The organism is Lactobacillus sp. ESL0680, assembly GCF_029392855.1.
Classification (GTDB): Bacteria; Bacillota; Bacilli; order Lactobacillales; family Lactobacillaceae; genus Lactobacillus.
Genome location: NZ_CP113945.1, coordinates 691,752 through 807,094 on the forward strand (window position 1 = coordinate 691,752; position 115,343 = coordinate 807,094).

93 protein-coding genes and 1 riboswitch (1 of these 94 only partly in view) are annotated in these 115,343 nt (G+C 40.9%); of the genes, 81 read left to right on the forward strand and 12 right to left on the reverse strand.

Features of this window, described 5'->3' with window-relative positions:
- Positions 1-907: 907 nt before the first annotated feature.
- On the forward strand, positions 908-21,607 hold the full coding sequence (locus tag OZX58_RS03525; RefSeq protein WP_277141526.1) for a DUF1542 domain-containing protein: 20,700 nt from the start codon (positions 908-910) through the stop codon (positions 21,605-21,607).
- Between the two features lie 68 nt (positions 21,608-21,675).
- On the opposite strand, the gene OZX58_RS03530 is transcribed toward OZX58_RS03525, so the two are convergent.
- The 3 genes from OZX58_RS03530 to rpsD all read right to left on the reverse strand — a co-directional run bounded on the left by OZX58_RS03530 (position 21,676) and on the right by rpsD (position 24,134).
- A complete protein-coding gene (locus OZX58_RS03530; RefSeq protein WP_277141528.1) occupies positions 21,676-22,983 on the reverse strand; it encodes a replication-associated recombination protein A in 1,308 nt (435 codons plus the stop codon).
- Positions 22,983-23,450 carry a YueI family protein gene (locus tag OZX58_RS03535; RefSeq protein ID WP_277141731.1) on the reverse strand — a complete coding sequence of 156 codons (468 nt, stop codon included), beginning with the start codon at positions 23,448-23,450 and terminating at the stop codon, positions 22,983-22,985. The genes OZX58_RS03530 and OZX58_RS03535 overlap by 1 nt, the downstream gene beginning before the upstream one ends.
- A gap of 72 nt (positions 23,451-23,522) precedes the next feature.
- Positions 23,523-24,134 carry a 30S ribosomal protein S4 gene (gene rpsD, locus OZX58_RS03540; protein WP_277129766.1) on the reverse strand — a complete coding sequence of 204 codons (612 nt, stop codon included), beginning with the start codon at positions 24,132-24,134 and terminating at the stop codon, positions 23,523-23,525.
- A 343-nt stretch (positions 24,135-24,477) separates the two neighbouring features.
- Here rpsD and ezrA point away from each other — a divergent pair, with 343 nt between their 5' ends.
- The 10 genes from ezrA (at position 24,478) to mreD (ending at position 36,756) form a co-directional block, all read left to right on the forward strand.
- The gene (gene ezrA, locus OZX58_RS03545; protein ID WP_277141530.1) at positions 24,478-26,193 is read left to right on the forward strand and encodes a septation ring formation regulator EzrA; all 1,716 of its coding nucleotides are present in this window, start codon (positions 24,478-24,480) and stop codon (positions 26,191-26,193) included.
- 139 nt (positions 26,194-26,332) lie between these two features.
- Entirely contained in the window at positions 26,333-27,490 is a 1,158-nt protein-coding gene (locus OZX58_RS03550) for a cysteine desulfurase family protein (protein WP_277141532.1), read from the forward strand.
- A gap of 3 nt (positions 27,491-27,493) precedes the next feature.
- The gene (gene thiI / locus OZX58_RS03555) at positions 27,494-28,711 is read left to right on the forward strand and encodes a tRNA uracil 4-sulfurtransferase ThiI (RefSeq protein WP_277141535.1); all 1,218 of its coding nucleotides are present in this window, start codon (positions 27,494-27,496) and stop codon (positions 28,709-28,711) included.
- Between the two features lie 269 nt (positions 28,712-28,980).
- Positions 28,981-31,620: a valine--tRNA ligase gene (locus OZX58_RS03560; protein WP_277141536.1), complete on the forward strand. Its 2,640-nt coding sequence runs from the start codon at positions 28,981-28,983 to the stop codon at positions 31,618-31,620.
- A 1-nt stretch (position 31,621) separates the two neighbouring features.
- Entirely contained in the window at positions 31,622-32,902 is a 1,281-nt protein-coding gene (locus OZX58_RS03565; RefSeq protein ID WP_277141538.1) for a folylpolyglutamate synthase/dihydrofolate synthase family protein, read from the forward strand.
- Positions 32,880-33,560 (forward strand): HAD family phosphatase, encoded by a 681-nt coding sequence (locus tag OZX58_RS03570; protein ID WP_277141540.1) that lies wholly within the window; start codon positions 32,880-32,882, stop codon positions 33,558-33,560. Before OZX58_RS03565 ends, OZX58_RS03570 begins: the two co-directional genes overlap by 23 nt.
- A 36-nt stretch (positions 33,561-33,596) precedes the next feature.
- The gene (locus tag OZX58_RS03575) at positions 33,597-34,220 is read left to right on the forward strand and encodes a JAB domain-containing protein (protein WP_277141542.1); all 624 of its coding nucleotides are present in this window, start codon (positions 33,597-33,599) and stop codon (positions 34,218-34,220) included.
- Between the two features lie 97 nt (positions 34,221-34,317).
- Positions 34,318-35,322: a rod shape-determining protein gene (locus tag OZX58_RS03580; protein ID WP_277141544.1), complete on the forward strand. Its 1,005-nt coding sequence runs from the start codon at positions 34,318-34,320 to the stop codon at positions 35,320-35,322.
- Between the two features lie 49 nt (positions 35,323-35,371).
- On the forward strand, positions 35,372-36,223 hold the full coding sequence (gene mreC, locus OZX58_RS03585) for a rod shape-determining protein MreC (protein WP_277141546.1): 852 nt from the start codon (positions 35,372-35,374) through the stop codon (positions 36,221-36,223).
- Complete coding sequence (mreD, locus tag OZX58_RS03590; RefSeq protein WP_277141549.1) at positions 36,223-36,756, forward strand: rod shape-determining protein MreD; 534 nt, start codon at positions 36,223-36,225, stop codon at positions 36,754-36,756. Before mreC ends, mreD begins: the two co-directional genes overlap by 1 nt.
- Positions 36,757-36,788: 32 nt before the next feature.
- On the opposite strand, the gene OZX58_RS03595 is transcribed toward mreD, so the two are convergent.
- Positions 36,789-36,926 carry a DUF4044 domain-containing protein gene (locus tag OZX58_RS03595; RefSeq protein WP_277129755.1) on the reverse strand — a complete coding sequence of 46 codons (138 nt, stop codon included), beginning with the start codon at positions 36,924-36,926 and terminating at the stop codon, positions 36,789-36,791.
- A 92-nt stretch (positions 36,927-37,018) separates the two neighbouring features.
- On the opposite strand from OZX58_RS03595, the gene OZX58_RS03600 reads away from it, so the two are divergent.
- The 28 genes from OZX58_RS03600 (at position 37,019) to OZX58_RS03735 (ending at position 64,247) form a co-directional block, all read left to right on the forward strand.
- Positions 37,019-37,345, forward strand: a complete 327-nt coding sequence (locus OZX58_RS03600) for a DUF3397 domain-containing protein (RefSeq protein WP_277129754.1) — start codon at positions 37,019-37,021, stop codon at positions 37,343-37,345.
- Between the two features lie 170 nt (positions 37,346-37,515).
- Positions 37,516-37,947 (forward strand): division/cell wall cluster transcriptional repressor MraZ, encoded by a 432-nt coding sequence (gene mraZ / locus OZX58_RS03605; RefSeq protein WP_277141551.1) that lies wholly within the window; start codon positions 37,516-37,518, stop codon positions 37,945-37,947.
- 3 nt (positions 37,948-37,950) lie between these two features.
- Entirely contained in the window at positions 37,951-38,898 is a 948-nt protein-coding gene (gene rsmH, locus OZX58_RS03610) for a 16S rRNA (cytosine(1402)-N(4))-methyltransferase RsmH (protein WP_277141553.1), read from the forward strand.
- 12 nt (positions 38,899-38,910) lie between these two features.
- Complete coding sequence (ftsL, locus tag OZX58_RS03615; RefSeq protein WP_277129751.1) at positions 38,911-39,273, forward strand: cell division protein FtsL; 363 nt, start codon at positions 38,911-38,913, stop codon at positions 39,271-39,273.
- The gene (locus OZX58_RS03620; RefSeq protein WP_277141555.1) at positions 39,273-41,438 is read left to right on the forward strand and encodes a penicillin-binding transpeptidase domain-containing protein; all 2,166 of its coding nucleotides are present in this window, start codon (positions 39,273-39,275) and stop codon (positions 41,436-41,438) included. Before ftsL ends, OZX58_RS03620 begins: the two co-directional genes overlap by 1 nt.
- 7 nt (positions 41,439-41,445) lie before the next feature.
- Entirely contained in the window at positions 41,446-42,408 is a 963-nt protein-coding gene (gene mraY / locus OZX58_RS03625) for a phospho-N-acetylmuramoyl-pentapeptide-transferase (RefSeq protein ID WP_277141557.1), read from the forward strand.
- A gap of 10 nt (positions 42,409-42,418) precedes the next feature.
- Positions 42,419-43,798 (forward strand): UDP-N-acetylmuramoyl-L-alanine--D-glutamate ligase, encoded by a 1,380-nt coding sequence (gene murD, locus OZX58_RS03630; protein ID WP_277141559.1) that lies wholly within the window; start codon positions 42,419-42,421, stop codon positions 43,796-43,798.
- Between the two features lies 1 nt (position 43,799).
- Positions 43,800-44,906, forward strand: coding sequence for an undecaprenyldiphospho-muramoylpentapeptide beta-N-acetylglucosaminyltransferase (gene murG / locus OZX58_RS03635; RefSeq protein WP_277141560.1), 1,107 nt, complete (start codon positions 43,800-43,802; stop codon positions 44,904-44,906).
- Between the two features lie 21 nt (positions 44,907-44,927).
- Entirely contained in the window at positions 44,928-45,782 is an 855-nt protein-coding gene (locus tag OZX58_RS03640) for a cell division protein FtsQ/DivIB (RefSeq protein WP_277141562.1), read from the forward strand.
- A gap of 54 nt (positions 45,783-45,836) precedes the next feature.
- Positions 45,837-47,198, forward strand: a complete 1,362-nt coding sequence (gene ftsA, locus OZX58_RS03645) for a cell division protein FtsA (protein ID WP_277141564.1) — start codon at positions 45,837-45,839, stop codon at positions 47,196-47,198.
- A 15-nt stretch (positions 47,199-47,213) separates the two neighbouring features.
- On the forward strand, positions 47,214-48,542 hold the full coding sequence (gene ftsZ, locus OZX58_RS03650) for a cell division protein FtsZ (protein WP_277141567.1): 1,329 nt from the start codon (positions 47,214-47,216) through the stop codon (positions 48,540-48,542).
- Positions 48,543-48,611: 69 nt separating this feature from the next.
- On the forward strand, positions 48,612-48,998 hold the full coding sequence (sepF, locus tag OZX58_RS03655) for a cell division protein SepF (RefSeq protein ID WP_277129967.1): 387 nt from the start codon (positions 48,612-48,614) through the stop codon (positions 48,996-48,998).
- Complete coding sequence (locus OZX58_RS03660) at positions 48,998-49,300, forward strand: YggT family protein (protein WP_277129742.1); 303 nt, start codon at positions 48,998-49,000, stop codon at positions 49,298-49,300. Before sepF ends, OZX58_RS03660 begins: the two co-directional genes overlap by 1 nt.
- Positions 49,300-50,100, forward strand: coding sequence for a YlmH/Sll1252 family protein (locus OZX58_RS03665; protein WP_277141569.1), 801 nt, complete (start codon positions 49,300-49,302; stop codon positions 50,098-50,100). The genes OZX58_RS03660 and OZX58_RS03665 overlap by 1 nt, the downstream gene beginning before the upstream one ends.
- A complete protein-coding gene (locus OZX58_RS03670; RefSeq protein WP_277129740.1) occupies positions 50,076-50,843 on the forward strand; it encodes a DivIVA domain-containing protein in 768 nt (255 codons plus the stop codon). The genes OZX58_RS03665 and OZX58_RS03670 overlap by 25 nt, the downstream gene beginning before the upstream one ends.
- Before the next feature lie 224 nt (positions 50,844-51,067).
- Positions 51,068-53,857 (forward strand): isoleucine--tRNA ligase, encoded by a 2,790-nt coding sequence (gene ileS / locus OZX58_RS03675; protein WP_277141571.1) that lies wholly within the window; start codon positions 51,068-51,070, stop codon positions 53,855-53,857.
- Entirely contained in the window at positions 53,857-54,078 is a 222-nt protein-coding gene (locus OZX58_RS03680) for a cold shock domain-containing protein (RefSeq protein ID WP_277129738.1), read from the forward strand. The genes ileS and OZX58_RS03680 overlap by 1 nt, the downstream gene beginning before the upstream one ends.
- Entirely contained in the window at positions 54,079-54,642 is a 564-nt protein-coding gene (locus tag OZX58_RS03685) for an NUDIX hydrolase (RefSeq protein WP_277129736.1), read from the forward strand. It begins immediately after the preceding gene.
- 1 nt (position 54,643) lies between these two features.
- Positions 54,644-54,979, forward strand: a complete 336-nt coding sequence (locus OZX58_RS03690; protein ID WP_277141573.1) for a hypothetical protein — start codon at positions 54,644-54,646, stop codon at positions 54,977-54,979.
- 26 nt (positions 54,980-55,005) lie between these two features.
- Positions 55,006-55,701, forward strand: a complete 696-nt coding sequence (locus OZX58_RS03695; protein WP_277141574.1) for a 5'-methylthioadenosine/adenosylhomocysteine nucleosidase — start codon at positions 55,006-55,008, stop codon at positions 55,699-55,701.
- A complete protein-coding gene (locus tag OZX58_RS03700; RefSeq protein WP_277141576.1) occupies positions 55,702-56,850 on the forward strand; it encodes a cysteine desulfurase family protein in 1,149 nt (382 codons plus the stop codon).
- A 48-nt stretch (positions 56,851-56,898) separates the two neighbouring features.
- Positions 56,899-57,240: a DUF1831 domain-containing protein gene (locus tag OZX58_RS03705; protein ID WP_277141578.1), complete on the forward strand. Its 342-nt coding sequence runs from the start codon at positions 56,899-56,901 to the stop codon at positions 57,238-57,240.
- Between the two features lie 39 nt (positions 57,241-57,279).
- Positions 57,280-58,371 carry a tRNA 2-thiouridine(34) synthase MnmA gene (gene mnmA / locus OZX58_RS03710; RefSeq protein WP_277141733.1) on the forward strand — a complete coding sequence of 364 codons (1,092 nt, stop codon included), beginning with the start codon at positions 57,280-57,282 and terminating at the stop codon, positions 58,369-58,371.
- 106 nt (positions 58,372-58,477) lie between these two features.
- Positions 58,478-59,137 (forward strand): histidine phosphatase family protein, encoded by a 660-nt coding sequence (locus tag OZX58_RS03715; RefSeq protein WP_277141580.1) that lies wholly within the window; start codon positions 58,478-58,480, stop codon positions 59,135-59,137.
- The gene (locus tag OZX58_RS03720) at positions 59,138-59,776 is read left to right on the forward strand and encodes a tetratricopeptide repeat protein (RefSeq protein ID WP_277141582.1); all 639 of its coding nucleotides are present in this window, start codon (positions 59,138-59,140) and stop codon (positions 59,774-59,776) included.
- Entirely contained in the window at positions 59,769-62,138 is a 2,370-nt protein-coding gene (locus tag OZX58_RS03725) for an ATP-dependent RecD-like DNA helicase (protein ID WP_277141584.1), read from the forward strand. The genes OZX58_RS03720 and OZX58_RS03725 overlap by 8 nt, the downstream gene beginning before the upstream one ends.
- 12 nt (positions 62,139-62,150) lie before the next feature.
- Positions 62,151-62,537 carry a DUF1828 domain-containing protein gene (locus OZX58_RS03730; RefSeq protein ID WP_277141586.1) on the forward strand — a complete coding sequence of 129 codons (387 nt, stop codon included), beginning with the start codon at positions 62,151-62,153 and terminating at the stop codon, positions 62,535-62,537.
- 135 nt (positions 62,538-62,672) lie between these two features.
- Positions 62,673-64,247 carry an APC family permease gene (locus OZX58_RS03735; protein ID WP_277141588.1) on the forward strand — a complete coding sequence of 525 codons (1,575 nt, stop codon included), beginning with the start codon at positions 62,673-62,675 and terminating at the stop codon, positions 64,245-64,247.
- A gap of 42 nt (positions 64,248-64,289) precedes the next feature.
- Here the strand turns inward: OZX58_RS03735 and OZX58_RS03740 are convergent, their stop codons facing one another.
- The 4 genes from OZX58_RS03740 to def form a co-directional block, all read right to left on the reverse strand.
- Positions 64,290-65,225, reverse strand: a complete 936-nt coding sequence (locus tag OZX58_RS03740; RefSeq protein ID WP_277129723.1) for a YegS/Rv2252/BmrU family lipid kinase — start codon at positions 65,223-65,225, stop codon at positions 64,290-64,292.
- A gap of 47 nt (positions 65,226-65,272) precedes the next feature.
- On the reverse strand, positions 65,273-66,952 hold the full coding sequence (locus OZX58_RS03745) for a ribonuclease J (protein WP_277129722.1): 1,680 nt from the start codon (positions 66,950-66,952) through the stop codon (positions 65,273-65,275).
- A 6-nt stretch (positions 66,953-66,958) separates the two neighbouring features.
- Positions 66,959-67,183 (reverse strand): DNA-dependent RNA polymerase subunit epsilon, encoded by a 225-nt coding sequence (locus tag OZX58_RS03750; protein WP_277129721.1) that lies wholly within the window; start codon positions 67,181-67,183, stop codon positions 66,959-66,961.
- Between the two features lie 176 nt (positions 67,184-67,359).
- Positions 67,360-67,914 carry a peptide deformylase gene (gene def / locus OZX58_RS03755; protein WP_277129720.1) on the reverse strand — a complete coding sequence of 185 codons (555 nt, stop codon included), beginning with the start codon at positions 67,912-67,914 and terminating at the stop codon, positions 67,360-67,362.
- A gap of 258 nt (positions 67,915-68,172) precedes the next feature.
- Here def and typA point away from each other — a divergent pair, with 258 nt between their 5' ends.
- From typA to holA, 9 genes are all read left to right on the forward strand, one after another.
- Positions 68,173-70,014, forward strand: coding sequence for a translational GTPase TypA (gene typA / locus OZX58_RS03760; protein WP_277129719.1), 1,842 nt, complete (start codon positions 68,173-68,175; stop codon positions 70,012-70,014).
- Between the two features lie 103 nt (positions 70,015-70,117).
- Positions 70,118-71,290 (forward strand): FtsW/RodA/SpoVE family cell cycle protein, encoded by a 1,173-nt coding sequence (locus tag OZX58_RS03765; protein ID WP_277141592.1) that lies wholly within the window; start codon positions 70,118-70,120, stop codon positions 71,288-71,290.
- Positions 71,287-71,628, forward strand: a complete 342-nt coding sequence (locus OZX58_RS03770; protein WP_277129717.1) for a YlbG family protein — start codon at positions 71,287-71,289, stop codon at positions 71,626-71,628. The genes OZX58_RS03765 and OZX58_RS03770 overlap by 4 nt, the downstream gene beginning before the upstream one ends.
- Positions 71,625-72,176 (forward strand): 16S rRNA (guanine(966)-N(2))-methyltransferase RsmD, encoded by a 552-nt coding sequence (gene rsmD, locus OZX58_RS03775; protein ID WP_277141593.1) that lies wholly within the window; start codon positions 71,625-71,627, stop codon positions 72,174-72,176. Before OZX58_RS03770 ends, rsmD begins: the two co-directional genes overlap by 4 nt.
- The gene (gene coaD, locus OZX58_RS03780) at positions 72,176-72,655 is read left to right on the forward strand and encodes a pantetheine-phosphate adenylyltransferase (protein ID WP_277141596.1); all 480 of its coding nucleotides are present in this window, start codon (positions 72,176-72,178) and stop codon (positions 72,653-72,655) included. Before rsmD ends, coaD begins: the two co-directional genes overlap by 1 nt.
- A gap of 5 nt (positions 72,656-72,660) precedes the next feature.
- Complete coding sequence (locus OZX58_RS03785) at positions 72,661-73,710, forward strand: SepM family pheromone-processing serine protease (protein ID WP_277141598.1); 1,050 nt, start codon at positions 72,661-72,663, stop codon at positions 73,708-73,710.
- A gap of 60 nt (positions 73,711-73,770) precedes the next feature.
- Positions 73,771-74,478, forward strand: a complete 708-nt coding sequence (locus tag OZX58_RS03790; RefSeq protein WP_277141600.1) for a helix-hairpin-helix domain-containing protein — start codon at positions 73,771-73,773, stop codon at positions 74,476-74,478.
- Positions 74,447-76,729, forward strand: a complete 2,283-nt coding sequence (locus OZX58_RS03795; RefSeq protein ID WP_277141735.1) for a DNA internalization-related competence protein ComEC/Rec2 — start codon at positions 74,447-74,449, stop codon at positions 76,727-76,729. Before OZX58_RS03790 ends, OZX58_RS03795 begins: the two co-directional genes overlap by 32 nt.
- Complete coding sequence (gene holA, locus OZX58_RS03800; RefSeq protein WP_277141602.1) at positions 76,726-77,712, forward strand: DNA polymerase III subunit delta; 987 nt, start codon at positions 76,726-76,728, stop codon at positions 77,710-77,712. The genes OZX58_RS03795 and holA overlap by 4 nt, the downstream gene beginning before the upstream one ends.
- A gap of 63 nt (positions 77,713-77,775) precedes the next feature.
- Here holA and rpsT read toward each other — a convergent pair whose 3' ends face one another.
- A complete protein-coding gene (gene rpsT / locus OZX58_RS03805; RefSeq protein WP_277129711.1) occupies positions 77,776-78,027 on the reverse strand; it encodes a 30S ribosomal protein S20 in 252 nt (83 codons plus the stop codon).
- Between the two features lie 201 nt (positions 78,028-78,228).
- Between rpsT and rpsO the strand changes: the two genes are divergently transcribed.
- The 7 genes from rpsO (at position 78,229) to yihA (ending at position 86,070) form a co-directional block, all read left to right on the forward strand.
- Positions 78,229-78,498: a 30S ribosomal protein S15 gene (rpsO, locus tag OZX58_RS03810; protein WP_277129710.1), complete on the forward strand. Its 270-nt coding sequence runs from the start codon at positions 78,229-78,231 to the stop codon at positions 78,496-78,498.
- Between the two features lie 155 nt (positions 78,499-78,653).
- Positions 78,654-80,423 carry a ribonuclease J gene (locus OZX58_RS03815; protein WP_277129708.1) on the forward strand — a complete coding sequence of 590 codons (1,770 nt, stop codon included), beginning with the start codon at positions 78,654-78,656 and terminating at the stop codon, positions 80,421-80,423.
- Positions 80,424-80,425: 2 nt separating this feature from the next.
- Entirely contained in the window at positions 80,426-81,259 is an 834-nt protein-coding gene (locus OZX58_RS03820) for a tetratricopeptide repeat protein (protein WP_277141604.1), read from the forward strand.
- 185 nt (positions 81,260-81,444) lie between these two features.
- Positions 81,445-82,635: an elongation factor Tu gene (gene tuf, locus OZX58_RS03825; protein ID WP_277129706.1), complete on the forward strand. Its 1,191-nt coding sequence runs from the start codon at positions 81,445-81,447 to the stop codon at positions 82,633-82,635.
- A 143-nt stretch (positions 82,636-82,778) separates the two neighbouring features.
- Complete coding sequence (tig, locus tag OZX58_RS03830; RefSeq protein ID WP_277129705.1) at positions 82,779-84,101, forward strand: trigger factor; 1,323 nt, start codon at positions 82,779-82,781, stop codon at positions 84,099-84,101.
- A 126-nt stretch (positions 84,102-84,227) separates the two neighbouring features.
- Positions 84,228-85,493, forward strand: coding sequence for an ATP-dependent Clp protease ATP-binding subunit ClpX (gene clpX / locus OZX58_RS03835; RefSeq protein WP_277141606.1), 1,266 nt, complete (start codon positions 84,228-84,230; stop codon positions 85,491-85,493).
- Positions 85,483-86,070 carry a ribosome biogenesis GTP-binding protein YihA/YsxC gene (gene yihA / locus OZX58_RS03840; RefSeq protein WP_277129703.1) on the forward strand — a complete coding sequence of 196 codons (588 nt, stop codon included), beginning with the start codon at positions 85,483-85,485 and terminating at the stop codon, positions 86,068-86,070. The genes clpX and yihA overlap by 11 nt, the downstream gene beginning before the upstream one ends.
- 28 nt (positions 86,071-86,098) lie before the next feature.
- Here the strand turns inward: yihA and OZX58_RS03845 are convergent, their stop codons facing one another.
- Positions 86,099-86,221, reverse strand: coding sequence for an SPJ_0845 family protein (locus OZX58_RS03845; protein ID WP_277129702.1), 123 nt, complete (start codon positions 86,219-86,221; stop codon positions 86,099-86,101).
- A 174-nt stretch (positions 86,222-86,395) separates the two neighbouring features.
- On the opposite strand from OZX58_RS03845, the gene uvrC reads away from it, so the two are divergent.
- The 8 genes from uvrC to OZX58_RS03885 all read left to right on the forward strand — a co-directional run bounded on the left by uvrC (position 86,396) and on the right by OZX58_RS03885 (position 95,428).
- Complete coding sequence (uvrC, locus tag OZX58_RS03850) at positions 86,396-88,198, forward strand: excinuclease ABC subunit UvrC (RefSeq protein ID WP_277129701.1); 1,803 nt, start codon at positions 86,396-86,398, stop codon at positions 88,196-88,198.
- A gap of 80 nt (positions 88,199-88,278) precedes the next feature.
- Positions 88,279-89,583: a GTPase ObgE gene (obgE, locus tag OZX58_RS03855; RefSeq protein WP_277141608.1), complete on the forward strand. Its 1,305-nt coding sequence runs from the start codon at positions 88,279-88,281 to the stop codon at positions 89,581-89,583.
- Between the two features lie 27 nt (positions 89,584-89,610).
- Positions 89,611-91,530, forward strand: a complete 1,920-nt coding sequence (locus OZX58_RS03860) for an acyltransferase family protein (protein WP_277141610.1) — start codon at positions 89,611-89,613, stop codon at positions 91,528-91,530.
- 12 nt (positions 91,531-91,542) lie between these two features.
- Positions 91,543-92,484: a ribonuclease Z gene (gene rnz, locus OZX58_RS03865; RefSeq protein WP_277129698.1), complete on the forward strand. Its 942-nt coding sequence runs from the start codon at positions 91,543-91,545 to the stop codon at positions 92,482-92,484.
- Positions 92,477-93,277, forward strand: a complete 801-nt coding sequence (locus OZX58_RS03870; protein WP_277141612.1) for an SDR family oxidoreductase — start codon at positions 92,477-92,479, stop codon at positions 93,275-93,277. The genes rnz and OZX58_RS03870 overlap by 8 nt, the downstream gene beginning before the upstream one ends.
- Before the next feature lie 8 nt (positions 93,278-93,285).
- Positions 93,286-93,507 (forward strand): lipopolysaccharide assembly protein LapA domain-containing protein, encoded by a 222-nt coding sequence (locus tag OZX58_RS03875; RefSeq protein ID WP_277141614.1) that lies wholly within the window; start codon positions 93,286-93,288, stop codon positions 93,505-93,507.
- Between the two features lie 111 nt (positions 93,508-93,618).
- Positions 93,619-93,810 (forward strand): 50S ribosomal protein L32, encoded by a 192-nt coding sequence (gene rpmF, locus OZX58_RS03880; RefSeq protein ID WP_277129694.1) that lies wholly within the window; start codon positions 93,619-93,621, stop codon positions 93,808-93,810.
- A 70-nt stretch (positions 93,811-93,880) separates the two neighbouring features.
- Complete coding sequence (locus tag OZX58_RS03885; protein WP_277141616.1) at positions 93,881-95,428, forward strand: bifunctional UDP-sugar hydrolase/5'-nucleotidase; 1,548 nt, start codon at positions 93,881-93,883, stop codon at positions 95,426-95,428.
- Between the two features lie 47 nt (positions 95,429-95,475).
- On the opposite strand, the gene OZX58_RS03890 is transcribed toward OZX58_RS03885, so the two are convergent.
- The gene (locus OZX58_RS03890; RefSeq protein WP_277129692.1) at positions 95,476-95,682 is read right to left on the reverse strand and encodes a YjzD family protein; all 207 of its coding nucleotides are present in this window, start codon (positions 95,680-95,682) and stop codon (positions 95,476-95,478) included.
- A 111-nt stretch (positions 95,683-95,793) separates the two neighbouring features.
- Between OZX58_RS03890 and OZX58_RS03895 the strand changes: the two genes are divergently transcribed.
- The 17 genes from OZX58_RS03895 to OZX58_RS03975 all read left to right on the forward strand — a co-directional run bounded on the left by OZX58_RS03895 (position 95,794) and on the right by OZX58_RS03975 (position 114,294).
- Positions 95,794-98,922 carry a DNA polymerase III subunit alpha gene (locus tag OZX58_RS03895; RefSeq protein ID WP_277141618.1) on the forward strand — a complete coding sequence of 1,043 codons (3,129 nt, stop codon included), beginning with the start codon at positions 95,794-95,796 and terminating at the stop codon, positions 98,920-98,922.
- A 167-nt stretch (positions 98,923-99,089) separates the two neighbouring features.
- Complete coding sequence (gene pfkA / locus OZX58_RS03900) at positions 99,090-100,049, forward strand: 6-phosphofructokinase (protein ID WP_277129690.1); 960 nt, start codon at positions 99,090-99,092, stop codon at positions 100,047-100,049.
- 30 nt (positions 100,050-100,079) lie between these two features.
- On the forward strand, positions 100,080-101,849 hold the full coding sequence (gene pyk / locus OZX58_RS03905) for a pyruvate kinase (RefSeq protein ID WP_277129689.1): 1,770 nt from the start codon (positions 100,080-100,082) through the stop codon (positions 101,847-101,849).
- A gap of 112 nt (positions 101,850-101,961) precedes the next feature.
- Positions 101,962-102,849 (forward strand): S1-like domain-containing RNA-binding protein, encoded by an 888-nt coding sequence (locus tag OZX58_RS03910; RefSeq protein ID WP_277141620.1) that lies wholly within the window; start codon positions 101,962-101,964, stop codon positions 102,847-102,849.
- On the forward strand, positions 102,833-103,741 hold the full coding sequence (gene xerD / locus OZX58_RS03915; protein WP_277141736.1) for a site-specific tyrosine recombinase XerD: 909 nt from the start codon (positions 102,833-102,835) through the stop codon (positions 103,739-103,741). The genes OZX58_RS03910 and xerD overlap by 17 nt, the downstream gene beginning before the upstream one ends.
- An 8-nt stretch (positions 103,742-103,749) precedes the next feature.
- A complete protein-coding gene (locus tag OZX58_RS03920; protein WP_277129687.1) occupies positions 103,750-104,112 on the forward strand; it encodes a reductase in 363 nt (120 codons plus the stop codon).
- Entirely contained in the window at positions 104,102-104,839 is a 738-nt protein-coding gene (locus OZX58_RS03925) for a segregation/condensation protein A (RefSeq protein WP_277141738.1), read from the forward strand. Before OZX58_RS03920 ends, OZX58_RS03925 begins: the two co-directional genes overlap by 11 nt.
- The gene (gene scpB / locus OZX58_RS03930; protein ID WP_277141622.1) at positions 104,829-105,437 is read left to right on the forward strand and encodes an SMC-Scp complex subunit ScpB; all 609 of its coding nucleotides are present in this window, start codon (positions 104,829-104,831) and stop codon (positions 105,435-105,437) included. The genes OZX58_RS03925 and scpB overlap by 11 nt, the downstream gene beginning before the upstream one ends.
- Entirely contained in the window at positions 105,437-106,156 is a 720-nt protein-coding gene (locus OZX58_RS03935) for a pseudouridine synthase (RefSeq protein WP_277129686.1), read from the forward strand. Before scpB ends, OZX58_RS03935 begins: the two co-directional genes overlap by 1 nt.
- A 27-nt stretch (positions 106,157-106,183) precedes the next feature.
- Positions 106,184-106,298: riboswitch (FMN riboswitch) on the forward strand.
- Positions 106,299-106,438: 140 nt separating this feature from the next.
- The gene (locus OZX58_RS03940) at positions 106,439-107,080 is read left to right on the forward strand and encodes an ECF transporter S component (RefSeq protein WP_277141740.1); all 642 of its coding nucleotides are present in this window, start codon (positions 106,439-106,441) and stop codon (positions 107,078-107,080) included.
- A gap of 96 nt (positions 107,081-107,176) precedes the next feature.
- Positions 107,177-107,686 (forward strand): LysM domain-containing protein, encoded by a 510-nt coding sequence (locus OZX58_RS03945; RefSeq protein WP_277141624.1) that lies wholly within the window; start codon positions 107,177-107,179, stop codon positions 107,684-107,686.
- Between the two features lie 43 nt (positions 107,687-107,729).
- A complete protein-coding gene (cmk, locus tag OZX58_RS03950) occupies positions 107,730-108,404 on the forward strand; it encodes a (d)CMP kinase (RefSeq protein ID WP_277141626.1) in 675 nt (224 codons plus the stop codon).
- A 72-nt stretch (positions 108,405-108,476) separates the two neighbouring features.
- Positions 108,477-109,688, forward strand: coding sequence for a 30S ribosomal protein S1 (rpsA, locus tag OZX58_RS03955; RefSeq protein ID WP_277129683.1), 1,212 nt, complete (start codon positions 108,477-108,479; stop codon positions 109,686-109,688).
- A 66-nt stretch (positions 109,689-109,754) separates the two neighbouring features.
- Positions 109,755-111,065, forward strand: a complete 1,311-nt coding sequence (gene der / locus OZX58_RS03960; RefSeq protein ID WP_277141629.1) for a ribosome biogenesis GTPase Der — start codon at positions 109,755-109,757, stop codon at positions 111,063-111,065.
- 187 nt (positions 111,066-111,252) lie between these two features.
- On the forward strand, positions 111,253-111,528 hold the full coding sequence (locus OZX58_RS03965; RefSeq protein WP_277129681.1) for an HU family DNA-binding protein: 276 nt from the start codon (positions 111,253-111,255) through the stop codon (positions 111,526-111,528).
- A 126-nt stretch (positions 111,529-111,654) separates the two neighbouring features.
- Positions 111,655-112,908 (forward strand): tetratricopeptide repeat protein, encoded by a 1,254-nt coding sequence (locus OZX58_RS03970; protein WP_277141631.1) that lies wholly within the window; start codon positions 111,655-111,657, stop codon positions 112,906-112,908.
- Positions 112,909-113,097: 189 nt separating this feature from the next.
- Complete coding sequence (locus OZX58_RS03975; protein WP_277141633.1) at positions 113,098-114,294, forward strand: CCA tRNA nucleotidyltransferase; 1,197 nt, start codon at positions 113,098-113,100, stop codon at positions 114,292-114,294.
- Here OZX58_RS03975 and OZX58_RS03980 read toward each other — a convergent pair.
- On the reverse strand, positions 114,291-114,956 hold the full coding sequence (locus tag OZX58_RS03980; protein ID WP_277141635.1) for a hemolysin III family protein: 666 nt from the start codon (positions 114,954-114,956) through the stop codon (positions 114,291-114,293). The genes OZX58_RS03975 and OZX58_RS03980 overlap by 4 nt on opposite strands.
- 117 nt (positions 114,957-115,073) lie before the next feature.
- Between OZX58_RS03980 and OZX58_RS03985 the strand changes: the two genes are divergently transcribed.
- Positions 115,074-115,343, forward strand: partial view of a DegV family protein gene (locus OZX58_RS03985; RefSeq protein ID WP_277141637.1) — the 5' portion only. Its footprint extends 591 nt past the window's final position; only the first 270 of its 861 coding nucleotides appear in the window; it begins with the start codon at positions 115,074-115,076; the stop codon falls past the right edge of the window.

Genomic DNA, 115,343 nt, shown 5'->3' on the forward strand with positions numbered 1-115,343 from the left:
ATAGATCAAAAATTGCTTGTCTTGACAGTGCCAGAGATAAAGGGACGTTATCAGTAAAATCAAAAGATAAATTCCCATAATAATTTTAATAGCCATAAAAACTCCACAAAAAAACGGTCAAACGACCGTTTACTTAAATTTCAAAATAAATCCGAGCTGACCAAACATAGCATAATGACGCTTGTTGAACCCGCAGTGTTCAAAAATTGAGTAGTAGCGCAGCGAATATGGATCCTATTCTATGATAGTTTTCCGATTCGGTAGTTATTTACTAACTCGCACGTCTTTAGTTTGATCGGTCAACTTTAATACATTTAAGCCTGTCGATCAACTCAGATCAGTTATTATACTACCCAAGATCAGAATAAATGTCAAGTTCAAACCTTTTTATGTATTTGCACATTAGTTAATTCGAATTTTATATAGTTATTTTTCTATAATTTAATTAAGTAAACACTTTTTAATATCTAAGCTATATATAGTATTATACCAAGCATAAAAGAATATTTTATAATTTATAACTGCTAAATAATAGTTAATAAATAATTAAATATCTTGGCTAATCTGGATAGTTAGCAATTTTATATTTGATATCATGCTCTAAAAATTTAAGTAGATGCATTTTTCTATAACCGTTTTATTAAGGCACAAGTTATATAAATAATGTAACTCGTATAAATTATTATTAATGCCTAAAATATTATTTTCGTTATGTTATTTTATTCGTGTATAGTTATTAGCTATACTATATTTTTAATTAATTGATGTTTTTTATTATAGCTTATTATTAAATATATGTTTATATTTGTTATTTATAAATGAATTACTTTTAATATAAAATATATTTACAATATTTCCTCGATAAATTACAATATTATTGTATATTTGTATTTAATAGGGAGATATTATGCTAGGTAAAAATAATTTTAATGAAAGACTGAGAAAGATGGAAATGCAAGCTAAGCAAGACCGTTTTTCAATTCGCAAGTTGAGTATTGGGGCAGCTTCAGTATTATTAGGCTTTACTTTTTTTGGTATGAATAGTCAAAGTGTACAGGCCGATTCTGTGCCTCCTGCAATACAAGTGAGGGACAATGCAAGTAAGAAAATTACTGATAATTCTGAAAATATGGCTTCAAAGAATAATAAAAAAGGACAGAAGCTTGATACTTATAAAAAGCTTAACAGGTTTTTACGAGATTCTGATAGTTCTTTAACGGTTGATAGTGCTGAAACTAGTAAGCAAACTACAACTGACAACATTAATAAGGATATAAACTCAGAAAATTCAGTTGCAACTTCTGATAAAAATAGTAATACGACAAATAAAGTTACTAATAGCAATAATGTAACTTTGCCGATTGATACTAATAAACCGGCAAAAGATGAAGTTCCAGCTAATACTGATATGACAGGAACAACTGATAAGCCAGTTCAAAAGCCAATTGATACTACTGATGCTGCAGAAACGTCTGTCATTAATAGTGACAACCTATTGTCTCAAGATCAGAAAAATAAGGCGCAAATAGCAAAATTGGGATCATTATCTTATAATAGTGGATCAAGAAAAACTATTGATGGGTTAGGATTCTCACAAACAACTGATGCTACTGTATATATTGGTAACTGGAAGGATTTTAGTGACGCATTAGGCAATAAGAATATTACTGATATTAGAATTATAGATAATATTTTAGCGGATAATAGTAATGCTGATGTATATATTAATATAAAAGATAACAGAACACGTAATTTAGTAATTGAGTCTGATCCGGATAAGAACCAAAAATTTGTTATAGACTTTTCACGTTTTCGTCCTTGTCCAGTTGCAGGTACTAATGTTAAATTAAATTTAACTTATAGTAATTTAACTCTCTATAGTGGTACCTTTTATGGTGTAGCTCAAACCTCAAATGTTGATACAGTTTTAACTTTTGATAATATAGATTTTCATGGTAGTCAAATGGTTTTTTCAGGTGGACATGATATTGAAATTCATTTTAAAGGGAATGATATTGCTGAAGATATTATGCCATACCACAGTATACTTAACGGTGCAGATCTTGGCTTTGATGATAATTATCAGCAACTATTTGAATTTAATGGTGGTGGCGCGGCTAAGCAGTACTTGTACTTCGATGAAGGTTGTACATTTGTAGGTAAATCAACTGGCGGCAATGTTATTGAAATGAATGGTACTAATGCTAAGGTACAAGTAGGAAAAGGCGCTCAAGTAACCTTAGATCCGGCATATAACGCGGGATCCAGTCTTAATTCTAACAATGCCCAAAATACATCTAAAATACGTGGGATTTATATTGGTAATTCTGGTATTGTTGAAGTTGAAGACGGCGGAGTTTTAAATATTAATGTTGGTAATCCTAATTTTAATGGAACTCTTGATAATCAACAAGCTGCTGCAATTACATTAGATGGCGGAAATTCACAAATTATCATTGATTCAGGTGGTACGATTAATGTCAATACTAATGGCGATGTCAGTAACTATGGTGGTACTGTAAGAACTGGAACACTGATTTATGATGCAGGTAATATTAAAGTTAATCCTAATGCAACTTTAAATATAACCGGTACTAACATGTGGGATTATTCAGGAACTCTGCTTTATATTGCCGGTAACGCTGATCTTGAGAATGGTATAGTTAAAATTCAACTAATTGGTGATGGTGCTAAAGGTTCAGGAACTGGTGAGAGTACTTTAATTGATATTGGAGATAAAAGTAAACTAACAGTCAACAACCCTCAAGAATTAATAATGGATGCTTCAAAAAATAAGAATGCCAATATTATTGGTAGTAGCAACATTAATATTATGAATGTTCGTCAAGAATTCGATTTCCCTAATTTACCAAAGATTGTTTTGCCTCCATTTCATATTCTAAATGTTGGGAAGAGCAGTAGTAATAATACATCAGGTATTATTATTAATAGAATGGAATTATTAAACGGTAAAAAGATATTAACTAAAGAAATGGCTGCTACTCTTCAAAATGATCTCAAAAATGATGTATCACTTGCCGGGCTAGGTAGTATTTTAAATAATATGCTAAATGGTCAGTCACTAACAAACCTAATAGGAAGTTCTTTTGATAAAATTTTCCCAATTGTTATTCAAAATGCTTTTTCTAATCAAGATAATCCTGGCTATAATTATATTCATATGCTTCCCGCTAATCCAACCGGGTTCTTAAATATTAAAAATGCTAAAGCAGTTGCTAATAAGGATGGATCTAGAACTATAACTGGTTCAATTATTGGTTATGATAATAAGTTAGATGGTCCTGATAGTGACACTGTTTTTAATAGATTAATTCCTGGAGGAACTGATGCATATGTTGTTGCTAGATTTAGAAGTACTGGTTCGACTTTAGACGGTAAGACCTGGAAGAATCCAAATCAAGTTGATAGTCCTAGTAAGCCAGAACAATTTAGTTCACCATATCAAGATACTGATTTAGTTGGTAATTCGTCTTCAGGTTGGGGACCAGTTTCGCTTAGTACTGATTCTTTGGGACAATTACCAACGGAATTTGCTGCTAAAGTCAATGATGACGGCACATTTAGTTTTACAATTCCAACAGATATTTGTAATAAGTTATTGGCTGGGGCTCAGCTAGAATTAACTCCAGAGGCAAATTTTGTTGAATATGATGAAGGTGTTCAACCATATAGTGTGGACTTATTGAAAAAATCTGCAGCAGATACAATAACTGATGCAAGAAATCAATTAGATCAAGCTTATCAAGATGCACTAAATATTTTGGCTAATTCTGGACTTGATTCTGATGGTTCGTATAAAAATAACATTGATCAAGCTTATAAGGCTGCTGTTGCTGGTAGTAAAGATGATACTAATCCTAATCCCGATAAAGGGCATTCTATTTATGGTGTAACAGACAATAATAGTGATGCCTTTATTAGTGAAGTAACTAATCGAACACAAAATGCAATTGATGAAATGTATCATAATGCATATAAAGGCATGCTTGATAAATTTATTAGTAATAAACAACTTAATTCTTCTGCTTTAGCTAATGAAATTAGTGCTGAAAAGAATAAGATCGCATTAGCTTCTGGTAAAGACGCAATTAGTGCAGCAGAAAATGCAGCAGAAAATAATTTAAATAATTTACTTAATAAGGCAGCCGCAGCGGCCGCAATCAGTGGCGCCGCCGACAAAGCGCGGCAAGACTTAGGTGTCGCCAAGGGCAGTAAGGCAGCCGCAAAAATTGACCAAGCAGAACAAGATGCATTAGCTGCGATTAATAAGGTAACTGATGGCAAGTATGAGACCGCCGAAAATACCGGTTTAGCTAATGTAGTTGAAGCGGAAAAGACGGTTGGCGATGATATCTTAGCAAGTGCCGAAAGTGCGGCCGAAACCGCGATTGACAAGACTAGTGGGTTAAGTGCTGGCGATAAAGATAAGGCGAAGCAAGCAGCCCAAGGTCAGTTAACGACAGCAAAAGGTGAAGTCGGGAAGGTAAGTAGTGCCGATGTAAGTAGTGCCAATGTCACTGACAAGCAGAATGCGATCAAGGAAGCCGTTAATGCGGGTAAAAATAGTATTAATAGTGCCACCGGAGCAGCCAGCGATTTAGGTGCAGCCAAGCAAAAGGCTAAGGAGAATGTCAGTGGCGCCGCCGCGAGTGCGAATAAAGCCGTTGATCAGCTAACTAATCATGCGGATGGCACACCATATACAGCAGCAGAAAAGCAAGCGCTAAAGGATGCCATTCAAGCTGAAGTAGACAAAGCTAACGGTACCATTGATCAGGCCGAAACGAATGACAAGGTAACTACAGCCGCCAATGATGCGATTGATGCCATCAACAAGATAACCGAAGCCGGAGCAAAGAACGATAATAGTGTTCTTGGGCCAATTTTTGACACTAATGCCGGTGTAAGCAGTGAGCGGAAGAATAAGGCAGCCGCAGCGGCCGCAATCAGTGGCGCCGCCGACAAAGCGCGGCAAGACTTAGGTGTCGCCAAGGGCAGTAAGGCAGCCGCAAAAATTGACCAAGCAGAACAAGATGCATTAGCTGCGATTAATAAGGTAACTGATGGCAAGTATGAGACCGCCGAAAATACCGGTTTAGCTAATGTAGTTGAAGCGGAAAAGACGGTTGGCGATGATATCTTAGCAAGTGCCGAAAGTGCGGCCGAAACCGCGATTGACAAGACTAGTGGGTTAAGTGCTGGCGATAAAGATAAGGCGAAGCAAGCAGCCCAAGGTCAGTTAACGACAGCAAAAGGTGAAGTCGGGAAGGTAAGTAGTGCCGATGTAAGTAGTGCCAATGTCACTGACAAGCAGAATGCGATCAAGGAAGCCGTTAATGCGGGTAAAAATAGTATTAATAGTGCCACCGGAGCAGCCAGCGATTTAGGTGCAGCCAAGCAAAAGGCTAAGGAGAATGTCAGTGGCGCCGCCGCGAGTGCGAATAAAGCCGTTGATCAGCTAACTAATCATGCGGATGGCACACCATATACAGCAGCAGAAAAGCAAGCGCTAAAGGATGCCATTCAAGCTGAAGTAGACAAAGCTAACGGTACCATTGATCAGGCCGAAACGAATGACAAGGTAACTACAGCCGCCAATGATGCGATTGATGCCATCAACAAGATAACCGAAGCCGGAGCAAAGAACGATAATAGTGTTCTTGGGCCAATTTTTGACACTAATGCCGGTGTAAGCAGTGAGCGGAAGAATAAGGCAGCCGCAGCGGCCGCAATCAGTGGCGCCGCCGACAAAGCGCGGCAAGACTTAGGTGTCGCCAAGGGCAGTAAGGCAGCCGCAAAAATTGACCAAGCAGAACAAGATGCATTAGCTGCGATTAATAAGGTAACTGATGGCAAGTATGAGACCGCCGAAAATACCGGTTTAGCTAATGTAGTTGAAGCGGAAAAGACGGTTGGCGATGATATCTTAGCAAGTGCCGAAAGTGCGGCCGAAACCGCGATTGACAAGACTAGTGGGTTAAGTGCTGGCGATAAAGATAAGGCGAAGCAAGCAGCCCAAGGTCAGTTAACGACAGCAAAAGGTGAAGTCGGGAAGGTAAGTAGTGCCGATGTAAGTAGTGCCAATGTCACTGACAAGCAGAATGCGATCAAGGAAGCCGTTAATGCGGGTAAAAATAGTATTAATAGTGCCACCGGAGCAGCCAGCGATTTAGGTGCAGCCAAGCAAAAGGCTAAGGAGAATGTCAGTGGCGCCGCCGCGAGTGCGAATAAAGCCGTTGATCAGCTAACTAATCATGCGGATGGCACACCATATACAGCAGCAGAAAAGCAAGCGCTAAAGGATGCCATTCAAGCTGAAGTAGACAAAGCTAACGGTACCATTGATCAGGCCGAAACGAATGACAAGGTAACTACAGCCGCCAATGATGCGATTGATGCCATCAACAAGATAACCGAAGCCGGAGCAAAGAACGATAATAGTGTTCTTGGGCCAATTTTTGACACTAATGCCGGTGTAAGCAGTGAGCGGAAGAATAAGGCAGCCGCAGCGGCCGCAATCAGTGGCGCCGCCGACAAAGCGCGGCAAGACTTAGGTGTCGCCAAGGGCAGTAAGGCAGCCGCAAAAATTGACCAAGCAGAACAAGATGCATTAGCTGCGATTAATAAGGTAACTGATGGCAAGTATGAGACCGCCGAAAATACCGGTTTAGCTAATGTAGTTGAAGCGGAAAAGACGGTTGGCGATGATATCTTAGCAAGTGCCGAAAGTGCGGCCGAAACCGCGATTGACAAGACTAGTGGGTTAAGTGCTGGCGATAAAGATAAGGCGAAGCAAGCAGCCCAAGGTCAGTTAACGACAGCAAAAGGTGAAGTCGGGAAGGTAAGTAGTGCCGATGTAAGTAGTGCCAATGTCACTGACAAGCAGAATGCGATCAAGGAAGCCGTTAATGCGGGTAAAAATAGTATTAATAGTGCCACCGGAGCAGCCAGCGATTTAGGTGCAGCCAAGCAAAAGGCTAAGGAGAATGTCAGTGGCGCCGCCGCGAGTGCGAATAAAGCCGTTGATCAGCTAACTAATCATGCGGATGGCACACCATATACAGCAGCAGAAAAGCAAGCGCTAAAGGATGCCATTCAAGCTGAAGTAGACAAAGCTAACGGTACCATTGATCAGGCCGAAACGAATGACAAGGTAACTACAGCCGCCAATGATGCGATTGATGCCATCAACAAGATAACCGAAGCCGGAGCAAAGAACGATAATAGTGTTCTTGGGCCAATTTTTGACACTAATGCCGGTGTAAGCAGTGAGCGGAAGAATAAGGCAGCCGCAGCGGCCGCAATCAGTGGCGCCGCCGACAAAGCGCGGCAAGACTTAGGTGTCGCCAAGGGCAGTAAGGCAGCCGCAAAAATTGACCAAGCAGAACAAGATGCATTAGCTGCGATTAATAAGGTAACTGATGGCAAGTATGAGACCGCCGAAAATACCGGTTTAGCTAATGTAGTTGAAGCGGAAAAGACGGTTGGCGATGATATCTTAGCAAGTGCCGAAAGTGCGGCCGAAACCGCGATTGACAAGACTAGTGGGTTAAGTGCTGGCGATAAAGATAAGGCGAAGCAAGCAGCCCAAGGTCAGTTAACGACAGCAAAAGGTGAAGTCGGGAAGGTAAGTAGTGCCGATGTAAGTAGTGCCAATGTCACTGACAAGCAGAATGCGATCAAGGAAGCCGTTAATGCGGGTAAAAATAGTATTAATAGTGCCACCGGAGCAGCCAGCGATTTAGGTGCAGCCAAGCAAAAGGCTAAGGAGAATGTCAGTGGCGCCGCCGCGAGTGCGAATAAAGCCGTTGATCAGCTAACTAATCATGCGGATGGCACACCATATACAGCAGCAGAAAAGCAAGCGCTAAAGGATGCCATTCAAGCTGAAGTAGACAAAGCTAACGGTACCATTGATCAGGCCGAAACGAATGACAAGGTAACTACAGCCGCCAATGATGCGATTGATGCCATCAACAAGATAACCGAAGCCGGAGCAAAGAACGATAATAGTGTTCTTGGGCCAATTTTTGACACTAATGCCGGTGTAAGCAGTGAGCGGAAGAATAAGGCAGCCGCAGCGGCCGCAATCAGTGGCGCCGCCGACAAAGCGCGGCAAGACTTAGGTGTCGCCAAGGGCAGTAAGGCAGCCGCAAAAATTGACCAAGCAGAACAAGATGCATTAGCTGCGATTAATAAGGTAACTGATGGCAAGTATGAGACCGCCGAAAATACCGGTTTAGCTAATGTAGTTGAAGCGGAAAAGACGGTTGGCGATGATATCTTAGCAAGTGCCGAAAGTGCGGCCGAAACCGCGATTGACAAGACTAGTGGGTTAAGTGCTGGCGATAAAGATAAGGCGAAGCAAGCAGCCCAAGGTCAGTTAACGACAGCAAAAGGTGAAGTCGGGAAGGTAAGTAGTGCCGATGTAAGTAGTGCCAATGTCACTGACAAGCAGAATGCGATCAAGGAAGCCGTTAATGCGGGTAAAAATAGTATTAATAGTGCCACCGGAGCAGCCAGCGATTTAGGTGCAGCCAAGCAAAAGGCTAAGGAGAATGTCAGTGGCGCCGCCGCGAGTGCGAATAAAGCCGTTGATCAGCTAACTAATCATGCGGATGGCACACCATATACAGCAGCAGAAAAGCAAGCGCTAAAGGATGCCATTCAAGCTGAAGTAGACAAAGCTAACGGTACCATTGATCAGGCCGAAACGAATGACAAGGTAACTACAGCCGCCAATGATGCGATTGATGCCATCAACAAGATAACCGAAGCCGGAGCAAAGAACGATAATAGTGTTCTTGGGCCAATTTTTGACACTAATGCCGGTGTAAGCAGTGAGCGGAAGAATAAGGCAGCCGCAGCGGCCGCAATCAGTGGCGCCGCCGACAAAGCGCGGCAAGACTTAGGTGTCGCCAAGGGCAGTAAGGCAGCCGCAAAAATTGACCAAGCAGAACAAGATGCATTAGCTGCGATTAATAAGGTAACTGATGGCAAGTATGAGACCGCCGAAAATACCGGTTTAGCTAATGTAGTTGAAGCGGAAAAGACGGTTGGCGATGATATCTTAGCAAGTGCCGAAAGTGCGGCCGAAACCGCGATTGACAAGACTAGTGGGTTAAGTGCTGGCGATAAAGATAAGGCGAAGCAAGCAGCCCAAGGTCAGTTAACGACAGCAAAAGGTGAAGTCGGGAAGGTAAGTAGTGCCGATGTAAGTAGTGCCAATGTCACTGACAAGCAGAATGCGATCAAGGAAGCCGTTAATGCGGGTAAAAATAGTATTAATAGTGCCACCGGAGCAGCCAGCGATTTAGGTGCAGCCAAGCAAAAGGCTAAGGAGAATGTCAGTGGCGCCGCCGCGAGTGCGAATAAAGCCGTTGATCAGCTAACTAATCATGCGGATGGCACACCATATACAGCAGCAGAAAAGCAAGCGCTAAAGGATGCCATTCAAGCTGAAGTAGACAAAGCTAACGGTACCATTGATCAGGCCGAAACGAATGACAAGGTAACTACAGCCGCCAATGATGCGATTGATGCCATCAACAAGATAACCGAAGCCGGAGCAAAGAACGATAATAGTGTTCTTGGGCCAATTTTTGACACTAATGCCGGTGTAAGCAGTGAGCGGAAGAATAAGGCAGCCGCAGCGGCCGCAATCAGTGGCGCCGCCGACAAAGCGCGGCAAGACTTAGGTGTCGCCAAGGGCAGTAAGGCAGCCGCAAAAATTGACCAAGCAGAACAAGATGCATTAGCTGCGATTAATAAGGTAACTGATGGCAAGTATGAGACCGCCGAAAATACCGGTTTAGCTAATGTAGTTGAAGCGGAAAAGACGGTTGGCGATGATATCTTAGCAAGTGCCGAAAGTGCGGCCGAAACCGCGATTGACAAGACTAGTGGGTTAAGTGCTGGCGATAAAGATAAGGCGAAGCAAGCAGCCCAAGGTCAGTTAACGACAGCAAAAGGTGAAGTCGGGAAGGTAAGTAGTGCCGATGTAAGTAGTGCCAATGTCACTGACAAGCAGAATGCGATCAAGGAAGCCGTTAATGCGGGTAAAAATAGTATTAATAGTGCCACCGGAGCAGCCAGCGATTTAGGTGCAGCCAAGCAAAAGGCTAAGGAGAATGTCAGTGGCGCCGCCGCGAGTGCGAATAAAGCCGTTGATCAGCTAACTAATCATGCGGATGGCACACCATATACAGCAGCAGAAAAGCAAGCGCTAAAGGATGCCATTCAAGCTGAAGTAGACAAAGCTAACGGTACCATTGATCAGGCCGAAACGAATGACAAGGTAACTACAGCCGCCAATGATGCGATTGATGCCATCAACAAGATAACCGAAGCCGGAGCAAAGAACGATAATAGTGTTCTTGGGCCAATTTTTGACACTAATGCCGGTGTAAGCAGTGAGCGGAAGAATAAGGCAGCCGCAGCGGCCGCAATCAGTGGCGCCGCCGACAAAGCGCGGCAAGACTTAGGTGTCGCCAAGGGCAGTAAGGCAGCCGCAAAAATTGACCAAGCAGAACAAGATGCATTAGCTGCGATTAATAAGGTAACTGATGGCAAGTATGAGACCGCCGAAAATACCGGTTTAGCTAATGTAGTTGAAGCGGAAAAGACGGTTGGCGATGATATCTTAGCAAGTGCCGAAAGTGCGGCCGAAACCGCGATTGACAAGACTAGTGGGTTAAGTGCTGGCGATAAAGATAAGGCGAAGCAAGCAGCCCAAGGTCAGTTAACGACAGCAAAAGGTGAAGTCGGGAAGGTAAGTAGTGCCGATGTAAGTAGTGCCAATGTCACTGACAAGCAGAATGCGATCAAGGAAGCCGTTAATGCGGGTAAAAATAGTATTAATAGTGCCACCGGAGCAGCCAGCGATTTAGGTGCAGCCAAGCAAAAGGCTAAGGAGAATGTCAGTGGCGCCGCCGCGAGTGCGAATAAAGCCGTTGATCAGCTAACTAATCATGCGGATGGCACACCATATACAGCAGCAGAAAAGCAAGCGCTAAAGGATGCCATTCAAGCTGAAGTAGACAAAGCTAACGGTACCATTGATCAGGCCGAAACGAATGACAAGGTAACTACAGCCGCCAATGATGCGATTGATGCCATCAACAAGATAACCGAAGCCGGAGCAAAGAACGATAATAGTGTTCTTGGGCCAATTTTTGACACTAATGCCGGTGTAAGCAGTGAGCGGAAGAATAAGGCAGCCGCAGCGGCCGCAATCAGTGGCGCCGCCGACAAAGCGCGGCAAGACTTAGGTGTCGCCAAGGGCAGTAAGGCAGCCGCAAAAATTGACCAAGCAGAACAAGATGCATTAGCTGCGATTAATAAGGTAACTGATGGCAAGTATGAGACCGCCGAAAATACCGGTTTAGCTAATGTAGTTGAAGCGGAAAAGACGGTTGGCGATGATATCTTAGCAAGTGCCGAAAGTGCGGCCGAAACCGCGATTGACAAGACTAGTGGGTTAAGTGCTGGCGATAAAGATAAGGCGAAGCAAGCAGCCCAAGGTCAGTTAACGACAGCAAAAGGTGAAGTCGGGAAGGTAAGTAGTGCCGATGTAAGTAGTGCCAATGTCACTGACAAGCAGAATGCGATCAAGGAAGCCGTTAATGCGGGTAAAAATAGTATTAATAGTGCCACCGGAGCAGCCAGCGATTTAGGTGCAGCCAAGCAAAAGGCTAAGGAGAATGTCAGTGGCGCCGCCGCGAGTGCGAATAAAGCCGTTGATCAGCTAACTAATCATGCGGATGGCACACCATATACAGCAGCAGAAAAGCAAGCGCTAAAGGATGCCATTCAAGCTGAAGTAGACAAAGCTAACGGTACCATTGATCAGGCCGAAACGAATGACAAGGTAACTACAGCCGCCAATGATGCGATTGATGCCATCAACAAGATAACCGAAGCCGGAGCAAAGAACGATAATAGTGTTCTTGGGCCAATTTTTGACACTAATGCCGGTGTAAGCAGTGAGCGGAAGAATAAGGCAGCCGCAGCGGCCGCAATCAGTGGCGCCGCCGACAAAGCGCGGCAAGACTTAGGTGTCGCCAAGGGCAGTAAGGCAGCCGCAAAAATTGACCAAGCAGAACAAGATGCATTAGCTGCGATTAATAAGGTAACTGATGGCAAGTATGAGACCGCCGAAAATACCGGTTTAGCTAATGTAGTTGAAGCGGAAAAGACGGTTGGCGATGATATCTTAGCAAGTGCCGAAAGTGCGGCCGAAACCGCGATTGACAAGACTAGTGGGTTAAGTGCTGGCGATAAAGATAAGGCGAAGCAAGCAGCCCAAGGTCAGTTAACGACAGCAAAAGGTGAAGTCGGGAAGGTAAGTAGTGCCGATGTAAGTAGTGCCAATGTCACTGACAAGCAGAATGCGATCAAGGAAGCCGTTAATGCGGGTAAAAATAGTATTAATAGTGCCACCGGAGCAGCCAGCGATTTAGGTGCAGCCAAGCAAAAGGCTAAGGAGAATGTCAGTGGCGCCGCCGCGAGTGCGAATAAAGCCGTTGATCAGCTAACTAATCATGCGGATGGCACACCATATACAGCAGCAGAAAAGCAAGCGCTAAAGGATGCCATTCAAGCTGAAGTAGACAAAGCTAACGGTACCATTGATCAGGCCGAAACGAATGACAAGGTAACTACAGCCGCCAATGATGCGATTGATGCCATCAACAAGATAACCGAAGCCGGAGCAAAGAACGATAATAGTGTTCTTGGGCCAATTTTTGACACTAATGCCGGTGTAAGCAGTGAGCGGAAGAATAAGGCAGCCGCAGCGGCCGCAATCAGTGGCGCCGCCGACAAAGCGCGGCAAGACTTAGGTGTCGCCAAGGGCAGTAAGGCAGCCGCAAAAATTGACCAAGCAGAACAAGATGCATTAGCTGCGATTAATAAGGTAACTGATGGCAAGTATGAGACCGCCGAAAATACCGGTTTAGCTAATGTAGTTGAAGCGGAAAAGACGGTTGGCGATGATATCTTAGCAAGTGCCGAAAGTGCGGCCGAAACCGCGATTGACAAGACTAGTGGGTTAAGTGCTGGCGATAAAGATAAGGCGAAGCAAGCAGCCCAAGGTCAGTTAACGACAGCAAAAGGTGAAGTCGGGAAGGTAAGTAGTGCCGATGTAAGTAGTGCCAATGTCACTGACAAGCAGAATGCGATCAAGGAAGCCGTTAATGCGGGTAAAAATAGTATTAATAGTGCCACCGGAGCAGCCAGCGATTTAGGTGCAGCCAAGCAAAAGGCTAAGGAGAATGTCAGTGGCGCCGCCGCGAGTGCGAATAAAGCCGTTGATCAGCTAACTAATCATGCGGATGGCACACCATATACAGCAGCAGAAAAGCAAGCGCTAAAGGATGCCATTCAAGCTGAAGTAGACAAAGCTAACGGTACCATTGATCAGGCCGAAACGAATGACAAGGTAACTACAGCCGCCAATGATGCGATTGATGCCATCAACAAGATAACCGAAGCCGGAGCAAAGAACGATAATAGTGTTCTTGGGCCAATTTTTGACACTAATGCCGGTGTAAGCAGTGAGCGGAAGAATAAGGCAGCCGCAGCGGCCGCAATCAGTGGCGCCGCCGACAAAGCGCGGCAAGACTTAGGTGTCGCCAAGGGCAGTAAGGCAGCCGCAAAAATTGACCAAGCAGAACAAGATGCATTAGCTGCGATTAATAAGGTAACTGATGGCAAGTATGAGACCGCCGAAAATACCGGTTTAGCTAATGTAGTTGAAGCGGAAAAGACGGTTGGCGATGATATCTTAGCAAGTGCCGAAAGTGCGGCCGAAACCGCGATTGACAAGACTAGTGGGTTAAGTGCTGGCGATAAAGATAAGGCGAAGCAAGCAGCCCAAGGTCAGTTAACGACAGCAAAAGGTGAAGTCGGGAAGGTAAGTAGTGCCGATGTAAGTAGTGCCAATGTCACTGACAAGCAGAATGCGATCAAGGAAGCCGTTAATGCGGGTAAAAATAGTATTAATAGTGCCACCGGAGCAGCCAGCGATTTAGGTGCAGCCAAGCAAAAGGCTAAGGAGAATGTCAGTGGCGCCGCCGCGAGTGCGAATAAAGCCGTTGATCAGCTAACTAATCATGCGGATGGCACACCATATACAGCAGCAGAAAAGCAAGCGCTAAAGGATGCCATTCAAGCTGAAGTAGACAAAGCTAACGGTACCATTGATCAGGCCGAAACGAATGACAAGGTAACTACAGCCGCCAATGATGCGATTGATGCCATCAACAAGATAACCGAAGCCGGAGCAAAGAACGATAATAGTGTTCTTGGGCCAATTTTTGACACTAATGCCGGTGTAAGCAGTGAGCGGAAGAATAAGGCAGCCGCAGCGGCCGCAATCAGTGGCGCCGCCGACAAAGCGCGGCAAGACTTAGGTGTCGCCAAGGGCAGTAAGGCAGCCGCAAAAATTGACCAAGCAGAACAAGATGCATTAGCTGCGATTAATAAGGTAACTGATGGCAAGTATGAGACCGCCGAAAATACCGGTTTAGCTAATGTAGTTGAAGCGGAAAAGACGGTTGGCGATGATATCTTAGCAAGTGCCGAAAGTGCGGCCGAAACCGCGATTGACAAGACTAGTGGGTTAAGTGCTGGCGATAAAGATAAGGCGAAGCAAGCAGCCCAAGGTCAGTTAACGACAGCAAAAGGTGAAGTCGGGAAGGTAAGTAGTGCCGATGTAAGTAGTGCCAATGTCACTGACAAGCAGAATGCGATCAAGGAAGCCGTTAATGCGGGTAAAAATAGTATTAATAGTGCCACCGGAGCAGCCAGCGATTTAGGTGCAGCCAAGCAAAAGGCTAAGGAGAATGTCAGTGGCGCCGCCGCGAGTGCGAATAAAGCCGTTGATCAGCTAACTAATCATGCGGATGGCACACCATATACAGCAGCAGAAAAGCAAGCGCTAAAGGATGCCATTCAAGCTGAAGTAGACAAAGCTAACGGTACCATTGATCAGGCCGAAACGAATGACAAGGTAACTACAGCCGCCAATGATGCGATTGATGCCATCAACAAGATAACCGAAGCCGGAGCAAAGAACGATAATAGTGTTCTTGGGCCAATTTTTGACACTAATGCCGGTGTAAGCAGTGAGCGGAAGAATAAGGCAGCCGCAGCGGCCGCAATCAGTGGCGCCGCCGACAAAGCGCGGCAAGACTTAGGTGTCGCCAAGGGCAGTAAGGCAGCCGCAAAAATTGACCAAGCAGAACAAGATGCATTAGCTGCGATTAATAAGGTAACTGATGGCAAGTATGAGACCGCCGAAAATACCGGTTTAGCTAATGTAGTTGAAGCGGAAAAGACGGTTGGCGATGATATCTTAGCAAGTGCCGAAAGTGCGGCCGAAACCGCGATTGACAAGACTAGTGGGTTAAGTGCTGGCGATAAAGATAAGGCGAAGCAAGCAGCCCAAGGTCAGTTAACGACAGCAAAAGGTGAAGTCGGGAAGGTAAGTAGTGCCGATGTAAGTAGTGCCAATGTCACTGACAAGCAGAATGCGATCAAGGAAGCCGTTAATGCGGGTAAAAATAGTATTAATAGTGCCACCGGAGCAGCCAGCGATTTAGGTGCAGCCAAGCAAAAGGCTAAGGAGAATGTCAGTGGCGCCGCCGCGAGTGCGAATAAAGCCGTTGATCAGCTAACTAATCATGCGGATGGCACACCATATACAGCAGCAGAAAAGCAAGCGCTAAAGGATGCCATTCAAGCTGAAGTAGACAAAGCTAACGGTACCATTGATCAGGCCGAAACGAATGACAAGGTAACTACAGCCGCCAATGATGCGATTGATGCCATCAACAAGATAACCGAAGCCGGAGCAAAGAACGATAATAGTGTTCTTGGGCCAATTTTTGACACTAATGCCGGTGTAAGCAGTGAGCGGAAGAATAAGGCAGCCGCAGCGGCCGCAATCAGTGGCGCCGCCGACAAAGCGCGGCAAGACTTAGGTGTCGCCAAGGGCAGTAAGGCAGCCGCAAAAATTGACCAAGCAGAACAAGATGCATTAGCTGCGATTAATAAGGTAACTGATGGCAAGTATGAGACCGCCGAAAATACCGGTTTAGCTAATGTAGTTGAAGCGGAAAAGACGGTTGGCGATGATATCTTAGCAAGTGCCGAAAGTGCGGCCGAAACCGCGATTGACAAGACTAGTGGGTTAAGTGCTGGCGATAAAGATAAGGCGAAGCAAGCAGCCCAAGGTCAGTTAACGACAGCAAAAGGTGAAGTCGGGAAGGTAAGTAGTGCCGATGTAAGTAGTGCCAATGTCACTGACAAGCAGAATGCGATCAAGGAAGCCGTTAATGCGGGTAAAAATAGTATTAATAGTGCCACCGGAGCAGCCAGCGATTTAGGTGCAGCCAAGCAAAAGGCTAAGGAGAATGTCAGTGGCGCCGCCGCGAGTGCGAATAAAGCCGTTGATCAGCTAACTAATCATGCGGATGGCACACCATATACAGCAGCAGAAAAGCAAGCGCTAAAGGATGCCATTCAAGCTGAAGTAGACAAAGCTAACGGTACCATTGATCAGGCCGAAACGAATGACAAGGTAACTACAGCCGCCAATGATGCGATTGATGCCATCAACAAGATAACCGAAGCCGGAGCAAAGAACGATAATAGTGTTCTTGGGCCAATTTTTGACACTAATGCCGGTGTAAGCAGTGAGCGGAAGAATAAGGCAGCCGCAGCGGCCGCAATCAGTGGCGCCGCCGACAAAGCGCGGCAAGACTTAGGTGTCGCCAAGGGCAGTAAGGCAGCCGCAAAAATTGACCAAGCAGAACAAGATGCATTAGCTGCGATTAATAAGGTAACTGATGGCAAGTATGAGACCGCCGAAAATACCGGTTTAGCTAATGTAGTTGAAGCGGAAAAGACGGTTGGCGATGATATCTTAGCAAGTGCCGAAAGTGCGGCCGAAACCGCGATTGACAAGACTAGTGGGTTAAGTGCTGGCGATAAAGATAAGGCGAAGCAAGCAGCCCAAGGTCAGTTAACGACAGCAAAAGGTGAAGTCGGGAAGGTAAGTAGTGCCGATGTAAGTAGTGCCAATGTCACTGACAAGCAGAATGCGATCAAGGAAGCCGTTAATGCGGGTAAAAATAGTATTAATAGTGCCACCGGAGCAGCCAGCGATTTAGGTGCAGCCAAGCAAAAGGCTAAGGAGAATGTCAGTGGCGCCGCCGCGAGTGCGAATAAAGCCGTTGATCAGCTAACTAATCATGCGGATGGCACACCATATACAGCAGCAGAAAAGCAAGCGCTAAAGGATGCCATTCAAGCTGAAGTAGACAAAGCTAACGGTACCATTGATCAGGCCGAAACGAATGACAAGGTAACTACAGCCGCCAATGATGCGATTGATGCCATCAACAAGATAACCGAAGCCGGAGCAAAGAACGATAATAGTGTTCTTGGGCCAATTTTTGACACTAATGCCGGTGTAAGCAGTGAGCGGAAGAATAAGGCAGCCGCAGCGGCCGCAATCAGTGGCGCCGCCGACAAAGCGCGGCAAGACTTAGGTGTCGCCAAGGGCAGTAAGGCAGCCGCAAAAATTGACCAAGCAGAACAAGATGCATTAGCTGCGATTAATAAGGTAACTGATGGCAAGTATGAGACCGCCGAAAATACCGGTTTAGCTAATGTAGTTGAAGCGGAAAAGACGGTTGGCGATGATATCTTAGCAAGTGCCGAAAGTGCGGCCGAAACCGCGATTGACAAGACTAGTGGGTTAAGTGCTGGCGATAAAGATAAGGCGAAGCAAGCAGCCCAAGGTCAGTTAACGACAGCAAAAGGTGAAGTCGGGAAGGTAAGTAGTGCCGATGTAAGTAGTGCCAATGTCACTGACAAGCAGAATGCGATCAAGGAAGCCGTTAATGCGGGTAAAAATAGTATTAATAGTGCCACCGGAGCAGCCAGCGATTTAGGTGCAGCCAAGCAAAAGGCTAAGGAGAATGTCAGTGGCGCCGCCGCGAGTGCGAATAAAGCCGTTGATCAGCTAACTAATCATGCGGATGGCACACCATATACAGCAGCAGAAAAGCAAGCGCTAAAGGATGCCATTCAAGCTGAAGTAGACAAAGCTAACGGTACCATTGATCAGGCCGAAACGAATGACAAGGTAACTACAGCCGCCAATGATGCGATTGATGCCATCAACAAGATAACCGAAGCCGGAGCAAAGAACGATAATAGTGTTCTTGGGCCAATTTTTGACACTAATGCCGGTGTAAGCAGTGAGCGGAAGAATAAGGCAGCCGCAGCGGCCGCAATCAGTGGCGCCGCCGACAAAGCGCGGCAAGACTTAGGTGTCGCCAAGGGCAGTAAGGCAGCCGCAAAAATTGACCAAGCAGAACAAGATGCATTAGCTGCGATTAATAAGGTAACTGATGGCAAGTATGAGACCGCCGAAAATACCGGTTTAGCTAATGTAGTTGAAGCGGAAAAGACGGTTGGCGATGATATCTTAGCAAGTGCCGAAAGTGCGGCCGAAACCGCGATTGACAAGACTAGTGGGTTAAGTGCTGGCGATAAAGATAAGGCGAAGCAAGCAGCCCAAGGTCAGTTAACGACAGCAAAAGGTGAAGTCGGGAAGGTAAGTAGTGCCGATGTAAGTAGTGCCAATGTCACTGACAAGCAGAATGCGATCAAGGAAGCCGTTAATGCGGGTAAAAATAGTATTAATAGTGCCACCGGAGCAGCCAGCGATTTAGGTGCAGCCAAGCAAAAGGCTAAGGAGAATGTCAGTGGCGCCGCCGCGAGTGCGAATAAAGCCGTTGATCAGCTAACTAATCATGCGGATGGCACACCATATACAGCAGCAGAAAAGCAAGCGCTAAAGGATGCCATTCAAGCTGAAGTAGACAAAGCTAACGGTACCATTGATCAGGCCGAAACGAATGACAAGGTAACTACAGCCGCCAATGATGCGATTGATGCCATCAACAAGATAACCGAAGCCGGAGCAAAGAACGATAATAGTGTTCTTGGGCCAATTTTTGACACTAATGCCGGTGTAAGCAGTGAGCGGAAGAATAAGGCAGCCGCAGCGGCCGCAATCAGTGGCGCCGCCGACAAAGCGCGGCAAGACTTAGGTGTCGCCAAGGGCAGTAAGGCAGCCGCAAAAATTGACCAAGCAGAACAAGATGCATTAGCTGCGATTAATAAGGTAACTGATGGCAAGTATGAGACCGCCGAAAATACCGGTTTAGCTAATGTAGTTGAAGCGGAAAAGACGGTTGGCGATGATATCTTAGCAAGTGCCGAAAGTGCGGCCGAAACCGCGATTGACAAGACTAGTGGGTTAAGTGCTGGCGATAAAGATAAGGCGAAGCAAGCAGCCCAAGGTCAGTTAACGACAGCAAAAGGTGAAGTCGGGAAGGTAAGTAGTGCCGATGTAAGTAGTGCCAATGTCACTGACAAGCAGAATGCGATCAAGGAAGCCGTTAATGCGGGTAAAAATAGTATTAATAGTGCCACCGGAGCAGCCAGCGATTTAGGTGCAGCCAAGCAAAAGGCTAAGGAGAAATTAACGGAAGCATATCAGACAGCTAAACAAAAGCTCGGTGCTAATTCTGACTTTTCAGCTCTGGATAGAAGTTATCAAGCAGCACTCAATAACCTGCAGGGTGAGTCTGATGATGAACTTAACAAGTCAGAACTAGCTGGCGAACGCCTGATTGGTAAGGGTGCAGTTCAAAGTGCATACGATACAGCAGCTAAGAAGATTGAGCAAATGTGGCCGGATGATAATTCACAAACTGCTAAGGATAAGAAGAACGCCTTATTAGTTGCTGCTCAAGGTCTGCTTGATGAAGCCAACGAAGTTGACAATGGGACAATTGACCAAGCTCATCATTCAACTGGGGTTAGTGATGCACGAAATGATGCCATTGATAAGATTAAGGGAATTCATTCCGACAAGGATACAATTAATAACATTATTGATAATGATAAGGTGGTCCAGATTGACAAGGCCCATGATACGGCCGTTGCCAGTGGTGCCGATCAACACAAGGTTCAACAGATTCGTGATGATACAGCCAAGCAAATTAAGCATGACCTGCAAACTGGCGATAAAGAAGCAGCTAAAGAACATGAATTAGCTGGTGAAAAAGAAATTGCCAAGTTAACGGTTCAAGGAGTTGCAGCTAATGCCAAGGGCAAGATTGATCATTTGACTAACAAGCCAAATGGTACACCTTACACTGATACTGAGAAGCAAGCTTTGAAGGACAAAGTTGACAAGGAAATTGATGACTATGTTACTCAGGGTGATCAAGCTATCACTGCTTCAGATACAACAGATAAGGTTAATAAGGCTAAAGATGATGCAATTAATAATATTAATAATGCAATTTCTGATAGTCATTTAGCCGACATCTTAAGTAAAGATCCTAATGTTGCTAAGACCGATGCTGAGAATGCCATTGATCATGCGGTTACAGAAGCCAATACGGCAATTGATAACAACAAGAATTGGAGCAAGGAACAAAAGGACAAGCTGAAAGATAAAGTTAAGCAAGATGCCCAAGCTGGCAAAGATAAGATTAAGCATGATTCTGATATTGATACTATCAATCAAGATAAGGATAGTACTATCGGTCAGATCAAGAATGATTACACTGCTCAGGCAACTATTAATACTATTATTAATGGTACTAATAATTCTTCGTCGTCGAGTGCTGAACCTGTACAACAGCCTGTACAGCATTCAGATGAAGGCGAAAAAGATCTAATCTTGATGCATAACGCTTATCTTTACGATGAGAATGGCAAACGTGCTAACATGGTTGACTTAAAGGCTGGTTCAGTCGTTGAGACTTATGGCAAAGAGAAGATTGGTGACAAGGATTACTTTGTTTTAATCGACCATGGTGCTAATGATAAGAAGTATTACGTGGTATGTACTAATATTAATGGCATTCACACAACTTTGAAGCATAATGCCTATGTTTATGACGAGTATGGTCAAAGAATTAAGTCTCGTCATGCTATCAAGGCTGGTACTAATATTGCTACTTTCGGTGATGCTGTTACAATTCGCGGTATCAAGTACTACATTATCGGTGAGAATAAATTTGTTCGGGCTACTAATGTTTCAGAGACTGCTGATACTGAAACTGTAACTAAGACTGCTAAAGTTGAAGCAACGGTTGGTCCAATCAGTGACAAGCCTGATGCACCAGTTCAAAAGAAGATTATGCATAATGCTTATGCTTACAACGACAAGGGTGTTCGTGCAAATGGTTTGATTTTCAGTGCTGGCACAGTTATTCCAACTACTGGAGCTAAGTCAATCGACGGTGTGCTTTATTACGAACTTGATGATGGTATGTATATCAAGGCTGCTAATATTGATGCCAAGAAGTTGCGCTTACAGCACAATGCTTACATTTACAGCCAATACGGCAATCGTGAAGGCAAGCGGGTGCTTAAGAAGCATAAGTTGGTTAAGACTTATGGTGACCCAATTTCAATTCATGGCAAGAAGTATTACATTACAGCCAAAGGAAAATTTGTTAAGAAAGCTAACTTCAATAAGAAATAAGCTTTAAAGTAAAAATGTCCCAAATTGTTAAAATGACAATTTGGGGCATTTTTTTGTTATGAAATTAATTATTTTTGTTTATTAAGACCGTCTTTTTGCATTTGCTGCAAAATCTGGTATTGCTTCTTGAATGCTTTTTCAATTTTGGAATTACCCTTGGGCGTAAAATATTGTTTGCCAACTAATTGATCGGGCAAATATTGCTGGGCAATCCAGTCATTGGGGTAATCGTGAGGATAAGTATAACCTGCACCATGGCCCAACTTTTTGGCGCCAGAATAATGGGTATCCTTAAGGTCGGCTGGAATTGTACCAATATCATTTTGACGAACGTCGCTAAGGGCGGCATCAATTGCTGCCATGGCACTGTTACTCTTAGGCGAAAGTGCTAGTTCAATAACTGCGTTAGCCAAAGGAATGCGGGCCTCGGGGAAGCCGAGACTTTGGGCAGCCTGAATGGCAATAATTGCGTGTTGTGCTGCTGCAGGATTAGCTAAACCAATATCTTCATAGGCAATGACACTTAAGCGCCGGCAAATAGAAACTAAATCGTCGGATTCGATTAAGCGCGCCAAGTAGTGCAGTGCGGCATCAGTGTCAGAACCGCGAATTGACTTTTGAAAAGCCGAGACCAGATCGTAATGGCCGTCACCAGAGGCGTCAAAATTTTGGCTCCGCATCTGAATCGAATCAGCCATTTCTTCTTGAGTAATGGTAAAGCCAGTATCTTCTTTCCCGGCAGCAATCAGTTCCTGCTTGGTTGACCGCACTGCTAGCTCCAGGCCGTTTAAAGTTGCACGCAAATCGCCGTTTCCTTTTTGAATTAGCAATTTTTCCGCATCATCGGTTAGTTTTACCTGATATTCACCAAGACCATTTTGCTCATCAGTTAGGGCACGATTGATTGCCTGTGCAACATCGTTTTCAGCTAACGGTTTAAGTTCGAAAATCTGACAGCGAGACCTGATGGCGGGAGAAATTGAAATGTATGGATTTTCAGTTGTGGCACCAATTAGAATAATTTGACCAGATTCAAGTAGCGGGAGAAGATAATCCTGCTTAGTTTTGTCCAAGCGATGAATTTCATCTAGTAATAAAATTACTGTCCCGCTCATTTTACCTTCAGCGGCTACTTGTTCCAGCTGTTTCTTACTGTCAGTAGCAGCGTTTAGCTTGCGAAAGGCATATTTGGTTGAACCGGCAATTGCACTGGCAATACTGGTCTTGCCAATTCCCGGCGGTCCATACAAAATCATGGAAGAAAGCAGCTTGGCTTCAACCATTCGACGAATTATCTTACCGGGACCAATTAAATGCTGCTGTCCGACAACCTCATCAAGATTTTGCGGGCGCATACGATAAGCTAAGGGCTTCATTAATGTCCTCCGTGAAAGAGTCGGTGCCAGAAGCCTGACTTTTTCTCTTTAGACTGTCCTAATTCCATCTTGGGCATTTCTGGCGGATAAACTTGACCAATTTCAACGCGCATCTTGTTGATTGCGGTCTTGGCTACGACAAGGACAGCAGTATCTTGGGCACCAGTTCGTGCAGTTTCATTGTTGACGAGGGTGAAAGGAACATTGTATTGTCCACATTTAGCTTCAATTTGGTCCAAAAATTCACCGCTTAAGTTGCCGTTAATTAAGATTGAGTAATCACGATAATCGGCAAAATGTTCTAAAAAAGTAGTAGTTAATTCAGGCTTTTCAACTTCGGTATTGTCCATTCTGACTAATACACGCTCACGCAAAGAACCCAAAAAGCGCCGCCGCTCATCTGGCTTAGTTTGCGGGGTAATTCCTTGGGCAGCATTTTCAACTCGAGTATTCAAATCTTCTGTCATAACTGATAATTCTTCTTTCTTAGGTAGCAAAAACCCCTCTCCAAAGTGGAAAGGGGCATGCGAATGTAGAAATTAAAGTAACTTGTTGTAGTATTCAACAACGAGGGCTTCGTTAATTTCTGGTTCCATTTCATCACGTTCTGGAAGACGTACAAGAGTACCTTCCATCTTGTTGTCATCAAATGAAACAAATGATGGACGAGTTACGACTGCTTCAAGAGCATCCTTAACTTGTTGTAAGTTCTTTGACTTTTCCTTCAAGCCAATGGTTTGACCAACTTGAACTTCGTATGAAGGAATGTCAACACGTTTACCATCAACAGTGATGTGACCGTGGTTAACTAATTGTCTAGCTTGTTGTCTAGTAGTAGCTAAGCCTAAACGGAAAACAACGCTGTCCAAACGACGCTCTAACAAGATCATGAAGTTAGTACCGTGTTCGCCTTCACGAATCTTACCAGCTTGAGTGAACAAAGTTCTAAATTGACGTTCGTTTAAACCGTACATCCAACGTAACTTTTGCTTTTCGTGCAATTGTTCGCCGTATTCTGATAAACGACCGCGTGAGTTAGGACCGTGTTGACCAGGAGCATAGTTACGACGACTAATTTCCTTGCCAGTACCTGAAAGTGAGATACCTAATCTTCTTGAGCGTTTCCAACTTGGACCTGTATATCTTGACATAAAATCCTCCAATAAAATCTGATAACAGTTTCTGGAGTAAAATATTACACATAAGTTCAACATTCGTGCATCTTAATTTTCATTTTCGCCTGTTGCAGCGTCGGTTACTCGTTCACTAAAACGTATTAAGATGTTGACGTTCTTGTCACTTATAGCTGCAAATATTTTACACGAAACTTATTATATCGGTGTTAACTTGCTAAAGCAAGGAAAAAGCCGATTTTAACTGCTTTTATGCTTAAAAAATGATATTTTTTCAATTAAATTGTACACATCTTTAAAACTACAGCCCACAGTAAGTGAGAAGTTTGTTATAATAAAGGGTAGTTTTGGAGGAGAAAATATGTCACCAACCCAATCTATAATCGTAGTAATTGCAGTTTTGCTTATTCTAATTGTTGTTGCCCTCATGCTCTACATTAACCGCCGTCAATTGCGGGAAATTTTGGAGTTGGACGACTTAATTACTAAAATTGAAAAAATGCATTTGCAACAAGATATTGACCGGTTAAATAAAATGGATCTTGCGGGCGAAAGCCTGACTACCTTAACAACTTGGCGCAAGAGTTATCAGGAAGCAACGAGTAAGAAAATTCCGCAGGTACAAAAGTTGCTGGAACAGGCGGCTGATGAAAATGTTCACTACCGTTTATTGAAGTCGCACCAAAATATTAAACAGGCGCAGGCAATCATGAAGCAAACCTTTGATGATGCCAAGAATACCAAGGATGTTTTCACGGAATTGCTTGAATCCAACCGGGAAAATCAGGTGCAGTATGAGGCCCTGATTAAGATTTATCACCAATTACGCAAGAATGTGCTTGCTGATTCGTTTGATTATGGTACCGCGTTAGATCAGATTGAAAATAACTTGTCAAGTTTGGAAAATGACTTTACTGAAGCCAAGAACTTATCATCTCAGGGCGATCAGGTCGAAGCTAAGCGGATTTTATCAAAGATCAAGGCAACCTTGACAACGCTCCAAGAAGAATTGCCGGAGCTTAAGGAAAGTCGGCATGAGTTAGATTCAGTTTTTCAAGATCAATTGCGGGAGTTGTCGGATTCCTATAAAAAGATGATGGCCAACAAGTACTACATTACTGAAATTGATATTTTGGATAAAATCAAAGAAATTCGGGATCAGGTTACTGAGGCTGGGCAATTTTTAACGGAACTAAAATTATTAGAATTGTCTAAGTATATTAAGGAAATCAAGCAGGAAATTGCCAGTCTCTATGATGTTTTAGCCAAGGAATATAAGGCACGGCCATTTGTCGAGGAAAACCAGGATAAAATTCAACGCTTATTATCGCGTGAACAGGTAGAATCCAAGAATTTGGTTGCCAAATTGCGCCACATTGATGAGAGCTACGAGTTGACACACGGCGAACTAGCAAAGAGCCGCCAACTTGAGCAAGAAGTAAACGACATGAACCGGCAATATACAGTTGATACGCAAAACGTTGCTGATGGCAAGGGTGTTTATTCTGAAATCAAGGACTCCTGGCTGGCAATGCTGGAACGCTTACGAGAAATTGGCGAACAGCAAAAGCAAATGTCAGAAGATGTCGACGGTCTGTATGATTCGGAAAATGTGGCTAACGACTCAATCAACCGCTTCAAGCAGGAAGTTTCTTTGGTCTATCGACGCTTAGAACGCAAAAAACTGCCGGGTAATCCTGATACGTTTGTACAAATGTATACTCTGGTAATTAATGAGATTGGTCATGTTGCCAAGGAATTAAGTGAAGTGCGAATTAATATGGAAAAGATTTCCAACGAATTAATTCAGATTTCTGATGATGTTGAGCGTTTAAAACGTGAAGCTGACGATATTATTAATTCTGCTGATCTGGTTGAGTTGACATTGCAATACTCTAATAAGTATTCGGATAATGATGCAATTAAACGGGCCCAAAAGAAGACAATGCAGCTTTATAGTCAAGACTATAATTATAAGGAAGCTTTAGATACCATTGCGACAGCGATTGAGAAGGCAGAACCTGGGTCATACCAACGATTAGAGAATTTATATTATTCCGATAAAAAGGTTGAATAAATCTTTAAAACAGTTTTAGGAATTTCCTAGAGCTGTTTTTACTTTAAAATTAATATTAATTGAAGCAAAGCTATATTTAAGTTACAATTTATAAGTTGAAGAAGTGCCTCAGTAGGCTTTTTTGAGGGGAGTAAGGTTTGTGATTTATTTTGACAATAGTGCGACAACTAAGATTGATCCGGCAGTGTTAGCTACCTACGATCAAGTTGCGCAAAATATTTGGGGGAATCCGTCTAGTTTACATAAGATGGGCGATCGAGCTTATCAGTTACTGACAAGCTCGCGCAAACAAATTGCAAGCCTGTTGGGTGCTAAGCAGGATGAAATTTTCTTTACTTCTGGTGGAACCGAATCTAACAATACGGCAATCAAGGGGACAGCAATTCAGAAGCGCGAATTCGGTAAACACATTATTACTTCAAGTGTTGAACATGCTTCGGTTGCCAATGCTTTTAATGCGTTAGAAAACTTAGGTTATCGCGTGACACGGCTTCCGGTTGATAAGGAAGGCCGCGTGAATGTTAACGATTTGCGGAACGCTCTTGATACGGATACAACGTTGGTTTCGATTATGGGTGTTAATAATGAAATTGGGACCATTCAACCGATTGAGGCCATCAGTGATTTATTAACGAATTACCCGACAATCCAATTCCACGTTGATAATGTTCAGGCTCTGGGCAAGAACATTTGGCCGCGGGTATTTACACCGCGGGTTGACCTGTCCAGCTTGTCGGCGCACAAGTTCCATGCGCCACGTGGTATTGGTATTTTATATAAAAAAGAAGGCAAGATGCTGTCACCGCTCCACGATGGCGGCGGACAAGAAAAGGGCCTGCGTTCTGGTACTGAAAACTTGCCGGCAATTGCGGCAATGGCTAAAGCAGTGCGGCTGTTACTAACTGATGAAGCAGATAAGGCTAACCATGAAGCAGCAATTAAACGTAAGATTGTTGATTACTTGCAGGATAAGCCAGGAATAAAGATTTTCTCGCCGGTTAGTGATGATTTCACGCCGCACATTTTGTGTTTTGCCTTAGAAGGTATTCGCGGAGAAACTCTAGTTCATACTTTAGAAGAACATGACATTTACACGTCAACAACTTCTGCTTGTGCTTCAACTAAGACTGATGAGGCAAGCACATTAGTTTCAATGCATGTTGATGATAAGATTGCGACTAGTGCTATTCGGTTAAGCTTTGATGAAAGCAACACCATAGAAGAAGCCGATGAGTTTATCGCTGTTTTTGATAAGATTTATCAACATTTTGCTAAAATTAATCACTTGGGAGAATAATTAATGGAATATACGGAAATTATGGTCCGCTACGGCGAACTATCGACAAAAGGAAAGAACAGGAAGGACTTCATTGGTAAGCTTGCCGGTAACGTAACCAAGGTGCTGCGTAAGTTCCCGCAAGTTGAAATCCATCCGCGTCATGACCGGATGCACATTGTTTTGAATGGGGCACCATTTACTGAAATCGACCAACGGTTAAAAAAGGTCTTTGGGATTCAAACTTACTCACCAACAATTAAGGTAGAAAAAACGCTGCAGGCAATTGAAGAAACATCTTTAGCTTTAATGAAGGAAACTTTCAAAAAGGGCATGACCTTTAAAGTTAACACTAAGCGTAGTGACCACCATTTTGCCTATGATACCAATGAGTTAAACTCATTGGTTGGCGATTATTTGTTTGAAAATATGCCCGACCTAAAGGTAGAAATGAAGCACCCTGACCTAGTATTGCGCATTGAAGTTCGCCAAGATGCAATTTATATTTCTAACCAATTACTGCACGGTGCCGGCGGGATGCCTGTTGGTACTGGTGGTCGTGCTGTCATGATGCTTTCAGGCGGAATTGATTCGCCGGTTGCATCATACCTAGCTTTAAAGCGCGGCGTTGATATTGAAATGGTCCACTTCTTTAGTCCACCTTACACGACAGAAAAAGCCTTGAACAAGGCAAAGGAATTAACTGGTATCTTGGCAAATTATGCTGGCCGGATTAATTTTATCGCCGTACCGTTTGCGGAAATTCAAGAGACGATTAAAGAAAAAGTGCCAGAAGGTTACTTAATGACGGTTCAACGTCGGTTTATGTTGCGGCTTGCCGATGAAATTCGGGCTAAAAGAAACGAATTGGCAATCTTTAATGGCGAGTCAGTTGGTCAAGTTGCTTCCCAGACTTTGGAATCAATGATGGCAATTAACGATGTGACGACCACTCCTGTTGTGCGGCCAGTAGCGACAATGGACAAGACCGAAATTATTCGCTTGGCTGAGGACATTGGTACCTTTGATTTGTCTATCAAACCATTCGAAGATTGCTGTACTATTTTTGCCCCGCCGCGGCCAAAGACCAAGCCAAAGGTTGACAAGGCTCGTGAATATGAAGCTCGTCTTGATGTTGATGGCTTAATTGAACGGGCTCTTGCCGGGATCGAAGTTACGGCAATTTACCCTGATGACAAGTTTTTGGCTGATAAAGCTGAAGAAGATGCTGCATTACTGTAAAAAAGTGCTATAATAACTAGCAAAGCAATAACCAAGAGGTATTAACTTTACAAACAGAGAAAGGCTAAAATGGTGCAAGGCCGAAAGTTAATTGGTAGCTTGGTTTTAACTGATTGACTGAACTAACAGTAAGTTAATCCGGCAAATTTCGCCGTTATCACGATGTAAGAGAAGCAGTAATTGCTTAACTTAGGTGGTACCGCGGTTAGTAAATCGTCCTAGACATAGCGTCTAGGACGATTTTTTATTATCAGAAAGAAGGAAATTATATGACAGATTTGGCGCCAAAATATGACCATCAGGCAGTTGAAGATGGTCGTTACCAAACTTGGCTAGATGAGGACTTATTTAAGCCGTCAGGTGATAAAAAGGCTCATCCATATTCAATTGTTATTCCCCCACCAAACGTAACTGGTAAGTTACACTTGGGCCATGCTTGGGATACCGCAATTCAGGATACCTTGATTCGTTTTAAGCGGATGCAGGGTTATGATACCTTGTATTTGCCAGGAATGGACCATGCGGGAATTGCCACGCAAGCTAAAGTTGAAGCCAAATTGCGCAAGCAAGGCAAAGATCGTCACGAAATGGGACGTGAAGCTTTTGTCAAGCAAGTTTGGGACTGGAAAGATGAATACGCCAATATTATCAAGGGTCAATGGGCCAAAATGGGTCTATCACTTGATTATTCCCGTGAACGTTTTACCTTAGATGAAGGCTTGTCTAAGGCTGTTCGGCGGGTATTCGTTCAATTATATAATGAAGGCTTAATTTATCGCGCCCAATACATTATTAATTGGGATCCAGCTTTGCAGACAGCCTTGAGTGATATTGAGGTTATTCACCAAGATGACAAGGGTGCCTTTTACCACATCAAATATCCGTTTGCGGATGGCTCAGGCTTCGTTGAAATTGCAACGACCCGGCCAGAAACAATGTTTGGTGATACGGCCGTTGCGGTTGCTCCTGGGGATGAACGCTACAAGGACTTTGTTGGTAAAGAATTGATTGTGCCACTTGTTGGTCGTCATATCCCAATTATTGAAGACGAACATGCTGATCCAGACTTTGGTACTGGTCTGGTAAAGATTACGCCGGCTCACGACCCGAATGACTTTGCCACAGGAAACCGTCATAACTTAAAGCGGATTAACGTAATGAACGATGACGGTACGATGAACGAGGAATGTGGCAAGTATGCTGGTATGGATCGGTTTGACTGCCGTAAGCAAGTAGTTGCTGATTTGAAGGAACAAGGCTACTTGATTAAGGTTAAGCCAATTGTCCACGCCGTTGGTCACTCAGAGCGTTCAGGTGTTCAAGTTGAGCCGCGTTTGTCAACGCAATGGTTTGTTAAGATGAAGCCATTAGCTGACAAGGTTTTAGCTAACCAAAAGACTGACGATAAGGTTAACTTTGTTCCTGAACGTTTCGAACAAACACTTGAACACTGGATGGAAAATGTTCATGACTGGGTAATTTCACGGCAACTATGGTGGGGACACCGGATTCCAGCTTGGTACAACAAGAAGACTGGCGAAATGTATGTCGGTGAAGAAGCACCTAAGGATATTGAAAACTGGGATCAAGATCCAGATGTTTTGGATACTTGGTTCTCAAGCGCTTTGTGGCCATTTTCAACGATGGGTTGGCCTGATGAAGACTCAGAAGACTTTAAACGTTACTTCCCAACTAATGCTTTAGTTACCGGTTATGATATTATTTTCTTCTGGGTATCACGGATGATTTTCCAGAGTTTGCACTTTACTGATGAGCGTCCATTTAAGGATGTTGTTCTTCACGGCTTAATTCGTGACGAGCAAGGACGCAAGATGAGTAAGTCATTGGGCAACGGGGTTGACCCGATGGATGTTGTGAACGAATATGGTGCCGATGCATTGCGTTGGTTCCTATTGAACGGGACTGCTCCTGGTCAAGATACTCGTTACAACCCGAAGAAGTTAGCTGCAGCCTGGAACTTCATTAACAAGATTTGGAATGCATCACGATTTGTAATCATGAACCTGCCAGAAGATGCTCAACCAGCTCATATGCCTGACACCAGCAAGTTTGACTTAGCTGATAGCTGGATCTTTGACCGATTGAATCACACCGTGGGTGAAGTTATTCGTTTGTTTGACGAGTATAAGTTTGGTGAAGCTGGCCGTGAACTGTACAACTTTATTTGGAATGACTTCTGTGATTGGTACATTGAAATTTCTAAGGTTGCTTTAAATGGTGATGATGCTGAATTGAAGGCAAGAAAGCAGGATAATTTAATCTGGATTCTTGACCAAATTCTGCGGTTAATTCACCCAATCATGCCGTTTGTAACTGAAAAATTATGGTTGTCAATGCCACACGCTGGCAAGTCAATCATGGTTGCCAAATATCCTGAAACTCACAGTGAATTTGTTAACCCTCAAGCTACCCGTGATATGTCGTTCTTGATCGAAGTTATCAAGGCAGTCCGGAATATTCGTATGGAAGTTAATGCGCCAATGTCATCACCAATTGATATCATGATTCAACTTGATGATGCCGCAAATGAACGGATTTTGACAGACAACGCAGACTACGTTAAGAACTTCTTGCATCCGAAGAAGTTAGAAATCGCCACAGAAATGGCTGCACCAAAATTAGCTAAAACAGCAGTTATCTCTGGCGCCCAGATTTTTGTTCCGTTGTCTGAATTAGTTAACGTTGATGACGAAATCGAACGGATGGCAAAGGAAGAGCAAGACCTTGAAGCAGAAGTTGCTCGTTCAACTAAGAAATTAGCTAACCAAGGCTTTGTTGCTCATGCTCCAGCCGCCGTTATTGATAAGGAAAAGGCCAAGAAGGCTGATTATGAAAGTCAATTAGCTAGTGTCCGTCAACGGATTCAGGATTTGAAAGAGAGTAAATAATGTGATTTTTACCAAAGCGCAAGATGTGATATCTTATTTATATTCGTTACCTAAGTTTCATGCCAAGGGAGACTTAACCTTTATTAGAAGGGTCTTGGCAGAATTAGATAACCCGCAAGATAAAGTTAAGATGCTGCACGTCACGGGCACTAATGGTAAGGGTTCTACTTCGTATTATTTAAGTAATTTATTACAAAAGGCCGGTCAAAGGACTGGCCTTTTTGTCTCACCATATATTTTTGCTTTTGGTGAACGGATTCAATTAAATGGTCAAAATCTTAGTGATGACGATTTGGTAGCGACTAGCAATTTGATTGAGGAAGTTTTGCAAAAAATTAGGCAGACAGACCCAGAATTTGGGTTAGTTACCTTTGAATACGAAGCAGTGATGGCTTTTACCTATTTTGCCCAAAAAAAATGTAACTATGCCGTAATTGAAGTGGGAATTGGCGGTACTCACGATTCAACCAATGTTATCAAGCCGGAAGTTAGTATTATTACTACTGTTGGCCTTGACCACGAACAAGTTATTGGTCCGACAATTCAAGATATTGCCCGTGAAAAAAGTGGAATAATTAAAAATCAGCGGCCAGTTGTTGTTGGGAATGTACCACCAACAGTTTTGCCAATCATTAAGAACAAGGCTAAGGAAGAACAAGCACCGCTATTTGAGTTAGGACAAGACTTTACGGTAAGTAATTCTGTGCAGATAAATTACCAGGACTTAGAGCGAAAATTAACCTTTGCCATTAGACCAGAAGTTGAGGGCTACGACATTGCTGTTGCCGTTCGCGCCTTCAGCACGCTTAATTTGGCGTTGAGTAATTCAAAAATTGAAGAAGCGATTAATCAAACAATAATTCCGGGTCGCTATCAAATTTTACAGGAGCAACCCCTAATTATTTTGGATGGGGCGCATAATATGCAGGCAATGCAAAACCTGCTTGATTTTGTTCACCAGCAGCAGGCAAGGCGGCAAGGCAAGGTCCGGGTATTGATTACAATGATGAAAGACAAGGATTTGACGCAGGTCTTTTCTCTGTTTAAAGAATCAGATCAAGTAGAACTGACGACAATTGCATATCCGCGGGCTGCTAAAAAGGCGGACTTTCCACCTACAGTGCAGGCAAAATATCCTTACCACTCAGATTGGCAATCTTGCTTTACCCAATTAAAGCAGGATAGTCAGCCGAATGATATACTGCTAGTAACAGGATCCTTTTATCTTGTCGGCGAAGTTTTGCAATTGGAGGCCACAAATGCGCGTTCAAGGAATTGGTGAAGAAATCAAGGGAATCTTATTTGACATGGACGGTCTGCTGGTTAATTCCGAAAATTTATACTGGCAGGCTAATATTCAGGCGTCGAAAGAAGATCATTTGGGGACACCCGATGATACTTATTTAAAATTGGTCGGCTCGACTACAAAGGAAATGCGGGCATTTTATCAGCGTTATTTCAAAACCGAAGAAGAACGTGTGCGTTTCATTGAACGAACTAATGAATTAGTAGAGCAATGGATTGCGGCTGGTAAGCTCAAGCTGCAGCCGGGAGTTCAGCGGGCACTTGATACATTTTATGACCTTAACTTGCCACTTGCAGTTGTTTCTAGTAATTATGAAAAAGATATTGAACAGGAAATGTGGGCGACGGGAATTCGTAATTATTTCCAGTTTCACTTAAATTATGATGACGTCCAAAAGCATCACTTAAAGGCTAAGCCAGCACCAGATATCTACTTGTGGGCTGCGCAAAAAATAAATATTCTTAAGCAAAATTTGCTGGCCTTTGAGGATTCATCAACTGGGGTTGCCGCAGCTAGTAATGCCGGACTGAAATGTGTTATGATTCCAGACCTACTCCCGCCAACTAAAGAGGATCAAACAAACGCAACGTTAATTTGTCATGATTTTAATGAATTTCTAGAAAAAGTTAAGTAGTTTTGGCGTACGTAAATAGTGAAGGGAGTGATTTGAATGGAAATCATCAAGTCCAATCACTATTTAGTAAAGACCGATATTGAATTACTAGGAAGTTTATTTAATCAGTTGCGGGCAAGCGGCTTAAACGACTTAACAGAGTTAGAAGCCCGATTAGCCCAGTTGCACCTAAACAGCTTTAATGATTTGATTAAATATTTCTCAGGTCCTGACTGTAATCCGCAATTAGCGGTAGTTGGCGAGGAATTAATTGACCGTTTGCGCAGTACAGTTCCAGATCGTGAAGCTGTTTTAACCTCAAGCAATGAGGTGGGAACATATTTAGCTGATAAGCTTGCAGGTCATAAGCAGGAAGAATTATGGGCGATTTATATTGATAATAGTAACCATATTATCGCTGAGAAGTGTTTATTTAAGGGAACAATTGATAAGTCAGTGGCTCATCCGCGAGAGATTTTTCGCTGGGGTCTGATCTATGCTTGTGCAGGGATGTTTGTTGTTCATAATCATCCTAGTGGCAATTTGGTGCCATCGCAGAGCGATCTTAAGTTAACGCGAATGCTTGATGAGTCTGCAGCCATGTTGCAGATCGATTTTTTAGATCATTTTATTGTCGGAAAAAACCAATTTTTGAGTATGCGTGAGCATGAATTGTTTTAAATTCGTCTAAAACTTGCAGCGGAATTCTTTTTTAAACAGTGCTTTGTGCTATAATTATTCAAGATTTAAAGACTGCAATAATTAAGGAGAGATTTTCGTGTTTGGATTTGGAGCAAAAAATATTGGTATCGATTTGGGTACGGCCAATACACTTGTTTATATGGAAGGTAAGGGGATTGTCCTTAGAGAGCCTTCCGTTGTGGCAAAGAATACCCGGACTGATAAAGTAATCGCAGTTGGTTCTGAAGCCAGAGAAATGATTGGTAGAACACCTGCTACAATCGTTGCAATTCGCCCGATGAAAGACGGTGTAATTGCCGATTACGATACAACTGCATCAATGCTGAAGTACTTTATTGATAAGACTGTTGGTAATTCCAAGCCATCAGCAATGATTTGTGTGCCATCAGGAGTTACAGAAGTAGAAAAGCGGGCAGTAATTGATGCTGCACGTGTTGCTGGTGCTCGTGAAGCGTACGTCATTGAAGAACCATTTGCTGCAGCAATCGGTGCTGGTCTTCCAGTAATGGACCCGACTGGTTCAATGGTTGTTGATATTGGTGGTGGTACTACTGATGTTGCTACGATTTCACTTGGTGGGATTGTTTCATCAACTTCGATTCGTCAAGCTGGCGACAAGTTCAATTCAGCAATTGTTAATTATGTTCATTCCAACTTTAATTTATTAATTGGTGAAAGAACTGCTGAAGATATTAAGATTCAAATTGGTTCAGCTTCAGTTGAAAAGGCCAAGGAAATTGAATCAGTTAATATTCGTGGCCGTGATTTGGTAACTGGCTTACCTAAGTCAGTTGATGTTAAGGCAGTTGACGTTGCTAAGGCAATTCAAGACGTCGTTCAAGATATTATTATTGCGATTAAAGAAACTTTGGAACAAACTTCTCCTGAAATTGCAGCTGATGTAATCGATCACGGTATTGTGTTGACCGGTGGTGGTGCTTTACTTAAGAACCTTCCAGATGTTATTTCTGAGGCTACTAAAGTGCCAGTATTTATTGCCCAAGATCCACTTGATTGTGTAGCAATTGGTACCGGTGAATCACTTAAAAATATTGAATTAATGCGTAGAAGTCGCAAATAATACTGAAGCCGGCTGTTTTTGCCGGCTTTTCTTTTAGGATCAATCCCATATGAAAAAATTTCTACAGAATAAAAAATTATTAACGGTATGTGTTGTTATTATTGCTATTTTTTCTGTGTTGGGTATCAGTGTTCATTTACGTAATAAACGCAATACGCCGCTAATCATTCAAAGCTTAGGTAATGATGTTGTAGCAGTCGGGACTAGAGTGGTTGATTTTCCGATCAGTCTGGTTTCTGGAGGGTTAAGCAACGTCAATGAACTGCTGAATACACAGAATGAAAATAATTATTTAAAGAGTAAGGTAACTGATTTAGATCAGACTAAAGCACGCAATGAAACCTTAGAAGCTGAAAATAAGCAATTGAAATCAGCCTTGAAGATTAAGGGAACATTGACTGACTATGACTTAATCAATGCCTCAGTTATTTCACGGTCGCCTGATAATTGGTCAGATTTATTGGTAATCAATAAGGGAACAACATCTGGATTGCGTAAGAATATGGCCGTGATGAGCGGCGGGGGCGTAATCGGCAGGATTGTCGAAGTCAGTGCAGCTTCTTCTAAGGTTGAATTAATTACAACTAGCGATAAGGCTGCTAATCGGTTTGCAGTTGAGGCGACAGCAACTAATGGCAAAAAGGTTCATGGCATTATTACCGTAGTTGGCAATAATTCTTTGGCCTTTACGCAGGCACTTGATAGTAATAAGTTAAAGCAAGGAACCAAAATTTATACTAGCGGAATGGGCGGCAATTCTCCTAAGGGACTTTTAGTTGGGACAATTGCCCGAACAACTCATGATTCCTTTGGCTTATCCGATTTGATTAAAATTACGCCAGCAGGTGAGTTAAATGATCCTTCTGTCGTAACGGTCATCAGGAGAAAGGTGGAAGACTAATGCGGTCTTGGCGCAAGTTTATTTTGGCTTTTGCCTTATATGTAGCTTTGGTACTTGACGGCAGTTTGGCATTATTTTTGCATCAATTCATGGCTTACGGTGATGCAGCCTGTTTAATCATGCCAATTGGTATAATGCTGATTGCCCTATTTGATGACTTAAATGGTAAAGAAATTTGGTTGGCTTTGGGAGCAGGTATTGTTGCCGATATTTATTTCTTTGGTATCATTGGTGCGTATGCGGTTATTTTACCAGTAGTAACTTGGCTCTTGCAGAAATCAGCAAGATTTTTACCGGAAGTCTTTTGGGCAAGATCACTCGCTGTTTTACTTGGAGTTATTCTTATTTGTGTCTATAATTGGCTGATATTGAATGTTGTTGGCATAATTGCTGTTTCACCTAAGGCGATGCTTTTTAGTTTATTGCCGACATTAGCTTGGTCGTTTCTTTTTGTGATTTTATCGTATTCAATTTGGGGACGGTTAGCACGCAATTATCCGTTTATGGTTAATTTAGATAATTATCAACACTAAAAAAGCGTGAGAAAATTCTCACGCTTTTGTTTTTAACCGAATGTACCGTTGTTAACCAATACGATTGCTACTTGAGCAACGATTGCTGCTAAAGTGATGAATGCCATCAGCCATGCCATTATAATAGTTAACTTTTGAAATCCTGATTTTTTCTTCTTTCTCCGTGCCATTGGTTGACCTCCTTGTTTGAACAATATTTTATTCTTATTAGGAGTTTTTTTCAATTACGTAGTAAGATAAAATAAGTAATGGAGGAATTATCATGCTTTTTGTCTTTTTATTGCCGCTTGCTGGTTTGGCTTTAGCGTTTGTCCTGAACAGATTTTTCCCTAAGGCACAATTTCGCGGTTATGATGTCTTGCCACTCTTTTTGATTTTGGCATGTTATTTTATTACAAAGGTAGAAAAAAGACCTAGTTTTCTGCCATACGGCTTTTTTGTCTTCTTTATTTTGGTAATTATTGTTGCCGTTAGTGAGGCAATTAAAAATAAAAACATTTCACTTGGAAAAACACTATACCAAATTTGGAATTATTTAACCGTTTGCAGTATTTTTTGGTATCTCGGTTTGCTGGTAATGATGATTTAATCCCCACTAATTTTTAAAAATTAATATCTGATAAAAAGGCTAGAATTCAATGGATTTTAGCCTTTTTTTGCTTAAAATTAATTTAATAATTAAATAACGGACTTTTTTGGGGAAATTGTGGTAGAAAGTGGTGAAGTGTGGTAAATTATTCATTGGAAGGGGGCTAGACCATGTTCATGGGTGAATATCATCACAATCTTGACAGCAAAGGGCGGCTAATTATACCGGCTCGCTTGCGGGAACAGATTGGTGAGAAAATGGTATTCACTCGCGGAATGGAAGGCTGTATTTTCGGCTATACCACCGAGGCATGGCAGAAAATGGAAGCCAAGTTAGCGCAACTTCCGTTGACTAAGAGAAATGCGCGTAGTTTTACGCGTTTGTTTTACTCTGGTGCGATGGAATGCGAATTCGATAAGCAGGGGCGTGTCAATCTGACCACAACATTGAAGAAGCACGCAAACCTGACTAAAGAATGTGTCATCGTTGGCGTTTCTGACCGAATTGAAATTTGGTCTCAGGAGCGCTGGGAAAACTTCAGTGATGAAGCGAACGAAAATTATGATGATATTGCAGAAGATTTGGACGATATTGAACTATAAATTATGGAATTCAAACACACCAGTGTACTCTTACACGAAACAATAGATAATTTAAAACCAAAAAACGATGGTCTTTATGTAGATGCAACTTTTGGCGGTGGCGGACACGCGAGCTACCTGTTAAGTAAGCTTGAACGTGGAACATTGATTGGTTTTGATCAAGATGAATACGCAATAAAATCGGCTAAGTTAAACTTTACTGATTTATTGCAGGCTAACAGTAATCCTAGGTTAGAGTTAGTTCACGACAATTTCAGTCATTTGCAAAAGAACCTGGTTGAGCTGGGTTATACAGATGGCATTGACGGAATTTACTATGATTTAGGTGTCTCTTCACCTCAATTTGATCAAGCAGGACGCGGCTTTTCATACCGCTTTGATGCTCGATTAGATATGCGGATGGATCAAAGCCAGACCCTTGATGCTTACCAATTAGTGAACAATTCAAGTCAAAAGGACTTGGCAGCTATCTTGTACAAATATGGCGATGAAAAATTTTCACGTCAAATTGCCCGTAAAATCGTTGAAAGAAGACAAATTAAGCCAGTTGAAACAACATTTGAATTGGTGGATTTGATTAAGGAAGCAATCCCGGCATATGCAAGACGAACGGGAGGACATCCAGCTAAAAAGACTTTTCAGGCACTACGTGTGGCTGTTAATCATGAGCTTGATGTTCTTAGAGAATCACTAGAGGAAGCCATTAAACTTTTGAAGCCTAATGGCAGAATTAGTGTAATTACCTTTCAGTCTGACGAAGACAAGATCGTTAAAAATATCTTTAAAAAATATTCTGAGGTTGAGGTACCGCGCGGAATGCCAATGATACCAGACAGTATGAAGCCAACGCTTCGTTTGGTTAATCGCAAGCCGATCGTTGCCTCAGATAAAGAGTTAGATGACAATAACCGCTCACACAGTGCAAAATTGCGAGTTGCGGAAAAATTGTAAAGAGGAAAAAAGATGGCTGATAATTTAGCGAGAAAAATAGAGTTTAATCCTAATAAGCAAACGGAAACAGAAACTCAGCAGCGAATGGTGCTTGACCACCGCCGCGTTACTTGGTCTGCTTTTGAAAAATCTCTGCTTGTATTGGGAACCTTAATAACTTTAGGTCTGATGACCCTGTTAGTTTCTTCTAGTATTTCTGCTACTTCAGCTCAACATGAACTCACCAACGTGCAACAGTCAGTTGCTAAGAAACAAAGTCAAGTAAGTGATTTACATCAAGAAATAGGTGAGTTAACTTCAAGTGCGCGGATGAATAAGATCGCGCGCAGTAAGGGATTAACTCTGATTGAAAAGAATATTAGGACTATTCACTAATGAAAAAACGCATTAGTAATTTAAGATTACAAAAATCCAAAGCCCACAGCTACCGCTTCACAGTAGGGAGATTTCTCCAAGTAGCTGTAGCTTTGGTTTTTCTTGTATTTACAGGTAGATTTTTATATATTGGTATCTCGCAGAAGGTTAGTGGTGAGAATTTAAGCCAGCGTACAGAGCAATTATATAAGCGCAATGAGGTATTAAAGGCCAATCGCGGCACAATTTATGATCGTAATGGCCTGGCGGTTGCTCAAGACTCACATTTATATACTGTGTATGCGATTTTGGATAAGACTTCGATTAATTATCACAATAAGCCTGAATATGTAGTTAATAAAGAAAAAACGGCAGAAAAATTAGCTAAGGTTTTGCCACTTTCGGCGGACACAATTTTGCATTATCTAAATCCTGCTCATACAGCTTTTCAAGTGCAATTTGGCGCTGCAGGCAGCGGTTTAACTAAAGAAGATAAAAGTAAAATTGAGCAGATGAAGCTGCCAGGGATTAAATTCTTTGAGACGCCGGCGCGGCTGTATCCTAATGGTAACTTTGCTTCGCACGTTGTTGGGATTGCAACGCCAAAATATAATAAGAAAACGAACTCAGAAAATCTGACGGGTACAATGGGCTTGGAAGCTTGGTATGATGACTTGTTGACTGGTAAAGATGGGTACCGGATTTCGTCAGTTGATGCTTCTAATTACCAAACGCCGAATAGTACACAGGATTATCAGGCACCCAAAAATGGTGATAATCTTTACTTAACGATTGATTCGCAGCTGCAGGATTACTTGGAAGATCGTTTAACTTATGTGCAGAAGACTTATAATCCTGTTTCAATGACAGCAGTTGTTGAAGATATGAAAACGGGTAAGGTGCTTGCTGCGTCACAGCGGCCAACGTTTAATCCGCAGACTAAGAAGGGAATGTCCAAGTCATATCGCGATATTTTGGTTCAAGATACATATGAGCCTGGGTCAGTTTTCAAGGTCTTGACCTTGTCGGCCGCAGTTAATAGTGGTAATTATCATCCGTATCAGTACTATAATTCTGGATCAGTTACTGTTAGTGGGTCGACAATTCACGACTGGCAAACTTCTGGTTGGGGCAGCATTCCGTTTTCACAAGCCTTTCCGCGCTCAAGTAATACGGGATTTGTTCATATTGAACAGCAGATGGGTGCCAAAACTTGGCGTAAATATTTGCGCAAGTTCCATATTGGGCAAAAGACGGGCGTCACTCTACCAGGTGAACAAGTGGGACTATTAGCCTTCAAGTCGCCGATCGATCAAGCAGTAACTAGCTTTGGCCAAGGGGTCAATGTTAATGTGATGCAAATGATGCAGGCATTTAGCAGTTTGGCAAATGATGGTCAAATGGTAAAGCCGCAATTTGTTGAAAAAGTAACGAACCCTGATGGTAAGACAATTACTGGTTACCAAATTAAAAATGTGGGTCAGCCCGTGTATTCTGCAGCGACAGCCAAAACAGTCTTAGCCAATATGCGGCGAGTACTTAACAAACGAATTGGTACGGGTTATGCATACAAGATGGATAATGCAAGTATTGCTGTCAAAACGGGGACAGCCCAGATTGCTAATCCTAAAGGCGGTGGCTACTTAAAGGGCGACAGCAACTATACTTTTTCAGTCGTTGGTGTCACCCCAGCCAAGCACCCACGTTACTGCATTTATATCACATTGAAGCAGCCACGGCAGATGAGTAAACCAGCAGAAACTATTTTGTCATCAATTTTCAAGCCAATGATGCGGCAAATTATCTTAATGGCAAAAAACGATCAAGATAATTCAACCGTAGTTAAAGTTCCCGATTTGAAAGGTCTTACTTATTCGGCTGCTGAGCAGGAAGTACAACGAGTAGGCTTGAGAATTGTTAAAATTGGTACAGGTGATAAAATTACTGCTCAGTCATATGCTAAGGGGCAAAAAGAACAGTCTGGCAAGCGAATGTTTGTTTTGACTTCAGGCAAGATTGTCTGTCCGGATATGAAAGGCTGGACACTAGATGATTTACGGCAATTTGCGGAATTAACTGGTGTTAAGCTGAAGATCTCAGGTAGTGGTACTGTCGATAAGCAGAGCATTGCCCCCAAGACCAAGCTCAAGTCCAAAACCAAAATTGTAATTAATTTAAAGGAGTAAACACAATATGCTCATTACTAGCATCATTGCATTAGTCAGTTCATTAGTTTTAACGGCAATCTTTTTGCCGTGGATGATTATTTTTATGCGGTCACACCACGAGGGTCAAGAAATTCGTGATGAGGGTCCAAAATGGCACCAGAAAAAATCGGGTACCCCAACAATGGGTGGCGTTATTTTTGTCTTAGCAGCAGCCATTTCTTCAATCTGGGTTGCGGCTTGGCAGCATAGCATTAATAAAACCATTTGGATTTTAGTCATCAGCCTTTTAGGCTATGGCATTATCGGCTTTTTGGATGACGGCATTAAGCTCTTTTATAAGCGTAATCTAGGTTTGCGGGCATGGCAAAAATTGTTGTTACAAATTTTGATTGCCGTAGTTATTGTTTGGATTGCCGCAACAGATAACTTTAAATTTAATTTGTTTATTCCGTTCTTTGGCGTCATTACCAATGTGATTTTGTTTACGCTGTTTGTCATTTTTTGGTTGGTTGGCTTCTCTAATGCGGTTAACCTTTCGGATGGTCTTGATGGTCTAGCAACAGGACTATCAATAGTTGCTTACGGCACGTATGCTTATCTTGCCTTTAAGCAGAAGAACTTTGCTATTTTGATTTTCTGTATGAGTGTAATTGGCGGCTTGATTTCGTTCTTTATTTTCAATCATAAGCCCGCTAAAATTTTCATGGGTGATGCCGGTTCACTTGCCTTGGGCGGCGGACTTGCTGCCGTCAGCGTCTTTTTAAATAGACCATGGTCGCTGCTTTTAGTTGGTATTGTGTTTGTTTGTGAAACTGCCAGCGTTATTTTGCAGGTAATTTCGTTTCAAACAACGGGAAAACGAATTTTTAAGATGACACCTGTCCACCATCATTTTGAAATGTTAGGTTGGTCAGAATGGAAAGTCGATACTGTTTTCTGGCTGGTAGGACTAATCGGCAGTATTTTGTATTTAGTAATCTGGGGTTAAGATAGTAAAAATGAAACAGATTGACACGTATAAGAATAAAAACATTTTGGTTTTAGGCCTTGGGAAGAGCGGTTTTGCAGTAAGTACGTTATTGCTTAAACTTGGTGCAAAGCTGACTTTGAATGACAAGACAGACTTAGACCAAGATGAACATGCACAGGAATTGGAGAAGATGGGGGTTCGGGTAATTGGCGGCCATCATCCAACTGAATTGTTTGACCAAGAACACTTTGATTATTTGGTTAAAAATCCGGGTATTCCATACGAAAATCCGATGGTTCAAAAAGCAGCCGAATTAGAAGTACCAATTATTACAGAGCCCGAAATTGCATTAAGTGTCAGTGAAGCACCGTATGTCTGTGTTACTGGATCAAATGGTAAAACAACAACAGTAATGCTGACGCAGCAAATTTTGGATCATCATTTAACTAAAAATGGTCATCATGCCTATGCCGTAGGTAATATTGGCGTACCGATTTCTGAGGTAGTCACTAAGGCAACTAAAGATGATATTCTCGTCGTTGAAATGTCTAGCTTTCAATTATTGGGTGTAACCGACATTGATCCACGCGTAGCAGCGGTCGTTGATATTTATCATAATGTCCACCTGGATTATCATAAAACCTTTGCCAATTATGTTAGTGCCAAACTGAACGTTACAAGAACCCAGTCTGCTGCTAATTACTTTGTTGCTAATTTGGATCAACCAGAGATTTTGGCACAAGAAAAAGCAATTACTAAAGCCCATATTCAAACTTTTTCGGAGACTGACCGGACTGCTGATTATTTTATTGCTAACGGCTATTTACAGAGCCAGACAGATAAGATTATTAAAACAAGTGAAATGAAGTTGCCAGGGATCCACAATCAGCAAAATGCTCTGGTTGCAATTGCGATTAGCAAGTTAATGGGTGCAGATGATGAAGACATTCAGGATGTCTTAACAACTTTCACTGGTGCTAAACACCGTCTGCAATATGTGATGACTTTGGATGACCGTAAAATTTACAACGATTCTAAGTCAACTAATATTGAAGCTGCAACGGTCGCAATTCCATCATTTACGGAACCAGAGGTTTTGATTGCCGGTGGCCTTGACCGTGGCTTTACCTTTGATTCGTTAGTGCCGCTATTTAAAAAGCATGTCAAAGCAATCGTGCTTTATGGCGAAACGCGGTATTTATTAGCTGATGCCGCTCGCAAGGCTGGTATTAAGCAGATTGTAATTGAAAACACCTTGCAAGAAGCGGTTCCTAAGGCATATGAACTGACTGCTGCTGGCGATGTTTTACTGTTTTCACCTGCATGTGCTTCTTGGGATCAATTTAGAACCTTTGAAGAGCGCGGCGATTACTTTATTAAGTTTGTTAAGGATTTAAAGACAAAATAAAATGAGAGTTATTTTTACTGGTGGCGGTACAGGCGGCCACATTTACCCAATTATGGCAATTATTGAGCGGCTAAAGGAACGGCAGCTTGCGACAAGTGATGAAATTTTATTTGTCGGTACTGAGCGCGGACTAGAATCGAAAATTGTTCCGGCAGCTGGAGTTAATTTTAAAACAATTGAAATTCAAGGTTTCAATCGCAAACATTTGTTAAAAAACTTCAGTACTATTAATATGTTCCTTAAGGCAACTAAACGTGCTAAAAAAATACTGCAGGAATTTAAGCCGGACGTTGTTTTAGGCACAGGCGGCTATGTCAGCGGTGCAATCGTTTATGAAGCTGCCAAAATGGGGATTCCAACGATGATTCACGAATCTAATTCGGTTGTTGGAGTGGCCAATAAGTTCTTGGGCCACTACGTTGACAAGATTTGTTACAGCTTTGATGATGCTGCCACGCAATTTTCAGAAAAGAAAAAGCTAGTTAAAACTGGTAATCCGCGTTCACAGCAGGTTTTGGGCTTAAATGAGCAACATGTTAACTTAGAAAGTGAATGGAATTTTAATCCTAAAATTCCGACTGTTCTTGTCTTTGGTGGTTCACGTGGTGCCTTGGCAATTAATCGGGTAATGCTGCAGTCATTATTGAAATTAAAAGACAAACCATATCAAATTGTATGGGCAACAGGAACTTTGTATTTTGATAAAGTTCAAGAAAAATTGCAGGGAATTGATTACGGCAATAATATTAAGGTTTTGCCATATATTAAAGATATGCCTGCAGTCTTGCCAGAAATGACTTGTGTGATTTCACGTTCTGGCGCTACAAGTATTGCGGAATTTACGGCATTGGGTGTTCCTGCAATTTTAATTCCTAGCCCTAATGTTACGCATAATCACCAGATGAAAAATGCAACTGACTTGGAAAAGGCAGGTGCAGCATTGGTGATTGCGGAAGATGATTTAAATACTAATAGTTTTGTATCTTCAATCGATCATATTTTGCTTGATACAAAATATGCAAATGAAATGAGTGAGTCATCAAAGAAGCTGGGTGTTTCTGATGCTTCCGATCAGGTAATTAAGGTTATGCAGTCGATTGTCAAGTAATGAATAAGGGAGGTGAGGCAGATGTCGAAAAAACGGATAACTAAGATTGATCCTAAAGAAAAGTTAGATCATTATTTGGATTATCAAGCTGACCAGAATAAACATCAGCAACATAAAAATAAGGTCTCTGCCTCGCTTAATCACTTGCATAGTGAACGGAAATCAGCGCTGATTAGACGGTTAGGCTTAATTGTTGGGATTGCTCTATTCGCAATCATTGGACTGGGCTATTATATTTCACCGCTTGCTAACATTAGAAGTGTACAAGTGACAGGCGGTGATGATTTGCCAGCTAAAGAAGTAGTTGTAACATCAGGAATTAAGTCGAGTGACAAGGTTTGTGACTACTTTTTAAAGCAAGCAGCAGTTAATCACAAACTAACTAATAAGTACACAGAAGTTAAAAACGTTTGGTTTACTGTTAAAAATTTCAATCAATTGGTTTTGCATATCAATGAATTTAAAACAATTAGTTATATTAAAACAGATAATAGGTACCGTAAAATTCTTTCGCATGGTAAACTAGGTACAAGGCTTTTGCCGTGGAATATGGTAGATCATGATAAGCCAATTTTTGTAGGTTATAGTCATAAAGTTTCTTTAAAACAAGATCTTTTATTATTTAATAGTTTACCTAGTGATTTTCAGGAACAAATAAAATTATTAAGTGGTAATACTAGACGTAAATCACAAGTCATTTTTGTAATGAAGGATGGCAATGTGATTACAGGAAATGTTTCTACTCTCAAAGATAAAATAAAGTACTATAATGAAATCAAATCTAAAGTAAAGAAAAATAGTTTAATTGATTTAGAAGTAGGAGTTTTTAGTAGACCGCTCACAACGAGTGAGAAGAAGGCTTATGGCATATCGTAAACTTGATTAGAGTTTTGCTAAAACTTACTAATGCGTATCGATGGGGGGTTAATTTTGGACAATTCAAATTTATTAGTAGGCCTTGATATAGGTACTACGAGTGTGAAAGCAGTGGTTGCTGATTCCGGTAAGGTAATCGGCGCAGTGGCAATTCCTAATAAGGGCATGCGACATGGTAATATCATTGATATTGATGAGACGGCGAGTGCAATTAGTCGTGCATTAAAAGAAATTGCCGATAAGACAAATGCACGGATTTATAGCGTAGTTACGGGGATACCTGTTGGACTCTTGCAACTAGAAACAGCCAGTGATTTGATTAATGTTAGTGATAACGGTCAAGAAGTTGGCAATAGTGATGTTAAACGCGTTTTGCGGGCTGCAGTTAAGTCCGCAGTTAAAAATGAGCGTGAGCCAATTGCTTTTTTGCCAAGTCGATTTTTGATTGATGGTAAAACTGAGGTTGATGATCCGCGCAAGATGATTGCCCACTCCCTTGCAGTTCAAGGAATTTTACTGACTGCACCAGCTAGTCCTTTGCATAATATTAAAAAGGCAATTGAACGCGCTGGCTACCAGAATAATTTCTTTGTGCCAACCCCTCTGGCTATTGCAAGTGTTGCCCTTGATGAAAGTGAACGTACTTTTGGTTCAATTATTCTTGATTTGGGCGGCGGTGTGACTACTGCCACTGTTATTCATGATGGTCAGATCAAGTATGCAAATATTGACTTTGAAGGCGGCAGCGATATCAGCAATGATATTTCAGTTGTCTTGAGCACTTCCAAAAAGGACGCAGAACAAATCAAGTTAGACTATGGCTATGCCGATCCGGAATTGGCATCAACAAAAGACAAGTTTGCCGTTAACAGTGTTGGCACTGATGGTCAGCAAATGGTTGATGAAGTATACTTGAGCAATATTATTAATGCACGGCTGATGCAGACCATTGAACGCATTGGTAAGGGCTTAAATAAGCATGATGCCTTAAAATTACCGGGCGGTATTATCATCACTGGCGGCAATAGCCTGCTTCAGGGAATTGATAACATTGTTGCCAAGGCTTTAGGAGTAAAGACACGGATTTATCAACCAGATCAGATTGGAATGCGTAATCCAGTATATTCTGCAGCTTATGGTATTGTTAACTATTCGTATAGAATGTCTGATATTGACTTTTTGGTTATTAGTGCAATTTATGGCAAGAGTTTGCTTGGGCAAACAGATGATGAACCGGCTCAAGAGAATTTAAAAAAATCAAAAAGACCGGCAGCTGCTAGTGAAACCAAAGTAAAAGAAGAATATAATAGACATGAGATGCTGAAGCGAGACAAAAAATCGCAAAGTAAACAAAAAAATAATAATCAAAATAAAGATAAAGGCATTAAGAATTTTTTGAAAAAGTTCTTTGATTAAAGGTGGTTAATTTAGATGGATTTTACGTTCGATTCAGACGACAATAAAAATGCTGTGATCAAAGTAATTGGTGTCGGCGGTGCTGGTGGTAACGCTGTTAACCGAATGATTGATGATGGTGTTCAAGGCGTTTCTTTTGTTGCAGCCAATACCGATGTGCAGGCACTTAACAGTAATAAAGCAGAAACTAAAATTCAGCTAGGGCCTAAGCTGACCAGAGGACTAGGTGCGGGTTCGCATCCGGAAGTTGGTCAAAAGGCTGCTGAAGAAAGTGAACAAACAATTGAGGATGCACTTAAAGGCGCTGATATGATTTTTATCACCGCCGGAATGGGTGGCGGTACCGGTACTGGTGCTGCGCCAATTGTTGCTAAAATTGCCCGTGAAACTGGTGCTTTGACTGTTGGTGTAGTAACACGACCATTTACTTTTGAAGGACCAAAGCGTTCTAAAAATGCGACTGAAGGTATTGCCCAATTAAAGCAATATGTTGATACATTAGTTATTATTGCTAACAACCGTTTGCTTGAGATGGTCGATAAAAAGACACCAATGATGGATGCCTTTAAGGAAGCTGACAATGTCTTAAAGCAAGGTGTTCAAGGAATTTCTGACTTGATTACCTCAACAGATTACGTTAACTTGGACTTTGCCGATGTTAAGACAGTCATGGCTAACCAAGGTGCTGCATTAATGGGAATTGGTCGTGCTAGCGGTGAAAACAGAACGGTTGAAGCTACTAAGTTAGCAATTTCTTCACCGTTACTTGAAGTTTCAATTGATGGTGCTAAGCAAGTATTGCTCAATATTACTGGTGGTCCAGATTTGACCTTGTTTGAAGCTCAAGATGCTTCTGAAATTGTATCTAAGGCAGCTGGCGATGATGTTAACATCATCTTTGGTACATCAATTAATCCTAATTTAGGTGACGAAGTTGTTGTGACTGTGATTGCAACTGGAATTAGTTCTCAAGCTGAAGAAGAAGCTTCAAAACAGCTTCCAGGTCGCAGTCACCAAGTTAAGGCACAAGAAACAACCAGCGAGATTAAGCATGAAAAGTCAGAACCCCAAGAACAACAAGTAGTAAGTCATGAACAAACTGTGGATCAAGCACCAGTTCAATCTGCACCAAAGCATATGCCAATGGTTGATCCAACTAGTGTTTGGGGTTTGAACAATGACAGTCAAGAAACAAGACGGTCAACACCAAACATCAATCAACAAGATAATTTCAACTCATTTGATGAAGATGAGCAGAGCAGCATTTCGCAAATCGAAACAAGTGCCCAAGATGATGACGATACTGATGATATTCCATTTTTTAGGCACCGTGGTGAGAACTAATAGGAGGCAAAAGAATTGGCTTTTAGTAAAATAGGTAAATTTTTTGGCATTTCTGATGAAGATGATGACATGCTTGATGCAGAAGAATACCTTGATGACCAAGAAGTTGACAACGACAACGTTCCAGCCAATACAATCGATCATGATAAGATAGTTTCAATTAAGTCAGGGATGAATTCTGCTAAAAGTAAAATTGTCTTATATGAACCGCGAGTTTATTCTGATGCTAAAGATGTTGCCCAAAATTTGCTGAATAACAAAGCAGTTATCATTAATTTTAGTAGAATGGAAGATACGTCTGCTAGAAGGATTGTTGATTTTATTACGGGGACAGTTTATGCATTGAATGGTGAAATTCAACGCATCGGCGACAAGATTTTCTTGGCAACGCCGCCTAAGTTTGTAACTAACGGTAAAATTAGTGATTTAGTTGATAAGAAAGATAATTTAAGCTAATGCTCACAATAGTTTCTTATGTTTTAGGTGCAATCAACTGGCTAATCTGGCTATATAGTATCATTATGGTAATTGATGCAATTATGAGTTGGGTGCCGTTTTTGCGGGATTCAGCTGTTGGGAGATTTCTTAACCGAATAATTGATCCTTACTTAAATATTTTTCGCAAGGGTCCAATTCAAAAGTTATCGTATGCAACTGGGTTAGACTTGTCTTTTCTGCTGGGATTATTAGTCCTTTACTTTGTGCAGGATTATGCACTAAATTGGATAGCTAATATACTCTTTCGGGTGTTAGGCTGATGCTGAAGAGACAGGCAAGTAGCTTTTACCCACACTTTGATTCAGAAGAAAAATCGACTGTTGACAAGATGGTCGGTTTTTTTAATCAGGTTATTTTTAAGCATGAGGCAATTCTGACAGACTTTTTAGATCCAGCCCAAAGGGATATTTTAAAGACTGTTGTTGGCAGCGACTTATTTATTCAGGAGTTTGGCGGCTACAATGATGCGGAAAAAAAGCGAGTTTATTTAAGCGAAGAATGGGTTAATTTAATGCCGGTGGACTACCAAGTGACGGCATGTGAGATTTATTATCCTAGCAAGTTTGTCCAATTAACTCATAGTTCAATTTTGGGAACATTAGCCAATTCAGGAATTGAGACGAATACCTTCGGCGATATCATTACTGATGGTGTTGGTAAATGGCAGTTTTTCATTAAAACAGAACTACTTAATTTTTTTACTGAGCAGATTGACCGCATTGGCCGCACGCAGGTCAAGGTTCGTGCAATTTTGCCAACGGCAATTCTAATTCCAGAAGATGATAGTCAGATTGTTCCACTGTTTGTTGCTTCTCTTAGAATTGATGCGGTTCTAGCTGGCATCAGTAAGACTAGTCGTGGGCAATTAAAAACGGCAATTAATACCAATTTAGTAAAATTAAATTGGCATGGAGTGCAAGATTCTAATATAATAGTAAAAGTAGGTGATGTCCTTAGCCTAAGACATTTTGGCAGAAGTCAAATTATGGACATTACAACAACTAAAAAAGGTAAATATAGGGTGGTGCTAAAACTGTGGCAGACAAAAAAACACAAGTAAAAAGATTAACGCCAATGGACATCCACAATCAAGAATTTAAAAAGCGTGGACTTAACGGTTACGATCGTCAGCAAGTTGACAGCTTTTTAGATCAGGTTGTCGATGATTACGGTGACGCTTTAGACCAAACGGTTGATTTAAAAAACAATATTGTTGGCTTAAAAGATCAAGTCGCAAAATTACAGACGCAGGTTGACCAGTATCAGCAAACTGAAAAAGCAGCTGAGCAAACACTTGCTAATGCGCAAGAACAGGCACAAGAAATTATTAATAATGCAACACAGCAGATTGCGACAAATACTAATTATGAAAGACAGCAACAGGAAACTCTTCAGGCTGACTATGAACGTCTGAAGAAAGAAATTGCTGGTTATCGTAATCATCTTCAAGACCTGTTGCAAATTGCAATCGATAATTTAAGTGATGAGAAGTGGCAAAAGGCCCTCGACAAATATTTTTCAACTGAACGTTTTTATCCGCCAGATGGCTCTGAGCCAATCACTTTGGTTGATGACGATGAAGATATTGAAGATGACGAAGAGCTAGATGAGCTTGACAATGATGATGAAGATGACGTAAACTTTGAGGAAGATATTGAAGAGGATCAGTCTCTGGACCAACCACACCCAATGGCTGGTGATAGTCCAAGTAACGAAACTGTTAATCGTCAATCGTCTAACTCATTAGATAATGATTCTGGACCAGTAATTATTTTTCCAGATGATTACAAAGATCATAATTAATAATAAACTGACAGTAAAACTTGCGGGCAATTCAGCGAATTAGCGCTGGTGGGAGGCTAATGTAAGAGCCTAATAGTTGATCGGCTGCCTTATTTAGTTTATTTGCGTCAATTGCACGATACGCAATACATAAGTGGAGCTTAACAGCTCAATTTAGGTGGTACCACGATGATAAACCTCGTCCTAATTTAGGGCGAGGTTTTTTTGCAGAAAGGAAATTGAAAATGAGAGTAAAAGATACACTCAATTTGGGTAAAACCAAATTCAAAATGCGGGGTAATCTGCCTGTTCGTGAAGCCGAATGGCAAAAAGATTGGGAAGAAAATAAATTATATGAACAAAGATTGAAGTTAAACGAGGGTAAACCACGTTTTGACTTACATGATGGCCCGCCATTTGCCAATGGTAATATTCACATGGGTCATGCAATGAACAAAATTTCCAAAGATATTATTGTTCGCTACAAAAATATGGATGGCTATTATGCACCATACGTTCCAGGTTGGGATACTCACGGTTTGCCAATTGAACAACAATTAGCTAAGCAAGGGATCGACCGCAAGACGATGGATCGAGCAGAATACCGTAAGCTCTGTGAAGAATTTGCTAGAAAAGAAATTAAAAAGCAAATGGCTGACTTCAAGCGGCTTGGCGTGATGGGTGATTGGGATCACCCATATATCACTTTGCAGCCTGAATATGAAGCTGAAGAAATTCGCCTCTTTGGTAAAATGTACGAAAATGGCTACATTTACAAGGGCAAGAAGCCAGTTTACTGGTCACCATCAAGTGAATCAACCTTAGCTGAAGCTGAAGTAGAATATCACGATATTAAATCACCATCAATTTATGTTGCCTTCCCAGTTAAAGATGGTAAGGGAATTTTAGATGACAAAGATACTTACTTTTTAATTTGGACGACAACACCATGGACGATTCCAACTAACCAAGGAATCACGGTTAATCCAAGATTTGATTATTCTGTTGTTCAGGTTGGTGATAAACGCTATGTTGTAGGCACTGATCGTCTTGAAGCAGTTGCTAAAGACCTTGACTGGACTGATTATGAAGTTGTTCAACACATGCAGGGAACCGATATGGATCGCATGGTTGCTAAGCACCCATTGTATGACCAAGATTCACTAGTGATGAATGCACTTCACGTTACTTCTAGTGACGGTACCGGCTTAGTCCACACTGCTTCCGGCTTTGGTGAAGATGACTATAATGTTAGTCAAAAATATGGCCTGCCAGTTTTCAGCCCAATGGATAACAAAGGCTGCTTTACTTCTGAAGTTCCTGATCCAGATTTAGTTGGTATGTTCTATGATGATGCCAATAAGGTTGTTAGTGACAAACTGAAGGAATCTGGTAACTTACTGAAATTAAGCTTCTTTACTCACTCATACCCTCATGATTGGCGGACCAAGAAGCCGGTTATTTACCGTGCAACAACGCAATGGTTTGCTTCAATTAAAAAGTGTCGTGACCAAATTCTTGAGCAAATCGACAAGGTAAACTTTACGCCATCTTGGGGTAAATTACGTCTACACAACATGATTAAGGACCGTGGCGACTGGGTAATTTCACGTCAACGGGCATGGGGTGTGCCACTACCAATTTTCTATGCCGAAGATGATACGCCAATTGTTACTCCAGAAACGATTGAACATATTGCCCAAATCTTCGCTAAAGAAGGCTCAAATGCTTGGTACACACATTCAGCTGAAGAATTGCTTCCAGAAGGATTTACTTCAGAGCATTCACCAAATGGTAAGTTCAGAAAAGAAACTGATATTTTGGATGTTTGGTTCGATTCTGGGTCATCACATCAAGCAGTTATGGCTCACCGTGAAGACTTGCGCTTCCCAGCTGACTTGTACCTTGAAGGTAGTGACCAATACCGTGGCTGGTTTAATTCTAGTTTAATTACTTCTGTTGCAACAACTGGTCAGGCACCTTATAAAGAAATTCTGTCACAAGGTTTTGTTCTTGATGATAAGGGTCACAAGATGTCGAAGTCTCTTGGCAACGTAATTTCACCAAACGATGTAATCAAGCAAATGGGTGCGGAAATTATTCGTCTGTGGGTAGCTTCAGTTGACACTACTTCTGATGTTGCCGTTTCACAAGATATTTTGCGTCAAACCTCAGAAGGTTACCGTAAAATCAGAAATACCTTCCGTTACATGCTTGCCAATACAACTGACTTTGATCCAAGCAGCAATCGGGTAGCTTATGAAGACATGAATTCAATTGACCAATACATGGAAGTTAAATTGAATGACTTGATTAAGGAATGCCTTGACAGTTACGATCATTATGACTTTAATAGTGTTTATAAGAAGGTCTTTGCCTTTATTTCTAATGACTTGTCAGCCTTTTATCTGGACTTTGCCAAAGATGTTTTGTACATTGAGAGTGAAGATGGTCTTGCAAGACGTTCAATGCAAACAGTTATTTATGATGCTGCTGTTAAGTTAGCTAAAATCTTAACGCCAATTTTGCCGCACACAATGGAAGAAATCTGGTCATTCCTAAAAGAACCAGAAGATTACATTCAACTTGCAAATATGCCAGAAGTTGAAGAATTTGCTAACCATGACGCATTATTAGATAACTGGACGCATTTTATGCACTTGCGTGATGACGTTTTGAAGGCATTGGAAGAAGCACGGGATAAGAAGTTAATCGGTAAATCATTTGAAGCTGCCGTTACTATTTATCCAACTGCAGAAACTAAGGCTGTTCTTGATGAATTGGATGCTGACTTTAGACAAATTTTGATTGTTTCTAAGTTAGTCATTGCTGACGGTGAAGCCCCAGCAGATGCTGAACAACTGCCAAATGCTGCAATTGTTGTTGAACATGCAGCAGGCGAAGCTTGCCCACGTTGCCGGATGATTAGGACAGATATCGGTAGTGATACTGATTTACCTTTGCTTTGTGGTCGCTGTGCTGCCATTGTTAAGGAAGATCATCCTGAAGCAGTTCAAGAAGGATTAGAAGAATAATGCGTTTAGGAACAGTAAAACAATTTGACCAGGACAGTAGTTTTGGTTTTATTGAGGATAACGATAACCACAAATCGTACTTTGTATTTTATACAGCGATTAAAGAAGAGGGCTACCGCCGTCTTCAAGTGGGCCAAAAGGTTAAGTACCAACTTGCACAAGGTAAAAATGGTTTGCAGTGTGTCAACGTGTATTTAGCTGATACGCAGGAAAGTGAGTAAATGGATTTAACAGAGACTGAAATTTCTTCAAAAGAAATTTTTAAGGGCCGAATTGTTGATCTTGATGTTAGAACAATTAGGCTGCCTAACGGTGCTAGTGCAACTAGAGAAGTGGTTAACCACCAACCGGCTGCAGCTGTAATTGCGGTTAACAGCAAGCAGGAAATGCTGCTGGTTGAACAGTGGCGTGAGCCTATTAAAGAATTGACCTTGGAGATTCCAGCTGGGTTAATTGATGAAACTGATGCTAGTCCACTGGATGCGATGAAGCGTGAGCTGAATGAAGAGGGCGGCTACCGCGCAGACTATTGGGAAAAAGTCGCTGAATTTTATTCTTCACCCGGTTTTACTAATGAAAAATTGCATTTGTTCTATTGTGATACATTAACCGAGTTAACTGATAAGCGGCCACTTGATACCGATGAGTTTTTGACCACTCACTGGTACAATCTAGCTGATTTAAAGCAACTGTCTGCTCAGGGTAAAATTGTTGATGCTAAAACCTTATATGCAATGAGTGTATGGGAAAATATGCTGCTGACAGGTGCAAAAGCGAAGGAATAATATGACTGAGAAACGATCCGATTACCGCAAACAAGTTAAACGTAAAAAGAATAATAACCTTTTACATACAATTAAGTCGGCTTTTGATGGTGAAGACGAAGAAGTTGATGTCAATCCTGACTTTAAGCGCGATCCTGAAGAAAAAGAGCGTAAGATTGCTTCGGGATCAAAGGTGCGCCAGCATGCAACTCGTGAGGCTGAGTCACAAAAGACGACGAAGCAAGGAAAAGAACCTAGTGCTGACAAGGCACTACTCTTGAAGAAAAAGCTGAATCGAGCAATTTTGATTGTAATTGTTTTAATTGTTTTGGTATTATTGGCGTTGTTTCATTTATAAAGATAAAATTTTATTTGAGGATAAAGATGAAGATAGCAATTATTGTCCCAATGGCAATTGAGGCAGAATATTATCGTAAAAATTTTCACTCAGGTAACAAAGAAATGTTCGGATCAACCGTATTCGAGCATTTTTGCGTTAAAGACAATGATATTTATTTGGGCTTGAGTGGAATTGGCAAGGTACAAGCAGCAATGAACTTGGCAAGCCTGCTAAGCAATGTTGATATTGATTTAATCTTGATGACGGGAACTGCTGGCTCACTAGCTGCTGCAGTCCATAAGGAAGACTTGTTATTAGCGGATTCGTTTACTTATCATGATGCGCATAATACCTTGGCTGGTGATTACGTTGAAGGACAAATCCCGGGAGAACCAGCAGAGTTTAAATTAACCTCGCCAGCTAGAGAAGAGTTCAAGCAATTCTTAACTGAGCAAAAGGTACCGTTTAAAGAGGGTTTGATTGTTACTGGGGATGCCTTTATTGGTTCTGATGTCCAAAAAGATGCGATTAAGCAGAATTTTCCTGATGCCTTAGCTGTAGAGATGGAAGGAGCTGCCTTTGCGCAGGTTGCTTACCATTTTAATAAGCCGCTAATAGCTTTACGGGCGATTTCCGATAACGGTAATGATGATGCAAATGAAGATTTTGACGAATTTGCTCAAAAAGTTGGTGCTAAAGCTGCTAAACTGATTTGTGCTTATTTAGAGAAGATGAATTAAATGCAAGAAATTTATTTAGATAATGCGGCAACTACACCAATGTCACCGCAAGTTATTGATGTTATGACCCGCGAAATGAAAAGCGATTTTGGTAATGCATCTAGTACTTATGAATTGGGGCGTCAGGCCCGTCGTGCAGTTGACCGTGCTCGCAGTCAAATAGCTGCGGCGATTAATGCGGAAGACAGTGAGATAGTCTTTACCTCGGGTGGTTCGGAAAGTAATAACACGGCTATCTTTGGTGTGGCACACAGCCGGCAAAAGATTGGCAAGCAGATTATCACAACGAAGATTGAGCATCCATCGGTTTTAAACCCGATGCGCCAATTAGAGCGTGAGGGGTATGATGTTACTTACTTAGATGTTGATGAGACCGGTCATATTTCGCTTACTGACCTGAAAAATGCGCTGACACCCGAAACAATTCTGGTATCAATTATGGCCGTGAATAATGAGGTTGGCAGTATTAACCCACTTGCAGAAATCGGCGCAATTGTGGCAGACAGCAACGCTTATTTTCATGTTGATGCCGTTCAGGGCTTGGGCAATATTGACCTTGACGTCAAAGAAATGCAAATTGACCTGTTATCAACTTCGGCACACAAGATTAACGGACCAAAGTTTTTGGGCTTTTTATACGAAAACAAGCAAATTACCTTGCCGCCACTCGTCTTAGGCGGTGAGCAGGAAACTAAACGGCGGGCTGGTACAGAAAATGTGCCGGCAATTGCGGGCTTTGGTGAGGCCGTTAGTGAAATTGCGGCAGTTGATAAAGCCGGTTTACAGGCAAAGTATGCTCATTGGCAAGAGATGATTTTGCAAGAACTTAATCAAGCTGGTGTTGCATATGAGATTAATGGCGGGTGCGGCGAACATGTGTCGCATCATGTACTTAATTTGCGAATTAACGGTGTCAGCACGACAATTTTGCAGGCAAATCTTGATTTAGCTGGATTTGCGGTTTCGGGCGGTTCTGCCTGCACAGCGGGTTCACTTGAACCTTCACATGTTTTGGTAGCCTGCTTTGGCAAAGATTCGCCTCGTGTTAACGAATCAATTCGGATTTCTTTTGGGCGGTATAATACTGATGAGGAAGTAGCTGCTTTTGCACAAGAATTAAGCAAAATTGCTCGTAAAGTACAAAAATAATTGCTTTCTTTGGCACATTAACTTATTATAAGTAAGTGAGGTAAAATTATGGCAAATACAGTTGTAATTAATGGCGATCAGCGTAAGTTTACACTTAGTCCTGATTTAAAGCTTTATGCGTTGATTGATGCCGGTTTTGTTAAAACCGCTAAGGGCAATTATAATTATGAGCACCCGCTTTATAATGATTCCCCTTATGATGCACCAACTAAACTTAAAATGACGATTAACAAGGACATGACGCGGTTAACGATGGTGGTAACTGACCGTAATGGCTTGCAGAAGGTAAATATTTTTAAGAACAAGCAATTGGCGCAAACAGTAGAACTGTTGGATTATATTTTAAAGGATCTCGAAGAGCGCAAAATTATTGTTCCAGTAAAGGATTGATGAAGGTTGACAGAAAAGAAGACAAGAGTCGTTGTCGGCATGAGTGGTGGTGTAGATTCATCTGTGTCCGCACTGCTATTAAAGGAGCAGGGCTATGATGTCATTGGCGTCTTTATGAAAAATTGGGACGACACTGATGATGCTGGTGTTTGTACAGCAACCGAAGATTACGATGATGTTAAAAAAGTAGCGGATCAAATTGGCATTCCATATTACTCAATTAACTTTGAAAAGGAATATTGGCAACGGGTATTTGAATATTTTTTAAGTGAATATAAAAAAGGCCGCACACCTAATCCAGATATTATGTGTAACAGCCAAATCAAATTCAAATCATTTTTAGAATTTGCTTTGAACTTAGATGCCGATTATATTGCCATGGGTCATTATGCTAAAACAGTTACTGACGCAAACGGTGTTGCTCATATGATGCGACCAAAAGATGGCAATAAAGATCAAACTTATTTCTTAAGTCAACTGAGTCAAAAGCAGATTAGTAAGGTTATCTTTCCACTAGCAAACTTGACCAAGCCGCAGGTGCGTGAAATTGCAATTAAGGCAGGCTTGGCAACGGCTAAAAAGAAGGATTCAACGGGAATTTGTTTTATTGGTGAACGTAATTTCCGTAAGTTCTTGAGTGAATTTTTGCCGGCTAAGTCTGGTAAGATGATTACGCCAGATGGTAAAGTTGTTGGCGAGCATGCAGGACTGATGTATTATACAATTGGTCAGCGCTCAGGCTTGGGTCTTGGTTCAACCAAGGAGTCAACTGATCCATGGTTTGTTGTTGGTAAAGACCTAGAGAAGAATGAATTGATTGTTGAACAAGGTTACGATAGTGAACTATTGTATGCAACTAAATTAGAAGCTAGCGATATGTCATTCTTTACTGGTCAGCCAGATCATGACTTCAAGATCCATTGTAGTGCGAAGTTCCGCTATCGCCAGTGTGATGTTGGCGTGACGGTTGAATATCATGCCGAGCAAAATACTGCGACAGTTTACTTTGATGAGCCAGCTCGGGCAGTTACTCCGGGACAGGCACTTGTACTTTATAATGGTGAGGAATGTCTTGGTGGGGGCAATATTGACGCTGCATACCAGGAAGACAAGCAATTACAATTAGTTTAATTTGATTTAAAAGAGGAAGGCATAATTTGCTTTTCTCTTTTTCTTTTACTTTCATTAAATGATAAACTAGACAAGTAACAGCAATAGAAAAGAGATAAAATTACTGATGCAGATTTATTTTGTACGGCATGGGAAGACTGAGTGGAACCTTGAGAAACGTTTTCAAGGCGGACAAGGAGATTCCCCACTATTGCCGCAGAGTCTAATTGATATTAAAAAACTGGGGCAACATCTAAAAAACACCAAGTTTCGGGCAATTTATTCTAGTCCTTTAAAGCGGGCCTTTGCGACTGCACAGGGAATTGATGATGCAATGAATGCGCAGTTGCCAGTGATTATTGATGAACGTCTGCGTGAATTTAATTTAGGTGAGATGGAGGGCATGCAGTTTGAGGCTGCCCTAAAAAAGTACCCAGCACAAGTTGATGATTTGTGGCACCATCCTGATTGGTATGATGGGCATGCAATTAATGGTGAGGATTACCCAGAAGTTATTGCTCGCGGGCAAAATTTTGCAAGTAGTGTTGCTCAGAAATTTACTAACCCAGATGATAAGGTGTTAGCAGTTAGTCATGGGGCTGCTCTTTCAGCAATTATGGGCGGTTTGTTAGGCTTTTCTCTTAAAAATTTACGGCAAAACGGCAGTTTAAATAACACTAGCTTAACGATTTTAGAGACAAGTGACCAGGGGCAGACGTGGCACTCATTAATTTGGAATGAAACTGACTTTTTAGACCGCAAACTTTCAGAAACGGACGCATTATAAATGGCAAAACAGGATAAACATCAAGCAGATATTGATCGTAAAATTCATCAATTAATAACTAAAATTGATCGCGAGCCGCAGAATCCAGATAATTATTTGCAGCTAGCAACTTATTTATTAAATGAGGGCAGCTTTGCCCAAGCAACACAGTTGTTGGAGCAGGCTAAGCAGTTAGTTAAAAAACCGCAGGATCTAGATTATGATTTGGCAGTATGCTACTACATGCAGGGAGATTTTGATAAGGCATTAACGTTACTTGACCAAATTCCTAATGATGATTTGGTTTTATACCAAAAGGCATTAGTTTATCTTAAAATCGGTCAAAAGCAAAAGGCCTTAGCTTATGCATTAACAATCAAGCAGATTGATAATCGTGTGCGGGAGTTATTAGGAGATATTTGGCTTAGCCTCGGGGAATTAAGGGAAGCTCGCACGATTTACGAACAAATTCCAATTCCTGATAGAAGTGCCAAAGTTAACTTTTTGCTGGGAATCACGGTTTTAGAAGATGACCGCAAAGAGGCCCAACAATTTATGCAAATAGCGAAAAAACAGGACCCTAAATATTATCAGCAAGCACTCGACCAGTACGCATCAATTCTTAAATTAGTTAAGGATAAGGATAACGGTAATGATTGAATTTGTAGGCAAGATTAACGGTATTGTTTTTGAAAATAATCAGGACCTATACAAAATTCTTGATGTGACAATTAATGGTAAGTTAGATGATTATGACCGTGATGAGATTAAAGTCACTGGCAACTTTGGCGAAGTACAGATTGGCGGGACCTACCAATTTTCAGGTAAATTAGTGGTTCACAACAAATTCGGATTACAATTTCGTTGTGATAGCTACCAGCAGGCCTTACCACATGAAGAGGGAAGTTTAAGCCGCTACTTGAGCTCAAGCAAGTTCCCCGGAATTGGTAAAAAGGCTGCTAATACAATTATTGCTGAACTGGGCGTTAATGCCTTGGCAGTACTCAAAGAAAATCCGGCTAAGATTGCGACGCTGCCTTTGACCCAAAAGCAAAAAGACAGTTTGCTTGCTGGCGTGAATTCTATGGATTCTTATTCAGAGATTATTTTGAAGCTGACGCAATTTGGCTTGAATAAAAAAGTCGCCAGTCGTCTATATCAAATTTATCATGGTGAAACGTTGACCAAGCTGCAGGAGGATCCGTATGCTTCAATTGATGAAGTCACAGGTTATGCCTTTAGGAGTGCTGACCGCATGGGGCAAGAACTGGGGATTCCAGTTGATGATCCACGCAGAATTAACGGTGCAATTTTTCAGGTTTTGCTTGATGAGTTAAGTAAAGCTGGGAACACCTACATTAACTTAGCCCAATTATTGACGGATACCAGCAAGCTTTTGCAAATCAATCAGTTTGATCCAATTGCTAATTGTGTGAATCAGCTCCAGCATGATGGTAAGGTAGTTGTTTCTGGTGAAAATGCGGCCTTGCAAAATATTGCCCAAACGGAAAATGATATTGCCTTAACCATGAAAAACCTGATTGAACGGCGCAATGAGCAGGATAAAGATGAGCAATACAGTGATCGCGCGGTTAAAAAAGCAATTAAAAAGGCCGAAAAAGAATTAAAAATTAAGTATGATGATACGCAAAAGGCAGCCATCAAAAACGCCTTAACTAACCCGATTTCAATTTTGACAGGTGGACCTGGCACTGGTAAAACGACAATTATTAACGGAATTTTATTGGCTTTGCGTGATCTGGCAGAGATACCCTCTTCTGCTCTATACAGCAGTGATCCGCCATTTTTATTAGCTGCTCCAACTGGTCGTGCTGCTAAGAGAATGGAGGAGATCACGGGCATTACTGCTAAGACAATTCATCGTATGTTAGGAATGGGAATTGGTGAAAATGATACCGCTGACCTCAATGAACTTAATGGTGAGATTTTAATCATTGATGAAATGTCGATGGTTGACATGTTCTTGTTTAAGCAGCTCATTTCTAGTATTAACCAAACTAAGCACGTTGTCTTTGTTGGTGATAAAGATCAGCTGCCGTCAGTTGGACCGGGAAATGTCTTTAGTGATTTAATTAAGTCGCAGGCATTACCAACAACTGTTTTAACCCAAATTCACCGCCAGGGGGATGACTCAAGTATTATTACCTTGGCACATGATATTAATGAGGGCACCGATCAAGATGCCATGTTTCAAAAGACCAAAAATTATTCGTTCATTTCTTGTCCACCCCACGAGATTGGCCATGTTGTCAGTCAAATTGTTGAGCGGGCTCTGAAGAAGTTTAATCCGGACGACATTCAGGTTCTTGGCGCAATGTATCATGGTGAGGGCGGCGTCACCAACCTGAACAATTTAATCCAGGAAATCATGAACCCAGCGAAACCTGATAGCAAGTATCTTGAAGTTCATGATGAAATCTTTCGGATTGGCGACAGAATTTTGCAGCTGCAAAATAATCCGGAAAAAGATATTTATAATGGTCAGATTGGTAAAATTATTTCGCTTGATACCAAAAATTCCCAAAAATGTATGACAGCAGACTTTGATGGCCGCGAAGTTAACTTTAGTAAGAAGGATTTGTTTGACCTGACGCGGGCTTATGCCATTACAATTCATAAGTCGCAGGGGTCAGAATTTCCGTTGGTCATTTTAAACTTAACGATGCAGAATTATGTGATGCTTAAGCGAAATTTGTTATATACGGCAGTGACGCGGGCAGAGAAAAATTTGGTTTTGGTTGGTGATCCGCGCGCCTATGTAATGGCACTCAATACTTCGGGTAATGACCGCAAAACGGGTTTGACTGCTAAATTGCAAAAGTTACTTGGACAAGAATCAGGTAAGGATGAAGTCGTTGATGAATTAGCGCCAGCAGCGGAAACCACTGATGAACAGAATAAGCAGCCGCAAGATTATATTTTGACGCCAGAATTGATTTATTCTGGTGAAATTGATCCGATGATTGGGATGCAGGGCATTAAATTAACGTCACGAACATAAAAGAGGTAAATAATGGTAAAAGAATTAGCGAACCAGTTACAACTTAACCAAGCAATTGGCGATTGGGTGGCAGCACACACTGGGGTGACAGCTGTTAGCAGTGACACTTTGGAGGTGGCAACAACGGCAATCGACTCTTATGGTGATACAGTATATTGCTTTGTCCAGCAAGTTGGTGAGCAATATATAGTCACTGATGATGGTCGAATGCTGTTTAAACTTGATCCTGGGATTAGTGATGCAGATTTATATGAAGCAACTGCTGAAATTGCTTTAGGTGCAGGTTATGATTTTAATGAAGAAAATTGTGAAATTTCTGTCCAGGTAGAACAAGAAAATTTGGCTCAGGCGATAGTTAAGTTAGCCCAGCTGCAAGTTGCAATTTCATATTTAGGCTAAAAAGTGGTGACCATTCAGGTTACCATTTTTGATTGGTTGCGGTTACCTTAATTCTTCTACTTGACATTTATATTAGAAGGGGCAAAATTAATTTTATGAAATGGGGTAATAAAAATTAAAAAACAGAAAATTGGGTTGGTATCACTGACTCTTTTATCATTAGGCTCGATTATTGGCTCGGGTTGGCTATTTGGTGCCGGGGAAGGCGCACATTTAGCGGGACCCGCGGCCATTTTTTCTTGGTTAATTGGTGCGGTTATCATGGGCTTTATTGCGATTGTGTATACTGAAATGGGCACCATGTTTCAGCAGAGTGGGGGCATGAGCCGCTTTGCCCAATATACGCACGGATCACTGCTTGGCTTTATTGCGGCTTGGGCTAACTGGGTTTCGCTTGAAACGATTTTGCCGATTGAGGCTGTGGCGGCGGTCCAGTATCTGAGTTCTTGGCCATGGCCGTGGGCGAGAAGCTTTCACCAATTAATGCATCACGGACAAATCACAGGCATTGGCTTGTTAGTCGTTTTTGCTTTTATGGGGATTTTTACCTGGATAAATTATTATTCCGTTAACTTGATGGCGCGCTTTTCCAACACTATTACGTGGTTTAAAATTATTATTCCAACGTTAACCTTTATTTTGTTGTTGGTGTCGGGCTTTAATGGTCATAATTTGACATTAACGACAACTAATTGGTTTCCTAACGGGACAGCACCAATTCTGACGGCAACTACTAGTGCGGGAATTATTTTTTCTTACGATGCCTTTCAGACGGTTATTAACCTTGGCAGCGAAATTGAAAATCCGCAAAAGAATATGCGGCGGGCAATTATTATTTCGTTAGCAATCAGTGCCTTGCTATATACGTTATTGCAATTCACTTTTGTAGCCAGCATGCCGCATCATTTAATTCAGGTAAAAGGCTGGTCAGGAATTAATTTCAGTTCACCATTTGCCCAGTTAGCAGTGTTATTGGGGCTTAATTGGTTGTCAATTTTGCTCTATATTGACGCCTTTGTTTCCCCATTTGGGACAGGAATTGCCTTCATGGCAACTACGAGTAGATCACTTGCCGCAATGGCTGAGAATAAGCACTTGCCAAAATTTTTGACGAAGCTGGATTCTAAATATCACACGCCGCATAAGGCAATGCTGGCAAGTTTAATTGTTAGTATCATTCTGGTAACCTTATTTCCTAATTGGGGGCAATTGGCAAGTGTGATTGCTACCTCAACGTTAATTGCATATTTAACCGGTCCGGTTTCAACAGCGGCATTACGTAAGTTGGCGCCTAAGTTTTACCGTCCGATTAAGTTACGTAACTTAAATATCTTAGCGCCGGTAACCTTTGTGTTAACTAGTTTAGCAGTATATTGGGGACAGTTCCCAACTACTTGGGAAGTAATGTTAGTCATTTTGGCTGGCATGCCAATTTATGCTTACTATGAGTGGAAGAACAATGACCACCAGTTTAAACAGGCGCTGCAGGGCAGTTGGTGGCTCATTAGTTATTTGATAGTTATGGCAGGATTATCCATCTTGGGCGCCAAGGAATTTGGCGGCTTAAATTGGCTGCATTATCCTTGGGACTTGGTAATCGTTGCTTTAATTAGTATTGGCTTTTACTATTGGGGCGTCCGCAGTGCTTATGCTGGGCCCGATTTGGAAGAAGCAGCTAAAATTAACCAAAAGGCCCAAATAGAAGAATAAATAAAAAACATTATCGTAATTACTAGTTACGATAATGTTTTTTTACTTTAATAAATTAAAATGGCTGACCTTTAGTTTTAAATTAAAAGTGCGCTGATTAATTTCTTCACCATCCACTTGAGCAAACTCCTTTTGTTTGGTTTTAACAATGATTTCCTTGGCTTCAATATAATGAAATTGGGGATCGTTGATGTGCGAACCATCCTTGAGCAGGTGATAGAGCAGCTTAAGCAGTTTAGGGATACTGAACTTTTCAACGACAATCGTATCAATACGGTGGCTTGTCAGACTGGCACTTGGCAATAGCGGGAAGCCGCCGCCGAAGTATGGTTGGTTAGTTGTTGTCACTAAAAAGGCATCATCAAATTGCATTTTTTGGTTAGCACTACGAACTTCAATGCTAAAAGTATCTTGACTACGTAATGCACGCAAAATGTTGGCGCCGTAAATCAATTTGCCTTCATGTAACTTATTTAGCATTTCTTTTAATTTAGAATGATTACTAAAATGATTAACAGAAGCATCAAAACCGATGCCGAAGCTGTTGGCAAAATAACTTGGCTGATCCTTATATCCAGCTAATTGAAATTTACCGCAGTCAATCTGCAGGGGCACAGGGCTTTTTTGTAAGCTATGCAATAATTTTTCTGGATCAGTTGTTAGTTCAGCCGCGCGGGCAAAATCATTGCCGGTACCAGCAGGCAAATAGGCAAACGGCGTCTCAGGATTAGCGGAACGCTTGATACCATTTAGTACTTCGTTGAGCGACCCGTCGCCGCCGATAATTAGTAAGACATCTTCAGCTTCATGCTTTTGATTACTGTAATCTTGGGCTAATTTAATTAATTCACCAGCATAAGTGCTTTTTTGAAAGCTAAAATTAATGTTGGCATCAACTAATAGTTGTACGAGGCTAGTAAAACTTTTCTTGCCTTGGCCATTACCAGCTGTTTCATTAACTAGCAGGTGTAATTTCATTTTATTACTCATCTTTATATACTAAAAAAGCCCCTTAGGGCTTTTTATTATTTCTTTTCAATAATCATTGGCAGGATCATTGGCCGTCTTTTGGTTCTTGAATATAAAAAGTCAGAAAGATTTTCAACAATTGCCTTACGGATAACACTGTCCTTAGGATGATCGGTCTTATCCATTTCTGATTTAAGCACATGGTAAATGTGCTTCTGAGCCTGACTAATCAGGTCCGTTGATTCACGCATATAGACAAAACCACGACTTAAAACATCGGGTCCAGCGAGAACGCGCTTGTGCTTGTAATCAACAGTTGCTACAGCTACCACGAGACCTTCTTCAGACAGAACTTGGCGGTCATGAACCACGACATTGCCGACATCAGCAGTACCTGACGTATCAACATAGACATCGCCTGCTGGAACATGACCAGCAATTCTGGAACCTTCTGGACTAAAGCAGAGCACCTCACCGTTTTCCAAAACAAAAGTATGGTCTGCAGGAACCCCAGCAGCTTGCGCCAATTCTGTATGAATAACTTGCATACGGTATTCGCCGTGAACCGGAATCATATATTGTGGATGGGTCAAGCGCACCATCATTTTTAGTTCTTCTTGACCGCCGTGTCCGGAAGTATGCACGTTGTTAACCCGGCCGTGAACAATATTAGCTCCGCCTTCCATCAACTTGTTAATTAAGTGGTTAACACTCAAAGTATTACCAGGAATTGGGTTAGAGGAGAAGATAATTGTATCTCCCGGCTGCAGACTAATTTGTCTGTGGGTACCGTTGGCAATCCGCGAGAGGGCAGCTAATGGTTCTCCTTGCGAACCGGTACATAAAATCATCGCCTTATCAGCAGGAGTGTGGTTAATTTCATTGGCATCAACAATCAGGCCTTCAGGAACGTTTAAGTAGCCGAGGTCAATCCCATTTTGCACGCCATTTTCCATACTACGACCGAAGATAGCGACTTTACGTCCCGTGTCAATTGCAGCTTGAATGGCTGTCGATACCCGATAAAGATTGGAAGCAAATGTGGCAAAGATAATTCGCCCATGAATTCCAGTAATAATATCGTGCAGTGACTTAGCCACAAACCGTTCAGATTTAGTAAATTGGGTAACTTCCGCGTTAGTTGAATCGGAAAGAAGGGCTAAAACTCCTTCTTTGCCTAATTTAGCCATCTTTTGGAAGTCTGGTGCTGGTTGGTTCATTACGGGTGTTAAGTCGAACTTAAAGTCCCCAGTAAAGACAACTGCACCTAGTGGTGTATGAACAGCAATTCCTAATGTATCAGGAATTGAGTGGGTAGTTCTAAAGAACTCAACAGATAGCTTCTTGAATTTGAGAACAGTATCTTCATGTTCTTCGTGAAGTTCAGTGGTTCTTAGAATACCGTGCTCTTCAAGCTTGCCCTTGATTAAGGCCAAGGCAAATGGGGTGGCGTAAACCGGAATTTCTGGAATTTTTTCTAGTAAAAAGGGAATACCGCCAATGTGGTCTTCGTGCCCGTGACTAACAACTAATGCCTTGATTTTTTTACGGTTCTTAACTAAGTAAGAATAGTCCGAAATAACATAGTTGATTCCTAATAAATCATCTTCTGGAAACTTAATCCCACAATCCATGATGACAATTTCATCCTGGTATTGGACACAGTACATATTTTTGCCGATTTCATGCAACCCCCCGATTGCAAAAACGGCAACTTCATTATTTTTAATGCGCACGGAAAACTACTTCTTGTTCTCAAACGACGTTAATTTAAAATCAGCGTGTTCTTTTTCGTAATCTAATGAATTACCTGCAAGTTCTTGGATGAGTTCAATGTTGTAGGGGGTATTTTCCTCAACCAATGTTCTGGCACTAACCAAGTTGTCAGCTTCCATGTAAAGAGTTTCGGTTGTTTCTCTTCTTGGATTAACAACCTTGTCTTTTTGATACAAAACTTTGTAGATCATCTTTGTATTCTCCTATTCAGTTATAAAAACGTTCTTAAGATGAATATTTATGAAAATATTCAATAGCTAATAAAAATTCTACCATAATTGCAATAGCAAGTATAGAAACAAGTTCCAATTAATTAAGCAAAAAAGCCGTCAAACAGGCATTGGCGGCTCCTTGTCTTTTAACTTAACTAATAAATAACAACTGTATCTTCATCTAATTTAAATGGATCTTGCTTGTCGATACGGTCATAAAAGAGGTGACCGCGTAAGTGCTCAATTTCGTGGGAAGCAACAATTGCGGGGTAATCCTTTAAGCGGATTGTCTTTTCTTCACCGTCAACAGTGTAGTAATGAATCTTTAACTTGTCAGGACGAGGGACATAACCATCGATTACCTTGTCAACACTGAGGCAGCCTTCGCCTTCACTAAGGCAAGCTTGGCGAACAGATTCAGACAAAATTTCAGGATTGACGAAAGTCTCCTTAAAAATAATTTCGCCTTTTTCATTTGGCACAAGCAAGGAAGCCATTTGGACACTTTCACCAACTTGGGGTGCAGCAAGACCAACGCCGGCACGTAATTGGTGCTTTTTGGCAATCTTAGGATCTTGCGAATTAATCAGGTATTCCATCATCTCGTCTGCTAACTTGCGATAATGGTCACTAAGCGGAAAACTCAACGGTTGCGCTACTTTACGCAATACAGGATTACCATCGCGGGTAATATCTTTCATTAAAATCAATTAAATTCACTCTTTCATCTAAAAGTTCTACATCTATTTTTACCATAAATCTGGTTTAATTGTCTGACTTTTATTCTATACTATTTTTCAATTTTGAAAAAGAGGGATAAACGTTGACCTGCATATACTTAGGTGGTAAAATCAATGAGCGTAACTACACAGATATTAAAAACACTTCGATCAGCATGTTTTTTAGCGTGCCGCCGAAACTGTGACCAAGTCACAGTTTTTTTATTGAGGAGTGGAGGAGGAATACTTTTGTCAGAAAAAAGAAGAGACGATATTAGAAATATAGCTATCATAGCCCACGTTGACCATGGTAAGACTACTTTGGTTAACCAATTATTGAAGCAATCCGACACTCTGCCTGAGCATATGGCTTTGGAAGACCGGGCAATGGATTCAAACGATATTGAACGTGAACGTGGTATTACTATCTTATCTAAGAATACTGCAGTTAAATATGGTGATACAACCATCAACATTTTGGATACGCCAGGACACGCCGACTTTGGTGGTGAAGTTGAGCGAATCATGCACATGGTTGATGGGGCATTACTTTTGGTTGATGCCTACGAAGGTACAATGCCGCAGACTCGTTTCGTATTGAAAAAAGCTTTGGAAGCTGGTGTTAAGCCAATCGTTGTTATTAACAAGATTGACCGTCCTGGTGCTCGTCCGAAGCAAGTTATGGATGAAGTATTGGAACTCTTTATCGAATTAGGTGCCAATGATGAACAGCTTGACTTCCCAGTTGTTTATGCTTCAGCTTTGAACGGTACTTCTTCATACGAAGCTGACCCAGCAACCCAAAAAGAAACAATGGATCCAATTTTTGATACCATTATCAAAGCAATTCCAGCTCCACTTGACAACATTGATGAACCATTACAATTCCAAATCACAATGCTTGATTGGGATGACTATGTTGGTCGAATTGGTGTTGGTCGGATTTACCGCGGTCAAGTTAAAGTTGGCGATAACATCACCGTTATGAAGCGTGATGGCTCAACCCAAAACTTCCGCGTTACTAAGCTATTTGGTTTCTTCGGTTTGAAGCGTAATGAAATTAAGGAAGCTAAAGCTGGTGACATTATTGCCATCAGCGGAATTAACGATATCTTCGTTGGTGAAACAATTGCTTCAGCTGAGAATCCAGAAGCATTGCCACTACTTAAGATTGATCCACCAACTTTGCAAATGGACTTTGTTGCCAGTGACTCACCATTTGCCGGCCGCGAAGGTGACAAGGTTACCCCTAAGAAACTAGAAGACCGTTTGATTAAGCAAACACGGACTGATGTTTCTTTGAAGGTTGAACCAACTGACCAAATTAACGCCTGGACTGTTTCTGGTCGTGGTGAATTGCACTTGTCAATTTTGGTTGAAGAAATGCGTCGTGAAGGCTTTGAATTACAACTTTCACGGCCAAAGGTTATCTACCGTGAAGTTGACGGTACAATGTGTGAACCATTCGAAGCTGTTCAAGTTGATACTCCAGACGAATACGTTGGTTCAGTTATTGACTCATTGTCACAAAGAAAAGGCGAAATGCAAAATATGACCTCAACTGGTAATGGTCAAACTCGTCTTGACTTCTTAGTACCATCTCGTGGTTTAATTGGTTACAACAACGAATTTATGTCACAAACCGGTGGTTACGGTATCATGAACCACAGTTTTGATTCATACAAGCCAGTTGTTAAGAATTGGGAACCAGGTCGGGTAAACGGTGCCTTGGTTTCAATCAGTCAAGGTAAGTCAACTACTTACTCATTGCAGACTGTTGAACAACGTGGTCAATTATTTATCGGTGCTGGTGTTGAAGTTTACGAAGGAATGATTGTTGGTCAATCTTCTCGTGACCGCGACATCGCAGTTAACGTTATTAAGGGTAAGAACTTAACTAACACTCGTGCTGCTGGTAAGGACCATGCTGCTGCTATTCATGCACCTAAGAAGCTGACTTTGGAAGAAGCAATTGAATTCTTAAATGAAGATGAATATTGTGAAGTAACTCCTGAATCAATCCGTCTTCGTAAGAAGATCTTGAACACTTCAGAACGTCAAAAGGCTGACAAGAAGCGTAAACGTAACTAATTAAAGTTTAATAAATTCAAAAAAAGAGCATTCACTTGATGAAGTGGTGCTCTTTTTGCTTTATAATAAAAACAGGTTTTTTACCCTAAAGGAGAGGCTATCCGTGCGTGAAAAAATACACCATTTAGATTACAAAATTTTAGTGCCATATTTGTTGCTGATTGTCATTGGGATCATTATGGTTTATTCGGCAAGTTCTGATATTTTGCTGGTAAATGGTTTTAAGCCATCAGTTTATGGTGTCAGACAGGCAGAATATGCGATTGCTGGATTGGCTTTTGCCTTCTTATTTTTTAAATTAAAACTTGAAAATGTCAAGAGTGCTAAGTTTGTTGAGTGGTTTTTAGGCATTAGCACGATAATGCTGCTTTACTTAATTGGATTAAAAGTTATTAAGGGATCAGCAGCTGCTGTCAATGGTGCTGTTGGTTGGATTGATCTGAAGGTTATCAAAATTCAACCGCTGGAAATTGCCAAATTAGCTCTAGTAGTTTACCTTGCGTTTATTTTAGACCGGCATGATGGTGCCTTTCGGCGCGGCCATATTATCGAAAATTTATCGCGGCCGGCAATTTTAGCTGGAATTATGATGTTTTTGGTATTACTTGAGCCGGATTTTGGGGGGACGGCAATTTTAGCAATGATCGTAATTGTGCTGTTTTCCATGTCGGGGATGCCCGCTAAGACGGCACTGATCTGGCTAATTGGCATTGGTGTCAGTGTCTTTTTGCTGGTAACATTAGTTGTCCATTGGAATCCTAAATTTTTGCAAGATAGCTATCAGTATCAACGGTTTATGTCCTTTCTGCACCCGTTTCAGCTGCAGCAAAAGGGTGGCGCCCAACTAGTTAACTCCTATTATGCAATTCATAATGGTGGCTTGTTTGGCGTTGGCCTTGGCAACAGTATGCAAAAACGTGGTTATTTACCGGAACCATATACAGACTTCATTTTGTCGATTGCTGCTGAAGAACTTGGCGTAATTGGTGCAATCGTAATTGTAGGTCTGCTCTTTTACTTAATGTGGAGCATTATGGAAGTAGGCATTCATGCCGATTCGCAATTTAATGCCTTAGTTTGCTTTGGTGTAGCTACAATTATTTTTACGGAAACTTTATTTAATGTTGGTGCGGTATTAGGGCTGCTGCCGATTACTGGGGTGACCTTGCCGTTTATTTCTTATGGTGGGTCGTCAATGATTGTCCTTTCGGCATCAATCGGTTTAGTGCTCAATGTGGCAGCTAACGAACGAATGGAAAAGGAGAGTGAAGAATGAGTGTTAATCAGGACTTACAAGACACCCCGATAACTAAGAGACAGGGCCTAATTGTCTACCTTGATTCAGCCAGTAACCAGTATAAGCTGCGGCATTACGGCGATATTGTCTATTTTTCTAAAAAAATGTGTTACTGCGTTTTATATACCGATCAAAAAGAAATCGATCAGGTAATGCAAAAGCTAACTGCACTTGATTTTGTTAAAAAAGTTGAAAAATCGAGTGAAGAAAATTTGGATTTGTCCAGCAGTCATATTGAACAACAAATTACAGAGATGGCTCAGGCCGCAGAAGATAAACTATTAAAAGAACAGGAAAAACTAGAACATTTATCATGAGAATTATTTCTGGCAAGTATGCCAAGCGCAACTTATTTACGTTAAAAAGTCAAAAGACAAGACCAACTAGTGATAAGGTTAAGGAATCACTATTTAATAGTTTGGGGCAATTTTTTTCAGGTGGACAGGTGCTTGACCTATATGGCGGCAGCGGTGCCTTGGGCATTGAAGCCGTATCGCGCGGCTGCGATCATGCAACAATCATTGATATTAATTATGCAGCGGTAGAAATTATCCGTAAAAATGTCGCTCTCACTCAAGAAGAAGAGCGGTTTTCAATTTATAAGATGCCCAGCAATAATGCACTTAAAAAGTTGGCTCAGGATAAGCAGCAGTTTGATTTGGTATTTTTAGATCCGCCTTATGCTAAACAGCAAATTGTCAAAGATATGCAAAAAATGCTGGCATTAGACTTATTAACGCCAAATGCGATAATTGTCGCTGAAACTGATGATGAAACTAGTTTGGGCGATATTGCCGACTTTACGCTGCTTAAAGAGCATCATTTAGGCAAAACAATCGTTCGCTTCTATCGGAGGGCAGAGTAATGACAGTCGCTTTATTTCCGGGGAGTTTTGACCCGATTACGAACGGCCATGTTGACGTTGCCAGACAGGCTGCAGGGATGTTTGACAAGCTGTATGTGGTCATAATGACTAACACTTCTAAAGAATATTTATTTACCGTTGACGAACGGGTTGCCTTTGCTCAAGATGCGTTAAAAGATTGTCCAAATGTTGAAGTCTTGAAAAGACCAGAAGACTTAACAGTTAATGTTGCGCGTGAGTTACATGCCCAAGCGATTGTTCGCGGTGTTCGCAACAGTTCCGACTTTTTGTACGAGCAAGAAATTGCGGCAATGAATAAAAAAATGGTACCAGAAGTGGCGACAGTTTTGTTATTTACCAAGCCAGAAGATAGTTTTGTTGCCTCGAGCATTATTAAGGAAGTTGCTCATTTTCATGGTGATATTAGTGCTTTTCTGCCTCAAAAGGCAGCTGAGGCCTTGAAACAAAAGTTGGGATAATTTTTATGGCACAAGAGCAGCAAGACAAGCGACAGGGTAAAAAACAGGCACGAAATTGGCTATTATTCATTATTGCCTTGGTTTTAGTAATTGTTGGTTTAAGTTGGCCAACGAATTATTACTTAGAAATGCCGGGACAGGCGATTTCTACCGGTCAATTTGTGAAAAGCAAGAAACCTAAGCCTAATAATCTATATTTGGTGACGGTAAGTGAAACCAGTCGGCCAGCAACAGTTTGGCAATATTTATGGAGCTACACGCAAAAATATACAACGCGAATACCAAGTTCAGAATTATTGGGCGGCGAAACTAACAGTCAGTATGAGGAACTGCAAAACTGGTACATGGAAACCAGCCAGCAAAATGCAATTTACTATGCTGCTAAACAGGCAGGCCTAAAGCCTCGGCTGGACTATAAAGGCGTTTATGTAATGCAAGTGCAGAAGCATTCGAGCTTTAAGAATAAATTGCAAGTCGGCGATACGGTTCTAGGAGCCAATGGTCATCGGTTTAAGTCAACTGAAGAAATGATGCGGTATTTACAGAAGCAGCCGCTTCATGCGCGAGTTAAGATTATGGTATTGCGTGAGGGTAAGCAGCAGTTTTTTACCGGTAAGATTGTGAAAGTTGCGGGAACCGGTAAGCCGGGAATTGGTATTCAGCTGGTTGAGCATGTTCAGGTCACTACGAAACCGCGATTAACTATTAATGCGGGCGAGATTGGCGGGCCATCTGCAGGGTTAATGTTTACTCTAACCAGTTATGAGACGTTTACTGGGCGCCAATTGGCACGGGGTCATAAGATTGCCGGCACGGGGACGATTGCTCCGGATGGCAAAGTTGGCATTATTGGCGGTGTTGACAAAAAAGTTGTTGCCGCGGATAAAGCTGGCGCTGAGGTTTTCTTTGCTCCAACGGATACAACAGGTGTCAAAAAATCGGCAAGTAATTATGCAATTGCCAAGAAGACTGCCCAAGCAATTCATTCAAAGATGAAAATTGTTCCGGTAAGAACATTTAATGATGCTCTCAATTACTTAAAACAGAATTATTAATTAAAAAAGTCCAGAAAAATTTCTGGGCTTTTTTCGTATTTAATAATTGAGGTGAAAAGCGTGAACTGGGAACAAATCAAAGATTTTATTTTAGAACATAAGCAGTATTTTTTAGTTGGCTTAGTTGTTATTGGAATTGTTCTTTGGACTCATCAGGGCAGCAGGCAAAATGACACTGCCACTGAATTTACTGAGGAGCAACATTCAGCGCAAAAAGAGACACCAGCTAAAGAAACGGCTAATGAAGTTAGTAGTAAACAAGATCCAGAGCCAGCAAAAGCTAAAAGCGTCACCTGTGATATTTCGGGAGCGGTTAAGCATCAAGGTGTCTATACCTTGAAGTCTAGTGCAAGACTGCAGGAATTAATTGAAGCGGCTGGCGGCACTACAAATAATGCAGAGTTAAAGCAAGTTAATCGTGCCTTAATTTTACAAGATCAGGATAAGGTCCATATTCCTTATCGGGGCGAAAAAATTAAGGCTAATGAAATTGTAACTTCGGTAAGTGGTAGTTCGGCTGCAACTCCAGTAGATAGCACGAGCAGCACAACTTCTGCAGATGATGCTACTGACCATTCAAAAGTTAATTTGAATACAGCCGATGCTCAAGGATTACAAAAGCTTAATGGGATTGGGGAAAAGAAGGCGGAACAGATTATTGCTTACCGACAAAAAAACGGTAGTTTTAAGAAAATTGAAGATTTGAAGCAAGTTTCAGGAATTGGTGATAAAACTTTTGCGGCGCTTAAAGACCAGTTGGCAGTCTGAACTGCTAGCTCCCGGCTTTTTCTTACTGCTGGCATTACTAGGCGTTGATTTAAGTTTTGGCATTTATCAGAGCCATGGCTATTTACAGCAGTTAGTTTGTATTTTATTGGCAGGTTATTTGACCTGTCTGCTTTTGAAAAAGTTTGGTCGCTTGAAGTGGCTTATTGTTGTCGTTTTGATAATTGGAGCGATTAATGTTGCCTTACATAACCATCAAACTCATTTTACATTGGTGAAAAATGCGGTAATTAAAGTTTATCCCGATCAAATTAAGGTTGATGATGATTGGCTGTCCGGTATTGGCCACGTGAAAACCGGGCAAATTTTAGTTGCGGGAACGGTAACCAAGCAGCAGCTTAGGCAGCTTAATCAAGGACAGCTGGTTTATCTATCTAGCTTAGTAGGTGATGTTAAGCCAATTGAACCAGCGACTAATTATGGTCAATTTGACTTGCGCCAATATTATGCTGGTAAAAATATTGAGCAGCAGGTTAAACTTAAAAGTTGCCAAATGCAGGCTCGAGCTGGCAGTTGGAGCGATTATTTTCATTACTTAAGGTTTAAATTGCAGTCTTATTTTCAAAAAATGCCCCGAATTTTAGGATTTTTTAGCAGCGAATTAATATTGGGAGAAAATCCCAACCAGGATAATCAGCAAATTTTAGATAATTACCGTGATCTGGGAGTAATCCATATTTTAAGCATTTCGGGTCTGCATGTTGGGATTTATGCGCTGGTAATTAGTACACTTTGTTATTATCTAAAATTTACCGAAGAAGAGACCTTTGGCTGCTGTCTGATTATCTTAGTGGCTGGGGTGTTTTTGAGTAATGGTCAAGCAGGTTTTGTACGTGCTAGTCTAACTTATCTTTTAGGAAAAATATTTAGTTTCAAAGGTTGGCAAATAAAGCATTTTGATTTGTTAGGCTTAACTTGTCTGGTGCATTTATTGCTCAATCCACGCTTAATGATGGGCACTAGCGCCATTTTGACTTATACGCTGACTTTCGGGTTAGAGATGACTGATAAAATGCCGAACTTGAAGCAGTCAGCAATGCTTAATTTATTATTAACTCCATTATTGCTGGTTTATTTTTTTCAGTTCAACCTATTAACAGTTCTTTTTAACTTGTTAGTTGTACCATATTTTAACTGGGTAGTAATGCCGCTGACATTTATTAACCTAGTGGTATTTAGCTGGAATCCACATCTGTCTATAATATTTGAGTATCTTTTGAATTACGGTGAACAGATCATTGGTAAATTATCGGCAACTAAAATTGGCTTATTAACTTTTGGCAAGATTAATTGGTGGCAGTGTCTCTTTTTGTTAATTTTAACAGCAGCTTTATTAATTAATATTAATGAAAAAGGACAAATAGTTAAATTGAGTCGTAATTTAGCAGTCGGACTTGGCGTAACTTATCTATTGTTGCTGCTTGCAATTCATTTTCCACTTACTGGACAAGTAACTTTTATTGATGTTGGGCAGGGGGATAGTATTTTAATTACAACACCACTTTGGCGGCGCGTATATATGATTGATGTGGGTGGCAAATTAAATTTTGGCGGCAAAAAATCAACACCGCAAGTTAATAAAATAACCATTCCACTTCTTAAAGCTGAGGGCATTAGTCAAATTGATAGGCTCTTTGTTTCACACCAGGATGCCGACCATGTTGGTGATTTAGGACCACTCTTAGAACAAGTAAAAGTCAAAAAGTTGTATATGGCGCAAGGGCTGATTAATAATCCGTCTTTTCAAAAAAGAATTAATGGCCGAATTACTCGCGGGCAGATTGTTCAATTATTGGCGGGGATGACTGTCAAGGGACCAGTGACTTTTCATGTTGTGTACCCATTTAAACCGGGATTAGGAACCAATGATGATTCGCTATCCTTAACCTTTACATTGGCACATAAAAGTTGGCTTTTTACTGGCGACTTGGGTCAGGCTGGCGAGCAAGAAATTATGTCTAGGTATGGCCTTCATGCTGATTATTTTAAATTAGGGCATCATGGCAGTAGGACAGCATCTAACCCGGAATTTTTACAGAAATTACACCCAGCAATGGTCTTTATTTCTGCTGGTCGAAATAATCGTTTTGGCCATCCGCATTCAGAGACCTTGGCAACACTGCAAGCGCAACATATACCGTGGGCTTCAACCCAAGACTGTGGTATGATTACATGGACTTATGGCATAACTAAGCCTAAACTAACACGTTTTATCACGGTGAATAACAAATGACATTACTTTCTTTATTTAAAAATTCCAACAGCAATAATCTGCAAACCTTAATCCTGGGTGAAGATAGCTTCTTAAATGATTATCTGGCCCGTTCTTATACGCATGAAGAACGTTTTAATAACTTTGAACGGGTTAATGTTGATTGTGAAGGTGAAGGCCTTGATGAATTAATTGCAGACTTAACTGAATCAAGTTTATTTAGCCAGCAAAAAATCATTACAGTCAAAAACCCGTTTTTCTTAACGGCAAAAGCACCTAAAAAAGTGCAGAAGCAGATGGATCAATTGCAGGAAATCTTTGCAAATTTACAACAGTTAGATGACATTGTTGTGCTGGTAGCTTCTTATGACAAGGTTGACCGGCGTAAAAAGTTAACTAAAACAGTCATGCAGCAGTTCAACGTTGTTGAAACCAAGGTCAAAACATACGAGGTCGCTGCGGTAACTAAAAATTTGATTGCCGCAGAAGGTTACCAGATTTCACGTACCGGCTTGCAATTATTACTGCAGCGCAGCGATCAGGTTTTGGATACGATTTTAGGTAATTACAATAAGCTGAAAATGGTTGCGGTTGATGGGAAAATTACTGAACAGGCAATTGCGCAGAATGTTGACTTATCGCTTGCACAAAATGTTTTTGCTATTTTGGAGTCTGCATTAAAGCATAACTACCAAGAAGCGATTAGCCGGCTTGATAACCAATTGCGTGAAGGAAGTAATCCAATTCAATTATTAGCCGTTTTTGAAAATCAGTTAGAATTAATTTTAGCTGCAAAAATTTTACAAAAGCGGGGAAGAAGTGAGGCTCAGATTGTGAAGGCACTTAGCGTTCATCCTTACCGTGTAAAATTAGCTCTAGGTAATCGTTTGGCACCTGAAGATCTAATGCGTTTATTGGAAGAGGCAATTAAGCTAGACTTTAATTATAAAAATGGCCAGTATCATGAAGATAACTTTCTGAAATTATTTATTTTGAATGTATAAAAAAAGACAAGAACCAAAATGGTTCTTGTCTTTTTAATTGTTAGTCAATAAAAATTAGGCTAACTATTTAGCCAATTTAGCCAAACGACTCTTGTCACGGCTAGCCTTGTTCTTATGAATAAGACCCTTTGAAGCAGCCTTGTCCAAAGCACGAGCAGCAGCAATGTGTAATTCGGAGGCGTCTTCAGCACCGGCTGCTTGAGCAGTCTTGAACTTCTTAACAGCAGTTCTTAACTGGTTCATTTGAGCGGCGTTACGCTTTCTAGCAGCATCTTGAGTTTTAACACGCTTAATAGCTGATTTGATTTGTGGCATGAGATTCACCTCCATTGATCGTAATTTTACTTAATTGATTATACTGGAGAATAATCGCAGATGCAAGATAATTTATACTTGCTTTTTAAAAAAATAATCTGTATTATACTATTGTTGTGAACCGTTAACGCTGTTTGCACGCTCACACCTGACGGTTAACGTTGTTAACGGCAATTATTTTAGTGAAAGGTGAAAAATATTATGGCAATTTCAAAAGCTGAAAAAGACGAAATCATTAAGAAGTACGCAACTCACGAAGGCGATACAGGCTCAACTGAGGTTCAAGTTGCAATCTTGACTACAGATATCAACAACTTGACTGAACACATGAAGAGTCACTCACACGATCACCATTCTTACGTTGGTTTACTTAAGAAGATTGGTCACCGTCGTAACTTACTTCGTTACTTACAAGATAACGACATCAATCGTTACCGTGAATTAATCAAGAAGTTAGGTTTACGTCGTTAATTGCAAATATGATAAAAAAGTCAGCTCGTTTCGAACTGGCTTTTTTATTTTTGTCATCATTACTTTTTATGCTAAAATTAACAAAGATACTTTTTACGTTGTGATCGCTATGATCCATAAAATAACAACTGAATAGAAATAGAAAAGGAAGTATAATGGCTGATCAAGTTAAAATAATGATTTTGAGCGGCGTCCGTGAACAAGGAAAAGACATGTTCGCTGTTCAAGTCAACGATGAAATTTTTGTCCTTGATGCAGGATTGAAGTATCCTGATAGTTCTTTGTTTGGAATCGATTTGGTTATTCCAGATCTTGATTTCTTTGAGCAGTATGGCGATCAGGTTGTCGGCATCTTTTTGACGCACGGACACGCTGATTCTATTGGTGCCTTACCGTATATTCTGCGAGACTATGATATTCCAGTCTTTGGTTCACAATTAACGATTGAACTTGCTAAGATCAAGGTTAAGCGGGTTAATAAGCGTTGTAAGAATAGCTTGTTCCACACAATTGATGCGGAAACTGAAATTGATTTTAAGAATGCGAATATTTCGTTTTTCCATACAACACACTCAATTCCAGATTCATTAGGAATTGATGTTCATACACCAGCCGGTGAAGTTGTTTATACGGGAGACTTTAAGTTTGACCCGTCAGCAGCGCCAAATTATCGCACGGATATGGATCGACTCGCTGAAATTTCGCAAAAAGGGGTATTAGCGCTTTTAAGTGATTCATCGAATGCGGAAGCTTCATTGCCAAATGTTTCTGAACAAAGCATTGGTGACTACGTTACCAATGTCTTTCGCAATACTGAGGGGCGCATTATTGTTGCTGCCAAGGCATCTAATATTATTAGAATGCAGGAAGTATTTAATGCTGCTCAAAGAACTGGCAGACGTGTGTTATTAACTGGCCGTGATGTAGCTAAGATTGCTCGAACAGCAATGGAATTAGGCTATTTAAAGGCGCCTAAGGGCTTATTGATGCGGGTCAAAGACCTAAAGACAACTCCTGATAATAAGACGGTAATTTTAGAAACCGGTCAAATGGGGGAGCCGCTTAATTCTTTACAAAAAATGGCGCAAAATCGTCACAGCATGATTACAATTCATCAGGGTGATTTGGTCTTTATTTCGACAACACCGTCTCACGCGGTTGAAACAACACTCGCTCAGACAAGCGATATGGTTTACCGTGCTGGGGGAACTGTAATTCAATTAGGCCATGCTAAGCACACTAGTGGTCATGCGACTGGGCGCGACTTGCAGTTATTAATTGACACCTTAAAGCCGAAATTCTTAATTCCAGTAATTGGTGAATACCGCTTGCTTGAAATTCACAAGGATTTAGCAATAAGAACTGGCTTGAAAAAAGAAAATATTTTTATTACCAAAAATGGTGATTGCTTGAGCTACGACTTTAAGCAAAAGAAATTGTACTTAACTGACCCAGTACCTGGCGAGGATACAATGATTGACGGTTCAGGTATCGGGGACGTGGGCAATATTGTTTTGCGCGACCGGGAAGTATTGTCTGATGATGGTATCTTTATTGCTGTTGTTACAATTGACCGCCGCAAGAAGAAGATTATTGCCGAGCCCCAGGTTACCAGTCGCGGCTTTGTCTATATCAAGGCTAACCGCAAGCTAATGCATGACAGCATTGAATTAATCAAGGAAACCATCAACAATAATTTCGCTCATAAAAAATTTGATTGGACCGAGATCAAGCAAGATGTCCGTAATGACCTTGAGAAGTTTCTGTACAAGCAGACTAATCGTCGGCCTGTTGTCCTGCCAGTTGTGATGGAAGTTAATCAAAATCGCCATCGAGCAATGCAAAAGCGCAATAATAAGCAGGATGCCGAACAACCAGCACCAGCTAATAAAAAGTCAAACCAAAAAGCTGAGCAAAAGGACTAAAGATGACCTCATTGAGTCAACAGAATTTAATTAATTTAGCCCAAAAAAGCGCTGCAGCTGGTGACTTTGAGCAAGCAATTCAATACTTGGAAGAAGCATTGCGCAACGGCCGAACAACTGAACTAGTAACAAATCTTTGCGATTTATATTTAAAAGCTGGGCAGGAATATGCTGCCTTTGCGTTAATTAAAGAAGAACCTGATCTTTTTTCTGACCAAGCCATTTTTGCGGAGTACAGTAAAGTTTTACAGGCAAATCATTTTTTAATTGAAGCACTCGAAGTCCAAAATTTAAGTAAAAATAGGGTAAAGATTGCTGTTACGCCAATTGCTATAGCTCAGCAGCAAGAGGTAATGCAAAATTTTAAGCAGAAAAATCAGGTTACCCAGTTTGATTATGAGCAGTTATTCAAATTGGATTTACCTAATTTTGTTAATTTTGCTCAAAGTCTTTTGCTTGATCCGAGCTTAAACTTTGCCGTGCGAATTGCTTTGTGCGAAGATTTAGTTCGTCTTGGCGTCAAGGATAAAATTCGCGTCTTGGTCTTAGGCCAGACTGAAGAATTTATTCCCCAAGAGACTGAATTACTAGAAAAGGGTACAGTTTACCACGAAATTATTTCGGCAATTGGCTCGCGATATTATCATCGCCCCAATCAATTACCAACGGTTTTGGGTGAAGTAAACTTGATTTTAGGAAGTCTTTATCCTAAACTAGCTAAGTACGTTGATGAGCCAGACAGCTTTGCCAGTGATCTTGCATCGTATATTGAACATCACGATGGTCGAGGTCACCACAAGCTGTTTGAGCAAATTTATGCTAATTTGCCTAAATAATTTTGAATAAAAAGACTTTACTTTTCGAAAGTATTTAGTATAATAGCAAAGGACGTTTTCATTAGGCATGGCTCTATGCATTAAAATACTAGGCATTTGCCAATGAAAGTAGTACAATATTCAACAGAGAATTATCCGTTACTTACTCAACGGACTTCTTGCAAAATTACAGGAGGGTCATTTTAATGGCAGAAAAAGAACATTACGTTAGAACGAAGCCACACGTAAACATTGGTACTATCGGTCACGTTGACCATGGTAAGACCACTTTAACTGCGGCTATTACTAAAGTTTTATCAGAAAAAGGCTTAGCAAAGGCTGAAGATTATTCAGAAATCGATGCTGCGCCAGAAGAAAAGGAACGTGGTATTACTATCAATACCGCCCACGTAGAGTACGAAACTGAAAATCGTCACTACGCTCACATGGACGCTCCAGGTCACGCCGACTACATCAAGAACATGATTACCGGTGCTGCTCAAATGGATGGTGCTATCTTAGTTGTTGCCGCAACTGATGGTCCTATGCCACAAACTCGTGAACACATTTTGCTTGCTCGTCAAGTTGGTGTTAACTACATCGTTGTCTTCTTAAACAAGACTGACTTAGTTGACGACCCAGAATTGATCGACTTAGTTGAAATGGAAGTTCGTGACTTGTTAACTGAATACGATTACCCTGGTGACGATATTCCAGTTATCCGTGGTTCAGCTTTGAAAGCTTTACAAGGTGACAAGGAACAACAAGACGTTATCATGAAGTTAATGGACACTGTTGACGAATACATTCCAACTCCAGAACGTCAAACTGACAAGCCATTCTTAATGCCAGTTGAAGATGTCTTCACTATTACTGGTCGTGGTACTGTTGCTTCAGGTCGTATCGACCGTGGTACTATCAAGACCGGTGACGAAGTTGAAATCGTTGGTTTGGTACCAGAAGTTCTTAAGTCAGTTGTTACTGGTTTGGAAATGTTCCACAAGACTTTAGACTTGGGTGAAGCCGGAGATAACGTTGGTGTATTGCTTCGTGGTATTGACCGTGATCAAGTTGTTCGTGGACAAGTTTTGGCTGCACCTGGCTCAATTCAAACCCATAAAGAATTTAAGGGTCAAGTTTATGTTTTGAAGAAGGAAGAAGGAGGACGTCATACTCCATTCTTCTCAGACTACCGTCCACAATTCTACTTCCACACCACTGATATCACTGGTGAAATCGAATTGCCAGAAGGTACTGAAATGGTTATGCCTGGTGATAACACAGAATTTACTGTTACTTTGATTAAACCAGCTGCCATTGAAAAGGGTACTAAGTTCACTATCCGTGAAGGTGGTCGTACTGTTGGTGCTGGTCAGGTTACTGAAATTCTTGACTAGTTTCTAAAGAGACAGTTAAAAAAGATGTACTTCTTCATAGAAGTACATTTTTTTTGTCTAAATTTGTTTTTTGCGCGCGTTTAATGTAAGATAATTTAGTACGCAACAAAGCGATCGAACTCGACATTGGAGGTATTTAATTAATGTCTGTAAAATGGAATAAGACCGGTAAGACTACCGGAGAACTTACTTTTGATATTTCTCAAGCTGAGGTTAAGCGTGGCTTGGATCAAGCTTTTAAAAGAGTAAAGAATAGTTTACGTGTTCCTGGCTTTAGAAAAGGTCATGTTTCTCGTGTTATTTTTGACCAATACTATGGTGAAGAAGCATTATATGAGAATGCTTTGAACCTTGTTTTGCCAGAAGCATATTCAGCTGCTGTAGAAGAAGCTGGTATTGCTGCTGTAGGTCAACCAGAAATCCAACCTTTAGCAATGGATGCTGACAAGGATTGGACAATGAAGGCTATTGTTTCAGTTGAACCTGAAGTTGAATTAGGCGACTACAAGGGTATTGAAGTACCTAAGCAAAACACACGTGTTTATGCTAAGGATATTGATGCTGAACTTGAAAAAGACCGTGAAAAGAACGCTGAACTTGTTCTTAAGAAGGGTGCTTCTGAAAAGGGCGACACTGTAACAATTGACTACAAGGGTACAATTGACGGTACTGCTTTTGATGGTGGTTCTGCTGACGATTACTCACTTGAACTTGGTTCTAACACATTTATCCCTGGCTTTGAAGACCAACTTATTGGTCACGAAGCTGGTGACGATGTTGACGTAGTAGTTACCTTCCCAGAAAACTACGGTGCTAAAGATTTAGCTGGTAAAGAAGCTCACTTTGCAACTAAGATTCATGAAATCAAGTCAAAGCAAATGCCTAAATTAGACGATGAATTTGCTAAAGATGTTGATGATTCAGTTGAAACTCTTGATGAATTAAAAGATAAGATCAAGAAGAACCTGAAGGAACAAAAAGAAAATACTGCTAAAGATGCTATTGAACAAGCAGCTATTGAAGGTGCTGTAGCTAACGCTACAATTGACGAAATTCCTGATGCAATGATTCAAGAAGACGTTAATACTCAAATGAACCAATACTTGGGCAACATGCAACGTCAAGGTATTAGTCCAGAAACTTACTACAAGTTAACTAATACAACTGAAGATCAATTGCGTGCTCAATTCAGCAAGGACGCTGCAGAAAGAGTTAAGACTAACTTAGTTCTTGAAGCAATTGTTAAGGCTGAAGATCTTAAAGCTTCAAAAGAAGAAATTGACAAGGAAGTCAAGGATCTTGCTAGTGAATACAATATGGATGAGAAGACTGTCCGTGGTACTTTGACAGATGAAATGCTTGCTCATGACATTAATGTTCGCAAAGCCATCGATCTTGTAGCTGACAACGCTAAACAAGTTGCTAAGTCTAAGATTAAAGAAGACGACAAGTCTGACAAAAAATAGAATTTAATTTCTAACAAAAAAGGTGGTTTGTGATAAACCACCTTTTTTATGTTCTACAAGCAAATAGTTCTGGTACTTTTTAAAATTTATGATACCCTTATTCTTGTAGATTACAGGAGGAATAGTATGGCAACACAGTTTACTGATCAGGAAGAAATTAAATGCTCTTTTTGTGGTAAAACACAAGATCAAGTTAAAAAGATGATTGCTGGCAACGGCGTATATATCTGTAATGAGTGTGTTGATTTATCTAAGAAGATTATTGACGAAGAGTTAAAGTCGGACTCACTAAAAAAAGCCCATGACCTGCCAAAACCAATGGAAATCAAGAAACAACTTGACCAATACGTGATTGGGCAGGAGCGGGCTAAAAAAGTTCTGTCAGTGTCTGTTTACAACCATTACAAGCGAATTAGTCAAATGGATGTTGATTCATCCACGGAACTACAAAAATCAAATATTGCCTTAATTGGGCCAACTGGCTCTGGTAAAACCTATTTGGCCCAGACCTTGGCCAGAATTTTGGATGTGCCCTTTGCAATTGCTGACGCAACTACCTTAACTGAGGCAGGTTACGTTGGTGAAGATGTCGAGAATATTTTACTTAAATTATTGCAAAACGCTGATTACGATATTGATCGGGCAGAACGCGGCATTATTTATATTGATGAAATTGATAAAATTTCTAAAAAAGAAGAAAATGTTTCAATTACGCGCGATGTTTCCGGTGAAGGCGTACAGCAATCATTACTGAAAATCTTGGAGGGAACCATTGCTTCGGTTCCGCCACAAGGTGGTCGTAAGCATCCACAACAAGAGATGATCCAGATGGACACCACTAACATTCTATTTATTGTTGGTGGTGCCTTTGACGGCATCGAACAAATTGTTAAGAACCGTTTAGGCAAGAAGATTATCGGCTTTAGTGCTGAAAATGAACTTAATCAGGCACAAGATGACGCTTGGACGCAGCATTTGACAACTGCTGACCTGGTTAAATTCGGCTTGATTCCAGAATTTATTGGTCGAATTCCGATTATTGCAACTTTAGACAAGCTTAATAATTCTGACTTAGTCCGGATTTTGACAGAACCAAAAAATGCGTTGGTTAAGCAATATACCAAGTTATTAGCACTTGACCAGGTAAAATTGAAGTTCACCGACGGTGCATTAGAAGCAATTGCTGACATGGCAATTGAACGCAACATGGGTGCCCGGGGGTTACGGACAATTATTGAAAATGCAATGATGGGCATCATGTATAAAACACCAAGTGAACCAGATATTGAAGAAGTAGAAGTTACTAAGGACGTCATTACACATAATGCCGAACCTAAGGTAACTCGCCACGCAGATGACGATGAAATGAAGGTAACCGCAAATGATCATTAGAAGTAGTGATTATGCGATTAGTGCTGTTCGTGAAGATCAGTATCCCAAAGATAATCTGCCTGAAATTGCGCTTGCGGGCCGATCTAACGTTGGTAAATCAAGCCTCATCAATTCGCTGTTAAACCGAAAAAATCTTGCTAGAACTTCATCACAACCGGGTAAAACGCAAACGTTGAACTTTTATATTGTCAATGAGGAATTTTATCTAGTTGACGTTCCCGGTTATGGCTATGCGAAAGTTTCAAAATCGCAACGAGCTAAATTCGGTGAAATGATTCAGGATTATCTCGAAACACGAGAGAATTTAAGGGGCTTAGTCATTTTAGTTGATTCGCGTCATGAACCAACTAAGGATGATATTGCCATGTATAATTATGCGCAATACTTGAATTTGCCGATTTTATTAGTTTGTACAAAAATTGACAAGGTCAAAAAAAATCAAGTTAACAAGGTACTTGCTAACTTAAAAAAGACATTGGATTTGTCCTATGACAATGTTACTGTTCTGACATACAGCTCAGTTAAAAAACTACATGTTAAAGAATTAAGTGACTGGATTGAACAGCATTTACAGTAAATAAAAATGACTCTAATTAGAGTCATTTTTATTTATCTTCAGTTTTCTTTTTAGTGTCTTTAGCTAATTTTTTCTTTTTATCTTCCGGTACAGTTGCAAACTTGTCGAATAATCTTTCTAATTCATCTTGTTTTTTAAAAGTTAAGCCCATAAGTATCTTCCTTTCATTATGCTCATTATAATAAAATTTGATGAAGAGGGCTAGTATTAAATTACATCAGCTTTAAATAATTTTAATTATGTAAAACTAATGGAGAGGATAGAATAAAACCGATTTCAGTTGAGTTATGTTAAAATTAATAATACATTTTGGGGGAGTGATTTTTTGGCGACAGAATTAATTGAAAATAAATTGAAATTATTACCCGCGCAGCCGGGCTGTTACTTAATGAAAGACATCAACGGAACAGTTATTTATGTCGGTAAGTCAAAAAATTTAAAAAATCGGGTACGTTCATATTTTAAAAGCAAACAAGTTGGCCGGCGTGCTGAATTAGTACGGGAAATCCGTGATTATGACATTATTACGGTGTCGACTGATAAAGAAGCATTCTTACTTGAAATTACTTTAATCAAAAAATATCAGCCTTATTATAATGTGCAATTAAAGCAAGGCACAGGTTATCCCTATATTGAAATTACCAATGAGCGTGATCCGCAGACAAAGTTAACGAGTATTGTTAGACGCGATGGGGGTTATTATTTTGGCCCGTATCCTAATGTTTATGCTGCTCAGGCAACTTTGAAATTTATTCAAAAAGTTTTCCCGCTTAGGCACTGTCATGGTAAAGAGGGGCGGCCGTGTCTGTACTACCACATGGGGCAATGCTTGGGTGCCTGCTTTAAGACTGTGCCCAAGGCAACCTATGATGCCCAAATTAAGAAAATCAAAAGTTTTCTTAATGGTGACATTGCCGCGGTTAAGCAGGACTTGAACCAAAAGATGCTGGAAGCATCGCAGAATCTTGAGTTTGAACGGGCGGCAGATATTCGCGATCAGTTGAAATATATTGAAGAAACCGTTGAAAAGCAAAAAATTATCTCAAATGATAATAAGCAGCGTGATATTTTTAATTTTTATGTTGATAAATCCTGGATTTCGATTCAGATTTTCTTCTTGCGACAGGCGAAATTATTACGCCGCGAAACGCGAATGTACCCGTTAACAGATACCAGTGATCCAGAGGATACTTTTGCATCGTTTATCGTGCAGTTTTATGGCCAAAAGAACCGAATTTTACCAAAAGAAGTACTAGTACCCAAAGGACTAGATAATGAAGCACTGGCCGAAGTGTTGACCGTACCGGTTAGAACACCGCAGCGTGGACAAAAGCGGGCGCTTTTAGATATGGCTAAGGATAATGCCAAATTAAAGCTCGACGATAAATTTAGGCTGTTAGAATTAGGTAATCGTAAGACTAAGGGGGCACAAAAAGAAATTTTTGCGTCACTAGGCTTACCCTATGGCCACGTTATTGAAAGTTTTGACCACTCACACATTCAGGGAGCTGATCCGGTCTCGGCGTTAGTCGTATTTAAGGATGGTGAGCCTGACAAAAACGCCTATCGAAAATATAAACTCAAGGGTGAAGTCGAACACCAAAATGGTGGCGATGAAGTCAGAAATACGCGTGAGGTTGTTAGACGCCGCTATGGAAGATTATTGCGTGAGCACCAGAAGATGCCAGACCTAATCCTGATGGATGGGGGACAAATTCAAGTTGAAGCCTGTGAAGACGTTCTGCGTAATGAGTTAAACCTTAACATTCCGGTTGCGGGGATGGTTAAGGATGATAAGCACCGCACCAATCACTTGCTTTTTGGCGATCCCATCAATGGCGTGCCCCTGAAGCTGATCCCGCTTGATCCAAAGTCGCAGGGCTTTTACCTAATGACTAGAATTCAGGATGAAGTCCACCGGTTTGCGATTACTTTTCACCGTAAAACGCATGCTAAAAATGCTTTGTCGAGTAAATTAGATTCAATCAAAGGAATTGGCCCCAAGAGTAGAAATAAGTTGCTGCGGCAGTTCGGTTCTCTTAAAAAGATTAAGGAAGCATCAATTGATGAATTACGAGCTGTTGGCCTGACCTTGCCGCAAGCGCAAACAGTTAAGTTAACCCTGTAATTGTAAAGTTAACGGGTGATAACAGTGGTTTTTATGTTATAGTAATGTATTAGAGTTTAGAAGACGGAAGGAGAATTGACATGCCTACATTTGTCGATCAAACTAAGATTGAAGTCCAAGCCGGTAAAGGCGGCGATGGCATGGTTGCTTTCCGCCATGAAAAGTACGTTCCAAATGGCGGTCCAGCCGGTGGTGACGGCGGTCGTGGCGGCAGTATTATTTTTGTTGCGGATAGCGGATTAAGAACGTTGATGGATTTTCGTTATCGGCGGAAATTTAAGGCAGAGTCCGGTGAAAATGGACGCATTAAGTCCCAATATGGGCACGGTGCAAAGGACCTATACTTAAAGGTACCGATTGGTACAACAGTCTATGACTTTGACACCAATGAAGAAATCGGTGATTTAACCGAAAATAAGCAGGAATTAGTTGTTGCGCGCGGCGGTCGCGGCGGTCGCGGTAATATTCACTTTGCCACAAGTGTCAATACAGCACCGGAAATTGCTGAAAACGGCGAACCAGGAGAAGATCGTGTCTTGCGGCTAGAATTAAAGGTGTTAGCCGATGTTGGTCTGGTTGGCTTTCCATCTGTTGGTAAGTCGACCTTGCTATCGGTTGTCACTAAGGCAAAGCCAAAGATTGCAGCTTATTCCTTCACTACATTAACACCTAATTTGGGCATGGTTATCTTGCCTGATGGCCGTGACTTTTCAATGGCTGACTTACCCGGCTTAATTGAGGGTGCTAGTCAAGGTGTTGGTTTGGGAATTCAATTTTTGCGGCACATTGAGCGAACTAAGGTAATTTTGCACCTCGTCTCAATGGATCCAGCTAATGGCCGTAATGCAATGGCTGATTACAAGGCGATTCGTAAAGAATTGTTAACCTATGATGATAGTCTTGAAAATAAGCGGGAGTTAATTGTTGCTTCGCAGATGGACATTCCTGGTTCAGATGAAAAGCTTGCTGAATTTAAGCAAAACTTGCAAGAGGCAGGAATTAAAGAACCTGTTTATGCAATTTCAAGTGTAGCTCATCAAGGAGTTGACGTCTTGATGCAAGATACCGCCACAATGGTTGCCGAAGTTGAAAAGCAGCAGGCTGAAAAAGCTCCTAAGCAGGTTGAGGAAACCAAGGAATACAAGTTTACTGCTCCTAAGAAGAATGAATTTACAATTGAAAAACTTGAAGATCATGTCTTTGAAATTAAAGGTGAAAGTTTGCTTCGGTTGGTTGAACGTACCAATATTGACCACCATGATGGGATTATGCGGTTAGCTCGTAAGCTGAAGAATTTAGGGGTTGATGACGCTTTACGTGAAAACGGAGCTGTAGACGGCGATGACGTAATAATTGGTACATTCAATTTTGAATTTGTCCAATAGAATCATTAAATAGAAAAGTTTGACAATATGACAAAAAATCGGTTTATTACAGGATATTCTGGACTTAGAGCATTGGCAGTGATTGGCGTGATTTTATATCACCTGAATCCTAATACTTTCGTCGGCGGTTATCTTGGGGTGCCGATCTTTTTTGTGTTATCGGGATATTTGGTCACGGATCACATGTTTAAGGCATACCGTGAGCAGGGGTATTACGATCAACGCAAATTTTATTTAGGTCGGATTAAAAAATTATACCCGCAGTTAATTGCTGTTTTGTGGTTATCGGCCGCTTATATCTTTTTGTTTCAACGCAATTTACTAGTTAAGTTGGCCCAAATTGTAGTAGCTAACCTGCTAAATGTTTATAATTTTTGGCAGATTTTAAATGGTCAAAGTTATTTTGAAAGGTTTGCTACTAATGAATCACCGTTTACGCATTTATGGACAATGTCAATTAACGGTCAATTCTATCTTTTATGGCCAATCGTAATTTTTTTGCTAGTTAAATTCGCTAAGAAGCGAAAAACAAGTTTTTGGATCTTATTCGGTGTGTCTCTTGCTTCAGCGCTAGAGATGGCAGTGATGTATCATAGCGGTGTCGACATTAATCGAATTTATTATGGTACCGATACACGCTTTTTCTCATTAGGATTGGGCGCAGCCTTAGCAGTAATCTGGCCAATGGAAAAATTGCGCAAGAATGTTACTAAGGTTGATACGTGGCTGCTCGACGGCGTGGGCTTAGTATCATTATGCGGTTTGATTTGGTTATTCTTTAGTTCACAGATGAATCCGGAACAAGCATTTCCTTATTATGGCGGGATGCTATTATTTACGCTGTTAACGACTATCTTGGTTGGGATTATTGCTCATCCTGGCAGTCATTGGAATGAGTGGCTGACCAATCCTGTGTTTAACTGGATTGGTTCACGCAGTTATGGAATATACCTCTACCAATTCCCCGTGATGATTTTCTTTGAAGACAAGGTAACCAACATGGCGGACCACGTTTTTCTGTATCCGCTAATTGAAGTGATTTTGATTTTACTGTTAAGTGAAATTTCCTACCGCTTAATTGAACAGCCGTTAGGCAAAATTACGTGGGTTAAATTTAAGAACTACTTTAGGCATTTATTTAAAAAGTCAACCAAAAATTATTTAGGTAAATTACAGGCAATTGTCGGTTATTTGATATTTTTAATTGGTACCACAGGAATTTTGGTCTCACCGGCAGTCAAAGCGCAAGATTTTAATAAATCACAATTGGCGACCCGGATTAGGGCAAATCAGGTACAACAGAAAAAAGATAATCAAGTTTTAATTACTAAATTGCAAAAAGCCAAGAAAAAAACGCGGCAAAGGACTAAACTAGTTAATGAGGCACAACGTACGGCAAAAAGTCATCCAGTTAACCGGTCATTCAAAAAATATGGCATTTCACAAATAGACCTGCAATTAGCACAAAAGGTGCAGTTGACGGCGATTGGTGATTCCGTAATGGCGGGTTCAAGCAATACGCTTGCGCAGTTGATGCCTAAGGCAGTAATTGACGCTGCAGTCTCACGTCAATTAAGTGTGGCTACAGGCTTAATTAATCAGTATCAGTCCCAAAAGGCTTTAGCTAATAATGTTTTAATTGGCCTTGGGACTAACGGACCATTTTCAATGGGTGATTTAGACAAGTTAATGAAGCAGATGGGACCTAAGACGCAAGTCTTTTGGATTAATACGCACGTGCCAACCAAGCCATGGCAAAATCAAGTTAACAATTTGCTGAAAACGGCAGCTAAAAAATATCCGAATTTAATTATTATTGATTGGTATAATTATTCAAAGAAGCATTCCAACTGGTTTTATCAGGATAATACACACCCAACACCAGTAGGATCAAAGTATTATAGTGTTTTGATTGCGAAGACAATTGTCAAGCACGCAAGATTTTAGAACGGGAAAGATATGGAATTACAATTTCTAGGTACAGGAGCGGGCCAACCGTCCAAAAAGCGTAATGTTTCAAGTATTGCACTGAAGATGCTTGATGAAATAAATGAAATATGGTTATTTGATGTTGGGGAAGCTACGCAGCACCAGATATTGCGGACAAATATCCGTTTACGCAAGGTAACTAAAATTTTTATTTCACATAATCACGGCGATCATATTTTTGGGCTGCCAGGTTTGCTTGCTACTAGATCCTTTCAAGGTGATGTTGGGCCACTGACAATTTATGGCCCAAGTGGGCTAGAGCAGTTTGTGCGCACAGCTTTGCGAGTATCACGTACTAAGGTTACTTATCCAATTAAGTTTGTTGTTTTAGACCAGGGCGGCTTGATTTATCAAGGCCAGGGCTTTAAGGTTTATGCTGAAAAGTTAGTCCACCGTGTGCCTAGTTTTGGCTATCGGATAGTTGAAGATTCACATCAAGGTGAACTTTTAATGGATAAATTAGCGCAATATAATGTGCCAAACGGTCCATTACTTGGTAAACTAAAGAATGGTGAAAAAGTTTCGCTGGCTGATGGTACTGTTTTGGACGGTAAGGACTTCCTCGGTCCTGATAAACCTGGTAGAATAGTAACAGTTATTTATGATACTCGTTCAACACCAACAATTGCTAAATTGGCTCAGAATGCGGATGTTTTAGTCCATGAATCAACGTTTGCCGGCAATGAAGCTGACTTAGCGCATTCTTATTATCATTCAACTGCAGTTGAAGCAGCCAAAATTGCGCGCGATAATGGCGTTAAAAGTTTATACTTGAACCATATTTCGGCGAGATATTTGGGTGCTAAGGCTAAGAATTTAGAAAAGCAGGCACGAAAAGTATTCCCGAATACTAATTTGGCTAATGATTTTGACCGAGTAGAGATTCCAATGAAAGGTGAAAACAATGAGTGATTCGTTAAGAAATAAAGTAGTAGTTGTAACTGGTGCTTCTAGCGGCATTGGCCGTTCAATTGCATTAGAGAGTGCTGGACGTGGAGCAACAGTCATTTTGATTGCCCGCAGTCGCAGCATGGATAAGCTCAAGCAGATTGCTGCTGAGGCGCGGGAACTTTCTGGCGCGGCATCCTATACTTTCCCTACTGATATGGGGAATAATGACCAAATTGACGCTACTTTTAAAGAAATAATCAAGGTAACTAAGCACATTGATTATTTGGTTAACTGTGCAGGCTTTGGTAAATTTGAGCAATTTGTTGATACAGACCGGCGAGAAACAGCAGCGATGTTTCAAGTTAATGTCTTGGGATTAATGTACTTTACCAGACTAATTGGTCGGGTGATGATCGAGCAAAAGACCGGTCAAATCATTAACTTTGGTTCAATTGCGGGTAAGATTCCAACAGCTAAGTCTGCCGCATACAGTGCAACCAAAGCTGCAGTTATCCAATTTTCTAACGTTTTACGCCTGGAATTGAAGCCATTTGGTGTCAAAGTCATGACTGTTAATCCGGGACCTGTTTACACTAATTTCTTTAATATCGCTGATAAGAGCGGTAAGTATGCTGAAAGTGTAGAAAAGTTCATGCTTGATCCTGATGATGTCGCTTGGCAGGTTGTTCATTACTTTGGCAGTAATAAACGTGAACTTAATTTACCACTTAGCCTAGCCGTTTTAGCTAAACTATATAATCTGTTCCCAACGATTGGTGATAGTTTATCTTTAAAATATGCTTCTAGAAAGTAGGGCCTAACATGAAAGGCAAGATGCAACAGGCCAAATTAGTTTTTGGTTTAGTTCTAATTCTATTGGCTGTAATTTTTGTTGTGCTTAATACTAAGCCAGTCGCAATCAATTTTGGCTTCTTTGATGTCAAATTGCCATTAATTATTGTACTAGTAGTTATGATAATTATTGGTGTTTTGATTGGTTGGTTCTGGGGTTCAAATAAACATAATCAAGCTAAGAAAAGCTAATAAATCTTGATTTATTTATCATTCAATAGTATCATTAACACACGTGAGGTAATTTAGGCACTTTTATTAGTGTCCTAAAACTTAAATCTACAATAAAGGAGATCAATTTAAATGGCAGTTCCTAAGAGACATACTTCTAAGCAAAAGAAACGTTCACGTCGTGGCCATATCAAGTTAGCTGTTCCAGCAATGCATTATGATGCAACTACTGGTGAATACCGTTTGAGTCACCGCGTTTCACCTAAAGGTTATTACAAGGGTCGTCAAGTGGTTAACGAAACTAGCGCTAGCGACAACAACTAATTAAAGGACACCGAAATTTTGGTGTCTTTTTTTTGCCCAAATTTTGTAAAAATGATAGAAAGAAAAAATTATGAAATTAGTATTTTTACATTCTAGTGATATCCATGGGTATTTACTGGCAACAGATTATCAAGATAGGTCTAATTATCATGCACCCTTTGGGTTGAGCCGAGTTGCCAGCGTCATTAAAAAAGAGCGGGCAAAATACGGTGCTGAGCACGTGATTGTTACTGATGCAGGTGATTGTCTTCAAGGAGCACCGCTAGCGTCGTATGTCCACGCTGCAGGGACAAAGGATGCCCTGAAAGAGTACACTGCTAGCTATAATGCCATTGGGTATGATGCACGCGTTTTAGGAAACCATGACTTTAATTACGGCCAAGATTACTTGAAGTATTATCTTGCGCAAAATACGGCGCCAATGTTAAATGCTAATATTTTAAATGAACAGACTGATGAACCTGCCTTTGGGCAAGCTTACCGCATAATTGAAAAGCAGGGGATTAAGGTCGGCATAATTGGTATTACGACCCAATACATTCCTCATTGGGAACCAGATGACCATCTTACGGGTTTAAAATTTGCTTCAGCTTTTGCGCAAGTTAAGCACTACGCCCAAATTTTGCGGCCGCAAGTTGATGTCTTAGCAGTTGTTTATCATGGTGGTTTTGAAAATGACCCGCAGACTGGCAGTGAACTCATGCCGCATAATGGTGAAAATGAGGGTTACCAGATCCTAACCCAAATTCCCGAAGTTGATGTCTTTTTAACTGGCCACCAGCACCAAAAAATGCAGCTGGTAGCTAAGAAAACGGCGATTGTGCAGCCGGGCTACCGCGGCGAAGCTGTTGGCAAGGTCGTGCTTGATATTGATGAAACGACTAAACAAATCACGTCAATGACAACTGAATTGATTACAACTAAGGATTACGCAGAAGATCCGACTATTACTAAGCTAACTAAATCGCTGGATCAGGCAACGCAAAATTGGTTAGACAAGCCAATTGCCACGTTAAAAGACCCAGCACCAATTGGTAATGCCACTAGAGCGCGGCTAGAAGGAGCCCCATTTATCAACTTGTTGCAGTCAATGCAGCTGCATTTTACCGGTGCTGATATTTCGGCAACCGCGGTAATGAGTGAGACTGCCAAAGGCTTTGGTAAGCAAGTTACGATGCGTGATTTGGTGCTTAATTATCCATATTCTAACCAGTTATGTAAGGTAAAATTAACCGGTCGTGAGTTACGCCATGTAATTGAGCACAGTTTAGCGTTCTTAACTAAAGATGCCGCAGGTAAAGTTGGATTTTTACCAGAAAAACAGGATTTTCTCTTTAACTTTGATGTTTTTTATCCTGTAAATTATGAAGCCGACATTGCGCGGCCAGTAGGACAGCGGTTGACCAAACTAGAATTGAATGGACGCCCGCTTCAGGACGAACAGACTTATTACTTAGCCGTTAATAATTATCGTGTGATGGGCGGCGGCTTTTATCCTGAATATAGCCCTGATAAAATTCTTGAAATTTCTGACAAAGATTACGTGCAAATGTTCCAAGAGTTTTTGACAAGCAACAAAGTTAAAGTTGATGCACAAACTAATTATCATTTTTATTAAACATAAAAACCGCTAGCCAAAACAGCTAGCGGTTTTTAAATTCAAAATTATTTAAGCTTGGTAAAATTGCTTTTATCTTTACTTGAATGAGCGGTAATTGTTGGTATGATTGCCGCAAATAAAATACCGAAGATTACGCCAACGATGACGGCATCTTGTAAATTAAAGACGTTCTGTGTTAATGGTGCGGCAATAAAGCCCACGATTAACATGTAGATAACGCTCCAACAGATAGTCACGATATAACGACCCATAGTAGTACCCTCTTTCATACATAGTAGAATTTTAGCAAAGTTCATGTGCTTTTTCAAACTAAAAAGTTAGTTTTTGGTATACTAATTTTAGAAGAAAGGTGGCTCTCAAAGATGAAAATCGCCGCATTACAAAATATTAGCACGTTTACGCTGCTGGAAAGTCCCACTAAAGTTAAAGATTTACTGCAAACGGCAAAAGCTCAGGGCTATGAGGCTGTTGCACTAACCGATATTAATTTTACTTACGGGTTGGTTAATTTTTATGAATTAGCCCAAAAAGTCGGGATTAAACCGTTACTGGGAATGCAACTGCGGCTTAATGGCCTAATTGACAGTGCCCATCAATATGATCTAATTGCGCTGGCAAAGTCAGACGCTGGTTATCGTAATCTTTTGCGGTTATCGAGTGCAATTAACTTGTTAACGGAAAACGGGACTAACCAAAAGATACTGACGTTAACTGAATTAAAAAAATATTTAGGTGAATTGGTCTTGATTGTACCTGCTAATACAAATAGTGAGCTGGTCCACTTACAAGAAGAGCAGGAGCAGTTAGGGACTGAGTTTATCCGGCAGCTGCTCAAATTAGTGCCGCAATCTAGTTCATTATATTTAGGTGTATATGCCGCACACCATCAAGAAAATTATTTGGCTTATGTTCAAGCTTTGGCAAGGCAATTCACACTATCCTTAGTCAGTGTAGAAGATACACGTTATCTAAAGCCTAATGACCAGTTCTTGCGTAAGACATTGCAGGCAATTAAATCAGGAACGGTTTTGCAGGATACCGAAGCGCTGGCTAAGCAGAAGGGGTCGCATTTTTTAGCATCAACGCAAGAACTGAGTAATCGCTATCATGAAATGGATTTGGATGAAGCGCTGGCTAACACTTGGCAGATTGCCCAGGAATGCAATGCCAAGGTGGTTTTTCGCACGCCGGTTTTGCCGCAATATAAGCAGCAGCAGTTCTCAACTTCAAAGGAATATCTAAATTATTTAGCCCAAAAAGGATTACAGGAACGGTTCTTAAATCGCCAAGTTCCGAATGATTATCAAAAGCAATTAAATTACGAATTAGGGGTCATTGACCAGATGGGCTTCAATGATTATTTCTTAATTGTCTGGGATGTAATTAATTATTGCCATCGATCAGGAATTACCACTGGTCCAGGTCGAGGGTCAGCTTGTGGGTCGCTAGTATCTTATTCCTTGCGGATTACAGAAGTTGATCCTATTGAATATCATTTATTATTCGAACGTTTTTTAAATCCAGCAAGGCACGAAATGCCGGATATTGACTTGGATATTCCAGATAATCGCCGTGATGATGTGATTAAGTACATGTTTCAAAAGTATGGCATGGATCATGCGGCGCAGATTCTGACCTTTGGGACACTGGCTGCTAAGCAATCATTGCGCGATACGGGCCGCGTGTTTGGTTTAAGTGAAGCCGAATTAAATAAGTGGTCGAGTAGTGTGCCTTTTGCCAAGGGCAAGATTACACTGCAGGAAGCTTACCAGCAATCAACGAAGATGCGGCTGTTAGTTGAGGCTAGCCCTAAAAATAAATTGCTGTTTCAAACGGCTAGTGGCTTAGAAGGTCTGCCGCGGCACTATTCAATCCATGCCGCCGGACTAGTAATTAGCGATAAATCAATTGCGGGGATTTCTGGCCTGCAGACAGGTCAATTGGGGATTCCTGTTACCCAGCAGACTAAAAAATATGTAGAAGCACTGGGTTTATTAAAAATTGACTTTTTGGGCTTGCGTAATTTAACCATTCTGGGTGATACTCTCGAGTTAATTGCACGTCAGGGTAAAAAAATTGATCCTAACCAAATTCCGTTGGATGATTTTCAGACAATGAGAGCCTTCCAAGAGGGGAACACCGACCTAGTCTTTCAATTTGAATCAGGTGGAATTAGGCAGGTATTGCGAGAATTGCATCCAGATAATTTTGAAGATTTGGTAGCTGTTAATGCACTCTATCGTCCGGGTCCAATGCAAAATATCCAAACTTTTATTGCCCGCAAAAAGGGGAAGCAAAAGGTTACTTATCCTGATCCAACACTGAAAACGATTTTGGCACCAACTTACGGTATCTTGGTCTACCAGGAGCAAGTTATGCAGACGGCACAAGTTCTGGCTGGCTTTTCGTTAGGCGAAGCCGATATTTTGCGGCGGGCAATGTCTAAAAAGAAGCAGGATGTCATTGAGCAGGAGCGGACGAAGTTCATTGCTGGCGCGGTTAAAAAAGGTCATGCCAAAGAAGTGGCCGAGCGCGTTTATAATTATATTGAACAGTTTGCCAATTACGGCTTTAACCGGTCACACGCGGTAGCTTATACGAAGATTGCCTTTTGGCTGGCTTATTTGAAAGTACATTATCCAGCTGAGTTTTATGCGGCAATGCTTAATTCCAATAGCGGCAGCCGTCTGAAACTAAGTGACTACGTGATGCGTGCCCAAGAAACCGGTACTAAGATTTTGCCGCCTGATATTAATCATAGCAGCTTAGATTATCAGGTAATTAATGACAAAATTCTGGTTAGTTTAAAGGCAGTTAAGGGTGTGCGGTTAGATTTACTAACAGAAGTTATTCAGCTTAGGAAACAGAAGCCATTTACGTCGCTTGATGATTTTTTGCGCCGAATTGATGTTAAGTTCATTAAGGTTAAGGTTATTCAGGCGTTAATTCAGGCTGGTTGCTTTGACCATTTGTATCACAACCGCAAGGAGTTATTGGCAAACAGTCAGGAAATTATTGAAAATGTTCAATTAACGGGACAGAATTTGGCACTTTCCGAAAGTTTAGGCGGGGTGCCAATGAAGGAAATTCCTGAAGCTACCAAAGGGGAACTAGCAGAAATGGAGAATGAGGTGCTCGGCTTCTCAACAATGACCTCGCCGTTAGTTGCCGCACAAAAATATGCCGAACAGTTCAATGCTCGATCACTAAGTGACTTTGCGATTAATGATACGGGGATTGCTGTTGGTAAATTAATGACCCTCAAGTTAATTAGAACGAAAAAAGGCAGCACGATGGCTTTTGCCAGTTTTGCGGATTCAACCAGTCGGCAGGAAATTGTGATTTTCCCTAATATTTATGAAAAAGTGCAAGATAATCTCAAGGAAGGCAATGTTTATTTGCTCGGGATTAGAATTCAAAACGACCGCTATGATTCAAGTAAAAAACAGTATATTTTAACCAATTTAAAGACGATTAATTTTAAAGGCTAAATTATTTTTTTGCGCAAACCTTAACAATTAAGCTTTGATAGCGCTGACATTTTAAAAGGCTGATAAAGCGGGAAAAATAATCGTTTTTTGTGAGATTTTTTACCAAAAAAATGTTAAAATCTAAATGATGTGAGAAATTACACAATAAATCTTGATGAGGTGAATTCATGAAACGAATTGGTATTTTAACCAGTGGCGGGGATGCTCCTGGAATGAACGCGGCTATTAGGTCTGTAACTAAGACCGCGATTCATAATGGACTCAGCGTCGTTGGTATTCGTTATGGTTTTGCTGGGTTAGTTGCGGGTGATTTTATTCCGCTTACTGCGGAAGATGTTGACCACAAAATAAGTTTAGGTGGCACATTCCTTTATAGTGCTCGCTACCCTGAATTTGCACAACAGGAAGTGCAACAAAAGGGTGTTGAGCAGCTAAAAAAGCATGGAATTGATACTGTTATCGTTATCGGCGGTGACGGTTCATATCATGGTGCATTAGCCTTAACTCGTCTCGGTATTAATTCAATTGGTCTTCCGGGAACAATTGATAACGATATTCCGTACACTGATTATACGATCGGTTTAGATACCGCATGTACAACTGCGATGCAAGCAATCGACAAGATTCGCGACACTGCTAGCAGCCACCACCGTGTGTTCATTGTTAATGTGATGGGCCGCGATTGTGGCGATATTGCGATGCGTGTTGGCTTAGCCAGTGGTGCTGATGCAATTGTGATTCCTGAACGTGAATATGATGTTCAGAAGATTGCTGAAACACTCAAGCGCGGTTTTGCAGACGGTAAAGACCATGGTATTGTTGTGTTAGCTGAGGGCGTAATGAATGCCAATGACTTTAAGACTGAACTCTTAAAGTATGGTAATTTTGATGTTCGAGCTAATATTATTGGTCATATGCAACGTGGTGGTTCGCCAAGCGTTGTTGACCGAATTAATGCCACAAAGATGGGCAATTATGCGGTTAAGTTACTTCTTGATGGTCAAGGCGGTTTAGCTGTCGGCATGGAGAATAACGAATTAAGTACGCATAACATCCTTGATTTGTTTGATGAAAAACACCACAGTGATGAAACACTGCTAGATATAAATGAAGAAATGACTAAGTAATTAGCCGATTTTTGGGGAGATTTTTACATAATGAAGAAAACTAAAATTGTTAGTACGTTAGGGCCAGCTTCAAATGATATTGAAACAATCACAGCTTTAGCTAAAGCTGGTGCGAATGTATTCCGGTTTAACTTCTCGCACGGTGACCATGCAGAACACCTTTCACGGATGAAGATGGTTCGTCAAGTTGAAAAAGAAACTGGCTTAGTACTTGGTATTTGTTTGGATACTAAGGGTGCTGAAATCAGAACCACTGACCAAGAAGGCGGCAAATTCACCATTAATACTGGTGATGTTATCCGTGTTTCAATGGATGATTCCCAAGAAGGTAATAAGAACAAGATTCATGTTACTTATGAAGGTCTTTTCGATGATACTCATATTGGCGGCCACGTTTTAATTGATGATGGTTTAGTTGACTTATTGATTACCGATAAGGATGATGAACATCGCGAATTAGTCTGTGAAGCACAAAATACTGGTGTAATCGGCTCAAAGAAGGGTGTTAACGCACCTGGCGTTGAAATTCGGCTTCCAGGAATTACTGAAAAAGACGCTGACGATATTAAATTCGGTTTAAAGCATGGCATTAACTTCATCGCTGCTTCTTTTGCTCGTAAGGCTCAAGACATCTTAGATATTCGTAAATTATGTGAAGATGCTGGTTGTGACTACGTCAAGATTTATCCTAAGATTGAATCTCAAGAAGGTATCGACAATGTCGATGAAATTTTACAAGTTTCAGACGGTTTAATGGTTGCTCGTGGCGACATGGGTGTTGAAATTCCATTTATCGATGTTCCATTTGTTCAAAAAGATTTGATTAGACGTGCTAATGCACTTGGTAAGCCAGTTATTACTGCTACCCAAATGCTTGACTCGATGCAAGAAAACCCACGTCCAACTCGTGCTGAAGTTTCAGACGTAGCTAACGCTGTTCTTGATGGTACTGATGCTACCATGCTTTCTGGTGAATCTGCTAATGGTCTTTACCCAGTTAAAGCCGTTAAGGCAATGGCAGAAATTGATGAAAGAACCGAAGAACAATTACTTAAGCGTAATACTTTGGCTTTGCAACGTTTTGAAGAATACAAGGGTTCAAACGTAACTGAAGCAATCGGTGAATCAGTTGTTCGTACTGCTCAAGAATTGGGCGTTAAGACAATTATTACTGCAACCAACTCAGGCTATACTGCTAGAATGATTTCTAAGTACCGGCCAAACGCTGATATTTTAGCTTTAACCTTTGATGAAAAGATTGAACACTCATTAGGCATTACTTGGGGTGTTCAACCAATGTTGACTGAAAAGCCAACATCAACTGACGATATGTTTACAGTAGCTGCTAAAGTTGCCAAGGAACAAGGTTACGTTAAAGATGGTGACTTGGTAATTATCGTTGCTGGTGTTCCAGTTGGTGATTCAGGTACAACTAACTTGATGAAACTGCAAATTATCGGTAACAAGTTAGCTCAAGGCTTAGGTGTTGGTAATGGCTCTGTTGTTGGTAAGACAGTTGTCGCAAACAGTGCCGAAGAAGCTAACAGCAAGGTTAAGGAAGGCGACATTTTAGTTGCTAAGACTACAGATCCTGATTACATGCCAGCAATTAAGAAGGCATCTGGTTTAGTAGTTGAAGCATCTGGTTTGACTTCACACGCTGCTGTTGTTGGTCTGTCACTTGGCATTCCAGTTGTTGTTGGGGTTACTGATGCAACGGAAAAGATTGCCAGTGGTATCACCATTACGGTTGATGCACGTCGTGGTGCCATTTACCAAGGTGAAATTTCTAACCTGTAATAAATGCTAAAATTAAATAAAATAGTCAGCTTGAGTGCTGGCTATTTTATTTTGCACGATTTTCTTTTATACTTAATAAAGATAGAATTATGTAAAATTAGGAGAAGTGACTATGTTAGGCACGATTGAAACAGGTAAAGTAATTGATCAAAATGAAGACGCGTATTACGTGCAAATTGACGGCATTACTTATGAATTAAAGCGTAAGGAAATTACCCAAGAGGAAAAACCAAAGATTGGTGATGAAGTTCGCGGCTTTTTGTATGATGATAAGCAGCACAATCGTGAAATGACACAGTTTTTACCATTTGCGCAGAAAGACCAGTATGGTTGGGGCAAGGTTACTGAGGTCAAGTATAACCTAGGCGTTTTTGTCGATATTGGTTTGCCGGATAAAGATGTCGTTTTGTCGGTTGATGACCTTCCTTTTGATAAGGATCGCTGGCCTCGCAAAGACGATCAGCTGTTAGTTCATTTGGTAACTGACGAGAAAGACCGTGTTTGGGCCAAATTAGCTGATGAAAATATTTTTGAGCAATTATCAGCACATTTTCCTAATGATATGGAAAATAAAAATATCTTTGGTACGGTTTATGCTAGTCGGGAATTAGGTGCCTTTGTAATTACTAAGGAATATTACCTAGGTTTTGTCCATTCATCACAGATGGCGCGGCCATTGCGGTTAGGTGAACAATTTAAGGGGCGTGTTGTTGGCATTAGTCAGTATGGCCGGCTTAATTTGAGTAGTTTACCGCGGGCTTTTGAAGAAATTGACGATGATGCCCAGATGGTCTTGATGAGTTTGCGCCGAATGAAGACGAAAACCTTACCGTTTTACGATAAGTCCGATGCCCAAGAGATCAAGAATTACTTTGGCATCTCTAAGTCTGCTTTTAAACGTGCTTTGGGCCACCTGTTAAAGGGAAGATACATTACTGAAGACAAGGTTAGTGGAACAATCAGCCTAGTCAACGATCCAAATGATGACCAAAATGAGTAAATTGCAGGAACAGATTGAAGATTATTTGCGTTATAGTCAAATTGAACGTGGTCTAAGTGCCAATACGATTACAGCCTACCGCCAAGATTTAACGGAATTTCTTGCTTTTTTAACGCAAGAAAATTTTACGTCTTGGCCAACTAAGGCATTAGATATTGATGCTTTTTTGGCCCAGCAGCGCGACTTGAACAAGGCGACTAGTTCGATTAGCCGGATGATCTCAAGTTTGCGCAAGTTCTACCAGTGGTTAGCACGGCAAAACATTCAGAAATTAAATCCCATGCTGGAAATTGACCCACCCAAAAAGGAGCAGCGGTTGCCGGTAGCTTTGACAGTTGATGAAGTTGAAAGTTTGCTGGCACAACCTGATGTTCACCAAAAGTTGGGTTTACGTGACCGAGCTTTACTTGAGACGCTATATGCGACAGGAATTCGGGTCAGTGAGTTAATTAATTTGAAATTTGATGATTTGCATGAAGAATTAAAACTGCTGAAGGTTTTGGGTAAAGGCTCTAAGGAGCGGTTAATTCCGATTAGTACAGTTGCGATTTCGTGGATTGAAAGTTATCAGACTAAGGTTCGTGAACCACTACTCCTAAAAACCGGGAAGGCTAACGATTATATTTTTCTTAATAATCGCGGCGGTTCATTAACTCGCCAAGCTGTTTGGCAGATTATTAAACGTTATTGCCAGATGGCGGGAATAACTAAAGATGTGACACCACATACTTTGCGACATACTTTTGCGACGCATTTATTGGAAAATGGTGCTGATTTGCGGGTTGTACAGGAAATTTTGGGTCATTCTGATATCAGCACCACCCAAATTTATACTAATTTATCGCAAAAGCATATTTTACAAGTCTATGCCAAAACGCATCCACGAACTTAGGTGATTAAATGTTAATTGAATGTAAAAGTGACAAAGAAAAGGTTGCAATGGGCCTCTTGTCTTACTTACCAGATTTTAAAAATCTTGCCAATTTAAAAGAAGAAATAAATTTGAATAAGACTAGTTCGGAGTTTCAGCTTTACCTATATCGCGGAGATGAGGCTAACTTTGTGGGGGTTATTGGCACGCAAAATGATGCTAATTTTATTATTATTCGTTATCTGTCATTTGCGCCGGATTATCGTAATGCGAAGTGCGAATCTGCGGCCGTTCGCGAATTAGCAGCCACGAACCCGAAGAAGAAGGTAACGGCTTTGCCTGAATGGACCTACTTACTTAAATACTTAATAGAAGATAAACATCATGAGTGATAATTTAACTTTAGAACTGCCTAACTTTGAAGGACCGCTGGATTTACTGCTGCACTTGATTAAGTCGCAAAAAATTGATATTTATGATATCCCGATTGCCCAAATTACAAGTCAATATTTAGCTTATTTGCAGCAAATGCAGCAATTGAACTTGCAAATTGCCGGCGAGTATTTTGTAATGTCATCAACGCTCTTACGAATTAAGTCACAATCATTGTTGCCTCAGAATGATTTTATCGCAGATGAGCCTGAAGACGATCCAAGGGATGAGTTAGTTCAACAATTGGTGCAATATTCAGTCTTTAAAAAGATATCGGCATATTTTAAGAAGCGCAACGAAATGGTGCCAATTACTGCGGCTAAGGAAGAAAGTATTCCGCAAACTAAGAAGGTTCAGCCACTGCCAAGTGGTCAGATTACGGCAACGGAATTGACGAATACTTTTATTGCTGTATTGCAGCGGCTGAAAATTAGGCAGCCCGATATTGCATCAGTAGAAGTAAAAGAAACGCCAATTACAGAAATGATTAATTTTTTGCAGGAAAAAACTGCCGGCCGCAAAAAGGTCAGTTTTTTTGCGTGCAGTGACCAAATGCGTAATTTGTCAGATATAATTGGTCTATTCTTGGCACTATTGGAGTTATGCAAAAAACAAAAAATCAAGGTCAGCCAGGCGCGAGCATATGGCGATTTAGAATTAGAGGGAATTGATATCGATGCCAAGTAAGATTGCGCAATTAGAAGCTTTGCTGTATGTGGCAGGCGATAACGGGATTGCTGATGATAATTTATGTGAATTATTAGCGGTAGGTCAGGCAGCTTTACGCGAATTAACTAAAGATTTAGCTGATAAGCTGCAGGAGAATCCTGATTCGGGGCTGCAATTGTTACATATCAACCAAAATTACAAGTTAACAACCCGTCCTGAGGTTGCCAAGACGGTCGAGGGTTATTTTCAAAAAGATTTAACTAAGACATTAAGTCAATCGGCTTTGGAGATTTTGGCGATTGTTGCTTATCGCCAGCCAATCACTCGGGTTGAAATTGATGATATTCGCGGAGTTAATTCGTCTGGTGCATTGCAAACTTTAATTTGGCGCGGATTGGTTAGGATTAACGGGAAAAAAGAAGCACCGGGGCATCCTAACTTATATGTCACTAGCGACTACTTTCTGCAATATTTTGGTTACCAAAGTTTAGCAGATTTGCCATTAATTGAAGATTTTGAAGATGATAGTATTAATGCGGATGGCGAAATAGATTTATTTGCGGCTAAGGGTCAGGCTGACAAGAACTTGGCTAGCATGCAAAAGGGAGAAAAATAATGACGTTACAACGTTTACAAAAAGTAATTGCTGAGGCAGGAATTGCCTCAAGACGTAAGGCTGAAAAAATGATTACGGAGGGTCGCGTCACTGTAGATGGTGAAATTGTCACTAAGCTTGGAACTAAAGTAGAAACTTTTAGTAATATTACGGTTGATGGTGAACCAATTGAGCGCGAAAGCCTGCATACTTATTTATTTTATAAGCCGCGCGGGGTTATTTCGACAGCAAGTGATGATAAGGGGCGAAAGACGGTAGTTGATTATTTTAGTGATTTACCATACCGTTTATACCCAGTAGGCCGGCTAGATTATGATACGTCGGGTTTATTATTAATGACTAATGATGGCGAACTGGCTAATTTATTGATGCACCCGCGCAATAAGGTAGCCAAGGTTTATGTTGCCCGCATTGAGGGCCAATTATTACCCGAAGAAAGCAAAAAGTTGGCGCGCGGAGTCGAATTTGACCACCATAAGAGTGCTCCAGCTAAGGTAAAAGTCATTCGTACAGATAAGAAGCGTAACCGCCAAATTGTCCAATTAACCATTCATGAGGGGCATTATCATCAAGTTAAGAACATGTTTAAGGCAGTTAATCATCAAGTTGAAAAATTAGCCCGAGAAAAATACTCTTTTTTAACACTTGATGGGCTTGTATCTGGCAAATATCGCGAATTGACTCACGAAGAAGTTGACAGATTAAAGCACGTGGACTAATATATTGATAGAATTAAATACAGAGTTTGTTGTCTTCATGGCAGGGTGAAAATCCCGACCGGTGGTGCAAGTCCACGACCCACGCAAGTGGTGGAATCTTTTGAGATACCGATAGTTAGAGTCTAGATGAAAGAAGACAGACTAAACTAAAAGAAAAGTAAATTAAAAACGCTTACTTTTAATAGGTCTGTTGCTGGGGAGCAACAGACCTATTCTTGTTTGGAGGTAAGTTTTTTGAAGAGTAAGAGTACGAGTAATTTAGCATTATTAATCGCTTGTGCGATGTTTGGTGCAGTAGGGTTTGTCATTATTAAATTTACAGGGATTCCTATTTTACCAAATGCGAATTTCTTAAAGTTTGATTTTTCTGACGTCATCGTTACAATTGGAATGTTTCTGTTTGGCATTTGGCCGGGGATTTTCATTGCGATTATCAGAATGCTGTTAAGTTTAATTTATAGTGGTTTTAATTTGGCAAGTATCGTTGGCCAATTAGCAGCTTTAATTGCATCAGTTTGTTACGCCTTACCATTCTATTTTGTTACTAGACACGTGAAGCATGATGAAACCAGCGGCATGAAGCGGCACGTGAAGCCGATCATTGGTTTGATTTGCGGGACAATTGCAATGGCAGTAGTTTTGGCAACCCTCAATGCGTTGATTTTGACGCCAATGTATGCCGTAACTACGGTACCTAATCTGCCAGCAATTCATGGTTATTCCGGCTTATTGGGCTTCACCGAAAAGGTCTATTTGGGACAGTTACTGCATATTCCATCAATGGGGACATATATTTTTGGCATAATTGTTCCGTTTAACCTCTTAAAGGGATTAATCAACAGCATTGTTGTTTACCTATTATTTGAAGCAGTTTTACGTAATTTAAAACCTTTTGTTCAAAAGAATTTTAATTTAAAGAGATAATTTAAAAGGTCGGTCATGTAAATGGCCGATTTTTTTATCCAAAAAGATTGGTAAATATGCTAAAATTAAACAAGTTAGGTGAATCGAGGTATTTTGATGAATCAGAAACAGGAAAAACCATATAAACATTATGCACGTCCAGATGAACCGAGGACTGTAACTTATAAGTCGCATTCTAAGGGCTGGCTGGCAACTGTGGCAATCCTTGCCATTGTAATTGTTGCTCTTGTTCCTGTTGTTCATCACTTGGCTTCAAGTGGTCAGACCACGGAACAGGCTGTCGAACTACAAAAAACGACTAAAAAGCCCGCTAAGCATGCAAAGAAAAGAAAGACTAAGATTAAGGCTAAGAAGGCTAAGCATAAAAATAAGTTGACTACTAAGAAAAAATCTACAAGTCCAGCTAAATCAGCAGCTAAGACCAAGACAAAGAAGACGTTGACTAACCAAAAGACTGACCAGGCTGACCAATATGTCGTTCAAGATGGTGATACTTTAAATAGTATTGCCAAAAAGAATAATGTTTCGCCGCAAACATTAACTCAGCTCAATGATCTTGATGCTGATGGACATGTTAATGCTGGTCAAACACTTAAATTAAAATAATTATTGAGAAAGGAGAGGGACTAAGACGTCCCTTTTTGATTGAATGCAAGTAGCAATTGATGGTCCAGCTTCAGCTGGCAAAAGTACAGTCGCAAAAATTATTGCGCAAAAATTAGATTTTATTTATATTGACACTGGAGCGATGTATCGCGCATGTACGGTAATTGCCAGAGAGCAGCATCTTGATTATGGGGATGAAGCTGGAATTTTAACGGCAATTGACCAGGTTGGCATTGAACTCAAGGTTGTTAACGGTGAACAAAAAGTATTTGCCGGCAGCCAAGATATTTCTCAAGAAATTCGCACACCCGAAATTTCAGCTAATGTCTCACAGGTGTCTGCTTTGGCTGGCGTGAGAGCTAAGATGGTTAGTCTGCAGCGGCAAATGGCCGGCAAGGTTAATGTGATTATGGATGGCCGGGATATTGGAACAACGGTTCTGCCTAATGCCGAAGTTAAAATCTTTTTAGTGGCAACTCCAGCTTCTAGAGCCAAGCGGCGGATGCTTGATTTGCAGGAACGGGGCATTAAGTCTGACAAGACCGTTGCTGAAATCGAACAGGATATTGCCAGCCGTGACTATAAGGATTCACATCGTGAAGTTTCACCCTTAAAAAAGGCAGCAGATGCAGTCGAAATTGACACAACATCGATGTCAATCGACCAAGTAGTGGCCGCAATTTTAGCCGAAATTAAAAAAAGTCAAAAAAAACTATAAAAAAGGGGCTAAAACAGTAGAAAAATATCTCACTTTCATTTAGAATTAGATTATGATATTGGGAGGTAAATAATGTCAGAAAACAGTAATCAATTTTTAGATGCATTGAAACAAATGCAAGGAGTTGAGGTCGGAGATATCGTCGATGTAGAAGTATTAGACGTTGAAGACGGCCAAATCGATGTCGGTGTTGAAAATGCCGGTGTCGAAGGTGTAATCCCACGTCGTGAATTCACTTCAGACCGCAACGCCGATTTACGTGACCTTGTTAAGCCAGGCGACAAGCTTAAGGCTTTAGTTTTGAGAAAAGCCGGCGGCGACAAGGAAAACGGTGAGTTCTTCTTCTCAGTAACTCGTCTTAAGGAAAGAGAAGCTTATGACGAATTACAAAAAGACTTCGAAGCAGGTAAAACTATCGAAGGTACTGTCACAGCTTCTGTTCGTGGTGGTTTATTAGTTGATGTTGGTACTAGAGGATTCTTGCCAGCTTCACTTATTTCTAACCGTTACGTTTCTGATCTTAAGCCTTACATTGGTAAGACAATGAAACTTAAGATTACCGAAATTGATCCAGGCAAGAATCGTCTGATTCTTTCACACAAGGATTTAATCGAAGAAGAACGTGAAGAAGCCTTTGATAAAGTAGCATCACAATTAGTTGTTGGTGATGTTGTTGAAGGTAAAGTTTCTCGTTTGACTAACTTTGGTGCCTTTGTTGATGTTGGTGGTGTTGACGGTTTAGTTCACATCTCAGAAATTTCATACAAGCACGTTGATAAGCCTAGCGATGTATTAAAGGCTGGTCAAGATGTTAAGGTCAAAGTTATTGGTATTGATGATGACAGACATCGCATCTCCCTTTCAATCAAGCAAACAGAACCTTCTCCATTTGAACAAGCTACTTCAGAATTACATGAAGGCGACATCTTTGAAGGTGAAGTTAAGTCATTGACTAACTTCGGTGCTTTCGTTGAAGTTGCTGATGGTATTCAAGGCTTAGTTCACGTTTCAGAAATTTCATACAAGCACGTGGACAAACCTAGTGATGTTTTGGAAGTTGGCCAAACTGTTAAGGTTAAGGTTTTGAACATTGACCCAAGTGAACGTCGGATTTCACTTTCAATGAAGGCAGCTGATTCTAAAGGCTCTGACAACGAAGGTTCTCGTTCACACAGTTCATACAACAACAGAAACAACTCTGTTAACAAGAAGTACATGAACAACGAAGACAGCGGTTTCGCTTTAGGTGACATTATTGGTGACCAATTAAAGGACCGTCGTTAATCATAATAAAAAAGCCGACTGAATAGCCGGCTTTTTTTATTTTATATTATAAAAGGAGGCTGAAAGATGGTTTTACCAGTAGTGGCTATTGTTGGCCAACCAAATGTTGGTAAATCAACGCTTTTCAACCGGATTATTAATGAGCGTTTGGCAATTGTTGAAGATAAGCCCGGCGTAACTCGTGACCGTAATTATGCCCAAGCTGAGTGGATGGGGCAAAAGTTTGACCTAATTGATACTGGTGGTATTACATGGGAAAACGGGCGCATTGAAGATGAAATTCGGGCGCAAGCAGAAATTGCGATTGATGAAGCTGATGTGATCGTGATTTTAACCAGTGTTGCCAATCATTTAACTGACCTAGATGAGCGAATTGCGCAGTTACTTTACCGCACCAAAAAGCCGGTTATCTTGGCCGTAAATAAGGCTGATAATCCCGAGCAGCGGGCAGATATTTATGATTTTTATAGTTTAGGATTTGGTGATCCAATTCCTGTATCCAGTGTTCATGGTACTGGGATTGGTGACTTGCTTGACCGGATTGTCAGTGAATTGCCAAAAGACTTGGATAAAAAAGATGACGGTCAGATTTCTTTTAGCGTTATTGGTCGACCAAACGTTGGTAAATCATCAATTGTTAATCAACTAGTTGGTGAAAAGCGGGTTATCGTCAATAATGAAGAAGGAACGACCCGTGATGCGGTTGATAGTCCATTTGTTTCAGAAGATGGTACCAAATTCCGAATTGTTGATACTGCCGGAATCAGACGTCGCGGTAAGGTTTACGAAAAGACGGAAAAGTACTCGGTTATGCGTGCCATGGGGGCAATTGAGCACTCAGATGTTGTCTGCCTTGTCTTAGATGCCAGTACAGGGATTCGCGAGCAAGATAAGCACGTTGCCGGCTATGCCCATGATGCTGGCCGCGGGATCATTATCATTGTAAACAAATGGGATTTGCCAAAGAAAAACAGTACTAGTGCTAAAGAGTTTGAGCAAATAATTCGGCAAGAATTCCAGTATCTTGATTATGCGCCGATTTTATTTGTTTCGGCTAAAACTGGCCAGCGGCTTGACCAGATACCTAAGATGGTTAAGCAAGTTTACCAAAATCAAAACCAGCGGATTCAGTCTAGCGTCCTCAATGACTTACTATTAGAGGCAAGTAAACTAGTACCAACACCAATGATTAAGGGTAAACGTTTAAGAGTTTACTATATGACCCAGGTTTCGACTAACCCGCCGACGTTTGTGGTCTTTGTTAATGATGCGGAATTGATGCACTTTTCTTATCAACGTTTCTTAGTAAATCAATTAAGAGAAAATTTTGATTTTACAGGTACACCAATTAAAATAATTGCACGTAAGCGAAAGTAATTTGTATATTACAAATACATAAAAATTAATCTTTTTGGCAAAAAAGCTTGTTGTAGTAAGGCTTTTGTGCTATTTTGGGTTCATGGAAACAGTGATTAAATCAGAATCATTATTTCTCGTTCTTCAGTTTGAAGAATAGGCTTTGGGTTTAGTTAAGTGGACCCAAATTTTGGGAGGTGAAGTCCAGATGGCAAATAAAGCAGAATTAGTTTCTGAAGTAGCTTCAAGAACTAAGTTAACTAAGAAAGACGCAGCCACTGCTGTTGATGCAATTTTTAGCTCAATCCAAGATGATCTTGCAAAGGGTAACAAAGTTCAATTAATTGGTTTTGGTACTTTTGAAGTTCGTGAACGTGCAGCTCGCAAGGGTCGTAACCCACAAACTGGTGATGAAATTAAAATCCCAGCAAGCAAGGTTCCTGCATTTAGACCTGGTAAGGCTCTTAAAGAAGCTGTTAAATAGCTTAATAGTTTTATCCTAAAAGATGGTAACGTGATCGTTACCATCTTTTTTGATCGGGATAAATAATTCAGGATGTTTCTTGTTCTACTGATTTTATGGCATAATTAAGGATATTGGAGGGACTAAATGTATTCTGAACAATTACTTGATTCAATTGAAAAACAAGATTTTTCGCAGGAAAAAGTCTTACTGAAAAAGGCCTTAGATAATGATGATCCAGAAGTCTTGGCATCATTGGCAGAAAATTTAACTGGGTTAGGCTTTACTAACTTGTCAAAAGAAGTTTATCGCAGCTTAATCGGTCAATTTCCAAAGGAAGACCTATTTAAAGTTTACTTAGCTGAAATTCTGTTAAATGATGGCGAAGATGATGATGGTCTATCATTACTGTATAACATTGATGAAGATTCTTCTGCTTATCTTGATAGTCTGTTAGTTCAAGCCGATTATTATCAAACTAACGGCTTGCTCGAGGCAGCCCATAGCAAGCTGATGAAGGCGGCTAAACTGGCCCCAGACGAAGATGTCATTAAGTTCGGACTAGCCGAATTAGATTACTTGAGCGGCTATGATGAGCAGGCTTTGACTTTGTATCAGGATTTATTAACGCGTCACAAGAATATTAGTGAAGTTAACTTGACTGACCGCCTGTTTCAAACCTTGGCTAAGTTGGGTCGTTATGAAGAGGCCAGCAAGGTAATTGAAGAGCATAGCGGCGATATTTTGGATATTGACAGCAAATATCAAGCGGCTCTGATTATGCTTAATGTTAAGAAAGACGATCAGGCAATTACGTATTTAAATGACGTGATCGATCAAAGTCCGGACTACGTTAATGCTTATCCGCTCTTAGCTACTGCCTATGAGCACAAAAACGATAACGACCAGGTTTTGCGCTCCAGTCAGGCGGGACTAGCTTATAACGAACTTGATCCGATATTATATTCTAAAGGGGCACGTGCGGCAGCTAATCTAAATGACCTGAAGACGGCTGAGGACTTGTTGACGCGGGGCTTAAAGGTTGAACCAGAAAACAATGATTTGCGGCTGCAATTGTCCAATCTTTACTTACACGAAAATAAAGACGAAGCAAACCTCAAATTGTTTGCCAAGCTTGATGAGAGTGATTTGGAGCCGCAAGCTCACTGGAACATGGCTCTTTCTTATGAAAACTTGGATAACAGCGACAAGGCTAAGAGTGAGTTCTTGCTGGCATATCCAGAATTTCAAAGTAATCCCGCTTTTTTGAAGCAAATGATTCGTTTCTTTAATACTGAGGCTAATTCTACTGAAATCGTTCTGCAGCTGTTAGAGCGCTATTTAAAGCTGGAACCAGAAGACGGCGAGATGCAGGAATTGTACAATCAGTTAGCTGATTAATTAAATTTTTTAACACAAAAAGACCATGATGTGGCCTTTTTTGTTTGGCAATTTTTCGAGATGATACAAGAGAAGTCGTGTTCTGCCCGTAAATAGGCTATAATATGCAGTGACACTATTATAAATTAAAATAATAATGTTTATTTAACTAACAAAAATTAAAAATAAAAACAAATGAGTTGATTATTAATGATGAAAATAACTGAATTACCCGCGATTTTTACGGCGGCGCTGCCGGTTCTTAAGACATTGGAAGAAGCAGGTTTTGAAGCCTACTTTGTTGGCGGCTCCGTTCGTGATTTATTATTGGGACGGCATATCCATGATATTGATATTGCAACTAGTGCATATCCAGAAGAAGTCAAGGAATTGTTTAACAGGTCAATTGATACTGGGATTAAGCACGGAACTGTAACTGTCTTATATGATGGCGAAAGCTACGAAATTACTACTTTTAGAACCGAATCTGGCTATCAGGATTATCGCCGGCCCGATCATGTAACATTTGTGCAGAATTTGAGTGAGGACCTTAAACGGCGTGATTTTACAATTAATGCCTTGGCAATGAATACAAATGGTGAAATTATTGATTTGTTTGATGGTCTTGGCGATCTGCAAAAGCATGTGATTAGGGCGGTTGGCGACCCAGAAAAGCGTTTTAACGAAGATGCCCTGCGAATGATGCGTGCCGTACGCTTTATGAGCCAGCTGCAATTTAATTTAGAAACAAAAACAGAGCAAGCAGTTAAAGATAACCACCAGCTCTTACAAAAAATTTCGGTAGAACGGATTCGTGATGAATTTGTTAAGATGGGTATTGGTCCGCACTCACGCCAAGCCTTCCAGGTCTTTTTAGATACGCAATTAAGCGAGGATGTTCCTGACTTTGGCGGCAAGAGTGACTTATTGGCAATCTACCCTAGTTTGGAATTTAATCCGGATATGGAGACCAGTCTTTGGGCAATTGTAATAATTTTGCTGAAAATTCCTAATGAGCAAATCACAAAATTTATGCGTGATTGGAAGAATTCAAATGCCATGACCAGTGAAGTTGAAAAAATTGTTGCCCTGTTTGATTTACTTTCAGAGCGGACACCAACCGATTTTGAGCTTTTTGAAGCAGGAAAAGAAATCCTGTTAAACGCCATTGATGTTGCTCATATTTTAGGGCAGCCAGTTAATTCTAAGGCGTTAGTTGACCGCTACGTTGCCTTGCCGATTAAGTCCACAGCAGAACTTGCTATCGATGGCCGCTTTTTAATTGATTCCGGAATTGCTCCAGGACCACAATTGGGCCAATTATTGACCGAAATTAAGCAAAAAATAATTTCTGGTAAACTTGAAAACACGGTAGAGGCCGTCACTGCTTTTTTGGCAGATAACTAAACGTAGAGTAAAACGGAAAAGTACATTAACCCTGACCCCAGCATTACAAACAAGTGCCAGATGACATGGATAAAGGGAATGCGCCGCATTGTGTACAATAGAGCACCGACAGTATAAGCAACGCCGCCGCCGACAAGCAGCCAAAAGCCAACTGGACTAAGACGGATATAGAGTGAATGTCCTGAAAAAATCACCAGCCAGCCCATGGCAACGTACAAGACGGTGTCAAGGATTGTGTGTTTGCCGCGGTTAAAAATATAGTAAATGATGCCAAAAATGGTTAATGCCCAGATAAGGATGAACAAAATCCAGCCCCACGTCCCACCAATGGCGACTAGGGAATATGGCGTGTATGAGCCAGCGATCAACAAAAAGATTGATGAATGATCGAAAATTTGAAAAACATTGCGTGCCTTAGTAAAGATTAGGCTGTGAAAAAGGGTCGAGAACAGGTATAAAAAGACTAAACAAGCCCCATAAACACTGAAAGTAACGATCCGCAAGGCATTACCAGTAGCTGCGGCCCTAATAATTAACATTACTAATCCGGCAACAGCTAAGCCAAACCCAATTCCGTGGGTAATGGCGCTAAAGGTGTTGTCAAGAATGTAATATGTTTTTGATCTTGTTGTTGGCTCTTGCCAAAGTTGTTTTAATTTCATTATCAAAATAGTCCAATCATTTTCTTCTGCATTAAGTTTTTTTGCTATAATGCTTGTATTGATATTGGTAACATTTTATCATAAATGTAACGCGAATTAGAATTGAGGGCGAATACGTTGTCAGAGATAAAAATCATGACAGATTCTTCAGCGCAGCTAACGCCAGAGGAAATTGAAAAATATCATATCACAGTTATTCCATTACTGGTAACAATTGATGACCAAACATACGTTGATGGCGTAGATATTACACGACAAGAATTTGTCGAAAAAATGACGACAGCAAAAGAATTACCGAAGACCAGCCAGCCGCCAATCGGCCAATTGGTTGATACAGTCAACGAGTTAACTGCTGACGGGAGTCAAGTTATCGGCATCTTCTTAGGT

What these genes read in the sequence shown, in the direction of transcription:
- OZX58_RS03525 (WP_277141526.1), top strand. Translation starts at nt 908, where the DNA reads ATGCTAGGTAAAAATAATTTTAATGAAAGACTGAGAAAGATGGAAATG.
- OZX58_RS03530 (WP_277141528.1), bottom strand. Translation starts at nt 22,983, where the DNA reads ATGAAGCCCTTAGCTTATCGTATGCGCCCGCAAAATCTTGATGAGGTT.
- OZX58_RS03535 (WP_277141731.1), bottom strand. Translation starts at nt 23,450, where the DNA reads ATGACAGAAGATTTGAATACTCGAGTTGAAAATGCTGCCCAAGGAATT.
- rpsD (WP_277129766.1), bottom strand. Translation starts at nt 24,134, where the DNA reads ATGTCAAGATATACAGGTCCAAGTTGGAAACGCTCAAGAAGATTAGGT.
- ezrA (WP_277141530.1), top strand. Translation starts at nt 24,478, where the DNA reads ATGTCACCAACCCAATCTATAATCGTAGTAATTGCAGTTTTGCTTATT.
- thiI (WP_277141535.1), top strand. Translation starts at nt 27,494, where the DNA reads ATGGAATATACGGAAATTATGGTCCGCTACGGCGAACTATCGACAAAA.
- OZX58_RS03560 (WP_277141536.1), top strand. Translation starts at nt 28,981, where the DNA reads ATGACAGATTTGGCGCCAAAATATGACCATCAGGCAGTTGAAGATGGT.
- OZX58_RS03570 (WP_277141540.1), top strand. Translation starts at nt 32,880, where the DNA reads ATGCGCGTTCAAGGAATTGGTGAAGAAATCAAGGGAATCTTATTTGAC.
- OZX58_RS03575 (WP_277141542.1), top strand. Translation starts at nt 33,597, where the DNA reads ATGGAAATCATCAAGTCCAATCACTATTTAGTAAAGACCGATATTGAA.
- mreC (WP_277141546.1), top strand. Translation starts at nt 35,372, where the DNA reads ATGAAAAAATTTCTACAGAATAAAAAATTATTAACGGTATGTGTTGTT.
- mreD (WP_277141549.1), top strand. Translation starts at nt 36,223, where the DNA reads ATGCGGTCTTGGCGCAAGTTTATTTTGGCTTTTGCCTTATATGTAGCT.
- OZX58_RS03595 (WP_277129755.1), bottom strand. Translation starts at nt 36,926, where the DNA reads ATGGCACGGAGAAAGAAGAAAAAATCAGGATTTCAAAAGTTAACTATT.
- OZX58_RS03600 (WP_277129754.1), top strand. Translation starts at nt 37,019, where the DNA reads ATGCTTTTTGTCTTTTTATTGCCGCTTGCTGGTTTGGCTTTAGCGTTT.
- mraZ (WP_277141551.1), top strand. Translation starts at nt 37,516, where the DNA reads ATGTTCATGGGTGAATATCATCACAATCTTGACAGCAAAGGGCGGCTA.
- rsmH (WP_277141553.1), top strand. Translation starts at nt 37,951, where the DNA reads ATGGAATTCAAACACACCAGTGTACTCTTACACGAAACAATAGATAAT.
- ftsL (WP_277129751.1), top strand. Translation starts at nt 38,911, where the DNA reads ATGGCTGATAATTTAGCGAGAAAAATAGAGTTTAATCCTAATAAGCAA.
- OZX58_RS03620 (WP_277141555.1), top strand. Translation starts at nt 39,273, where the DNA reads ATGAAAAAACGCATTAGTAATTTAAGATTACAAAAATCCAAAGCCCAC.
- mraY (WP_277141557.1), top strand. Translation starts at nt 41,446, where the DNA reads ATGCTCATTACTAGCATCATTGCATTAGTCAGTTCATTAGTTTTAACG.
- murD (WP_277141559.1), top strand. Translation starts at nt 42,419, where the DNA reads ATGAAACAGATTGACACGTATAAGAATAAAAACATTTTGGTTTTAGGC.
- murG (WP_277141560.1), top strand. Translation starts at nt 43,800, where the DNA reads ATGAGAGTTATTTTTACTGGTGGCGGTACAGGCGGCCACATTTACCCA.
- OZX58_RS03640 (WP_277141562.1), top strand. Translation starts at nt 44,928, where the DNA reads ATGTCGAAAAAACGGATAACTAAGATTGATCCTAAAGAAAAGTTAGAT.
- ftsZ (WP_277141567.1), top strand. Translation starts at nt 47,214, where the DNA reads ATGGATTTTACGTTCGATTCAGACGACAATAAAAATGCTGTGATCAAA.
- sepF (WP_277129967.1), top strand. Translation starts at nt 48,612, where the DNA reads ATGCTTGATGCAGAAGAATACCTTGATGACCAAGAAGTTGACAACGAC.
- OZX58_RS03660 (WP_277129742.1), top strand. Translation starts at nt 48,998, where the DNA reads ATGCTCACAATAGTTTCTTATGTTTTAGGTGCAATCAACTGGCTAATC.
- OZX58_RS03665 (WP_277141569.1), top strand. Translation starts at nt 49,300, where the DNA reads ATGCTGAAGAGACAGGCAAGTAGCTTTTACCCACACTTTGATTCAGAA.
- ileS (WP_277141571.1), top strand. Translation starts at nt 51,068, where the DNA reads ATGAGAGTAAAAGATACACTCAATTTGGGTAAAACCAAATTCAAAATG.
- OZX58_RS03680 (WP_277129738.1), top strand. Translation starts at nt 53,857, where the DNA reads ATGCGTTTAGGAACAGTAAAACAATTTGACCAGGACAGTAGTTTTGGT.
- OZX58_RS03685 (WP_277129736.1), top strand. Translation starts at nt 54,079, where the DNA reads ATGGATTTAACAGAGACTGAAATTTCTTCAAAAGAAATTTTTAAGGGC.
- OZX58_RS03690 (WP_277141573.1), top strand. Translation starts at nt 54,644, where the DNA reads ATGACTGAGAAACGATCCGATTACCGCAAACAAGTTAAACGTAAAAAG.
- OZX58_RS03695 (WP_277141574.1), top strand. Translation starts at nt 55,006, where the DNA reads ATGAAGATAGCAATTATTGTCCCAATGGCAATTGAGGCAGAATATTAT.
- OZX58_RS03700 (WP_277141576.1), top strand. Translation starts at nt 55,702, where the DNA reads ATGCAAGAAATTTATTTAGATAATGCGGCAACTACACCAATGTCACCG.
- OZX58_RS03705 (WP_277141578.1), top strand. Translation starts at nt 56,899, where the DNA reads ATGGCAAATACAGTTGTAATTAATGGCGATCAGCGTAAGTTTACACTT.
- mnmA (WP_277141733.1), top strand. Translation starts at nt 57,280, where the DNA reads ATGAGTGGTGGTGTAGATTCATCTGTGTCCGCACTGCTATTAAAGGAG.
- OZX58_RS03715 (WP_277141580.1), top strand. Translation starts at nt 58,478, where the DNA reads ATGCAGATTTATTTTGTACGGCATGGGAAGACTGAGTGGAACCTTGAG.
- OZX58_RS03720 (WP_277141582.1), top strand. Translation starts at nt 59,138, where the DNA reads ATGGCAAAACAGGATAAACATCAAGCAGATATTGATCGTAAAATTCAT.
- OZX58_RS03725 (WP_277141584.1), top strand. Translation starts at nt 59,769, where the DNA reads ATGATTGAATTTGTAGGCAAGATTAACGGTATTGTTTTTGAAAATAAT.
- OZX58_RS03730 (WP_277141586.1), top strand. Translation starts at nt 62,151, where the DNA reads ATGGTAAAAGAATTAGCGAACCAGTTACAACTTAACCAAGCAATTGGC.
- OZX58_RS03740 (WP_277129723.1), bottom strand. Translation starts at nt 65,225, where the DNA reads ATGAAATTACACCTGCTAGTTAATGAAACAGCTGGTAATGGCCAAGGC.
- OZX58_RS03750 (WP_277129721.1), bottom strand. Translation starts at nt 67,183, where the DNA reads ATGATCTACAAAGTTTTGTATCAAAAAGACAAGGTTGTTAATCCAAGA.
- OZX58_RS03770 (WP_277129717.1), top strand. Translation starts at nt 71,287, where the DNA reads ATGAGTGTTAATCAGGACTTACAAGACACCCCGATAACTAAGAGACAG.
- rsmD (WP_277141593.1), top strand. Translation starts at nt 71,625, where the DNA reads ATGAGAATTATTTCTGGCAAGTATGCCAAGCGCAACTTATTTACGTTA.
- coaD (WP_277141596.1), top strand. Translation starts at nt 72,176, where the DNA reads ATGACAGTCGCTTTATTTCCGGGGAGTTTTGACCCGATTACGAACGGC.
- OZX58_RS03785 (WP_277141598.1), top strand. Translation starts at nt 72,661, where the DNA reads ATGGCACAAGAGCAGCAAGACAAGCGACAGGGTAAAAAACAGGCACGA.
- holA (WP_277141602.1), top strand. Translation starts at nt 76,726, where the DNA reads ATGACATTACTTTCTTTATTTAAAAATTCCAACAGCAATAATCTGCAA.
- rpsT (WP_277129711.1), bottom strand. Translation starts at nt 78,027, where the DNA reads ATGCCACAAATCAAATCAGCTATTAAGCGTGTTAAAACTCAAGATGCT.
- rpsO (WP_277129710.1), top strand. Translation starts at nt 78,229, where the DNA reads ATGGCAATTTCAAAAGCTGAAAAAGACGAAATCATTAAGAAGTACGCA.
- OZX58_RS03815 (WP_277129708.1), top strand. Translation starts at nt 78,654, where the DNA reads ATGGCTGATCAAGTTAAAATAATGATTTTGAGCGGCGTCCGTGAACAA.
- OZX58_RS03820 (WP_277141604.1), top strand. Translation starts at nt 80,426, where the DNA reads ATGACCTCATTGAGTCAACAGAATTTAATTAATTTAGCCCAAAAAAGC.
- tuf (WP_277129706.1), top strand. Translation starts at nt 81,445, where the DNA reads ATGGCAGAAAAAGAACATTACGTTAGAACGAAGCCACACGTAAACATT.
- tig (WP_277129705.1), top strand. Translation starts at nt 82,779, where the DNA reads ATGTCTGTAAAATGGAATAAGACCGGTAAGACTACCGGAGAACTTACT.
- clpX (WP_277141606.1), top strand. Translation starts at nt 84,228, where the DNA reads ATGGCAACACAGTTTACTGATCAGGAAGAAATTAAATGCTCTTTTTGT.
- yihA (WP_277129703.1), top strand. Translation starts at nt 85,483, where the DNA reads ATGATCATTAGAAGTAGTGATTATGCGATTAGTGCTGTTCGTGAAGAT.
- OZX58_RS03845 (WP_277129702.1), bottom strand. Translation starts at nt 86,221, where the DNA reads ATGGGCTTAACTTTTAAAAAACAAGATGAATTAGAAAGATTATTCGAC.
- obgE (WP_277141608.1), top strand. Translation starts at nt 88,279, where the DNA reads ATGCCTACATTTGTCGATCAAACTAAGATTGAAGTCCAAGCCGGTAAA.
- OZX58_RS03860 (WP_277141610.1), top strand. Translation starts at nt 89,611, where the DNA reads ATGACAAAAAATCGGTTTATTACAGGATATTCTGGACTTAGAGCATTG.
- rnz (WP_277129698.1), top strand. Translation starts at nt 91,543, where the DNA reads ATGGAATTACAATTTCTAGGTACAGGAGCGGGCCAACCGTCCAAAAAG.
- OZX58_RS03870 (WP_277141612.1), top strand. Translation starts at nt 92,477, where the DNA reads ATGAGTGATTCGTTAAGAAATAAAGTAGTAGTTGTAACTGGTGCTTCT.
- OZX58_RS03875 (WP_277141614.1), top strand. Translation starts at nt 93,286, where the DNA reads ATGAAAGGCAAGATGCAACAGGCCAAATTAGTTTTTGGTTTAGTTCTA.
- rpmF (WP_277129694.1), top strand. Translation starts at nt 93,619, where the DNA reads ATGGCAGTTCCTAAGAGACATACTTCTAAGCAAAAGAAACGTTCACGT.
- OZX58_RS03885 (WP_277141616.1), top strand. Translation starts at nt 93,881, where the DNA reads ATGAAATTAGTATTTTTACATTCTAGTGATATCCATGGGTATTTACTG.
- OZX58_RS03890 (WP_277129692.1), bottom strand. Translation starts at nt 95,682, where the DNA reads ATGGGTCGTTATATCGTGACTATCTGTTGGAGCGTTATCTACATGTTA.
- OZX58_RS03895 (WP_277141618.1), top strand. Translation starts at nt 95,794, where the DNA reads ATGAAAATCGCCGCATTACAAAATATTAGCACGTTTACGCTGCTGGAA.
- pfkA (WP_277129690.1), top strand. Translation starts at nt 99,090, where the DNA reads ATGAAACGAATTGGTATTTTAACCAGTGGCGGGGATGCTCCTGGAATG.
- pyk (WP_277129689.1), top strand. Translation starts at nt 100,080, where the DNA reads ATGAAGAAAACTAAAATTGTTAGTACGTTAGGGCCAGCTTCAAATGAT.
- OZX58_RS03910 (WP_277141620.1), top strand. Translation starts at nt 101,962, where the DNA reads ATGTTAGGCACGATTGAAACAGGTAAAGTAATTGATCAAAATGAAGAC.
- xerD (WP_277141736.1), top strand. Translation starts at nt 102,833, where the DNA reads ATGACCAAAATGAGTAAATTGCAGGAACAGATTGAAGATTATTTGCGT.
- OZX58_RS03920 (WP_277129687.1), top strand. Translation starts at nt 103,750, where the DNA reads ATGTTAATTGAATGTAAAAGTGACAAAGAAAAGGTTGCAATGGGCCTC.
- scpB (WP_277141622.1), top strand. Translation starts at nt 104,829, where the DNA reads ATGCCAAGTAAGATTGCGCAATTAGAAGCTTTGCTGTATGTGGCAGGC.
- OZX58_RS03935 (WP_277129686.1), top strand. Translation starts at nt 105,437, where the DNA reads ATGACGTTACAACGTTTACAAAAAGTAATTGCTGAGGCAGGAATTGCC.
- OZX58_RS03940 (WP_277141740.1), top strand. Translation starts at nt 106,439, where the DNA reads ATGTTTGGTGCAGTAGGGTTTGTCATTATTAAATTTACAGGGATTCCT.
- OZX58_RS03945 (WP_277141624.1), top strand. Translation starts at nt 107,177, where the DNA reads ATGAATCAGAAACAGGAAAAACCATATAAACATTATGCACGTCCAGAT.
- cmk (WP_277141626.1), top strand. Translation starts at nt 107,730, where the DNA reads ATGCAAGTAGCAATTGATGGTCCAGCTTCAGCTGGCAAAAGTACAGTC.
- rpsA (WP_277129683.1), top strand. Translation starts at nt 108,477, where the DNA reads ATGTCAGAAAACAGTAATCAATTTTTAGATGCATTGAAACAAATGCAA.
- der (WP_277141629.1), top strand. Translation starts at nt 109,755, where the DNA reads ATGGTTTTACCAGTAGTGGCTATTGTTGGCCAACCAAATGTTGGTAAA.
- OZX58_RS03965 (WP_277129681.1), top strand. Translation starts at nt 111,253, where the DNA reads ATGGCAAATAAAGCAGAATTAGTTTCTGAAGTAGCTTCAAGAACTAAG.
- OZX58_RS03970 (WP_277141631.1), top strand. Translation starts at nt 111,655, where the DNA reads ATGTATTCTGAACAATTACTTGATTCAATTGAAAAACAAGATTTTTCG.
- OZX58_RS03975 (WP_277141633.1), top strand. Translation starts at nt 113,098, where the DNA reads ATGATGAAAATAACTGAATTACCCGCGATTTTTACGGCGGCGCTGCCG.
- OZX58_RS03980 (WP_277141635.1), bottom strand. Translation starts at nt 114,956, where the DNA reads ATGAAATTAAAACAACTTTGGCAAGAGCCAACAACAAGATCAAAAACA.